Genomic DNA, 115,343 nt, shown 5'->3' with positions numbered 1-115,343 from the left:
ACTTTCAGATATTCCGTTAATTGGCTTTGCTTTTCCTTTAATAGGATTATTTATTGCGCCTATTTATCCGTTATTAAATTCGATTGTTTTGAGCGCTTTGCCTAAAAATCTGCAAAGTTCCATGACAGGATTAATTGTGATTTTTTCTGCACTTGGAGGAACTTTAGGATCCAGAATTACAGGTTGGCTGTTTAAAAATGAAGGGCCTGAAAAAGCATTTTATTTTACATTAATCCCGATGACTTTATTACTGATTTCCTTTTTTATTCTTAAAAAAATAACTGCAAAAGATGAAATTTAAATTACATATAACCCAAACCATCGAAAAATTATTAGCTCAGGAAGATACTGACGGCGATAAAAAAATAACGATTGATGACAACGGTCCAAAAAGTTTTTTGCTGAACGATGAAAACGGAAATTCAGCAGAAATTAAGGGAACTTATCAGCTTTCGAATTTGTTACAGGAATTGGCTTTAGCCAAAAAAGAAAACGTTGAATTCGCCGAAATAGATCTGAATGAAATTACCGAAGACCCTGTAAAAGAATTTCACGAAAAATAAAAGATTTATACTGGAAAGGCCTTACCAGAACCATTGATGCCATTGGTGTAAAGAAAATTCTGGAAGATGATAAAATCGAAAATGAAATCGCGTATTTATATGTGCCGTTTGGGGATGAAATTGTTTTTGATTATTTCAAAAAATTAGAAGCAACAACTCCGAAATTAAAAGTAGTTCAAATGCCTAAAAATATTTCGCCGGAATATGTTTTATCGCTGAACAAAAAACCGGGAATTTTAGCATTGGCACTTCAAATAAAAAACAATGAAATTTCCGGAGTTCCGTTTGTGGTTCCCGGCGGAAGATTTAACGAAATGTACGGTTGGGACAGTTATTTTATTGCCAAAGGACTTTTGATTGATGATAAAATCGATCTTGCTTTGGGTATTGCCGAAAACTTTAAATATCAAATTGATCATTATGGCAAAATCCTGAATGCCAACCGAAGTTATTATTTAACCCGAACGCAGCCGCCGCTTTATACATCTTTAATTATGGATGTTTTAGAAAAGTCAAATCCTGATATTTTTTGGATTGAAAGACATTTAAAAACCGCTATAAAAGAATACAAAACCGTTTGGATGGAAGAAGGAAAACGACTTACTGCAAATGGATTAAATCGTTATAAAGCAGAAGGAATTGGGCTTCCTTTTGAGGTTGAAGAAGGACATTTTGATGATATTCTGGAACAATATGCGCCAAAATATAATCTCTCAACGCGAGAATTCGAAAAAAATATCTCGAAAGAGAAGTTGTTGATGCTGAATTGGATAAATATTTTATTCACGATCGAAGCATGCGCGAAAGCGGCCACGACACCACAAACAGATTGGTCGGAATTTGTGCCAATTTAAATACGGTTGCGATTAATAGTCTGCTTTATAAATACGAAACGGATATTGCTTTTTTGATTGAGAAATATTTTAAAAATGAATTTCAATATTTCGAAGACAAATCTTTTTCGAGTGAATATTGGATTTCGAAGGCAAATTCCAGAAAAGAGAAAATCAACAAAATGTGTTGGAATGGAGAAAACGGAATCTATTTTGATTATGATTTTGTGAATGAAAAGCAACATGTTTTTGAAGCGGCTCCAACATTTTATCCGCTTTGGGCAAAAATAAGTACGCCGGAACAAGCTAAAATTTTGGTAAAAAATACGCTTCCAAAATTTAAAATGAAAGGCGGAATTGCAGGAAGTACCAAAGAATCAATTGCTGCTGTAGACGAAAATTCGCCAATACGACAATGGGATTATCCGTTTGGATGGGCGCCACACCAAATGCTTTTGTGGGAAGGTTTACTGAATTATAATTTTCAGGAAGAAGCGCAGGAAATGGTCTATCGCTGGCTTTGGCTGATTACCAGAAACGCGGTTGATTACAACGGAACAATTCCTGAAAAGTTTGATTTATCAATAAGTTCACACAAAATTTTCGCAGAATACGGAAACGTAGGAACGGAGTTTAATTATATAACAGAAGAAGGTTTTGGCTGGATGAACGCTTCGTATCAATACGGATTAACGATTTTAAAAGAAGATCTAAAACAAAAATTATCGGATTTAGTTGATCCCGATGAACTTTTTGGATAAACTAGCCTTCGACTTTTTCTATAGTTTTCTAAAATGACAAACCCGACAGGTTTTGAAAACCTGTCGGGTTTACTATGCGCAAAAAATAGCCACAGATTAAAAGATTTTCACTGATTAATCTTTTTTAATCCTTTAATCTGTGGCATAAAATTTTAAACTTTTCTTCCCATTAAATTCTCGCCAAAAGTTCTAAGAATACCTTTTTTTTCAGCGTTGATTTCCATTTTTTCTAAAGTCTCAAAAGCTTTAAAAGTATACATTTCAATTGCTTCCTGCGTAGCTTTTGATGCTCCGGATTCGTTGAAAATGGCTTTTGCAGTTGCTATTTTTTCGGCATTATCTTCGAGTTGTAAACTAAATAATTTTTGTAATTCTGAAGCTTTTTCAGAAGAAGAAAATTCTAAAGCTTTTAGATATAAATACGTTTTTTTATTTACGATAATATCGCCGCCAACTTGTTTTCCAAAAGTTTTAGGATCTCCAAAAGCATCCAAATAGTCATCTTGTAATTGAAAAGCTAAACCTAAATTGAGTCCGAAATCATAAATTAAATCAGCTTCTTTTTCAGAAGTTTTCGCTACAATTGCACCCATTTTCATGGCTGCGGCAACTAAAACAGCTGTTTTATATTCGATCATTTTTAGATATTCGGGAATCGTTACATTGTTTCTTTCTTCAAAATCAACATCCCATTGCTGTCCTTCGCAAACTTCAAGAGCTGTTTTGCTAAATAATTTTGCCAAATCCCTAAAAACGGTTGGTTCGTATTGTTCAAAATACTGATATGCCAGGATAAGCATGGCATCTCCGGATAAAATCCCGGTATTAATATTCCATTTTTCGTGTACGGTTACTTTACCTCTTCTTAAAGGCGCATCATCCATAATGTCATCGTGAACCAGCGAGAAATTATGAAAAACCTCAACCGCCATTGCCGCGGGAAGTGCGATTTTGTAATCAGTATTAAATACTTCTGCCGCCATTAAGGTTAGTACAGGACGCATGCGTTTTCCGCCAAGACCTAAAATGTATTCAATAGGTTCGTAAAGGTTTTTGGGTTCTTTGGTAATGCTCTGGCTTTCTAAATAAGTAATAAAAAAATCCTGGTACTGACTAATATCGTGCATAAATGAAATTCTGATTAACGAGCCTCAAAGATACGATTCAAATGTGAATTATAATTTTAAAAATTTAAAAGGAATTTAGTTTCCATAAAAATGGGTATTAAAGCCGCTCATTTTTAATGTGTTAAAATTATTTTTGAAAAAACTCGGAAACTTTCTTGGTGTTTAAAGTTTCCTGTTTATATTTGCACTTTCAAAATGGAAACTTACAACACTTGAAAAGTTTCCATGGCGGGTTTGAGTAAATTATAAACTCATTAAATCAGATAATTATGAAAACAACATGGACCATAAATTCTAGCCAATCAGATGTTTTAATTAAAATGAGACATTCTATACTTGCTTATTTAGGAGGAACTGAAAATAAATTCGATGGTTATGTAAATATTGAAGACAATGAAATTGAAGATGCTTCGGTTGAATTTTCGTTAGATATAAATAACAAGGCAGATAGTTTTCAGCAAATTGATACTCACTTGCAACTGAATGATTTGTTTAATGTAAACGAACATCCAATTATTAGTTTTAAATCGACTTCATTTCAAAAAGTAAATAATAATATCAATTTCTTTAAAGGTGATTTAACTATAAAAGACGTAACCAAAGTTGTAGAACTTGATGCAGAATTTATTGGAATCAATTCTTATAACGGAGAGAGAAAAGTTGCTTTTGAAATTAAAGGCGATATCAAACGTCAGGATTTTGGTCTGGATTATAATTCATACAATCATAATGGTGGATTGGCACTTGGAAAAGATATTAAGCTGATCGCTAATCTGGAATTTAGTATATAATTCTTATTTGATGAATAAGTTAATGTAAAATTATTACAAAATACTGGAAACTATTTTTTTAAAAAAGTTTCCGAATTATATTTGTAAGGCAATTTGAAAATTAAAATGAAAGAAAAAATCATAGCAAAAGCAAGCGATTTATTTTTAAAGTTAGGCTTTAAAAGTGTTACGATGGATGATATTGCAGGTGAAATGTGTATTTCAAAAAAAACGATTTACAAATATTTTTGTAACAAAGAGGTTTTAATTGAAGAAAGTACCTCGATGGTTCACAGACAAGTACACGAAATAATTGATTCTATTGTGGCTAAAAACTACAATGCAATTATGGAAAATTTTGAGATCAGAGAAATGTTCAGAGACATGTTTAAAAATAATATGGATACTTCGCCGATTTATCAGTTAAAAAAACATTATCCCGAAATATATCAAAATGTATTGTCTCACGAAATAGAGCAGTGTACGCAGTATTTTAGAGAAAATATTAAAAAAGGAATTAGCGAAAAGTTTTACCGCCCGGATATAAATATTGATGTGTATGTGAAATTTTATTACACTTTAATTTTTCACATTAATGAAAATACAATTTCTGAAAGAGAGGCTCAGGAAATAGAATTAGAAGCTTTGGAATATCACACCAGAGCAATGGCAACACCAGATGGAATACTAGAATTAGAAAAACAACTTAAAAAAATTATTACTTAATCATCAATCTATGAAACGAATAATTCTTATATTTTTGTGTACAATTGGCTTGGCTGCCAACGCACAAGTCCAAACATTAACCTTAAGAGATGCTCTTACGTATGCGCTTCAAAACAAAGCGGATGCTAAAAAGGCCAAACTACAGGTTGAAAACAGTGAGTATCAAATTCAGGAAGTACGTTCACGAGCATTGCCTCAAATTTCTGCAAACGGAAATTTAACTTACAATCCCGTAATTCAGACGACAGTTATTGACGGAGCAGGATTTGGTGCACCGGGAACTACAATTCAGGCAGCATTTGGTCAAAAATGGACATCGACAGCAGGACTTTCTTTAACTCAGACAATCTTTGATCAATCTGTTTTTACAGGATTAAGAGCAGCAAAATCAACACGTGAGTTTTATCAAATAAACAATCAGTTAACAGAAGAGCAGGTTATTGAAAGAGTTGCAAATAACTATTATTCTGTTTATGTACAAAAAGAAAGATTGATTCTTTTAGACAGTAATTATGTAAACACAACAAAAGTTCGTGATATCGTAAAAGGGCAGTTTGATAATGGTTTAGCTAAAAAAATTGACTTAGACCGTATCGTTGTGAAAATGTCAAATATAGATACAGAGCGTCAGCAAATTAAAAATCAAATTACTTTACAGGAAAATGCTTTAAAGTTTTATATGGGAATGCCTATTGAAACTCAAATTGATATGCCAAAAGAAGAATTTGAAGTAGTTCCTGCAGCATTAACAGAACAGCCAACAGTTGAAAACAGAACAGAATATCTGCTTTTGAAAAAACAAGAAGAGCTTTTAGTATACAATAAAAAAGCTGTTGAAGCTGGATATTATCCTACGCTTTCATTAACGGCAGGTTACAATTACATTGGTCAGGGGCCTGAAATGCCTTGGTTTGCAAAACCAAAAGACGGAGTTTACTGGTCTGATTACTCAGCAATTGGATTAAACTTACATGTGCCAATTTTTACAGGTTTCGGAACTCGTGCTAAAGTAAGACAAGCCGATGTAGAAATCAGATCTTTACAAGAAGATATTAAAGACACAAAACTTTCTCTTGATTTAGACTATAGAAATGCAATGGCTGACATCGAGAATAACATTGTGACTATTCAGAATCAAAAAGAAAATATGCAATTGGCATCAGAGATTCTAAGCAATACAAAAAACAATTATCTTCAGGGACTGGCATCTTTAACAGATTTATTAGATGCTGAAAATGCATCACTTGAAGCTCAAAATAATTATACCAGAGCAGTTTTAAATTATAAAATTGCCGAAATAGCACTAATCAAATCAAAAGGCGAACTAAAAACTCTTATTAAATAACTAATTACAATGAAGAAAACTATTATAACAATCGTAATCATAATCGCAGCACTGGGTGTGATTGGATATGTCTTAAATAATAATAAGAAGGAGAACAAAGCAAAAACAGATATCGTAGCAGAGAAAAATGCTGCAGTTTCGGTTAAAGTTTCTCCTGTAAAAACAGAGGAAGTTTCTTTGGATTTCGTTGCAAATGGAAATTTTCAACCAATTCAGGAATTAACTTTCTCTGCTGAAAAATCTGGAAAAGTAATCAGCGTTTTAGCTAAAGAAGGTGATTATGTAAGAGTAGGTCAAACTTTATTGACAGTTAGAGGTGATGTAATTAATGTTAGTGCACAACAAGCGCAGGCAGTTTACCAAAATGCAAAATCTGATTATGAAAGATATGAAAATGCTTTTAAAACAGGTGGTGTTACAAAACAACAATTAGATCAGGCTAAGTTAGCTTTAACAAATGCACAGTCTAGCTTAACGCAAGCAAACATTAATGTTGGAGACACAAAAGTAAAAGCGCCAATAAGCGGATTTATCAATAAAAAATATATTGAGCCGGGATCTATTTTAGCAGCAACGCCAGCAACAGCTTTATTTGATATCGTAAATGTTTCTAAATTAAAACTAGTTGTTACAGTAAACGAAAATCAGGTTGCCAGTTTAAAATTAGGAAACCAAATTAAAGTAACTGCAAGTGTTTATCCTGATAAAACTTTTTCTGGGAAAATTACTTTTATAGCTTCAAAAGCAGATGAGTCTTTGAACTTTCCTGTTGAAATTGAAATTACAAACAACTCAAATAACGACCTGAAAGCAGGTATGTACGGAACTGCAATTTTTGCATCAAACCAACAAAAACAAAACTTGATGGTTGTACCTAGAAATGCATTTGTAGGAAGTGTGAGCAGCAACGAGATTTTTGTAGTTGAGAATGGTATTGCAAAATTAAGAAAAGTAACTGCTGGAAGAATTTTAGGTGATAAAGTAGAAGTTATCAATGGATTATCTGACGGAGAAACTGTAATTACTACAGGTCAAATTAACTTACAAGACGGTAATACAGTAGAAATTATTAAATAATTTAAAGCGATAAGCTGTAGGCCATAAGCATTAAGCTTATTGCCTACAGCCTAAAGCCTAAAGCAACAAATATGAAATTAGCCGAAATATCCATAAAACGTCCGTCGTTGGTAATTGTATTGTTTACAATTCTAACACTTGGTGGATTGTTCAGTTACAGCCAACTAGGTTATGAGCTGATCCCGAAATTTGAACAAAACGTTATTACAATTTCTACAATTTACCCGGGAGCTTCTCCAAGTGAGGTAGAAAACACAGTAACCAAGAAAATTGAAGATGCGATTGCATCCTTAGAGAATGTCAAAAAAATCGACTCAAAATCATACGAAAGTTTATCTATTGTATCGATTACATTAACATCAAATGCAAAGGTCGATTTTTCTTTGAATGATGCACAGCGTAAAATCAATGCTATTATTAGTGATTTACCGGATGATGCAGAAACACCTTCGCTGACGAAATTCTCGCTGAGTGATTTACCAATTATGACACTTGGTGCTAATGGTAAAATGGACGAAGCAGAATTTTATGACTTAATTGACAAAAAAATTGCTCCTATTTTATCTCGTGTACAAGGTGTTGCCCAGGTAAATATTATTGGTGGTTCAGAGCGTGAAATTCAAGTAAATCTTGATGCTGTTAAAATGCAGGGTTACGGATTATCTGTTCCACAGGTACAGCAAAACATTTTGACCTCGAATTTAGATTTCCCAACAGGAAATATCCAAACACGTAATCAAAAAATATTAATTCGTTTAGCGGGTAAATATAAAAGTGTTCAGGAATTAAGAAACCTGGTAGTTTCTTCTCAAAACGGAATTCAGGTTCGTTTAGGTGATATTGCCGATGTTCAGGATACTCAAAAAGTAGCAGAAAAAATATCACGTGTAGATCAAAAAAGTGCTATTGTTTTGCAAATCGTAAAACAATCTGATGCAAATGCAGTAGCGGTAAGTGAGCAATTATTAAAAACAATTGCTATTCTTGAAAATGATTATAAAGCAAATCAATTAAAATTAGAAGTAGCAAAAGATAGTACAATCTTTACTCTTGAAGCTGCAGATTCTGTAGTTCACGATTTATTAATTGCAGTAGTTTTGGTAGCTTTTGTAATGTTGTTCTTTTTGCACAGTATTAGAAACTCATTGATCGTAATGGTTTCCATTCCGGCATCGTTGATTGCTACATTTATTGGTATTTATTTAATGGGATATACATTAAACTTAATGAGTTTATTAGGATTATCTCTTGTTGTAGGTATTCTGGTCGATGACGCGATTGTGGTCCTCGAGAATATTTATCGACACATGGAAATGGGTAAAGGCAGAATTCGTGCATCTTACGACGGAACTGCAGAAATTGGTGGAACTGTAACTTCGATTACATTAGTAATTGTCGTGGTATTCTTGCCAATCGCAATGAGTTCTGGTTTAGTATCTAATATTATTACACAATTTTGTGTTACCGTAATTATTTCAACTTTACTGTCACTTTTAGCTTCATTTACAATTATCCCTTGGTTATCATCTCGCTATGGTAAATTAGAGCATATTGAAGGAAAGAATTTATTTGGAAGAATTATTCTTGGTTTCGAAAGTTATTTAACTCGTTTTACAAACTGGGTTTCTGATTTATTGACTTGGTGTTTAGATCATTATATTAAAACCATTTTAGTTGTTCTTGTATTGTTCTTCGGATCAACAATTGGATTAATGGGTGGAGGTTTCATTGGAGGAGAATTCTTTGCATCTTCTGATAGTGGGGAGTTTTTAGTTCAAATCGAAATGCCGAAAGATGCTTCGTTAGAACAAACCAACTTCATGACGCAAAAAGCAGAAGCTTATTTGAAATCTCAGGAATATGTTCACAGTCAGATTACAACTGTAGGACAAACCAGTGAAGGTTTTGGTGCATCTCAGGCTACTGCTTACAAAGCAGAGATCGACGTAAAAATGATCGAGCAAAAAGATCGTACCGATGATGCTAACGTTTACGCAGCAAAAATCAAACGTAAGCTTGAAAAAGTATTAGTTGGGGCAAAAGTAAAAACGGTTCCTGTAGGTATCTTAGGAACTGCTGAGGATGCTACTTTAGGATTGATCGTAACAGGTCCATCTACAGAAAGTGCTATGGCATTTGCTAAATTAGCTGAAGCTGAATTACGTACAATTCCTGGAACAACAGAGATTAAATTAACTGTTGAAGACGGAAATCCAGAGGTAAATGTTAAAGTTGATCGTGATAAAATGGCAGCTTTAGGATTAACACTTCAAACTGTTGGTTTAACGATGCAAACTGCTTTTAGTGGAAATACAGACGGTAAATACAGAGCTGGAGAATATGAGTACGATATCAACATTAGATATAATGCATTTGATAGAAAAAGTATTACTGACGTTAGTAATTTGATTTTCATCAATTCTTCAGGACAACAAATTAAGTTATCTCAATTTGCTGATATTACAGAAGGATCAGGACCTAGCCAGTTAGAGCGTAGAGACAAATCTGCTTCGGTAACAGTAAAAGGACAAAACGTTGGGGTTCCTTCAGGAACAATTGTAACGCAATGGCAGGCAAAATTAGATAAGCTTAAAAAACCAACAGGTGTAAACTATATCTGGGGTGGTGACCAGGAGAACCAATCGGAAGGTTTTGGTACTTTAGGAATCGCTTTATTAGCTGCTATTATCTTGGTTTACCTTGTAATGGTGAGTTTGTATGACAGTTTTGCTCACCCGTTTGTAGTATTGTTTGCAATTCCGCTTTCGTTTATTGGTGCGATGCTGGCATTGGCTTTGACCAATAACTCATTAAATATCTTTACGATTTTGGGTATCATCATGTTGATTGGTCTGGTGTGTAAGAACGCGATTATGCTTGTCGATTATACCAACCAAAGAAGAGCAGCAGGTGAATCAATCAGAACGGCATTAATTCAGGCGAATCACGCTCGTTTACGTCCGATCTTGATGACAACAATTGCGATGGTATTTGGTATGTTCCCAATTGCATTGGCATCTGGAGCAGGAGCTGAGTGGAAAAACGGATTGGCTTGGGTAATCATCGGAGGATTAATTTCTTCTTTATTCCTAACCTTGATTGTAGTTCCGGTTATTTATAACATCATGGAAAAAATCATTGCCAAAGTTAGCAAAGGAGAAAAAATCGATTATGAAGCAGAAATGGTTGCCGATTATGTGCACACTGAATTAAGCGAAGACGGTTTTAATCCGAAACATACGCATTAAGATTTAAAAATCTTAATATTGAAATTCCAAATTCCAATACTGGAAATGGTAAAATAAAAAATCCCAAATTCCGAAAGGAGTTTGGGATTTTGTTTATAAATAAATCGCGCAATAATCTGCAATATTGTTTTTTAAATTATTTTTGTTTAAAACCTATATAATGTCAAATTCTATTTTTCAACAACTCGATTTTAGTGACTTTGCAAAAGATTGCGAGATCACAGATTTGTTTGATAAGGAAAAAGTGGGACTTATTAAAGTATATGAAAATGCAGGTCAGCCTGTTCTTTTTTTAAAAGAGATTGACGTTTTTGATAATCTTTCTTTAGTTCAAATTGCAGAAATACATCGAATATGCTGGAATTTTCAAAAAGTATTATTCCTTTACGTTTATACTAAAACAGAAATCAGAATTTACAACTGCTCGGAAAAACCTTTTAGCTATAATAAAAAGGATATTCAATATAAAACTTTTGAATCTAATTTAAAGGAAATAGAAATTTACTCTTGTAAAATTTCAGATAAGGAAAAGATTGAAAAATTAAATATAATTTTCTCGAGGTTAGCTATAGATACAGGTTTTATTTGGTCGTCTATTGAAGCAATTGAGTTAAAGAAGAGAATAAATCTAGAAAAAAGGGTTGATAAATATTTGATTCAAAGTTTAATAAATGTATCTCGAGAACTAGAAAAACAGGGACTTTCAGACAAAGATGTAATACATAAATTAGTAATGCGCTCTTTATTTCTGTTGTATTTAGAAGATAAAGGTGCTACAACTAGTGAATTTTACAAATCTTTTTTAAGTGATTCAGATTCCTATTTTAAAATTTTAGACAACCTTGATGCAACATATTCATTATTTGAAAGATTAGCGAATGATTTTAATGGAAGCTTGTTTAATATTACGGAAAATGAAAAAAATATTGTCAGAACTGACCATTTGCATTTAATTAAGAGATGTTTTATTAATGGTTTTAAGGATAATTTACAAATAGATCTTTTTGAAGACTGGAGATTGTTTGATTTTAGTATTATCCGAATTGAATTATTAAGTGAAATTTACGAGAATTTTTTATCAGAATTGGATAAAAAAAGTAAGAAAGATACGGGGACTTTTTACACTCCACCTTCACTAGTTGAGTTAATTCTTAATGAAAAATTATCAGTTAAAAATGGAGAAACAGATTTTAATATTAAAACTCTTGATCCAAGTTGTGGTTCGGGAATTTTTCTTGTTCAAAGTTTCAAAAGGTTAGTAAAACGATATGAGAATAAATACAAGAAGAAATTAAATGATTTTAACATCTTAGTTGATATTCTTAAATCTAATATTTTTGGAATTGAATTGGATTCAAAATCGATTAAAGTTGCTGCATTTAGTTTATACTTAGCGTTATTAGATAACCTTGATCCAAAAACAGAGTGGTGGAATGGTACAATTAGGTTTCCATATCTAATAAATGACCTCAATGATAAATTAATAAAGACACAGGGAAATAATCTCTTTGCACGAGATACTATCTCTGATCTATCAAATATTGAAATTCTTAAAAATTTTGATTTAATCATTGGAAATCCGCCTTTTGGAGAACTTGTTTCTAAAGAGAAAGATATCGAAGGAAATCAAAAAAGTATTAGGAGATATTGTGATCGAGAGAAATTTCCTAAAGAAATGGTTTTGCCCTTTTTGCATAAAGCAAGTTCTCTTGCTCCAAAAGGGGAAATTGCCTTGATTTTCAATACAAAAGTTTTAACTAACACAGGAGGTACTTATCAGAATTTCAGAAATTGGCTATTCAATGAAAATTATGTCGAAAAAATTTATAATTTTTCAATTCTAAGGAAAATATCAGAGCAATATGGTGGACAATTATTTGGATCAGCTGTTGGGCCAATAAGTATCGTTTTTTATAAAAGAGAGTTTCCTGAAAATCCGACAGAATCAATAAAATATTATGCACCTAAAACATATATAAAAAATGATATTTTAGAAGGTATAATAATCGATTCATCAGATGAAAAATATTTACCAAGAATTGAATGCAAGAAACCTAATAGTAAAATTTGGAAAATTGCTATGTGGGGCAGTTATTTTGATTTTGAGTTGATTGAGAAATTGGATAATAAATTTATAAAGTTAAATGAATTTTTTGAACAAAATGATGTTAATTATAAAACTGGGCTAAATGGGGATATCCAAAAACCGGATTTTATTCCAGATTTTATTGCAAAAACAAATAACATCGGAAAATATTATACTCCAATTAATGCAATTAAACCGAATACAAAATATTATAGAAATATTGATGATAGATTATTTATACCGCCATATATAGCTATTAAGAAAGGACAAAAAGATAAATTAATAACAGCATCTCTGATAACTCATAAGGCTTATTGTATGAGTGGTGCATATATTATAAACAATATTTCTGAAATTGAGAAGAAAGCAATTTTGGCGTTAATAAACTCAAGGTTTTCTACTTATTTTTTATTTTTAGTTTCATCTTCCTGGGGAATTGAGCGAGAACAAATAATGTCTAACGAATTTCTTTTTCTTCCTTATTTATTTGATAAAAAAATATTGGCAAAGAAGCTTTCTTTACAAGTCGATAAGATCATTTCTATAAAAAAACAAGATGAAGAGAGTGGATCTAAAACAGATATTCTTCATTTAGAAAAAGAAATTGATCAAATTATTTATAATGATATATTAGAATTAACGGTAGACGAACAAATCATTATTCAAGATACACTTCATTACAGTTTAGATTTATTTGAAAAACAGCAGAAATCTCAATCCGTCTTGTTTGTTAATCAATCTAGTAATTATATTAATAGATTGACAAACGAACTCAATGATTGGCTTAATGATGTTAATTTGAAGGCATCAGCAACAATTTATGATATTAATAGAAATTGTCCATTGTATATGATTAAAATATCATTTGGAGAAGAGCTAGAACCTATCTATGAATCAAAAGAAGATATATACAAAGAATTAAAAAGATTAGATAAGTTTCTTTGGGAGGAAGAAAATAGTAGTCTTTATTTTAGAAAAAAACTAAATTATTATGATGGTAATGATGTCTATATCATTAAACCAAATCAAAGACGTTTTTGGAGTGAAACCACTGCGATGGAAGATAGTAAATCATTATTAATTGAAATTGCAAATGGCTAAAAATTTAAGTTTAATTAATAGCGTTAATTCAAGTTTTGAAATGAAGTGTTTAAAGGTTTTAATTAAATCGTATGAAACTTCAATTTCTGAAAAAATATATTCTAAAGATTGGGAAGAGAAAACATTTTCATCAAATTTAGTTAGCCTCGTGAAAAAATGTGAACTTGCTTTAAAATATAAGTTTGTAATAACAAAGGAAGAAGAACTTGAAGATGATGAAATTGACAAAGGGTTAAAATCTCCAAAAGAGGCAAATCCAATTGATATTAGATTTCACAATATATGGCAGGATTTAAGATTAGATTATAATGTTGAAGCAAAAAACATTTCTGCATCTGAGTGGATAAAATCACAAGGAAGCAAAGTAAATGCTTCTCAGCAACAAACAGAATATATTACTAAAGGAATTGAAAGGTTTCTGACGGGACATTTTAAAAACAAACAAGGTTGTATGTTAGGATATATTGTCAACGGTCAAATAGAAGATATTCTTAAAAAAGTCAACGCTAAAATTAGTTCAAGTAAAGATAATTCAGAATGTATTTGCCATAATCAAATATTGATTAACGATCATCGAATATTCGAAACGACACATTCTCAAAAAGTTTTAAAACATTTATTTTTTAACTTTGCAAATTAATAGTATGAGTAAAATTGAAAGTAAAATATTAAAAGCAGTTGAAAACAGGAAGCTAAATCTTCAAATTTTAGGAGAAAGAAAATGGTATAATTATTTTATATCAGTTAATAAATTAGTTTGGTCAAGAAATCTTTGGGATGGTTATGAAATTAATGTTTATTCAGATGAATATAAAGCGCTACATCTAGGGACAATCAAAATCTAGTTTCGGATTTTATAATTTCAAATATAAATAATGATTAAAATAATCGATAATCGCCTTGCCTTCAAGTAGAACATCAGCACCAATAATGCCGTGAACAGCCTTTGCTTTATAAGCTTCTAAGGCTTCATTTACATGGGAAAGATCAAAAATCACCAAACCAAAATTGGTGTTTTTCCAACTCCCGATTTGTAAATTATTATGTGCCGAAACTTCAGTCTTCATTCCTGTTCCTCCGGCTCCTGAGGCTTTTGTTTTTGATTTTTTTGAAGAGATTTCAAAACGTTCCATACTTTCAAAACCAATGCAGGTGTTAGACGCTCCGGTATCTAAAATAAAATTTCCTGAAACGCCATTTATTTTGGCTTTTATTAGAAGATGCTGCGTTTTAGTAACTTTGAATTTTATTTTCTTGTATTTCTCTTTTTTGAGAACCGCGTGAAGATTTTCCATTTTTGGTAATGATTGAAAATCAAAAATAAGCCAATTACCGTCAATAAACTAATGATGTAAAAGATATAATTGCCTGATTTTTCTTCTGCAGAAATAGAACCATAATACACAAAAGAACTCCAATAATAAGGCGATTTCTTCGCATTCGGAATCGATTTATCGTTTAAAAAATCACGTTTTACATTGGCATTAGCTTCAAAATAAGAAACATCTTTTTTAATATTTTTATAAAAATCTGCCATAAAAACCGACGTTGTATAATCGTTGACTTTCCATAACGAAAACAATAAATTCTGCGCGCCCGCAAACTGAAAACCTCTTGCAACGCTCATTGCGCCTTCGGCTTTATAGAGTTTTCCTATTCCCGTTTCGCAGGCACTTAAAACCACTAAATCCGGATTTATATTGAGATTATACAACTCAGAATACAATATTTCCTGATCATAAAATTTAATGCTGGCCGGAGTTTCAATATCGCCCGAAGAAGCGTGTGTACTTAAGTGCAAAATCGAATATTGGTTTGCGTTTTTTTTAAAATTAGAAAAATTAGCGGTTGAATTCTCTAAATATTTTCCTTTGAAATTCGATTGTATAGATTCTAATTCTTTCTTAGAATAACTCAATTCATAAGCCGTCTTTTCAAAAATTGGAAAAATCCCTAAAACCGTTTTTTCTGAGTTTGAAATGGGTTTTGAATTCAAATAAAAACTCGCCGAAGTATTATAACCAATCTTAAAATCATTTAGTAAATAATGCATTTTGGCAAAATTTGTTGTTTTTGATTCTGTGGTAATCAAAGCTTCAAAAGGCAGGAAATTCAAAATTCCGTCAGGAACAATGATGAGGTTTTTATAGATGACATTTGAAGGTAATTTCAACAAATCATAAACTCTTTTTCCATAATAATTATATCCTGAAATATCGTTTGTAATTGTATCAGCAGAACTAAAATAATCAATAAATTTCACAATTTCGAGCATAGATCTGTGTGCAGTATAAATATGTCTAAAATTGATTCTATTGTTTTGTAAAGTGAAATAAAACAGATTTTCATTTCCGATAAAATAATAAACCAAAACAGCTTTATCCTTTTCTAACTTTGAAAACAATTGTTTTAAATTACAGTTTTCAGGAATATAATCGGGGTTTTCAGATTGAATATTTTTCAGCAAAAGCATCAATTCATTTTGCTTTTTTATAAGCTGATTTATTTTTGAAATATTTGCTAAATCGCCTTTTTGCTGTTCTTTTATAATAGTGTTATTGACATTCTGAAATTGCTGTATAATTTGTTTTTCTTTTGCGGAAGCGTCTTTAATATTTGAACGATAACCTTTTAAAATTCCGGATTTTGTTTTTTCGGCCAATTGAAAAGCGTCGTTTAAATATTGTATTTTACTGTCTTCCTGATACAATCGATCATAAATCAAAAGACATTTCTCGGTACGATTGCGCGCTCTGATTTGGGTTATAATTTTAGAATTTTCATAAATTAATCCATTCATCAAAAGATCTTCGATATAAAAAGAAAGTTTAAAGGCGTCGAGAGCTTTTTTGGATGATTTTGTTTGAATAGAATTTCTGCTTGTAAATCTAAAACATCAATTAAAACCGTTTCAGCATACAATTGATCTTGATTGGGAAAAATGTTTTTTGAAGAATAGTTGGGAATTAGAATTTTAAAAACTGCAGAAATCTGTTTTTCACTTTCATCATATTTTCGCTCATCAAAAAGCAATAAAGCTTTTTCATAATAGAGTTTTGCTACTTTTCGTGGCTGTTGGTTTTGAGTTTGAAAAAACAGCTTTTCAGCTTTTGCTAAATACGAATCGGCGACTTCAAATTGTTGTCTTTGCTTATTAAGAGTTGCCAGATTTCGATAAGAATTAGATAAAGTTTCTGATTGCTCTTTTTCATTTTTCAGATAATGAACCGCCGACTCAAAAGTATTTTCAGCTTTTCGATAAATTTCCGGATGCATTAAATTTCCGGCCGAACTCAATATATAATTACTCCCCAAATTATTCAATAAAATTCCTTTTTGCACATTCGATAATTTCTCCGTTTTCAAAGTACTTTCTAGCAAATCTATAGCCAAAGAAATCTTCCCCGAACTCTGATAAACATTTGATAAATTTAAGATTGCTGCAAATTTTTGTTTTGCCGCGTCAGGATAATTTTTAGAAGTATTGATGATATAAAAATATTGTTTGATAGTGTTTTCTGCACTATCATAATCGCCCAGAACCGTGTATAAATTCCCCAAAGGTTTCAGGCAAAATTCAATAATATCGTAATTAGAAAGTTTTTGTTTCTGATAAATTTGCCAGGCTTTTTCGTAACTCGAAATCGCTTTTTCGGTTTGACCGAATTGATTTTCATAATACGCCTTGTTGCAGTTTAAAACCACAATTGCTAATAATTCATCTTTGGTTTTTGGTTTAGGATTTCTCCAAAACTCAGTTTCAGTATTAGTTAAATTTTGTAACGTTTTCGCGGAAGGATTTGCAACAAAAACATCAATTGAATTGTATATTTTATCTTCTTGGGAAACAGTTTTCTGCCCGAATAAAATTAGAGTTGAGAAGATGAAAATATAGCAATACAGTTTTGTCATTTGTTTAAAATTTTTCGCCACGAATTCACGAATTATTCTTCTTCTTTTTAATGAATAAAATTCGTGAATTCGTGGCTATTTATTTAATAACCTCCGCGCATCTCTCTGGTATAAATCCTTAAAACTTCCAAATTCCATAAAGCTGAAAATAATTAAAACCTTGCTCAAAGTTGATGACATAACGTGCGCCCAAACTCGGGCCAATTCTGGCAAAACCTGCTGTTAAATCAAATAAAAGGCCAGTTTTAAAATCAGCAAAGGAGTTTTTTACCGTATTCGATGTTGTCGTTGTACTGATTAAAAAGTTTTCTTTATCACCTTCGTAAGTTTCGATTTTTATGTTTTGATTTTGTTCTTCAGAGACATTTATATTCGCCTGAATTCCCGCACCAATTCCGATATAATTATTGATGTTGTACCGAATTAAAACAGGAACTTCCCAATTCACATTCTTGTTTTCTGCTGTGGTGGTTGTGCGCACCAATTGTCTCACTCCGTTTGCGTTTGTGTTTATCTGATCGACGACATTAATAGCATTATCGTATTTGTTTAAAGCATTAAGCCATTCAGCCTGCCAATAAAAGCGATACGATTTGAAAGGAGAAATTGTCGCGCCCACAAAATAACTCGTCGATTTTTCAAGATCAGAATAGAAATTACAACCTGCTTTTGCACCAATCGAAATTCCGGGTAGGAATCGTGTAGTGGCGTAGTTGGTAATTATGGGTTCGTTTTTATCAAAAATAATGGCCGTTCTGCTTCGGGTTTTTACTTTGTGAAAGTCTTCGGCAAACTTCATCGAATATTTTACAAAACCTTTTGTAGAATCTTTTTCATGTACATTTTTCTGTTCGCTTCCGGGTAAATAAATGTTTTTGAAAGTAAAGAAAATCTGTTTTTGTTTGATAATTGTATCAAGGCAACTAACGGTTGGAACCTCATCTTTTGGACAAATCGGACACTTTGGATACATGTCTTCGATCTGAAAAGTCTTTTTATCGAACATATCCGGAATATCAGTTTCTAACCGAATCATTCTCGCCGGGCCTTCGCCATTATTTTGAAAGCGGGTTTTAAAGTTCACTCTTTTAAAACGAACCAATCTGTAATTCATAAAACTTCCGTTTGAGCCCATTTTGTTTGGATCGTGAGAAGTTACGATTTCCATTTCCAGATTCTTTATTTTATGGTTTTTATAACTTCGATTCGGAACAAAAATTCCACGCATTGTAACTGTTGCGCTCGTATCTTTAATCATTTCCGGAGTCGTTTTAAAAGTATAAAAAACATTGTGCGTTTCACCGGGATTTTGATCATCAAATTCTAAAACCGAAACATTGTGATACGTTTTATTCGCGTCTAATAATGAAGCATCAAGATCTTCTTCGGCAGTTGTGTTTCGGTATTTTTTAAGATTCAGAATGTTTTCGGCGGAAGCCAGATAATTTTTAGAATCATCAAGATCATCGACAGAAGCGATGGTATTTTCTTTTACTTCACGCTCATTTGCATAAGTTCTAAAGTCGACCAATTCAAAATTATTGTTCTTGAATTGTTTCTCATTATAAAACAAATATAGCTTTCCGCCCGATACATAATTCTCGAGGTTTTGATAACCAACCACAACTACCATTTCCTGTTCTGGAATTGGGTCGCAGTTTTTGATAATGGCAAATCCGTTTTGGTCTGCGATAGATGCAATGTCTTTATAATTGGTATCTGTAATGTCGTTTACAGCCACTTTTTTAGGTCGTGTTGCCGGAGGTTTTCCGTTGTCGTAATTGTTGGTTACGGCAAGTCTTGTGGTGTAAGTTCCTTTGTTTTTATACACATGTTTGGGTTCGGCTTCTTTACTATAATGACCGTCGCCAAGTTCCCATAAATAAGAATAACTTGGTTTTGGTGCGCCCGCAATAGGAATCAATGGCGGTGTTTCGGGTTTATAAGTAACGGCGTTTCCGTTCTGGATAAAACCAATATTGGCTCTTCGGGTTATGGTGTCTTTTACTTTGGTTTGCGAGAAAGAGATTATAGAAAAAAGAATAAAGAGAATAGATGATAGTGGTTTCATAACTAGGTAATTTTTTAGCCCTGATAGTAGTGGAAATCCTTTTTCTGGCTTCTTTAGTCAGGAAAAGATTGAAACGAATAGCAGGATTAGCTTCTGAAAATCATCAGAGTTAATTTTAAAACTGGATTAAATGTAAAAAAAGTGATGAGCAAATCACCACTTTTTCTTAAAAAGTATTTTATAACTTACTGAATAGCATTGATTGCGGCTACCAGTTGTGCTTCGGTGCCAACGGTTGTTTCGGAAAGTGTGAAAGTATAAATGTCGTTTGCAGCAACGGTTACCGCTTTAATTGCATATCGCCATTGACCATTATCTTCGGTTACAAAGATCACGTGACAAGCTAAACCAATTGGAATTTGTCCGTAATGTTCGCTAAATAATCCTTGTGGGGTATAAGTGTCCAATTTTGCAAGCGCATTTGTTCCTTCACCATCATAAGAAAGATAAACAGCACTATTTTCATTGTCGTAACCTTCAGGAACATCAACAAGAAGTGTTGTTTTAGGTCTCGGATCGCTGTAAAAACGGTCTACATTTGTCCAGCCAAAATTTCCGAATGTTACATAATAATTTGCACCTTCGCCTTGTACGCCTCCTTTTCCTCCGCCATTTCCGTCAGCATTTGGTTTATTTTCTCTCCAGGCCAATTCTCCGTTGTCGTCAATTGTACCATTCCATAATGTCATTGCATTATCAAGTCCGTCAGTTAAAGCTGTCGGAACAATTAAATTCATCGTACAGGAAGTTTGAAGTTCAACGCCGCCCTGAGTAGCTTTGATAAAGAATTCTCCACCGGAAATTAATAAGTTTTTCTTTCCGTCGGCAGTAACTCCCATTGTTGGTTTATTGGTTACCAGCATGTTTCCCTTGTCAAAGAGTTCAATATATTCAATTTCAATAGTTCCGGTTACCGCATTTCCGTTTTTGGTTAAACAGTCTCCGTTAATGTTTAATTTTACTCCTTTTGCAGAAGTTAGTGTAATCAAACCATTTCCGGCAGTTGCTGTAAAATTTTGTGTATTTCTTTTAACCCCTTTTTCGCTAATACTTTTAAAAGCTCCAGAAGTTGGCGGAAGAACAATATTATCTTCGCCGTCGCTGTTATTGTCGCAACTTGCAAATAAAAATAGTGCTAAGCATAAAAGTCCTAATTTTTTAAAATTTGTGTTCATGATTTCTGATTTTTATAAATCTGCCCTGATTATTTCAAGTGGTTTCAGATTCTGGTTAATTATAGTTTTATATTCTTATATCAATTAAGGTTTGATATTGTTACCCTTATTTTTAAAATTTATTTTTCAACTTGTTTCTGTAGATATATCAATTGAGCGTTTAAATTGTTACCCTATATTTTAATTTACTTTAAAACCCAATGCAATATAGGGTTGTGCAAAATCGGGAGCAGGACCTCCGGCACCATAAAAGTTGGAACTTAAAAAAACGGCATTTCCTTGAGTAACAGGATAGGGAACGGTTGTATTATTTGATTTTCTCAATAAGCGCCCCACGGTTTGGTTAAGCGCGGTATATCCCGGAAGAATGGTTCTTTTTACGGTAATAATATCGCCTAAGTTTACTAATACAGGCGTTATTGACTGGTAATCTAAAGTAGTTTGCGAAAAAGTATGTACTCCGCTATAGCTTGTATTGGTAGTTGTATTGATGACCTCCATAGTATAACCGCCGCTGTAAGTGGATGGATTTTGATATCCTACGCTGCAAATTTCTCCATTGGCGTTAATCTGGATCGTATATTCATGCGTTTCCAAATCCATTGTTGTAAGGTCGTTATAGCCATTTGCAGCTGTAAAAGCATTTGTAATTAATGTAGAAACATAAGTTGTATCACATACATTATTTGTTGGGTTGTTGTCGTTATCACAGCTGCTTATTAAAGTTGCCGCAAAACAAAATATCAAAGTTTTAATTGTTTTCATGATTTCTAATTTTATAGTTTAGTAATAGATGTTTTTTGATGAAAAATTGTTACCCTAAATTTTTGATTTATTTCGAAAAGCATTTTTCTTCGAATAAATTTCCGTCTTCATCAAGTGCGACGAGTATGTCTTTCTTCCGCGAAAGCGAAACGATTAAATAGATCCAGATGATAGTCCAAAACCCGAATGTGATAACGGTAAGGAAGAAATGAAACGGATGATTGATTTCTTTTTTTCTTTGGATAAAACGGCATAAGGCAATTTTTCGTTATGCTCGATAATCACAAAACCGTTTCTGATTTTAGAAGAAAGGGTTTTATGAAATTGATCCAGATTTTTTTGATTTATTAATTGGTAACTTTCCATTTCTTTTAATTTTTAATTGTTTTTAAAAGAGTTTTATATTGCTATATCAACTTGATTTTATAATTGTTACCCCATTATTGAGAATTTATTTTGAGATTATTTTTACATTAGCTATTTAAAAGTTGTTTTTATGGGCAAAATCAAAATTCATCCCGATCAAAAATATATCGAAGGACTTGCGGCTAATAATTCGGCAATCATTCAGGAGATTTATAAAAAGTTCGTTCCCAAGGTTGTCTTTTATATAAAGAACAATTCCGGAGATCAGGATCATGCTCAGGATGTGGTTCAGGAAATCATGATTTTGCTTTTTAATCAGGCAAAAAACAAAACGCTGGAACTCACTTGTCCTTTTGATGCTTACTTTTTCTTGTTATGCAAAAGAAAATGGCTCAACGAATTGAAAAAAACATCTAATAAAGGGGTAACAATTCATGAAGATGTGGGATCTATAAATGAATGCGGAGTGGAATTGGTAGAGCAAACCGAACAATTTAATGAAAAACAACAGCTTTTTGACGCTATGTTTCTAAAATTGGGAGACAAATGTCAGGAATTATTAAAGTTGAGTTTTACCATTAAGTCGATGGAAGAAGTTGCCGAAAAACTCAATGTAACATACGGTTATGTTCGCAAGAAAAAATCGTTGTGCATTGGCCAGTTAACACAATGGATTCAGGAAAACAACAACTTTAAATCGCTAAAAAATAATTAGTCATGAACGAAGAACGTTACATAACATTCGATCAATATCTTCAGGATGAAATGACTGTTGAAGAGAAAAATAGTTTTGAAAAACAATTGGCAGAAGATCCCGAATTTGCCGCCGAATTTGAAACTTTTAAAAACGTACATCTTCAGCTGGAAACTAAATTTGGATATGAACAGGAAAGAGAAGCTTTCAAAGAAAATCTAATAAAAGTTTCGGATAAACATTTCAATAAACCAAAAGTAATTGCACTAAAACCTTGGTATTATGGTGCTGCGGCAGCTGCCGTAATTTTGATGGGATTATTTTTTTATAATTATAGTCAAAAGCCTTCTTTTGAAGATTTTAATCATCCGGAATCGGCTTATTTTACAGAAAGAGGCAATGTTGAGGCAACGCTAAAACAAGCAGAAACAGCATTTAATTCAAAGGAATATAAAAAAGCAATTCCGCTTTTTGAATCTATTTTGAAAGAAAATCATACACCGGAAATTCAATATTTTTACGGAGTTTCATTATTACAAGACAATCAAATCATAAAAGCCCAAAATGTTTTTAATCAACTAAAATCAGGAACTTCGGTCTATAAAGATAAAGCAACGTGGAATTTAGCTTTAATTAAATTAAAACAAAAAAATTACAATGCTTGTAAAGAAATCCTGCTTACAATTCCTGAGGATTATGAAGATTATGTAGAAGTTCAGATTTTGTTGAGAGAATTGGAATAAAAGCTAAATCGACCTTTGTCAAAGTTTCAAACTTTGACAAAGGTTTTATACGCATTCAAACCCGACAGGTTTAAAACCTGTCGAGTTTACACTATGGCAACTTTACGTGGACTTCTCCCGAAGCTTAGGGAACCGCTTAGTCTGACAAAATTTGTGTAAAAAAGCGATGTTTAAAATCCGTTTTTACGTAAACCCGTAATCGAATTTAGAAATTTAGTTCTAAATTCGATTTTTAATTTTATAAAACAGCCAAAACCAATTTACAGATTCTAACCTTTATTTAATGAAAAAAATTACTTTATTATTTGTTCTTGTGCTTTCTCAAACCATTTTTGGTTTTGCTAAAATTACCGAAACCGAAAAACTTGCAGCAACTTGCAAAATCTGGGGATTTTTGAAATATTACCATCCAGCCGTTGCAAGCGGAAAAACCAATTGGGATGAAAAACTTTTTGAGGTTTTGCCTAAAATTGAAAGCGCAAAAACCAAAGAAGAATATTCAGCAGTAATAGAAAAATGGATAGATGATCTGGGAGTTGTACCCGCAAATAAACCTCTTGCAGATGATCCGAAAAAAGATTTTTTTAATGAAAATCTAAACTTAGACTGGACACAAAAAGACAAATTGTTTTCTAAAAACCTTTCTAACAAATTGAAATTTATAACAGACAATAGATTTCAAGGAACAAATTATTATGTAAACCGTGACGGAAAAGAAGTCAAATTTCAGTTTGTTAACGAGCCGGAATATGCAGAATTTTTATGGACAAATAAAAATTTACGTCTTCTGTCTCTATTCCGTTTTTGGAATTATGTAGAATATTTTTTTCCATATAAATATAAAATGGATCAAAAATGGGATGATGCTTTGGTTGAAATTCTGCTGCATATAAGTGCTCCGGCATCTGAAAAAGAGTTTTTATTAGCAATGCGCGAAATATCTATTAAACTTAACGATACTCATGCAGCGACTTTTAATATGCAAATGATGCAGTATTTAGGCGGGGAGAAATATACTGCTTTTGGGACTAAATTCATAGATGATAAAGCCGTAATTACTACTATAGCAAATGATTCTTTAGCAAAGATTGACGATTTAAAAATAGGAGACGTTATCACTAAAATTGACGGCATAACGGTTGCACAAAAATTAGACGAACTCCTAAAATATATGCAGGGTTCTAATAGGCCAGCTGCTATATTAAATGGGGCCCTTGTAATGTTTACAGGAAATACAGATGATTTTGAAGTTGAATTTATTAGAGATAATGTCACTTCGGTAAAAAAATACATCGTTATCCGAATGGAAAAATTAAAAGATCACCGCCAAAAAATAGTCCAAATTGGGAAATTCTGGAAAACAACATCGGTTACGTGAAAATGAATAAAGTACCAAAAGAAGAAGTGCCGGAAATGATGGAGAAATTAAAGAATACACAAGCTATAATTTTCGATGTTAGGAACAGACCAACATATACGGATTTTTTAGTTAGTGAATATTTAAACCCGGAACCGAAACCTATTTTGAGATTACTTTATCAGGATTTGAGTTATCCTGGACGTTACTATTTTAGTGATGAGATGGAAGAATGTGGTAAAATCAATACAGATTATTATAAAGGTAAAGTAATTGTTTTAGTAAATTCAGGAACTCATAGTTTTGGAGAACAAACAGCAATGAGTTTGCAAACGGCACCAAATGCAACTGTTATTGGCAGTCAAACTTCTGGTGCTGACGGGCCAAATTATTACTTTAAGATTATCAAAGGTTTTGATTCCTCTTTTACTTCAGCAGGTGTTTTTTATCCAAATAAAAAAGAAACGCAACGTATTGGAATTGTTCCTGATATTGAAGTAAAACCAACTATTGTGGGAGCTCAACAAGGAAAAGATGAAGTACTGGATAGAGCTAAATTGTTTGCTAAAAACGGGAAATAATAGTGAGTATTAATTTCTCGCTTGCTTTGTCAGACTGAGCGACCCCGAAGCTTCGGGAGAAGTCTCACAAAGAGAATCATCAGAGATACCTTTGTCAAAGTTCAAAACTTTGTCCAAATTTTTTTATGTATTCAAACCCGACAGGTTTTTATCCCGAGGCTTCGGGACTGTCGGGTTTATTATTAAGAAGCAAAGAGAAAAAAATCAGCGCCCAATCCGCGTTTTCACGAAGTGAATCCGTGTCATCCGCGTGCCATTTTCGTCATAACATTCAAATTGGGAAAGTTTTTAATATTGTCGTAATTTTGAACCTTTAAAAATTAGAAACTTGAATTCAACGACAATAATTACCGATACACATACCCATTTATATTCTGAAGAATTTGATCAGGATCGCGATGAAATGATTCAAAGAGCCATTGATGCTGGCGTAACCCGCTTTTTTATTCCTGCAATAGATGCTGCTGCAACACAATCAATGTACGATTTAGAGCAAAATTATCCGGATAATGTGTTTTTAATGATGGGTTTGCATCCCACTTACGTGAAAGATAATTATCTGGACGAGTTGAAGCACGTTGAAGCTGAACTGGCCAAAAGAAAATTCTACGCCGTTGGTGAAATCGGGATTGATTTGTATTGGGATAAAACGCATTTAAAAGAGCAGCAAATTGCTTTTAAAAGACAAATTCAATTAGCAAAACAATACAAACTGCCAATCGTAATTCATTGTCGTGAAGCTTTTGATGAAATTTTTGCAATTTTGGAAGAAGAAAAATCAGATGATTTGTTTGGGATTTTTCACTGTTTCTCCGGAACTCACGAACAAGCTTTACAGGCAATATCCTATAATATGAAACTGGGAATTGGTGGAGTTGTAACTTTTAAGAACGGAAAAATTGATCAATTTTTAAATCAAATCGAATTAAAACATATTGTTCTTGAAACTGATTCGCCGTATTTAGCACCAATTCCATATCGCGGAAAACGAAATGAAAGCGGTTATTTGGTAAATGTTATTGCCAAATTAGCCGATATATATGATGTTTCTGAAGAAGAAATAGCGACAATTACAACACAAAATTCAAAAGACGTTTTTGGGATTTAACCCTATAGTTACTTAACTTTAGTTTTTTTTTGTTCTTTTGCCCACTAAAAATAGATATTAATGCAGAAATTTGATGCCATTCGACCGTTTTATGATTCTGAAATAAATGAAGCACTTCATGATGTTGTCAATCATCCGATGATGAAAACCATGATGAACTTTACTTTTCCGGAAGTAGAAGATGAGGTTTGGAAAGAGCAACTTAAGAAAACACATTCGATTCGTGATTTTCAATGCAACTTTATTTATAATACCATCCAAAAGGTTCTTGAAAAAAGTTCTGAAGGACTTACAACTTCAGGATTTGAGAAACTTGAAAAAAATACTTCTTACCTATTTATTTCGAATCACAGAGATATTCTTCTAGATACAACCTTATTAAATGTTTGTTTGTTCGAGCATGGTTTGGTAATGACAGCATCTGCAATTGGAGACAATCTGGTTAAAAAAGCATTTTTAAGCACATTGGCAAAACTGAATAGAAACTTTTTGGTTTTAAGAGGTTTAACACCGAGAGAAATGCTGCAGAGTTCTAAATTGCTGGCAGAATATATGGGACAATTATTGCTTCGCGAAAATCGTTCGGTTTGGATAGCTCAAAGAGAAGGACGTACGAAAGACGGAAACGACGAAACTAATCCAGGCGTTTTAAAAATGATTGGAATGGGTTCTGACGAAGCCAATTTGATGGATTATTTTAAGAAATTAAAAATTGTTCCGGTTTCAATTTCATACGAATATGATCCTACGGATGTTTTGAAAATGCCGCAATTAATGGCTGAAGCAAACAACGAAGTTTACGTTAAAGATAAAAATGAGGATTTCATGACCATTTTGAGTGGTATTATGGGAACCAAAAAAAGAATACATATTTCTGTTGGTGATGTTCTTGATACAGAAATAGATAAGATTGTGGCTGAAAATGACAATGCCAACAAACAAGTTCAGGCGTTGGCACAAGTAATTGATGATTCTATCTTGAAGAATTACCAATTGTGGCCAACAAATTTTATTGCTTACGATATATTAAACGAAACTGATAAGTTCTCTCATTTGTACAAAGAAACTGAGAAATCACTTTTTGAGCGTCGTTTAGAAATGCGTATTGGCAGCGATAATCCGGTTACAAGACTAGGGTTTTTATCAATGTATGCCAATCCAGTTGTCAATAAATTAAAATATCAGGATGTCATCTAAAGCTAAAATACTCTTAATCTATACCGGCGGAACCATCGGTATGAGCAAGGATTTTGCAACTGGTGCACTCAAAGCGTTTAACTTTGATAAACTATTGCAAAACATTCCTGAAATTGAACAATTAGATTGCGAAATTGAAACAGTTTCATTCGAACACCCAATAGATTCATCGAACATGAATCCTGAAATGTGGACGAAAATTGCTGAAATCATCGAAGAGAATTATAATTCTTATGATGGATTCATAGTATTACATGGTTCAGATACAATGTCATATTCGGCATCTGCATTGAGTTTTATGTTGGAGAATTTGGCAAAACCGGTTGTGTTTACGGGTTCTCAATTGCCAATTGGTGATTTGCGTACCGATGCAAAAGAAAATCTGATAACGGCAATTCAAATTGCTTCTCTTCAGGAAAACGGAGAGCCGGTTATCAAAGAAGTTTGCTTGTATTTTGAATATAAATTGTACCGCGGAAACCGAACTTCAAAAGTAAATGCAGAACATTTTAGAGCTTTTACAGCGCCTAATTATCCTGAATTGGTAGAATCCGGTGTTCATCTTAAATTAAACTCACATTTATTTCTTCCTGTAAAAAAAGATGCCAAACTAATTGTCCATAAAAAATTAGACAATCATGTTGCGATAATAAAAATGTTTCCGGGAATGAGCGAAGTTGTTTTGTCTTCAATTCTTGAAATTAAGGATTTAAAAGGAATTGTTTTAGAAACTTATGGCTCAGGAAATGCTCCAACCGAAGATTGGTTTTTAAATTTAATCCAGAAAGCCATTCAATCCGGTCTTCATATTGTAAATGTTACACAATGCTCCGGCGGAAGTGTAAATATGGGACAATACGAAACAAGCACAAAACTAAAATCTCTGGGCGTTATTTCAGGAAAAGATATTACTACAGAAGCCGCAATTACAAAATTGATGTATTTGTTGGGTCATAATATTCCGCCAGCTGAATTTAAAGATATTTTTGAAACGGCGTTGCGTGGGGAAATTTCGTTGTAAAATTATTTCACCATATAATTGATATAAGTTCATTTTAGAAGAAGTTTAAAAAATGAATTTGATTTCGTTTGTCACATCGAGCGGAGTCGAGATGCCGCAAGTAGCTCCGTTCCTAATGTACCAGTCTTTGTCGAGTTTCTGGTGGAGATTTCTCGTTCCTCGAAATGACAAGATTGTAGATAGACGATTGGAATTTGGAATTTAAAAAAATTGGAATTTTTAATCTTTATACCGAACGGCACAAGTTTCCAACTCTTCTTCAGTACTCTGTTTTTTATAATACACATAAACAATTACCGAAATAATACAGATAATTCCCTGAATGGCAACTGTATTTCTGGTTCCGATGATATGAGAAACGTAACCAATTATCAAGCTTCCCACAGGAATCATTCCCTGATAGGCCATTAAATAATAACTAATACTTCTGGATCGCATATTAACAGCACTTTGCGTTTGAATGTAAATGTTTATAGATGAGGTTTGTGCCATCATCCCTACACCGCTCAAAGCCATGCAAATAAGCGCCACAGTTAAACTATTTGAATAGGCTAGTATAATGATGCTAAAACCTAATAATAAGCTCGCAGCAATCATTATTTTGCTCATAATATCAGATCTTTTAAGATTTGCCAGATAAATGGCTGATAAAATAGAACCAATTCCGGCTGCGCTTTCAAACCAGCTGAAGGTTTGGGCGTTTCCGCTAAAAATATCTTTTGCAAAAACAGGCATCAAAGTATTAAAAGAAATAACGAATAAGCTGCTGCACATTAGCATCAAAAGCATTTTTGCCATTTCTGCTTCTTTTTTTACATAATCAAAACCTTCGATAAAATCTTCCAGCATTTTAAATTTATCTGTTGCTTTTATATGTGGAGTTATTTTCATCATTAATAACGAAATCAAAACGGGAATGTAGCTAAGGAAATTTCCAATAAAACAAATGTCTTCGCCATATTGATGTAAAATAATTCCGGCGAGAGCCGGACCTGCAATTCGGGCAAAATTATTCAAAGTAGAATTTAGGGCAACTGCGTTTGATAAATCTTCTTTATTGTCAACAATGTCAATCATCATCGTTTGTCTGCAGGTCATATCAAAAGAGTTTATAATTCCCTGAAAAAGACTTAATGCTAAAATAAAATTGATATTGTATATTTTTAAGTAAATCAATAAAGCCAAAGCCCCAGCCTGAAACATTGCGAGAGACTGCAATAAAATCATGGCTTTGTGTTTGTCATAACGCCCAATAATGCTTCCTGCTAATGGTGCCAAAAATAAAGATGGAATCATACTTAAAAAGGTGGTTAAGCCTAATAAGAAAACTGAACCTGTAACACTGTAGACCATCCAGCTTACAGCTGTTTTCTGTAACCACGTTCCAACAACAGAAACAGATTGCCCGTAAAAGAATAACTTGAAGTTTTTTGATCTTAACGCTTTAAACATAACCTTAAATATTTTTTACAAAGTTCGGGATTATGATTTCATTAGAAAAATTAATAATTTTACTGATAATAAGTATTTAAACTTATCGATATGGAGATTTATCAATTAGAATATTTTATTAAAACAGCCGAAGTTCTTCATTTTACAAAAGCTGCCGAATTATGCTTTGTAACACAATCCGGTTTGTCTCAACAAATAAAAAAACTCGAAGAAGAGCTGGGAATGCCTTTGTTTGTGAGAATTGGAAAGAAAGTTCAGCTTACCGAAGCAGGTTCTGTTTTCCTGGTTCATGCCAAACAAATTATAGAAAATGTACAAAGCGGCAAACAGGCAATTGACGATTTGAACCAAATGATTGGCGGCGAATTGCGAATTGGCGTAACCTATATTTTTGGACTTTTAGTTTTACCGGTTGTAAATTTGTTTGCTAAAACATATCCACATTTAAAAATTGTTGTTGAATATGGCACAACGGAACCTTTGGAACAAAAACTATTAAACAACGAATTAGATTTGGTTTTGGTAATTTCTTCTAATGAAATTGAACTTCCTTTTCAAAAAGAGCCGTTGTTTAGGTCAAAATTGGTTTTGGCTGTTTCAAAAGCACATCCATTAGCCGTTTTAGATAAAATAACCTTTAAAAAAATAGAAGATCTCCCACTTATTTTACCCGTAAAAGGATTTAATTCAAGAGAGTTTTTGGATGAATTGTTTTTAAAAAACAATATGAAACCAAAAGTCTCGATAGAATTAAACGCAGTTCATGCTTTATTACGTTTGGTAGGTGATAGTGATTATTGGGCTACCATTGTGACAGAGAAAGCTTTACAAGGCTGGAATAATATAAAGGCAATTAACATTACAGGAGTTACAACGCAAAGAGATTCGTTTATGTTAACGATTGAAGGTGCGTATCAAAAGAAAGCCGTAAAACTGTTTATGGAAGAATTTAGAAAAAGCATGTAAGTAATCTTTGATTTTGTTTTTCTAACTCAGTTTTTTTTGTGTTCTTTGCAAACCAAAATAGAGAGGTGTCCGAGTGGTTTAAGGAGCTAGCCTGGAAAGCTAGTATATGGGTAACTGTATCGAGGGTTCGAATCCCTTCCTCTCTGCGAAAATGATTTTATAAAAAACCCTTGTGAATAACTTCGCAAGGGTTTTGTTTTTTAGATAAGATATCTAAAGCTTAATCTCAAACAAACTAAAAGAACCTTCTTTATAATGTTCAGGTAATTCGCTTGTCCATTCGATGGTACTTATGCCTTTGTAGTCAAAACCACAACTCATATAGTATTTGTTTATTCTTTCGTTTCCGCTGTGTGTGTCGAGTCTGATGTATGATTTGTTATTTTCTTTTGCATACGTTTTTGCCCATTCAACGATTTTTTTAACGTACGATTGTCCTCTGAATTTTGGATTTGTTGCAATACGATGAAGATAGATTGCAGGATCTAAACTAGCTTCTTTCCAGATTATTAAATCATTAAAAGTAATAACAAATGTGCAGGCAATTTCATTTCCTTCTTTGATGATGAAATGTCGATTTTCGGCTATTTCTTTTTCTATTAGTGTTCTTTCAAATCCTCTCCAGCTTTTATTGTTAACTGTTTTTTGATAAGACGTTGCTGCATTATAGATATCAAAAACAGCATCGATATCTTCATTTTTAGTTTTAAAAAATTCCATTATTTGGGTGTATTCTGTAGATTTATGAATTCTGTAAAGATAAATCTTCGGGTATTTAAAGTTCTATAAATTATTAGTTTTAACTTTTTTTGTCAGCTTTTTAACCAAACCACATTTTGCTGAGATTCGTGATTTTGCCCAATAATATCCCGATATAATTCTGGTCTTCTAGCTTTTATATAACGATTTCCTCCAGCCTGGCTTAGTTTTTCGGGAGTAATTATTGCTGTAGCAAAAGAGTTGTCAAAAGTTCTGCATTCGGCTAAAATATCTCCAAATGGATCAATAATCATCGAACAGCCATTTTTTAATTGATCGTCATCCATACCAATTGGATTTGAGAATACGGCATAAATAGCATTATCGTAAGCTCTTGCAGGTAACCATTTCATTAACCAATCCCGACCTTTCATTCCATCAAATTCTAATCGTAAAGAAGTTGGATCAGCTTCACGGTTTTCCCAAAGTTGAGGTGCAACAAAACCAGCTCCCGGCCGGGTGGAAGGTGTACACATAGTTACGTGTGGCATAAAAATAATATCGGCACCTAAAAGTTTTGTTGCCCGAACATTTTCTATAATATTATTGTCGTAACAAATTAAAATGCCGCATTTCCAGCCCTTAATTTCAAAAATACAGTAATTATCTCCCGGGGTGAGATATGGATTTATAAACGGATGTAATTTTCTATATTTTGCGACTAATCCATTTTTGTCAACACAAACATAAGCTTTGAATAAATTATCATTTTCATCTTTTTCAAAAAGACCTGCTAATATTAGGATGTCATTATTTTTTGCAATTTCAATGAGTTTTAAAATACTTTCACCATTCGGAATAATTTCCGCCAAATTCAGCATTTGTTCTTTCGATAAGTGTCTTGCAAAGCTATATCCGGTGATTGAACATTCATGAAACGAAATTACATCACAACCTTCATTGGCCGCTTTTCTTGAAAGTTCTTCGATTACAGATAAATTATAGTTTTTATCGCCACTTTTATTCTCAAATTGAGCGGTGGCTATTTTTAGATTTTTCATACATTCTGCTATTTATTTTGGATCAAAAATAGCATTAGTAATATTCTATAAATTGTATAAAACCGACATTTTAAAATGTTGAAGGAGGAAAAGTTTTGATAAGATTATTGGCTAGTTTTCCGCTATTAAATAAATACTCTCGGGGTGATATTCCAGTATGTTTTCTAAAATCTTTTATTAAATGCGATTGATCTGAAAATCCGGCATCGTAACAAATCGCTGTCAGGTTTGTAGCGTCAGATCTATTTTTTAATAATTTTAGAAAATAATGTAGTCTTATAACGTTTCCAAATTTCTTCGGATTTAATCCAATGCATTCTTTGAATTTTCTTTCAAGATGTCTTTCGGTATAGCCGGTGTGTTGAACTAGTTGTTTTACAGAGAAATCGCCCTTGTTTGTAAGGATAAAATCTAAGGAATTATTTATTATGGACTGATTTGAAACGAGCTTGTTATTAATTAGGTTTCTAAAAAAATGATTTAAAAGTTCAACACGTGTTTGATTATTTTGCTGGGATAATTTTTCCTGAAGTGCAGTAACTTTTTGGTCAAAAACTTCTTCAACAGGAATAATAGAATCCTGAAATTCAGTGGCAGGAATTCCTAGTAATTGGTAAATTCCATTAGGCTGGAAAACGACAATGATTAAAGATGTTTCATTTTCAGAATAAATATCTTTAAAACCATGAAGCTGTCCGTATAAAAAAGAAGTTGGCAAATATTTTTTTACTTCATCATTACTGATTTCCGATATAAGTTTACTTTTTAAAGAAAATACCACACCGGTATTGCCATCAGAAAATAGTCTAAGTTTTTGAATAGCAATTTCTTTGTTATCTAAAAACAGATAATGCTTAATATATTGTGACAACTCTTTTAATGGTGAAATTTGCATGTTATAAAAATAGTTATTTTGCTCTTAAAAAAAACTAATCCTGCAAAGCCACTTTAACTTTAGGAAAAATACGCTCAACAAATAAAGTATAAGCTTCTTTTGACGGATGCAAGCCGTCTCCTGCGACTAAAGAAGGAATTTGAATTCCTTTTTGTGTAATGTCTGTGATAGAAACAAAAGTGACTTCGTTTGCTTTGCAATAATTTTCGGCGAAGGAATTGTATTTTTCTATTTCGGTTGAAATTTTTGTAGTTCCGCCAAACATGGTTCCAAAAGGAGTAAAGGCATAATCAGGAATTGAGAGTACTACAACATTTTTTTTATCGCCCTTTGCCAGAATAATAGCTTTGTTCAATAATTCGGGAAATTCTTTTTCGTAAACAGAAAAATTTATGCCCTGATATTGATTGTTTACTCCAATTAAAAGCGTCACCAAATCGTAATTAGATTGTGGATTTTCTTCATTAATTGCCGAAATCAAATTTGAAGTTGTCCAGCCTGTTTTGGCAATTATTTTTAACGAAAATTTCGTTTCCGGATATATCGCTTCTAAACTTGTATTTAGTTGTTGCGGATAATTACAAGTTTCACAAACACTTTGTCCGATAGTATAACTGTCGCCCAAAGCCAAATATTTTATAGAACTTGCAAGCGGAATTTTAGGAATTGAAATTATTGGAGAATCTGAAGTTTCTGAACTTATTTCGTCAGAACTACAGCTTAAAAGGAAAACAGAAAAAATAACAGTAACTATTTGCTTGAATTGTGGCTTCATAATTTGTAGAAATTAGATGGTTCATTCTAAACAAATAGTTACGTTAAATATATTGTTTTGGTTTTATACCATTTCTGTTTTTAGCAGAATTTGTTCTTCAATGGCATTCCAAAGTCCGATTCGTTTTTCCAGGGCTAAAATCGAAATTTCTTCAACATCTTTCCATTTTTGGGCATCATCTTCACATAAATCAGAAATCATTTGCATCGCCATTGGCCCGTGCTCATCGGCATCAAGTTCGATATGTCTTTCAAAATAATAAAGCAATTTGCTTAAATCTGTTTCAGGAAGATTTTTTGAAAGTTTTTCAGGATTTCAGTAAACATACTCGGAATCAGATCTTCTCTTCCAAAAGTAAAAGCAGCTGCAATTTCGTGTGGTTTACCTTGCTCGATAACTCTAAATGTAAAATCTAAAAATGCTTTTACATCAGGATGTAATGAACTTTGTTTTATAGCGACAAAAATATTGTGCAATGAGTTTACTTCAGATAGAAATGTGTTGATTCCGTTTGTATCGGCGCCGCAATCTTCCATGGCTTCAAGATACATTTCATAATGACTTTGTCTTCTTCCGTCAATAGTCAAATCTGTTTCTTCTGCCAGGACAATTTCGTTGATTAAGTATCTGGTTTCAGGATTTTTTGTTGCAAACCACGGTGTAGTAGTACACGTAAGTTTGGCTTGTAAAGCTTTCAATAATGACATAAAATCCCAAACTGCAAAAACGTGACTTTCTAAGAAGCTGTGCAAGTCATCAATGCTTTGAATTTTATTATATAAGGAATGTCTTAATAATTGCTCTTTTTGTGGTTGAATGCTATTGTTTATAGTTTCAATATTCATTTGTGGAATTTTTTGCAAAGATAAAAAGCTTCTCGGTAAGAAGAAGCTTTTCGTATTGTTTTTGCAAATATTTTAATAGTTGTTTATTATTTAAATGCTGGAATTCCAGTTACATCCATTCCAGTTATCAATAAATGTATATCGTGGGTTCCTTCGTAAGTAATAACACTTTCAAGGTTCATCATATGACGCATAATCGAATATTCGCCTGTTATTCCCATTCCGCCCAGCATTTGTCTGGCTTCTCTGGCAATATGAATCGCCATGTCTACATTATTACGTTTCGCCATCGAAATTTGAGATGTTGTTGCTTTTCCTTCGTTTCTTAAAACGCCTAAACGCCAGGTTAGTAATTGTGCTTTTGTGATTTCGGTAATCATTTCGGCTAATTTTTTTGCTGCAATTGTGTTCCTCCAATTGGTTTCCCAAACTGAATTCTCTCTTTTGCATAGCGTAAAGCTGTATCGTAACAATCCATTGCAGCACCAATTGCCCCCCATGCGATTCCATATCTGGCAGAATCTAAACAGCCAAGCGGAGCTCCCAATCCGGATTTATTTGGTAAAAGATTTTCTTTAGGAACTTTTACATTATCAAAAATCAATTCACCGGTTGATGATGCACGAAGCGACCATTTGTTATGTGTTTCAGGAGTTGTAAAACCTTCCATTCCACGTTCTACAATTAAACCGTGAATTCTTCCTTCTTCATTTTTTGCCCAAACAACGGCAATATCTGCAAATGGAGCATTCGAAATCCACATTTTGGCGCCATTTAAAAGATAATGATCTCCCATATCTTTAAAGTTGGTAATCATACTTCCGGGATCAGAACCATGATCAGGTTCTGTCAAACCAAAACAGCCCATGAACTCTCCAGTAGCTAGTTTTGGTAAATATTTCATTCGTTGTTCTTCGTTTCCATATTTCCAAATAGGATACATAACTAAGGAAGATTGCACCGATGATGTAGATCTTACACCAGAATCGCCACGCTCGATTTCCTGCATGATTAAACCATACGAAATTTGATCTAAGCCTGCACCACCATATTCTACTGGAATATAAGGGCCGAAACCACCTATTTCTCCAAGTCCTTTAATGATTTGTTTTGGAAATTCTGCTTTTTGAGCATATTCTTCTATAATAGGAGAAACTTCTCTTTTAACCCAGGCACGGGCAGATTCGCGAACTAGTTTATGTTCGTCTGTCAATAAATCGTCAAGGTTGTAGTAATCTGGGGCTTGAAATAAGTCTGGTTTCATTTTTTGGTAGTTTTACTAAAACAAATTTACGCAATAAAAATATAACAAAACAAAAACATTTTGTTATATTTTTTTATTGTTAAAATAAAATTAATAGGAAATTGGCAAATTAAATGTAGCTTATTGAAAATATATGCACTATTTTTGAATTCCAAAAACATGATAAATGAGGCTGATCATCTCTTTTTTACTTTTTCTTGTTCTCAATACTTCTTTTGCCCAACAAAAGAAGGAATTAACAGAACAGGAATATTTGCTCTTGCAGGATAAAATTCGGCGAAATGCGAATGTAAATTTAGATAGTGCCTTCATATATGCCAATAAAATGGCTCAATCTAGTAATAATAAACATTTGGCTTTTGCAAATGGATCCTTGTCTTATTTATTACAATTAAAAAATAATACCTTAAAATCAAAAGAAAAGTATCTTTTGGCATTTAAGTATTTAGATAAGCTGCCTGACTCTAGCGATAAAATGCGTCTTAAATCATACTTGTATAATTACGGTGGATTAATAGAATATAAGAGAGGCAATTTTAGTGAAGCACTAGAAAATTATCAGCAAGGAATGAAGCTTTCTGTACAATTAGATGATATTATTCAGATTGTAAAATTTAGAGGTAATATTGCTTATGTTAATGAAGCAGTTGGTAATTATCAACTGGCAATTAAAAATTTACGACAACTTGATAAGGTAGTAGATCAAAATGAAAATCTTTATACCAAAGAACAATATAATTCCATAAAAAGTAACAATAATGTCACTTTAGGCGGTTCATATGAAAGCAGTTACATGAAAAATCAAAACAAAAAATATTTGTTAGATTCTGCTGAATATTTTTACAAAAAAACGCTTTCATACTCCCAGAATATTACAATTAATAGAATGGGTGCTAAAATAAGTTTGGGCAATATTTATTCCTTTAAAAAGGACTTCAAAAATGCTGAAAAAACCTATTACGATATTTTATTTATTGCTAGGCAAAATAATATTATTAGAGGAATTACTATTGCAAACTATAATCTGGGTAATTTATATTATGAGACAAAGAAGTATGATAAAGCACTTGTTTTTTTAAATCGTGTAGATTCCATTTCTCAAGCCAATAATATTAAGGATGAAAATTTTTTAAAGGCAAATTATTATTTAGCCAAGATTTATAATATTAAAAAAGAACCTGAGTTAGCTTATAAATATTCTAAGATTTATTTGGATAACTATGAGCAATCAGAAGCAAAATTAAATAATGAAGCTTTAGAAGTAAACTATAAACTTGGAACTGTCGATTTGAGCGATGAAATGGTTGGTATTCAGGAAAAGTTTGAAAACGAGGTGCTGTTAAACAAGGCATTAAGAGTGTTTTACGTTTTACTTGTAATTGGAATTGTGTTTTTATTGATAAAAAACATTCGAGATAAAAATAAAGCACATAAAAAAATGAATGCTTTAATTGAAGAATTTAAAGCCAATTTAGAGAAGAAAGAAAATCCTGTCGTTACAGAAATTGAAATACCGGAATTTGAGGATGTTCTGCTTAAAAAAGAAAATGTCAATTTGAGTATTGATGAAGCCAAAGAAAATAAAATAGTCGAGAAATTATTGGCACTTGAGAATAAATTAGAGTATTTAAATCCCGATTTTACTTTATCTTACGTTGCTAAAAAAATTAAAACCAACACTACTTATTTATCCTATGTCGTAAATAAACGATTTGGTAAATCTTTTGGAGAATATTCAAATGAACTTAAAATTAATTATGTAATCAATGAAATGATTACAAATCACATGTATCGAAAATACTCTACTCAGGCTATTGCCGAAAGTGTTGGTTTTAAAAATGCAGTTTCTTTTGCCAAATCATTTCGCAAAAGAACTGGAGTATCTCCAGCTCAGTTTGCGAGTAATATTTAATTCATTTCTGAAATTTAAGGATTCCCTATACCTTTCAATTTATTTGGATCGATATTGTCATCTCCATCTCCACCTTTAATTGTTTTTTGTTGATTTTTAGATATCTTTTCTATATCAAAATCTTCGAATTTTAATTTTTTAGTTGCCATGATTCTGTATGTTATATTAGTGTAATTATTAAATTTAATTTTATGGATTACCGCCTGTTCCGCCTCCTTTTGTAGGCTCTATTCCACCACCTGGATCATCACCTCCGTGAATCGTTTTTTGTTGTTTTTTTGTCAATTTCTCTACTGCAAAATCCTCTAATTTTAATGTCGTACGTGTCATGTTTTTACGTGTTATGGTTATTGATATTTCAAAACTAGGCAAAAAGCAAAACCCTTAATCGAAAATGGACTTTTGGAGAAATTTACAAAGATAAATTTAGTATAAATATCTGATTTACAATGATTTATTTGATTTATTCAGACTGATATAATTTATAAATTGTATGTAGTATAATTAATAAAATGTATGCCTTTGATGATTTTTTTCCAATAAAAACAACAATATTTGCATTGTCATTACGATTTAAAAGGCACAAAACGATGTTAAAATTAGTACAGAAATTTCTTCAAATTAATAAGTATTCGGAGGTGAAAAATGAGTTCAAAGATTTGTTTCTTTCTCATCCAAACTATCCAAGCTTATTTGCGATAACAGACTCATTAGATTTGTTGTCTGTGGAGAATGCTGCTGTAAGAGTTTCGAAAGAACAAATCGAAAATTTACCATCCAATTTTTTAGCTTATTTTAAAGATGAACTGACTTTGGTTGAAAGAACAAAAGAATTTGTTCGAATTGATACAAATAAAAAAACAGGTCAAAAAATATCATACGATAATTTCCTTTTGGACTGGAATGGTGTAATCGTTGCAATTGAACCTAATAATGTTGTAGCAAGAGAAAACTTTAGAAGTGAATATAAAGATGTAAAATACTTTATGCCTTTATTGATTTTATTTGGATTTTCATTTTTCTACAATACTTATAGTGTATTTAGTCTTGTATTTTTGATCACTTCACTTTTAGGATTGATCGTTAGTGTTTTTATTGTTCAGGAAAAATTAGGTTTTAAAACCAATATTATTTCAAAGTTTTGCAATTTAACCACTAATACATCTTGCAGTTCAGTTATTAATTTTGATAGTAACACTAATAAATGGATTAATTTTTCAGATTTACCTTTGATTTTCTTTGGTTCATCTTTCCTTGCTATTTTGTTGAGACCTTTAGATTCGACAATTTTTATAGGTTTTTTAAGTTTATTGGCGATACCTATTATTGTAACCTCAATTTGGATACAAAAATTTGAAATTCAAAAATGGTGTGTAATGTGTTTGGTTGTTTCATTTCTGATTTTTTCGCAAAGTATTATTTGGTTTTCCTCAGATTGGTTTACACTAAGTTTTAGTTTGACTAGTATATTTCCATTTTTATTCGCATTGGTTCTTTTAACATCAGCCTGGTTATTAATAAAACCTGTTGTAAGGAATGTATTGAATAGCGATAACAATGTAAAAGAGCTTAAAAAATTTAAAAGAAATTATTCATTATTGAATTTCTTATCTAAAAAAATACCTAATGCAAATGGATTAGAAGACTTAAGAGGTTTGAATTTTGGAAACAGAAATGCCGGAGTTAAACTTTCGATAGTTTTAAGCCCTAGTTGTGGGCATTGTCATAAAACATTTCAGGAGGCATTTGATTTGGTTTTGAAATTTCCGGACAGAATATTTTTAAATATATTATTTAATGTTAATCCCGAAAATGCCGAGAATCCATATAAAATTGTTGTCGAAAGACTTTTAACAATAAATAGAGCAACTCCCGGCAAAATTGTGGAAGCAATTTCAGATTGGCATATAAAAAAAATGGAGCTTAAAAAATGGTTGAAAAAATGGCATACCGAACCAGTTAGTATGATGATCAATCAGGAAATACAAAAACAATATGAATGGTGTTCAAAAAACAATTTTAATTATACGCCAGTTAAAATTGTAAATGAAAAAATATATCCAGAACAATACGAATTGAGTGAACTAAAATATTTCTTAAACGATTTTGTTGAAGAAGTAGAAGTTTTAGAAAAAATAGCTTAGCCCCTAACAATATCCATTGGCATGGATAGACAGAGCTTCAAATGTCTTAAAACTGATTGAAGATATTTATCCAAACAAAAAACTATTGTTATGCTAAAAAAGATTTTAAAACTAGAAGGAGCTTATGAGCTTACAAAAATGGAGCAAAAAAGTATTAATGGTGGAATAACAAAAGAATGTGCAGATGCAATTTTTGCGGGAATTTGTGTTCGAAAAGGCAATACTGCCTGCCCCGCAGATTTTCCTAATGCAACTAGCGGAGGATGTTGCTGTGGAGGAATAGATTAAGAAATCATTTAAGATTAAACAAAAAATAAGTAACAAACAAAACCTAAATATCATGCTAAAAAACATTTTAAACCTTAAAGGAGCTAAAGAATTAAGTGCTAATGAGCAAAAATCAATTACTGGTGGTAATGCACCTGTTTGCGAAGAAGGTTTTGTAGCAAAAAGATGTACAGAGTTTGGAACGGTGCCTTCTTTTTGGCTTTGTGTGCCAATTGGTACTACTGCTTGTTAAAAATAACAATTAAGTATAAAAGCAAAAAACTAGAATTATGCTAAAGAATATTATAAATCTGGACGGAGTTCAAAGGTTAAGTACAATAGAGCAAAAGAACATTTTTGGAGGATTACCTGTTCAGCCAGCTACTTGTGCCTGCTTTTGTTATATTGGAAATAAAAATGTTAATGCATATTGTTATTCATTATGTCCAAACGGATCAATCCCTGGGATAACAGAAGGCAGCACCGGAAATTGTGGTTATCCTTTTCCTTTGCCACCAGCGCCTCCGGGAATAGAATAATTTAAAATAAAATCATGTTAAAGAAAATTTTAAACTTGGAAAGTGCTCAAAAAATAACCAAAATGGAGCAAAAATCAATGAAGGGAGGAATTCCGGAATGCTGGGTTTATGCAATTGAAGCAGGATGTTTGTTAATGTCGGTTGGCGAAAATTGTCCTTTGGATATGGAGTCAGGTATTTGCGAATCAAACAGACTTTGTTGCTAGTTTTCTTAAACAATAACAATAAACAAGTAATAAAGATAAAGCCTTATTAGAATTTAGTCATGTTTTTTTTAATTTGTAGGCGCTCGATCGTGGAACATTGAGCAAATATCCCCACATTGATGATTGGTGTCGGGATTCTCAGGAAAGGTGGCCACTGAGTTGGTTTTAATTGGTTAGGGCTAACCAGTGCCATATCCTAGAGAAAATTATATTACTTAAATTTTACACTTTTTAGATAAAGAACAGAGAGGATTATTTCTCTCTGTTTTTTTTGAGATAAATTAATCTGTTAAATAAAAAAACAGACAGAAACTTCAACTGTCTTAAAAGGATTGAAGAGCTAATCAAAATCAAAAAAACCTAATTATGAAAAACCTAAAAGATTTAAAAGGTGTTGAAGTTTTAAGTAAAAATGAACAAAAAAGTATAACAGGAGGTGGTGGTCCCATAGCTTGTTATTGTCCTGATGGTACTTTTGCAGGGATAGCTACAGAAGGTGAAGGCTGTGGAGGTGTTATTGACCACAATTGCCCATTAGAATCATAAATATTTAAAAGAATAAATATTTTAACTGTAAGAATAAAAACTTTGTTATTTAGTTAACAAGGTTTTTTTGTTTTTTATTCATATAATATTCTGATATATAAACAATTATAATGATTTTGAAATTAGTAAATTTGATTAAAATTGAAATTGTGATTTAATACATTTCAGATCATTATTTTTCTTTTTTTAAGAATTTTTGTATAATATTGCTTTAAATAAACCAAATTTATAATTGAAAAAATTCACCAATTACAAACAAGCAGATTATAAAGATTGTGGCCCTACATGTCTAAAAATAATAGCAAAGCATTACGGCAAAACAATCCATATTCAGGAGTTACGCGATAGTAGCGAAACAACTCGTGAAGGAAGTAATTTGCTTTTTCTGAGCGATGCTGCCGAGAAAATTGGTTTTAGAACTTTGGGAGTAAAACTAAATGTAAAAAGGCTGGAAGAAGCTCCATTGCCTTGTATTTTGCATTGGAATAAAAACCATTATGTGGTTCTTTATAAAATTAAAAAAGGGAAATATTATGTTTCTGATCCGGGTTTTGGATTGATAGAATATAATGAAAAAGACTTCCTTAAATTTTGGATAGGAAATAATGCAGATGAATCAACTCAGGAAGGAATCGCATTATTGGTAGAAGCAACTCCAAAGTTTTTTCAATCAGAATTTGATAAAGAAGAAAATAAAGGGCTAGGGTTTGGATTATTGGCACAATATGTTTTGCGCTATAAATCATTTTTGGTCCAATTAAGTATCGGTTTATTGGCCAGCAGTTTATTACAGTTGATTTTTCCGTTTTTAACCCAAAGTATTGTTGATATTGGGATACAAAACCAGAATATTCATTTTATTTATTTGATCCTTTTTGCGCAGTTATTTCTTTTTGCCGGAAGAACAGGCCTGGAACTCATTAGAAGCTGGATTTTACTCCACCTTTCTACCCGAATAAACATTTCATTAATATCGGATTTTTTCATTAAACTGATGAATCTTCCAATCTCGTTTTTTGATGTGCGCATGACGGGCGATATTATGCAGCGTATCAATGATCATCGACGAATTGAACGAATTCTAACCACATCATCCTTAAATGTATTGTTCTCTGTAATTAATATGTTTGTAATGGGAGGTGTTTTGGCTTACTTTAATCTCCAGATTTTCTTTGTGTTTTTTGCCGGAAGTATTCTTTATTTTGGATGGATTACTTTATTCTTAAAAAGGAGAGAAGTGCTGGATTATAAACGTTTTGCCGAAGTTTCTCAAGAGCAAAGCAAAGTAATGGAACTTATTAACGGAATGCAGGAAATTAAACTGCACAATGCCGAAAAACAAAAACGTTGGGGGTGGGAGTATGTACAGGCAAGACTTTTCAGGGTTTCGATTAAGGGATTGGTTTTAGAACAAACACAAACCATTGGGTCTTCTATGATCAATGAATTGAAAAATATTTTCATCATCTTTTTATCTGCAAAATTAGTTATCGATGGTTCAATTACTCTTGGGATGATGCTGGCCATCAGCTCGATTGTTGGAAGTTTAAACGGACCAATTACGCAACTTATAGAATTTGTCAGAGAACTTCAGGATGCCAAAATATCACTAGCGAGATTATCTGAAATCCATGAAAAAGAAGATGAAATACAGCAAGAAACAAATCAAACAAGTGATGTTCCTTATGATGCCGATATTGATATAAAAAACCTTTCGTTCCGATATTTAGGATCTGATATTCCGGTACTGGAAAATTTAAGTTTAGTAATTCCGGCCAATAAAGTCACCGCAATAGTAGGCGTTAGCGGAAGCGGAAAAACAACACTCATGAAATTATTACTCAAATTTTATGAGCCAAATACCGGAGAAGTCAATATTGGAAACACACAATTAAAAAATATTTCTCAAAAGGCATGGCGATCTAATATTGGAGCCGTAATGCAGGAAGGCTTTATTTTTAGTGATACCATTGCCAATAATATTGCCATTGGAGTAGATAAAGTGGATAAAGAACGATTGGTTTATGCTGCAGACGTAGCCAATATAAAAGAATATGTAAGCGGTTTACCACTGGGTTATAATACAAAAATTGGTTCTGAAGGTTTAGGTATGAGCACCGGGCAAAAACAGCGATTACTGATAGCCAGAGCCGTTTATAAAAACCCTGAAATCTTGTTTTTTGATGAAGCAACTTCGGCTTTGGATGCCAATAATGAAAGAGAAATTATGCGAAAACTTGATATTTTCTTTAAAGATAAAACCGTAGTTGTTATTGCGCACCGATTAAGTACAGTTATGAACGCCGATCAAATTGTGGTTTTAGACAAAGGAAAAATTATTGAAATTGGCTCACATTCGGCTTTAGTAGAACAAAAAGGAAATTATTTTGAGTTGGTTAGAAATCAATTGCAATTAGGAAATTAATCATGGCAGAAGATACATTTGAATTAAGAAGTGAAGAGGTTCAGGACATTCTCACCAAAGTACCACATTGGATGATACGTTGGGGAACAGTTTTGATATTCGTGATACTTTTCATGTTGTTTTTTGTGTCCTGGTTTATTAAATATCCGGATGTTGTAAATACCGAAATTGTAATTACAACCAATATTCCGCCAGAAAAAATAGTTTCAAAAACTTCGGGGCGAATTGAAGCGATTTTGGTTAAAGATAAATCGATAGTAGAAAAAAACACAACACTTGCCATTATCGAAAATACAGCCAATTATAAAAATGTGTTTTTATTGAAAAAAATAGTTGATGAATATAATATCAACGATCCAAAAAAAGAATTTCCATTTGCTTTACTAAAAAACACACAGTTAGGAGAAATTGAAAGCGCTTATGCTGTTTTTCAGAAAGATTATCAGGCGCAGCAATTAAATGAAAGTTTGCATCCATATGAAGTAGAGAACAGAGCGCAGATTTCTGAAAAAATTCAGATAAAAGAAAGATTGGATATTCTGCAGCAGCAAAAAATATTAAATGAAAGCGAGTTGCAGCTTCAAAAAAATGAAATTGCCCGTTTTGAAACTTTATTCAATAAAGGAATTATTTCGGCACAGGAAATGGAGGCCAAAAAATTAGGTTATCTCCAGGCTCAAAAGAGTTATAAAAGCCTTTTAACGTCTATTTCTCAATTAAGATCTGCTTTGATTGATAATACAAAATCGAGCCAGAGTTCTCATATAAATAGTACTAAAGAAGAAGTTAATCTGGAACGCGGTATGGCGCAGTCTTTCTATCAGCTCAAAAAAGTAATAAAAGACTGGGAACTTAATTATACCTTGAAATCATCGGTTAGCGGTGTTGTTACTTTTTTGCAGGTTTGGACAGAAAATCAAACTATAAATACAGGCGATAATGTGTTTTCGATAATTCCCGACGCTAAAAATGGTTTTGTCGGAAAAGTAAAAGCTCCAGCTTTGAATTCAGGAAAAATCAAAGTAGGACAGAAAGTAAATATTCGTCTGGCAAATTTTCCAGATAGGGAATTTGGTGTATTGTATGGCAAAATTCAGAATATTTCCCTGGTTCCGGATAAAGACGGAAATTTATTATTAGATGTTGCTCTTCCAAATGGATTAAAAACCTCTTATAAGAAACAAATTGTGTTTCAACAAGAAATGAAAGGAAGTGCAGAAATTGTAACCGAAGATTTACGATTACTCGAAAGAATACTCTATCAGTTTAAAAGTATTTTCGAGCAGGTTTAAAAATTATTTCCCAAACTATTGACTAACCAAACCAATTTTTCAAATGAAAAAGATTCTATTGATTGTTTTTTTTCTATTATGCCAATATTCCTTTTCAAAGCCTGTCAGCGAAACTCAAAAATTAGCTACAACTGCAAAAATTTGGGGATTTCTAAAATATTATCATCCAAATGTTGCTGATGGAAGCAAAAATTGGGATGATCAATTGTTTCAAATTTTGCCCAAAGTAGAAGAAGCAAACTCTGCAGAAGCATTTTCTTTAGTGATGGAAAACTGGATTACTTCATTAGGCGAAGTAAAAATGTATAAAGCGGTAAATTCAAAAAAGAGTATTTTGACAAAAACTTTGATTTGTCGTGGATCAATAAAAATGAATTATTTTCTAAATCACTTTCTAAAAAACTGAAATTTATTGAGGAAAATCGAATTCAGGGCAAACAATATTATGTTGATTATTCATTTGGCGGAGGCAGTGCGCCTTTGCAATTTAAGAATGAAGTAAAATATGCAGATTTTAAATGGACAGACAAAAATATGCGTCTTTTGGCTTTGTTCAGATATTGGAATTACATTGAATATTTTTTTCCGTATAAATATCAAATGGATCAAAATTGGGATAAGACACTAATTGAATTCCTTCCAAGAATTATTGCGCCAGAATCTGAAAAAGATTTTGCTTTAGCATTGCGGGAAATTTCTATAAAAATAAACGACACACACGGTTCAACTCAAATGCCTCAGCTGTTTGAATATTTTGGTGATAAATTTATTCCTGTTGAGGTTAAAATCATCGATCAGAAAGCAGTTGTTGTTGGTTTTAAAAACGATTCTCTGGCAAAAATTAGCGATTTGAAAATTGGAGATGTAATTACAAAAGTAGAAGGAAAAACAATCGCCCAAATTCTAAAAGAAAATTCGAAATATGTTGAAGGATCGAATGAACCTTCAGTTTTAAAAAATGCTTATTGGGCCATTTTTAATGGAAAAACACCCTCTTTTGAAATTGAATTTATCAGAGATGGAAAAACAGCTGTAAAATTAATAAACAGATATAAATATCAGGATTTAAAAGTTCAATTTTTAAAGGAGGAAAAATGGAAAATTTTAGAAGGAAATATTGGTTATGTAAATTTTGATGCGCTTGATGTTGAAGATGTTCCAAATTTAATTAAAGAATTTAGAAACACAAATGCTATTATTTTTGATAACAGAAAAAGACCTCACGATGTAATGTACGCCCTTGCAGAATGGCTTAATCCAGAATCAGTAGAATATGTTAAATATATTGATCCGGATGTTAGTTTTCCAGGTCGTTATGTTTGGAGATCAGAAGTTGACAAATGTGGTAAAACAAATCCAGATTATTACAAAGGAAAAGTAATTGTCCTAGTTGATGAAAATGCGGTTAGTCATGCAGAACATAACGTTATGGCGCTTCAAACCGCTCCCAAAACTACTGTTATTGGCAGTCAGACAGGAGGCGCAGATGGTGCAAACTATAGATTTGGTATTATAAAAGGATTTTCTTCGTCATTTACGTGTTATGGTGTTTTTTATCCAAACAAAAAAGAAGTTCAGCGTATTGGAATTGTTCCTGATATTGAGATAAAACGAACTATTGTGGGGATTCAGCAAGGAAAAGATGAGATTTTGGAGAGAGCAATACTTTTTGCTAAAAATGGTAAATAACAAATACATTAATCTTTTTAAAAGCTCAAAACTTTGAAAAAACTCCTTTACATCTTCAAATAAAAATCCTTAGTCAATTCAATATACTCCGGAGTATAAACATGCCTGCTGATTTCGATAATTAATTCGTCGATTTCAATTTCTGAAGTTTCATTTCGGCTAAAAGCCAATAAACTACGTTTGATTTCAGAAGTTGGAGTTCCTTTTATGCGGGTAATTTTAACAGGATATAATTCGGATTCTTTGGCTAAGGCAATAAAGTTTTTTTCTTCTTTGAATGGAATGATTAAAGCAAAAATTCCGTTTTCAGAAAGTAATAAATCAGCAGCTTCAATTAGTTCTTCAAAAGGCATTGCGTCTTGAAAACGTGCCAAATCGCGTTGCTCGTTTTCGGTTTTGTAATCTTCGGCATAAAAAGGAGGATTTGAAACAATCAAATCATATTCATCTTCCGGTTCTTCGATAAATTCGTCCAGACCGGCATGAAAACAAAATAAACGATCTCCCCAAGGCGAGTTTTCAAAATTATCAACGGCTTGTTCGTAAGCTTCTTCATCAATTTCAAGAGCATCAATTTGTTCAGCAGAAGTACGCTGAGCAAGCATTAAAGCAATTATTCCGGTTCCGGCACCAATATCTAAAATACTAAACGGATTATGATGAATTGGAGCCCAAGAACCTAGTAAAACACCATCTGTTCCGACTTTCATAGCGGTTTTGTCTTGTTCGATAGAAAATTGCTTGAATGAAAACATAATATTAAATTCCAATTTTTTAAATTCCAAATTCCAACTCTGAAAAGGCAAAATTCCAAAAAAAGAAATTCCAAATTCCAATTGCAAAAGGAGTAAAACTATGTGTTTTTGAATTGCAAAAGTAAGATTAAAATCTCAATAATTATTTTGAAGTTTTAGTGATTATTACAGATAAAATTTTTCGTAATTCTTCTACTTCAAATAATAAGGAATCTGAAAGTGTTTTTTGGTCTGGATTTAATTCATGAAGTAATCGTAGCCAAAATTTGGATTCTTTGGCTTCTTTTCGGGATATTTTAAGTCTAAATATTAAATCTTTGTCTCCGAGCTTTTCGTTCGCTTCAATATAGTTCGCCCCAATAGAGCCGGAAGATCTTATTAATTGTTTTCCATCTTCAATATTTGATGTTGTTTTAGATAAAGTTCTAATGTATGCTCGACACTCTTTTGCAAATAAAAAAGTTCTTTCCTCTAAATCTTAGGGTTTAGTCATAGTGTAAATTCCAATATTTTTAAAATTTTAAATTCCAATAAATAGGATTTAAAAATAGCAAAAATATTTATTTTGAAAGTTTTTTCTGTCAAATATAATTTAAGAAATAACTCTTCGTATTGGAATTTGGAATTTAAAAATTGGAATTTCTTATTAAAGGTACATTTCAACAAGCCCTTCAGGCAAGTTCATGATTACTTTTTTGTTCTCACGATCAATTTTTACAAGAAAATGATCAATCATCGGAATTAGCATTTCGACCTCGCCATTTAAAACTTCAAAAAGAGGTTGGGCTGTAGTATCGTTTACGGCAGCAATTTTTCCAAAAACGCCTAAACGCTGGTCTTCAATTTCGAAACCAATAACTTCGTGGAAATAAAATTTGTTGCCGGAAAGTTTTGGCAACATACTTAAAGGAAGATAAATAGCATTTCCCATAATGGCATCTGCATCTTCTTCTGTATTCATGTCTTCAAAACGAATTCTTAGAAAGTCGTTCTTATGCAATGAACTTTTTTCAATAAAAAAAGGAACCAGGTGTTTATTGCATTCAATAAACACTGATTCCAGATTTTCGTATAACTCAGGTTCGTCCGTGTCTAAATAAGCCAGAACTTCACCTTTGAAACTAAATTTTTTAGCGATTTTACCTAAATAAAAACATTCTTCTTTACGCATTCTCGCTAGCTAAAATTATGCTTCAGTTGTTTCGTTATTTTCTTCAGCAGCAGGAGCTTCTTCAGTTGTAGCTTCTGCTTCAACTTCAGCAACTTCTTCTTCAACTGCAGGAGTTTCAGCAGCGATAGCATCAGCTTCAGCCTGAGCTGCAGCAGCTAAACGTTTAGCATTAACTTCTTGCTCTGCTTTAAAAGCTTTAGCTTTAGCATCAGCTTGCGCTTTTGTTAAACCGTCTTTTTTAGCATCAACTTTTCCAGCTTTAGCATCTAACCAAGCAGATAATTTAGCATCAGCTTGCTCTTGAGTTAAAGCACCTTTACGAATACCTCCATCAAGGTGGTGTTTCAATAAAGCACCTTTGTAAGAAAGAATTGCTCTTGCAGTATCAGTTGGTTGTGCACCATTGTGTAACCATTTAACTGCACTATCAAGGTTTAAGTCGATAGTTGCCGGGTTAGTGTTTGGATTGTAAGTACCGATTTTCTCTAAGTATTTACCATCTCTTTTTGAGCGTGCATCTGCAGCTACAACCCAGTAAAAAGGTTTTCCTTTTTTACCGTGTCTTTGTAATCTAATTTTTACTGACATAATCGTATGATTAAATTTTGAGGTACTCGACCTCTGTTAATTAAGGGCGCAAAGATATAATTTTTTTCTGAATTGTGCGTTCGAAAGAGTATTAAATATGTTAAAGTAAATTTCCTTAATTTTTTGTTGTATTTAATGAGGTTTTTAAAATATTTATATCCAATGCAATATTTTTGTCTTATAAATTCATTTCTATGAAAAAGTACCTTTATTTGTTTTCATTAATTTTTATGATCACCTCTTGTACCGAAGATGTGAAATTCAATAATCCGGCATTTCAAACCTTAAAAGACAATGTTTTTTGGAGAGCCCAAGACTATAAAGCATATACAACAACGACAGGTCATTTAATTATAGAAGGATATTTAGGATTTGAAAAAATAACATTGCAAACTAATTCTCTATCACCGCAAACCTATACTCTTGGCAAAAATGATATTTCCAAAGCATCTTATTCTAATACTCTTTCAACACAAACAGAAGAGTTTACCACAGGTACTAATATAGGAAATGGCCAGATTGTGATTACTGAGTATAATACTGAAAACAACACTATTTCAGGAACATTTAAATTTACCGCAGTAAATACTAATGCCGAAAACACTGAAAAAACACAGATCAATTTTTCTGAAGGGGTTTTTTATAAAGTGCCTGTTTCTGTTAGTTCTAATTTTAATGCTAATTAACATTTTAATAATCAGTAGCCATTTTTATTGAATTCTGCTTTTTAAAATCAAAATAAAAACATAAATAAACTAATATATAGTAGATTAGAGAAAAATAAGACTACATTTGCTACATTATTATAAATAAGTACATATGAACATTTTTGTTGGAAGTCTTCCATTCAGTATTGAGGAAGCAGATTTAAGAGAGTCTTTCGAGGCTTACGGAGCAGTAGATTCAGTTAAGATCATTACTGATAAATTTACAGGAAGAAGCAAAGGTTTTGGTTTTGTTGAGATGCCAAACGATGCTGAAGCTCAAAAAGCAATTGATGAATTGAACGGAGCTACTGTTCAAGGTCGTGCAATTGTGGTTAATAAATCTGAACCGAAACCTGAAGGTGAAAGAAGAAGCTTCAACAATAACAGTCGTGGTGGAGATTCACGCGGAGGTTATGGTGGAGGAAACAGCCGTGGTGGAAATGACCGTGGTGGTAACAGAGGAGGATATTAATATTTTTTTCTAAATATATAAAAGGGATCAACGAAAGTTGATCCCTTTTTTTATGCGGTGAAATTTGTTTCAAGTTTCAAGTTTATTTTGTTTCACGTTTCAATAACCTGAAACCTGAAACAAAATAAAACCTGAAACAAATTAATTATAAGTTCGCTACAAGCCAATCTCCAACTTCGCTGGTTTTGTAAGCTTTTGACCCTTTTGGTGCTAAATCTTCTGTAACAATTCCTTGTTCTAGTGATTTATTTACAACTGCTCTTATCGCTTCGGCTTCGTCTTTTAAACCAAAAGCATCTTCGAACATCATTGCTGCAGATAAAATAGTCGCTAAAGGGTTAGCAATATTTAATCCTGTAGCTTGAGGATAAGATCCGTGGATTGGTTCGTATAATGAAGTGTGTTCTCCAACAGACGCAGAAGGCATTAATCCCATTGAACCCGAAATCACAGAAGCTTCATCAGTTAAAATATCTCCAAATAAATTTTCAGTAATCAATACATCATAAGAGTTTGGCCATTGAACCAAACGCATCGCTACGGCATCAACAAATTCATATGAAACCGTAACTTCAGGGTAATCTTTTTCCATTGCCTGAACTGTTTCTCTCCATAAACGTGAAGTTTCTAAAACGTTTGCTTTATCAACGCAACACAATTTTTTACTTCTTGTCATGGCTAATTCAAAACCTTTTTTAGCCAAACGCTGTACTTCGGCTCTTGTGTAAACACAATTGTCAAAAGCAGTTTCTCCGCCGTCTCTTCTTCCTTTTTCTCCAAAGTAAATTCCGCCTGTTAATTCTCTTAAGAAAACCAAATCAGTTCCTTCAATTCTTTCTCTTTTAAAGGAGAGTTATCAATTAAAGATGGAAAAGTAAAAGTTGGACGAACATTAGCAAATAAACCTAATTTTTTACGCATCAACAATAATCCCTGTTCCGGACGAACTGGCGCACTTGGGTCGTTATCGTATTTTGGATGTCCAATTGCTCCAAACAAAACTGCATCGGCTTTCATACAAACTTCATGAGTTTCATCAGGATAAGGAACTCCAACTGCGTCGATTGCACAAGCTCCTGTTAAAGCTGGTGTCCATGTTATTTCGTGATTGAATTTTTTGGCAATAGCGTCAGATACTTTTACAGCTTCATTAATTACCTCAGGACCAATTCCGTCTCCTGCTAAAAGGGCTATATTAAATTTCATATTTAATGGTTTTATATAATTGTTAATAGATAATCGGGTTTATTCGCGTTCATAATTTAATTTCTCAAGTCGCACTTCCATAAATTTTCCGGTTTTCTCCGGTTTTTTAAAGTACTCTGCAATTCCAACATAGCCGCTTTTGGCTGGAAAAACGCTAATTGCACTATCGTCATTAGTAATTGGCATTTTTTGAATTGCTTGTTTTTGTGATTTAAAATAATAATTTAAAATATTCAATTCTAAATCTTTATCATCATTCTTATCAAAAAAGAAATACGCTCTTCCGGCGCTATTTGCTAAACGTTGCGAAAAATCATATTTAGATCCTCTGGTACGTTTTACTTCATATTCTACAGTTTTTACCGGATTAAAATCTTTATCCATTAAAAATGTATATAGCTGTGTATAAGCTCTGTATTGTTGTTTTTGCCAATATGCTTCTCCAAGTACAAATGTAGTTCCGTCTGGGTTAATGCTTGTTCTTTTAAAGCTTAAAAATCCTTCACCGCGTATTTTTCCGTGTTTATTGATTTTTAAATCCGGAAATTGATCGTACTTAACATATTTGTCTCTAATAACTTTACTTGATTTAATGTCAATAATAGTTTGATAAATACCTAAAGATTCATCAGTTACGTATTCTTCTTTTGAGTCTTTTTCAAAAAATCTTCCACCGGTATAAATTTTATCTCCATTAAGGTAAGTATATTCTCTTGTTACGGTATATTCACTAGATGTTGGCAGATAAAGCAATTCTTTTCCTGTTTTAGCATCTAACACCAGAATATGTCGTTGTTCTCTTTTTGTTTTTTTATAAAAATAACCTTCCAATACAATGTATTTTTCATCATAATTAATAGGCGTATAATTCATAAGGTATTTTTTCAATTCACGATTGGTCTTGTATTCCCAAATTTTTTCGTTTTTAAAATTCAACGCATAAAAGATAGAAGCTTCATTCCCAATTTCTGTATCCGGGTTTGTTTCCATGATTAAAAAACCTGTTTTATTTAAAGAGTAGCAGAGATAACCTTTTCGGTCTATTTTATCATACTTCTTGTCAATGTCTTTTACTTCAGGATTATAAATTCCTTTAGTAATAACAGTGTTCTTTTTTAAATCAATAACCTGATACGTTTTAAAGTAAGGAAAAGCATCTTGTCCAAAAGCTTGTGAAAATTCAAAAAAGTCAAGGCGAATGAAACCATCAGAATAGGTAATGTCTTCAAATTTTTTCTTGCGTTTTGAATTAGAGGTTTTTTCCATTAAAGTACCGGAACACATTGTGTTGAAATTTTTATCTAAAACAATATATTTTATTGTTACGGTGTTATTTTCATCAATATTCATGGTACGTAATTCTACATAACCAAAAAGTTCAGAATCATCATAAATAGGTTGAAAAGCCATATATTCTCCGGCTGCTGCATTTAAAACAGTATATGACTGACTAAAACAAAAAGTCGTGAGGAGCAGGAAAAATAATAAGTAAGTTTTTTTCATAAGGGATAAGTAGGCTTTTATGTTTATTTAATTGGGTTTGTTGGTTCATTTTTATAATCCAAAGCTAATTGTTCTAACTCAGATAAAGTTAAATTCGCCATGAAATTGAAATAATACTGCTGACTCTTTGTTTGTTCATTCGGATTTATTGATGGTATATAAGAGTTGATTCTCATTTCTTTTTTGGCTTTGGCCAGGGCTTCCAGATTTGATGTAATCATTTCTTTTAAATAAATACTTTTCGGATTTTTTTCTTTCAATTTAAGAGCATCGTATAGACTTGAACCATAGTTTTTCAAGTAATAATTACTATATATTTGCTCGTATTCGATTCTCTTTTTTAAATCATCAAAAAAAGCTTTATCTGTGTAATAATTCGTCTTAGTATTTTTTACTTGTTTGCTTATTTTTTCAATGCGCTGCTCGCAATTAGGATGTGTTTTTAACGAATCAACGTCCCATTTAAATATATTTTCTTTAGAGTAGGAGTATTTAGAGTAATCCTCCATAGTAACCCAGTCTTTAATAAATTTCTGATTTTTAGTTGTGAAGTTTTTAGGATAACTAACTCTCGGCAAACTATCTGTTTCTATATCCGTTTTCGAAAGATGTTTTAATAAATTAATGCTTGATGCACTATTGTATTTGGTATTTTTAAAATAATCAAGACCTAATGAATCTGCCTGGAATTCCTGAAGGCGAGATCTGTTTTTTCTTGAATATACACTGTTTTTTGCAAAACTTTCTGACTTAATTTGTTTGTTGAATTTGGATTTTTTCAGGTCTTTTTCCAGTGCTTTTGCTTCTTTTAAATTTTGAGATGAAATTTCTTTTTCAATACTTTTTTCTCTGTGATTTAAAGCGTAATGCGCTATTTCATGGCAAATAATATATCCTATTTCTGCTTCATCGGCTAAATATCTTAATAGTTCAAGATTGAATACAATTGTACCGTCACCAATACTGTATGCATTAGCTTCCGGGTCTCGGGAAAAGTAAACAGCGATTTTTTTGTTGCTTAAAGAAGGATTATTGCGTGTAATTTCGGCTAGTATTTTTTGACTATAATTTTGAAGATTTTCATCAAAATAAAGTTCTTTATTGTCGATTGTTCTTGAAAAATCTTCAAATTGACTTTTGTATACAGCTTCCATTTCCTTACTCACTTTTCCTGAATAAGTTTTTTTATTTCTTTTATTTTTTGATCATTACTGCTTTTGAATTCTTTTAAAAACAGTTTTCTTTTTTCGTATGAAATTGTATCAAAGGGCTTATAAGTCTGACTGTAACCGCGACAAAAAAACAGAATAAAAATAATAATTGTAAAAGTAGGTTTCATTATTTAATATAGGTTTGGCTCGCAAAAATAGTCAGAATCTTACTGATGTTAAGATTTGTTTTTAAGTAATTATTGTTTTATAGGTTCAAAGTGACAAAGGAGCAAAGGTTCAAAGTTTTTAAAAGCAGGTATAAAAACCTCGGTGCCTTTGTAGCTCTGAACCTTTGCAACTATCTTAAGCAATTACATTCAGCATTTTTTGAGTTGCAATAATTGCAGCAACTGTTTGATCAGAATCTAATCCTCTTGTTTTAAATTCTTTTCCGTTGTTTGTCCAGGTTATAATTGTTTCGCATAAGGCGTCAGAGCTACTTCCGGGTGGAATTCTTACTGCATAATCAATTAATTTTGGAAGCGTTAGTTTTTTACTTTTGTAAATTTTCGACAAAGCATTCATAAAAGCATCAAACTGACCGTCGCCCTGAGCACTTTCTTCGATAATTTCGTCGTCAATTTTTAACAGCAAAGTTGTAGACGGACGCATTCCCTTTGAATGCATTAATACATAAGATTCAATTGTAATTTTATCCTGATAAGTATGACTGTCCAAAACATCTGAAATAATGTATGGCAAATCTTCTTTAGTAACGGTTTCTTTTTTATCGCCTAATTCTATAATTCTTTGCGTAACCAATTTTAAATCTTCCTGATTTAATTTTAAACCTAATTCCTGAAGATTTTTTTCAATATTGGCTTTTCCTGAAGTTTTTCCTAAAGCGTATTTTCTTTTTCTTCCAAAGCGTTCCGGAAGCAAATCATTAAAATATAAATTATTTTTATTGTCACCATCGGCATGAATTCCGGCAGTTTGCGTAAAAACATTATCGCCAACAATTGGCTTGTTTGCGGGAATTCTGTAGCCTGTAAAAGTTTCTACCAATTTACTTACCGTATAAAGAGAAGTTTCTTTGATGTTGATGCTTACTTCTGGCAGATAATCATTTATAACGGCAACTGTGCTTTCGAGCGGCGCATTTCCGGCGCGTTCTCCCATTCCGTTTACAGTAACGTGAAGTCCGTTGATGCCAGCTTTTATGGCTTCCATGACATTAGCAATACTTAAATCGTAATCGTTATGTGCATGAAAATCGAAATGAATCTGAGGATATTTTGCTCTTATTTTAGATATAAATTCAAAGGTTTGAGACGGAATTAAAACCCCTAAAGTATCAGGAAGTAAAATTCTTTTAACGGGTTGTGTTGCTAAAAAATCCAGAAATTGAAAAACATATTCCGGAGAATTTCGCATTCCGTTGCTCCAGTCTTCCAGATAAACATTGGTTTCAATATCATTTTCTTTTGCTAAAGCAATGATTTGTGCAATTTCGGAAAAGTGCTGTTCCGGAGTTTTTTTCAATTGATGCGTTAAGTGGTTCATTGAACCTTTGGTCAGCAAATTCTGCACTTTTGCTCCGGCTTTTTTCATCCAGTCGATCGAAACACCTCCGTCTACAAACGAAAGGACCTCAATGCGATCAATATAGCCTTTCTCTGTCGCCCAGGTTGTAATGCCTTTTACAGCCTGAAATTCGCCTTCGCTCACACGGGCAGATGCAATTTCGATTCTATCAATATTTAATTCTTCCAACAACAATTGTGCAATGGTCAGTTTTTCTGCAGCAGAAAAAGATACTCCCGAGGTTTGTTCACCATCACGAAGCGTCGTATCCATTATTTCAATTTTTCTTTTTTCCATATTGATATTCTAAATTTCTAATGGGTTGGATATTGTTGATCCATATTTTAATTGTGACGCTGATTTTACTGATTCGCTTTGCGAAGACGCAGATTATCACTGATTTTTACTTTAGTTAAAAATAAAATCTGTTTTTTTCAGCGTTTTTGCGATAGCAAATCCGTTTGATCTGCGTTCTATGTTTTCTAATTTAATTTAGAAAAACCCGACAAGTTTCAAAAACCTGCCGGGTCTCATAGGACTGAACCTGATTTTTTAGTAAGGAAGTTTATCGGCAAAAGTCACAATATCTTCTTTAATATTTTGTAGATAATCAATGTCATCAAAGCCATTAATCATATTATTCTTTTTGTATCCGTTAATTGCAAAAGATTCTGATTGACCAGTTGCCAATAAAGTAATCGTTTGGTTTGGCAAGTTGATTTCTAATTCTGTTTTAGGATCAGCTTCTATTGCTTTAAAAATAGTATCAGCAAATTCCGGACTAACCTGAACTGGCAAAACACCGATATTTAGACAGTTTCCTTTAAAGATATCAGCAAAGAAACTTGAAACTACGGCTCTAAAACCGTAATCGTAAACTGCCCATGCGGCGTGCTCTCTTGAAGATCCAGAACCGAAGTTTTTTCCTCCAACAAGGATTTTTCCGCTATAAGTTGAATCGTTTAAAACGAAATCAGCTTTTGGAGAATCATCTCCGTTATATCTCCAGTCTCTAAAAAGATTGTCTCCAAAACCTTCACGTTTTGTAGCTTTTAAGAAACGCGCCGGGATGATTTGATCTGTATCTACGTTCTCAATTGGCAACGGCACTGCGCTGCTGGTAAGTATATTAAATTTATCGTATGCCATGATGGTCTTTTTTATTTTATTCTATTTTTTATCTCTTCTAATATGTAGATATCTAACTCTAATCCACTTTTATCTTCTGGTAAACTAAAATCAGTTTTAATGATTTGTTTAATAATCTCACGGCCATTTAAAGCATCTACATTACTAAAAAAGACATTGTCCCATTTTTGTAATTCATCAGGATCTTTCAATTGGATTCCGTTATCGTAAAAATTGATAGGCAGAAAACTTATTTCTTTTAATGAAACGCTGCTTTTCTTTTGCTCTAAATTGTATTTCAAATAAGTAACCGAATATTCAAGACATTGCTTTACTCGTTTTGATATCTGATTTAAATCTTCAGGCTCATCAGGGCTTTTTCTCCATAAATTAAATTGCTTTTGAGTATAATCGAATTTCGAATTATTTAATTCCTGATTCTCTTTTACAAAAACAAACTCCATGAGATTATCCAGAGTTGGATGTTTACTGACGACACTAAATCGCAGTTCTTTATCGCTTACAGATTTTATTTTTAGAAATGGTTTTGTGATTCTGTTTTCAGTAAATGACACAATCGAATCATTTTCATTAAAAGACCAATTACCATCAGTATAAATGCCATTGTACACGCCTAAAACACCTTTATAGCTTTTTTCTTTTTGAAAAAACAAATAATTCGTTTCATAAAAACTACTTCCCAGTAAGTTGCTAAGACTTGAATTTTTGTATCGCAATTCTGAAAGGTCCAGTATTTGAGAATCTACATTTTCAAAATTCCATTTCCCAACAATTTTATCTTCTAAAGATTGATTGCAAGAATAAAAAGCTAAAATTGTAAATACTAATACTATTTTTTTCATGAAACTCTGCCTGATAATAAAATTAAAACAATTCTCTAGGATCTGTCAATTTTCCGGTAACAGCCGCAGCCGCAGCCATAATTGGACTTGCTAAAAGCGTTCTTGAACCTGGACCCTGACGACCTTCAAAGTTTCTGTTTGATGTACTTACTGCATATTTTCCGGCAGGAACTTTATCATCATTCATAGCCAAACAAGCAGAACATCCCGGCTGACGTAGTACGAAACCAGCTTCTGTCAAAATATCTAAAATACCTTCTTCTTTAATCTGAGCTTCAACAACATGAGAACCCGGAACTAACCAAGCGGTAACATTATCCGCTTTTTTCTTCCTTTTACAATTTCGGCGAAAGCTCTAAAATCTTCAATACGACCATTTGTACAACTTCCTAAGAAAACATAATCAATTGGTTTTCCAATCATCACATCATCTTCATGGAAGCCCATATAGGCAAGCGATTTTTTGTAAGTTTCCTCACCGCCTTCAACCTGATTGGCGTTTGGAATATGTTTTGAGATACCAATTCCCATTCCTGGGTTAGTACCATAAGTAATCATTGGTTCAATGTCTGAAGCGTTGATGTTTAATTCAGCATCAAAAACAGCATCAGCATCCGTTTTTAAAGTTTTCCAATATTCAACTGCTTTAGTCCAGGCTTCGCCTTTTGGAGCGTAAAGTCTTCCTTCAAGGAAATCAAAAGTTTTTTGATCAGGTGCAATCATTCCACCACGGGCACCCATTTCGATACTTAAGTTACAAACGGTCATACGGCCTTCCATAGACATGTTTTCGAAAACATCTCCGGCGTATTCAACAAAATATCCTGTACCTCCAGAAGTAGTTAATTGTGCAATAATATAAAGTGCAACGTCTTTTGGACCAACACCTTTACTTAATTGACCGTTTACGTTAATACGCATTTTCTTTGGTTTTGGCTGCATAATACATTGCGTAGAAAGCACCATTTCCACCTCAGAAGTTCCGATACCAAAAGCAATCGCTCCAAAAGCACCGTGAGTAGACGTGTGAGAATCTCCACATACAATAGTAGCACCTGGCAAAGTAATTCCGTTTTCAGGACCAACTACGTGTACAATTCCATTTTTAATGTGACCTAATCCCCAGTGAGAAATACCGTATTCGGCAGCATTATCCTCAAGCGCTTTAAGCTGATTTGCAGATAGCGCATCTTCAACTGGTAAATGTTGGTTTATGGTTGGTGTATTGTGATCTGCAGTTGCAAAAGTACGCTCAGGGTAAAGAACCTTAACGCCTCTTGCTTTTAATCCTAAAAAAGCAACAGGACTCGTAACTTCGTGAATGAAATGGCGGTCAATAAAAAACACATCTGGTCCATCTTCAATTTTACGCACTACATGTGAATCCCATACTTTGTCAAATAATGTCTTACTCATTTTTATTTTTTTAATTGTAATTTCTATAATCACAGCAATTCCTGTTTATTAAATAGCAAAACAAAAGTAAAAAAAGATACAAATGCGTCAATTTCAATATTTCATTATATACGATACCCAAAACAAAATACAAATTACGAATAGGCTTTTGTGTATTAAATTTTGGCAGAAAAATGATTTAGAAATTGATTTTGATTTTCTTTTTCAGCTTTAATTTTGTTTAATTGCTCTTTGTTTTAATAGTTTGCAAATTTATCTTATAATCACTATAAAATATAATAATTAATTTAAAAATATGTAACAAAATGATTAAAAATAGTAATAATTGCTATTTTTGATTTCTTTTCGAAATGGATGCTTTTATGAATTATGAATGCTTTTAAGCTGTTTTTTAAGCCACTATTTAGACTCAATAAAATGTCTAAATACTACGACATCCAAGAAGTGTATTTTTATGAAATTTTATGTTTTTTAAAATAAAAACTAAGTTTTTGAAGAGAATGTTTTTAGAATAATTTTGAAGATTAGTTCAGTGAATTTTTAAATTCTAAAGGTGTCAGGCTGGTTTTCTTTTTAAATAATTTACTGAACGATTGAGGATATTCGAAACCCAATTGATAGGCTATTTCTGCTACTGAAAGATTGGTAGAAATCAGAAAGTCCTTAGATTTTTCAATTAGTTTTGAATGAATGTGCTGCTGTGCATTTTGCCCGGTTAAATTGCGAAGCATGTCGCTAAGGTAATGCGTAGAAACATTAATTTGTGAAGCCAAAAAATCGACTGTTGGTAATCCGTTTTTTAAGGTTTCGGCATTATTGAAATAATTATCGAGAGTGTCTTCTACTTTAAGTAATAAATCACTACTGATTGTTTTTCGGGTGATGAATTGACGTTTGTAAAAGCGATTACTGTAATTAAGCAAAACATCAATATACGAAACAATAACATCCTGACTCATTTCGTCTATTGCGGTATGAAGTTCGTTATCAATGCTTGTTAATAATCCTATAATAGTTGTTTTTTCTGTGTCAGAAAGATGCAATGCTTCATTGGTATCATAGGAGAAAAACCCATATTTTTTGATGTTTTTCCCTAAAGGATAATTTCTAATAAAGTCGGGATGAAAAAACAGCGTAAATCCGAAATATTCGGCTCCTTCTTCATTATCGGTAAAAATCAATTGATTGGGCGATGTAAACATTAATCCGCCTTCATTAAAGTCATAATAGCTCTGACCGTATCCCATTTTTCCGTTGGTCGAATATTTATAAGATATCTTATAGAAATCAAGCAAAAAGGCATTATTTGTCAATTCAGCATTGATGACCAGTTTGGTATTATCCACCAGACTAATCATTGGATGTAGTGGTTTTGGCAGATTAAATAAACTATGAAATTGCGATATAGAAGAAAGTTTTGACGGATTATTATTTTTCTTTTCCATGATATAAAGGTATAAAAAATCAAAAACGAATACCGCACAGATTATCAAAACCTGAGCGGTATCAGAATAAATTATGCTCCCAAAAATTGTTTCCCGAATTCAGCACGAAAAACTTCATCGCCTACCTCAAGTCTTTGTTTGTAAAGCGCTTTGGCATCTTCTCCGGCGACATATCTTAGTTTGTTTTTTCCATCTGTAGCAGCTTCAAATACAACTTCGGCAATTTGTTCAGCAGTCGATGCCATTTCAAACATGGTATCAACATTTGCAAACAAGGCGTTTGTCATTGCTTCATATTCTGGTTTAGATCCAGAATCAAGTGAGCCGTGCAGAAATTCTGTTTTAATACCGCCCGGAGAAACGGTTTTTATGTTTACCCCAAACGGATTTAATTCGTAAGCCATACTTTCGCTCCAGCCTTCAAGACCCCATTTTGTTGCGTGATATACCGATCCTAAAGGAAAAGAAATTAATCCGCCAATAGAAGTAGTTGAGATAAACAAGCCGCTTTTTCTTTCTCTGAAATACGGGATAAAAGCGTTTGTAACACGAATCACTCCTAATAAATTAGTGTTAAGTTGTTTGGTAATCTGATCGTCGTTAAAACTTTCCAAAGGACCAATCAATCCATAACCTGCATTGTTAAAAACAACATCAATATCACCCAATTCAATAGCTTTTTGAACCGTGCTTTGTATTTGATCATAATTGGTAACATCTAATGGTAATAAGGTTACGTTTTTTAAACCCGAAAGTTCTGTTTCCTTTTCAGGATTTCTCATTGTTGCGATTACATTCCATCCTTGATTGTGGAATAATTTTGCTGTTGCTTTTCCTAATCCGGATGAAGCGCCTGTGATAAAAATTGTTTTCATAATAATTTGTTTTAATTTGATGAAGCAAAGTTCAGGCGAGAGCTACGTTTAAAAGTGTTCATTTTGGACCAATGAGTATCCAAAATGAATAATCGAAGTTTTTAACATCAAATAACCGAAATTTTATCATTTTTATTGGTTTTTAACAGTTTCTAATAATGATTTTGATTAATGCTTTTTGTTGATAATTCGTTTTTCATTAGCCTAAAAAAAACGTAAATTTGAACTTCCTCCATTTTCTATAAGGCAAATTTATATCCTCCATATAATCAATTATTTATATGGAAAAAAATTGGAATTTGGAGCTTAATTTTTGTATTTTAACTCTATGTATTTAATATTCGATACCGAAACAACCGGATTACCAAAACGCTGGGATGCTCCCATTACCGATTCTGACAACTGGCCTCGCTGTATTCAGATCGCGTGGCAGCTTCATGATGAAATGGGAAAGCTTATCGAACATCAGGATTATTTGGTTAAACCGGATGGATTTAATATTCCCTATGATGCCGAACGTATTCACGGAATTTCAACGGAATTGGCTGAAGCCGAAGGAATCACGCTGGCCGAAGTTCTGGAGAAGTTCAATATCGCTTTAAGCAAAACCAAATTTATCGTTGGTCAGAATTTAGGTTTCGACGTTAATATTATGGGAGCCGAATTCCATAGAATGGGTGTTGATTCTCCAATGAGTACAATGCCGGTATTAGATACTTGTACCGAAGTTACCGCTTCGTTATTGCAACTTCCCGGAGGTCGTGGAGGAAAATTTAAACTGCCAACCTTAACAGAATTACACAGTTATCTTTTTGATAAACCTTTTGCAGAAGCGCACAATGCAACTGCCGACGTTGAGGCAACGACGCGTTGTTTCTTAGAGTTAATTAGAAGAGAAGTTTTTACGAAAGAAGAACTGGATGTTCCTAAAGAATATTTTAAGGAATTTCAAGAGAGAAATCCACAGGAATTTCCGTTAATAGGATTAAAACACATCAATTTAAAAGCAGCTTCTGATAAAATCAGAGAGCAAATAAAAGCTTTACAAGTTGATGAGGTACAAACTACGGTTTCAGACTCAGAAAGAGCCGATTTTAAAGCTGCAAAATACGCGCATTTACACAACCATACGCAGTTTTCGGTTCTTCAGTCGACTATAGGTATTGGAAATATTGTTGCGGCTACAGCCAAAAACAAAATGCCGGCAGTAGCCATGACAGATACCGGAAATATGATGGGAGCTTTCCATTTTGTGAGCGCCGTAATGAATCATAACAAAGCGGCTTCCGGAAAAAATAAAGCTTTAGCTGAAGCTGGAGAAGAACCAACGGAAACCGAAATAAAACCAATTGTAGGTTGTGAATTTAATGTTTGTGATAATCACTTAGATAAAAGCAAAAAAGACAACGGAAATCAGGTTGTATTATTAGCCAAAAACAAAAATGGTTATCATAATCTGGCAAAAATGTCGTCGATTGCATTTACAGAGGGGTTTTATTATGTTCCAAGAATTGATCGAAAAATCATCGAAAAATACAAGGAAGACATCATGGTTTTGTCCGGGAATTTATACGGCGAGATTCCGAGTAAAATTCTGAATGTCGGTGAAAACCAGGCCGAAGAAGCTTTGATTTGGTGGAAAGAACAATTTGGAGATGATTTTTATCTCGAAGTTATGCGCCACAATCAGGAAGATGAAAATCGTGTAAATAAAACCCTGATTGATTTTGCTCAGAAACACAATGTCAAATTAATCGCAACAAATAATACTTATTATTTAAATAAAGAAGATGCCAATGCACACGATATTTTATTGTGTGTAAAAGACGGTGAAAAACAAGCAACGCCAATTGGTCGTGGTCGTGGTTACCGTTACGGATTGCCAAATCAGGAATATTATTATAAGTCGGAAGAAGAGATGAAAAAACTCTTTGCCGATTTGCCGGAAGCCATTATCAATATTCAGGAGATTGTAGATAAGGTTGAAGGTTATTCACTTTATCGTGATGTATTGCTTCCAAAATTTGATATTCCCGAAGAATTTGTTGTTGTCGAAGATGAAGCTGATGGAGGCGTTCGAGGTGAAAATAAATACCTGCGACACCTAACGATGGTGGGTGCCAAAAAACGATATGGCGAAATTACAGAATCTATTCAGGAACGTTTAGATTTTGAATTATTGACGATTTCAAATTCAGGATATCCGGGATACTTTCTGATCGTTCAGGATTTCATTGCCGAGGCCAGAAATATGGACGTTTCGGTAGGGCCGGGACGTGGATCTGCAGCTGGTTCTGCCGTTGCCTATTGTTTAGGAATTACAAACATTGACCCAATTAAGTACGATTTGCTTTTTGAGCGTTTCCTGAATCCGGATCGTGTATCCATGCCCGATATTGATATCGATTTTGATGATGAAGGTCGTGGTCGAGTTATGGATTATGTTATCAATAAATACGGTAAAAATCAGGTTGCGCAAATTATTACGTATGGTAAAATGGCAACCAAATCTGCGATTCGTGATACAGCGCGTGTATTGGATTTACCTTTATTTGAAGCCGATAGAATTGCAAAACTGATTCCGGCAATGATGCCTTCAAAATGGAATTTGGCGCGTTTTATTTCTGAAAACGAAGAGGATGTTAAAAAAGCCCTTCGATCTGATGAATTTGATAACGTAAAAGAATTAATCGCCATTGCCAATGAAGATGATTTGGCCGGAGAAACAATTCAGCAGGCAAAAATTCTTGAGGGATCCATGCGAAACACGGGAATTCACGCCTGTGGTGTAATTATTACACCATCGGATATTACGAATTTTGTTCCCGTAACCACAGCAAAAGATTCTGATTTATATGTAACACAGTTTGATAACTCGGTTGCAGAAAGTGCAGGATTGCTTAAAATGGACTTCCTGGGTTTGAAGACCCTTACCTTAATAAAAGATACCGTAAAACTGGTAAAATACAGAACAAATATTGATCTGGATCCGGATACTTTCCCGATTGATGATGTTGAAACTTATGCGCTTTTCCAGAGGGGAGAAACGGTTGGAATCTTCCAATACGAGTCGCCCGGAATGCAGAAATACATGAAAGATCTGAAGCCAACGGTTTTTGGAGATTTAATTGCCATGAATGCCTTGTATCGTCCGGGACCTTTGGAGTATATTCCATCTTTCGTTCGAAGAAAAAATGGAGAAGAAGAAATCAAATACGATTTAGATGCCTGTGAGGAATATTTAGGAGAAACGTACGGAATTACGGTTTACCAGGAGCAGGTAATGCTTTTGTCGCAATCGCTGGCAGACTTTACAAAAGGTGAGGCCGACGTATTGCGTAAGGCGATGGGTAAGAAACAAAAAGATGTACTTGATAAAATGAAACCTAAGTTTGTTGAGCAAGCGGCAAAAAAAGGTCATGATGCAAAAATTCTGGAGAAAATCTGGAAAGACTGGGAAGCTTTTGCGAGTTACGCCTTCAACAAATCACACTCAACTTGTTATGCCTGGATTGCTTATCAAACGGCATATTTAAAAGCGCATTATCCTGCAGAATATATGGCAGCGGTTCTTTCGAATAATATGAATGATATTAAACAAGTATCCTTTTTTATGGAAGAATGCAAACGTATGGGCTTGCAGGTATTGGGTCCAGACGTAAATGAGTCGTATTACAAATTTACTGTAAACGATGATTATGCGGTTCGTTTTGGAATGGGGGCAATTAAAGGTGTAGGTTCGGGAGCCGTTGCGACAATTGTAGAATGCAGAAAAGACGGAAGATATAAATCGATTTTTGATTTGGCGAAGCGAATAGATTTGCGTGCAGCCAACAAAAAAGCGATTGAAAATCTGGCGCTTGCCGGCGGTTTCGACTCGTTTGAAGGAACTACAAGAGCACAATATTTTCATGATGATGGCGACGGAATTACGTTTTATGAAAAAGCGATGCGTTACGGATCGAAGTTTCAGGAAAACGAAAATTCATCGCAGGTAAGTTTGTTTGGCGAAACCAGTGAAGTACAAATTGCAGAGCCTGTTGTTCCCCCTTGTGAAGACTGGAGTACGATGGAAAAACTGGCAAAAGAAAAAGAGGTAGTTGGGATTTATCTTTCCGGGCATCCGCTTGATGATTTTAGATTTGAGATGAAATACTTCTGCAATGCACGATTGGAAGCGTTGAAGAGTATGAACGAATATGTGGGTAAAAACCTGACTTTCGCAGGCATCATTCATAACGTACAACATCGTGTAGCAAAGAACGGAAAAGGCTGGGCAGTATTTAATTTAGAAGGTTATGATGAAAGTTTTGAGTTTAAGATTTTTGGTGAAGAATATTTAAAATTCCGTCACTTCCTGATTCAGAACAATTTTGCATTCCTGAAAATATTGATTAAAGACGGATGGGTAAATCACGATACAGGTAAAAAATCAGAGCCAAGAATGCAGTTTGTTGAAATTAGACAGCTGCAGGACATACTTGAAGCTTTTGCTAAGAAATTAGTTGTATTGTTGAATATAAAAGACCTTCAAACAGAATTTATCCATAAACTAAGCCATTTATTTAATGATAATAAAGGAGATAATTCAGTGACTTTTGAAATCATGGAATTAGAAAAAATTAAGCGTTTGGTTGAGGTAGAAACAACCAATGAGTTTGAAGAAACCGAAGATGCTGTTTTTGTTGATGAAAGTGAAAATGACGATAACGAAGTAGCATTAAGCGAAACTAAAATGCAGGAAGTAAAAGAAGTAGAGGAAATAAAGGTTGTAACCAAATTAACAATGCCGAGCCGACGATTAAAGATCAGGATTTCGACAGAGTTATTGCAGGAATTAGAAAAAATGCAGGTAAATTTTAAGCTGAATTAAATTTTAACAGTTAAAATTTAGAAGAATGCATTTTTTTAAGTTAAAATTATGCGTGCATAATAGTTTTTTAGTAATATTGCTCAAAATTACAACGTTTTCGTACAAAGGGAAGTATCACAGAGTACAGGAATATGTTAAATTATTATAAGTTTGTATAAATTAATTAAAATCAGAATTATGAAAAAGAGCCTATTTTTATTAGGATTATTAGTTTGCTCTATGGCCACAATGGCGCAAACAGAAACAGCAGATAAACCAGAAAGCTGGTATTTTAAATTAGGAGGATCATATTTTATTCAAACAGCAGCTACGGAATTTCCAATTGTAAATGGTCAGGCTCCTAATACGGATGTTTACGCAGCAGATGGTACTACTTTAATTTCGAGAGAAACAAATCATGGGTCATTTGGAGAAGGTTTTCGTTCCGGATTAACTGCAGGTTATCGTTTTTCGACGCGTTTAGGAGTTGAAATGGGTATTAACTATTATTCCAGTGCTGATAAGTTGATGGTTGAAACTACAAATCGTTTAGTTCCTGGAACTACAAATGTTTTTGTTACAGGAGATGCTGTAGGAAAAATTAGAGCTTGGGATTTATCACCTTCATTAGTGTTATTTTTGGGAGAAAGTAAAGGTTTTGAACCCTATACAAAAGTAGGCGTTATTGTTCCTATTCACGGTGATTTAACTATTGATACTAATCGTGAGTACTATACTGTAGCACCAACCAGAACGACAGTAGCAAAAACCTATGCTGAAGACGTTGTAAAACCTAACCCAACTCTTGGTTTTATGGCTGCAATTGGAACTTCTTATAAATTAGGTAAAAAACTAGCGTTATTTGCTGAAATTGAATATAGAAACTTTACTGTTCACGGAGATACAAAAGAAACTACTGTGTTTACTGAAAACGGAGTAGATAAATTGCATGCACCATCTACTTTCAGACCAGATGCTTCGTATTCTGCGATTCATACTAATTATGTAGATAAATTAACTACAAGTTCTAATAGTAAAGTAACTAATGCAGCCGGTTTTGATAACACAAAAGCTACTGATGATATTAGTTCATATGTTGGAATTTCTGGTGTTGGTTTGACTTTCGGATTACGATACAGCCTATAATTTTCTAAAAGAAAATTTTATAGTTTATAAAAAAGAGGATATTCGTTAGGGTATCCTCTTTTTTGTTTTTCACGTCTTGTTTGTCATCCCGAGGAACGAGGGATCACACTAGTACTTCCGTAAAGCACATCGACAATCTTTGTCGAGCTTCTAGTGTGATCCCTCGTTCCTCGGGATGACAAAATTGTGTGATAATTCATTTCGTTATTTCAAACTTCTAAACTCCTTCAAAACTTCATCAATAACCCAGCTTGTTCTTGCCCCAGAAGTTCCTTTAGAAGGAGAAACTTCTTCACTACCTAAAAGCTCGGCAACAACAGTTTCAATAAATGGCTGCTGAATATGTAATGGATTTTCAATCGTGATACTTTCTTTCTCGCCATTTGTATATTGAACATGAATCGGGTCATTTCCAAAAGTTGAGAAAGAGATTTTTCCTTTATCACCCACAATTTCCGTATTATCATAACGTTCAAAACTGGCAAAATTCCATAAACCCGTTCCGTGAATTCCATTTTCGAATAAAAACGACATCGAAACCGAATCTTCTGCAGGATATGCCTGAAGCTGTGAACTTGCATGTCCGCGAACCGATTTAATCGGACCCAAGACAAAATCAAGAAAATCTAAAGTATGACAAGCCAAATCGACAAAAATTCCACCGCCCGAAATATGAGGTAAAACTGTCCATGGCAAGTTGATCTCGTCGTCGTAACGTTCTTCAAACGGATGATACAAAACGCAATTTACGTGTCGTATAGTTCCTATTTTATTTTGATCGATTAGTTCTTTTATTTTTAAAAATCTTGGTAAACTTCTTCTGTAATATGCCACAAAAAGCGGAACATTATGTTCTTTGCAAACGCTGATCATCTCGTTGCATTCTTCAAATGTCAAAGCCATTGGTTTTTCAACATATACCGGTTTTCCGGCTTTGGCACACAAAATGGTATATTCTTTATGAGAAGATGGAGGAGTAGCAATATAAACAGCATCGACTTCAGGATCATTTATTAAATCTACGGCATTCGAATACCATTTGGGAACATTATGACGTTTGGCGTAATCTTCGGCAAGAGCGGCGTCTCTTCGCATTACAGCAACTAACGCTGAGTTTGGACTTTTTTGAAATCCTGGCCCGCTTTTAACTTCAGTTACATTTCCACAACCTATTATTCCCCATTTTACAATTTTCATTTGTTGGTTTTTTAGTTTTCTCAAATTTAAGAGAAAAGAATTGGTTAAAAAAGGTTCGCCACGAATTCACGAATTATTTTTTCACGCAGATTTTAAAAAGATTTAAACAGATTCGTGCAGATCTTATTTTTCAAATTAAATAAATCTGCTCAAATCTGCAGAATCTGCGTGAAACAAATCTTAAAAAAGTTCGCCACGAATTTCACTAATTTTCACTAATTCTTTGCGGTTAAAAGTTTGCCACAGATTAAAAGATTCTCACAGATTAATGCAAAAATTTACCATGAATGACACGAATTTAATTAGTGAAAATTCGTGAAATTCGTGGCAAAAAAACTTTACAGATTTTAAAATCATTCTAATCCCCTAATCTGTGGCAAAAAAATAGCCACAAACTCACAAAAATAATTCGTGAATTCGTGGCTATAAAAATTATAGACTAAAGTTTACTTTTTCGGTAAAGCCTTAAATCCCATATTGTAAAGCGTGAACGCCTGAATATCTACATTTTCCTGAATTGTAGCTGCAACAGATTTTCCTGCTCCATGACCCGCTTTTACATCAATACGAATCAAAACAGGATTGTCTCCGGTTTGTTTGTCCTGTAATTCTGCAGCAAATTTAAAACTGTGTGCCGGAACAACGCGATCATCATGATCTCCTGTTGTTACCATTGTTGCCGGATATTGAACACCTTTTTTTACATTTTGTACTGGCGAATATCCTTTCAAATATTCAAACATTTCTTTATTGTCCTGTGCTGTTCCGTAATCGTAAGCCCAGCCTGCACCGGCAGTAAAAGTATGGTAACGCAGCATATCCATAACGCCCACGGCTGGTAATGCTACTTTCATTAAATCAGGACGTTGTGTCATTGTTGCGCCTACTAATAAGCCTCCGTTTGAACCTCCGCGAATCGCTAAGAAATCAGATGAGGTATATTTTTGTGCAATTAGATATTCCGCAGCAGCGATAAAATCATCAAATACATTTTGTTTGTGCAATTTTGTTCCCGCGTCATGCCATTTTTTGCCGTATTCGCCACCACCTCTTAAATTCGCCACCGCATAAACGCCTCCGTTTTCCATCCAGACAGCATTTGCAATACTAAATGCCGGAGTTAAACTAATATTGAATCCACCGTAACCATAAAGGATCGTTGGGTTTTTACCGTCTAGTTTTGTCCCTTTTTTATAGGTAATAATCATCGGGATTTTTGTTCCGTCTTTTGAAGTGTAGAAAACCTGTTTAGATTCATAATCTTCACTTTTAAAATCTACTTTAGGTTTTTGATATACTTCTGATTTGCCTGATTTTGGATCAAAAGAAAAAATACTTCCCGGAGTTGTATAATTGGTAAAGCTATAATACAATACTTTTTCATGTTTTTTACCTCCAAATCCACCTGCGGTCCCTACGGCTGGAAGTTTGATATCGCGAACTAATTTTCCGTTATAATCATATTGCAAAACCAATGAAACAGCATCTTTTGTATAATTAGCAAATAAATATCCGCCGCCTGTTGAAGGTGCTAAAACATTTTCTGTTTCCTTGATGAAATCTTTCCAGTTTTCTGGTTTCGGATTGCTGAAATCTACAGATACAACGCGTTTGTTTGGCGCATTAAAATCGGTTTCGATGAATAATTTACTTCCATCATTATCAATAATAACATTGTCGCTGTTAAAATTATCAACAATGGTTATAATTGGACTGTTTGGAGTGGTTAAATCTTTTATGTAAAGCTCATTTCCATAAGTAGAATTAGCTGCTGTAATTACCAAATAATGATTGTCTTCGGTAACATAGCCGCCCACATATCTACGTTTTTGATCGGCACCAAAAATAACTTTATCTTCTTTTTGTGAAGTTCCTAACTTGTGGAAATACAATTTATGCTGATCTGTTTTGGCAGATAATTCACTTCCTTTTGGTTTGTCGTAACTAGAATAATAAAATCCTTCGTTTCCTAACCATGAAACACCGCTAAATTTTACATCAACTAAAGTATCTTCAAGGACTTTTTTAGACAAAGCATCAATAATGATTACTTTTCTCCAGTCGCTTCCGCCTTCAGAAATAGAATATGCAGCTTTATTTCCATCTTTAGAAAAATCTATACCGCCAAGTGAAGTCGTTCCATCTTTAGAGAAAGTATTCGGATCCAGAAAAATTTCTTCTTTTCCTTTTTCATCTTTTCTATAAATAACCGATTGATTTTGAAGTCCGTTGTTTTTAGAAAAATAAGTAAACTTTCCTTCTGTATACGGAGCGCCTATTTTTTCATAATTCCAAAGTTTTTCCATTCGTTTCTTTAACTCTTCACGAAACGGAATTTTATCCAAATAGCCATACGTAACTTCATTTTCGGCTTTTACCCAGGCACCGGTTTCAGCAGATTTATCGTCTTCAAGCCAACGATACGGATCGCTAACTTTAGTATCGAAATACACATCAACAGTTTCGCCTTTTTTAGTTTCGGGATATTTAATATTATTTTGCCCAAATGAAATCCCTGCAGTAGTAATAGCCATTATAAGAATTGTTTTTTTCATAGTTTAGGTTTGTCAGTTGTAGCAAAAATAGCACTTTTTGTGTTAAAAAATAAACCATATAAGTTATATAAGTAAATGTAAGCAAGCTTAAATGAACTTATATAACTTATATGGTTTTAAAAAAATTAGATATTGAAGTTTACTCCTAACACAATATTTCTTCCAATATTTGGTACACCGTCAGTTTTTAATCTCGAAAGATGTGCGATATATTTTTTATCGAATAAATTGTTTCCGTTCAGGTTTACATCAAAAGCAGTTTTACCCAATTTTACTGTTCCTCCAAAACCTAAATTTACTAAAGTATATCCTTTTGAAGCCGTTTCAAAACCACTTACATTACTTTGATCAAATGTCGAAGAAACGTTTAAAGAAGCATATCCTTCTTCAAACCAATTTTTGATTTTAAATTCGGTTCTTAGCGTATTGTTCCAGTTGTTTGCCGGAATCAAAGGCAAATAATCATTGTTGTCTTTTTTACCCGTAACCGTTTCAAAACTAGTTTCAAAATGCAACCAGTCTAAAGGATGTGGATGAAAATGTAAACCAACTTCACCTCCGTATAATTTTGCATTATCCTGAATATAGGCAAAAACATCATTATCGTCTAAAACATCTCCGGTTGGCGAAGTATAAATGTAATTGTTGATGTGATTGTAAAATCCGTTGATAAAGAATTCAAAATGCGAATTTTTATATTCTAAATTCAAATCAGTCTGAACATTTTGTTCAGTTTTCAAATTAGCATTTCCAATTTCATAACGGTTTGTTCCTTCGTGAACGCCGTTTGAAGTTAACTCAGCAAGATTTGGCGCTCTAAAACCAGTCGCAACATTTAATCGAAGTGTTAAAGGTTCAGCCAATTTTGTTTTATATCCAAGAGAAGCATTAAAACTGTCAAATGATTTGTCTAAAGGAAGAAAATAACCTTCTTCGCCTTCAGTTCCGTGCGCTTCAGAAGTTACGTTTCTGTTGTCAAAACGCAATCCGGCTTGTAAAACGCTGTTATTCCATTCGTAATTGGCAGTTCCAAAAACACCAAAATCATTTGTTGTAGCATCCGGAATCAAATATTCTTCACCAGAGTTTTTGTTCGTTTGGTGCATTCCCTGAACACCTAAAATCGTTTCAATTTTACCAAATTTCGGAAAATGATATTTTGCATTATAATTTAAAGTATTCAGTCTCATGTGTAAAGAAGCCTCGTTGCTGTCTTCAAATTCACTTCTGTCATTTGAAATGTATCCCAAATCAACATCTAGTTTCGAATTTTTGAAAAAGATTACATTGTTTAAACTCAACAAATGATTGAAAATTCCCTGTCTTGGAAATTGTGTGTCTTTGCTTGAAGATTGTTCACCAATTCCGTCTTCCGGAATTCCGATATCCAGTTTATTGTAGTTGTATCTTAAAACACTAGAAAAGCTGGAATTACTGTATCCAATTCCGGTTTTAAAATCGGTTTCATTATAACGTGAATTTGTTACGCGATCGCCATCGGCAATTTTATAATCAGAATGTGTGTTGTAACTTCCTCTAGCTAAAAATTTCCAGTTGTCTGTAGAAGTTTTTAATCCAATAGATGAATTGCTTCCTTGTGTATTCGTGAAATATTTTTGACTGAAATTCGCTTTAAAAGTCCCGGCATCAGCAAACTTTTCAGGATTAAAATATAAAACTCCTCCCAAAGCATCAGAGCCATATAATAAAGAAGCCGGTCCTTTGATAACTTCAACACTTTCAATTCCCGCATCGTTTAAACCTAAACCATGTTCGTCTCCAAATTGTTGATTTTCAATTCTTACACCTTGAGAATATACCAAAACACGATTTCCGCTTAAACCTCTAATAACCGGTTTTCCGATAGAAGTTCCGGTAGAAATTTGAGAAACTCCGGGAATCGTTGCCAAACCTTCGATTAACGTCGAAGTTCCTTTTTGCTGTAATGTTTTGATGCTTTCATGCTCGACTTTCATAACGTTTTGCGATTGCAATTTGTTGAAAGGAGTTGAAACGACTACTTCATCCATTTCAAAAATAGATTCGGTAAGGATTATATCTAAAGTGTTGTCTTTTAATATTTTGGAAATGGTTTTGTTTTGAGTTGTATATCCAACAAAAGCAAAAGCAAGTCGTAAACTTCCGTTTGGAAGATTTTTAAATTCGTATTTTCCGTTTTCGTCAGTGGTTGTTCCTCTGTGCAATTCAGGCGCATATACAGAAACGCCGGGCATGGCTTGGTTTTCAAGATTTGTTACGGTTCCTGAAACAGAATTTTGAGCCGAAAGCAGGCTCGAAAACCCTAAAATAAGAGCTAATATTATTTTTTTCATTTGAAAATGATGCTATAGTTAATTGATTTTTTCTTTAAACTAAAACATGAAATCAAAGTAAACTTGCCAATCCTGATACATTTTCAAGATGGAAAACTTGCCTGTTTCGCATTAGAATAAAGACTTTTTTGATTTTTTCGAATAATCGAAATTAAGAAACTAAAGCTGCGGGCGGACCACGTAATAAATAAGCACTTTCTGAAAATGAAAATATTTTTTCTGAACGTGTAAAGAAATAAGGAATTTCTTTGTGTAAAGTATAAAGTTGAAATGAAAATTCTTCTGGAATAATATAACTTCCAAAAGCAAAATGACAAACATAACACAAATCATAATCATGATGCTGATGCGTTATTTCTCCGTTTGGATCACTATAATCATGATGACATTGTTTCTCTGAAAGCTGCTTTACAATATGCTCATAACTGTGTATCGACTGAAACAATATTGAGAACAATACTGTCAGCGCCAAAGAAACACTTAATATGAGCTGCTTTTTTTTCATGCATGACAAAGGTATAAAAGAGCAATGAATAATCGATTTGTTTTTTTGATTCTATTACTGATTTATTGAAAATAGTGCAATGAAAGAATTTATTCGTAGCGAAAAAAAGAATAATTTCGTGTTAATTCACTTCTTGAGCCAGCATTATATTATATTTGTAAGTGAAATAAATCAACTCTAAAAAACGTTTACTTGAGAACATCCTTAAAACCAAAATACGATATGCGATTCCTTTTTAGTTGTTTATTTATAATGTCGTTTTTTAGTGTTTTTTCTCAGGAAGAAACAAAACCTAAAATAGAACCGATTGTAAAAATCGATTCATTATATCGTGAAGATCAGTTTTATTTTTCGATCACTTATAATTTGTTAACCCAGATCCCGGAAGGCCTTAAACAAAATAAATTTTCTGCAGGACTTTCTGCAGGATTTTTGCGCGACATGCCAATTAATAAAAAAAGAACCGTTGCAATTGCTACAGGTTTAGGATTAAGCTATCAGAATTATTTTCAAAATCTTACTATTTCTAAACTGCCCGACGGAGGTTTGGCTTATGCCGTAAGTGACTATAATGATATTACTTCAAATAGATACAGACAATATTTGGTCGATCTTCCAATAGAATTTCGATGGAGAAATTCCACTTATGAAAGTTATAGATTTTGGAGAATTTATGGAGGATTTAAAATTAGTTATGTCTTTTCTAATAAATCTGTTTTAGACAATGGCGAAGAGAAGTATGTAGTTAAAAATAATCCGAATATAAATAAAGTTCAATATGGCGTTTATCTCGCTGCAGGTTACAATACCTGGAATGTTTACCTTAATTACGGATTAAATCCTTTGTTTAAAGACGTAATTACTACTTCTGGACAAAAAATAGATGTTAGAACCTTAAATGCGGGATTGATATTTTATATTTTATAGCCACAGATATAAAAAGAGCATTTGCGGAAATATACCAAGTGCCAAACCAATAAGCAGCTCTTTATTTGTGTGCGCTTCCATAACTAATCTTGATGATGCTACAATTCCCGTCAGGAAAACCATCAACGCAGTCCAATAAGGATTTTGCATTTGCAAGTGAATGCTTAACCCGATAACAAAAACAGTAAATCCGCTAATTGCCATCATGTGCAAACTTGCCTTTATTTTGAAAAGGGATCCTATTAAAGCCAAAATTGTACTGAACAAAGCACCAAGAAAAAAGAAATGTAATTCAGGATAACGCATAATAACAATGCTTCTTTTTACCAATAAAATATAAAGAAAACATTGTAAAATAAGCGGAATTTTGCGTTGCGAAGTTTCATGAACCATTACAGATTTTACATGTCCCGTTGAGCGAAGGAGCATAAAAAATAATATGGGAACCAAAATTGTAATAATCAGAATTTGAAATAAAACATAATATTTCTCCTGATTTGTAAAAATATCACCTTTACAAAACAAATAAAATAAAGTAGCATACATCGAAATAAAAATCGGATGCAATATATAGGAGAATATCGGGAGTATTTTTTTCAAAATCTTTAATTTGAGGTCTTCACAAATATAGGGAAATATTTTTTTTTGCCACTAATTACTCGAATTTTCACTAATTCTTTGCGATTAAAAAATGTTAGCCACAGATTAAAAGATTCTCACAGATTGTGAAATCATTTTTAATCCTTTAATCTGTGGCAAATAAAAATTCGTGCTAATTCGTGAAATTCGTGGCGCATCTATTTCAATATTTGTTTCACGCAGATTCTGCAGATTTGATAAATAAAAATCTGTGTGCATCTGCTAAAATCTTTTTTAAATCTGCGTGAAAAATAATTCGGGAAAATTTGTGAAATTAGTGGCAAACCTTTTTTTAAATTTGACAAAAGAAATTTCCAAAATGAGCATAAATTTAAAAAACCTTGTATCAGTTCTTGAAGCCAAATGGATTGGTACTGAAACTGCTATTTTTATCGATCATATTTCGATTGACAGCCGTTCGTTGCAAAACGGATCGCAAACTTTATTTTTTGCCCTATCTGGGATAAATAATGATGCTCATTTATATATTTCAGAACTTATAGACAAAGGTGTTCAGAATTTTGTTGTGCAGTATATTCCTGAAAATTGCGAGAGAAAAGCCAATTTTCTGGTTGTAAAAAACACTTTAAATGCATTGCAGCATTTTGCGGCTTATTACAGACACCTTTTCGATTTTCCAATCATCGGCCTGACCGGAAGCAACGGAAAAACGATTGTAAAAGAATGGCTTAATTTTTTACTAAGTCCGGATTATAATATTATCAGAAGTCCAAAAAGTTACAACTCACAAGTTGGCGTTCCGCTTTCTGTAATTGCGATAAACGAAAAACACAATTTGGGTATTTTCGAAGCTGGAATTTCGACGGTTAACGAAATGGACAAACTCGAAAAAATTATTAAACCAACAATTGGCGTGCTGACCAATATTGGTACGGCGCACGATGAAGGTTTTTTAAATTTAGTGCAAAAGATTGACGAAAAACTGCTTTTGTTTAAAGATTGTCCGGTAATTATTTATCAAAAAAATGAAACTGTTGATTCCTGTATGTCACAATTTGCGGCAGAATATATGCTTCATCCGCGAAAACTTTTTTCATGGAGTTTTAGGGACCAAACCGCAGATGTTTTTATTCTGAAAAAAGAAAATAGAAACGATAAAACACGTATTGAATATCAATATAAAAATGAAATTTTCGATCTTGAAATTCCGTTTCAGGATTCTGCTTCAATAGAAAATGCTATTTCTTGTTTGCTGGTTTTGCTTCATTTTGAGTATGATTCTGCAACAATTCAAAATCGCATGCAAATGCTATATCCGGTAGAAATGCGCCTGGAAGTTAAAAACGGAATCAACAACTGCAGTATTATTGATGATAGTTACAGCTCCGATTTTCAATCGCTGAAAATCGCGTTGGATTTTCTGGAAAGTCAAAAAAAGAATGCTTCAAAAACGGTTATTTTATCAGATATTTTTCAAAGCGGATTTTCAAATGAAGAATTATATTCTAAAGTTGCCCAGCTTATTTCAGACAATAAAGTAAATCGCGTTATTGGCATCGGAACAACGATTTCATCTTTTAAAAACAAGTTTTCCAATTGTATTACGTTTCAAAATACAGCAGAGTTTATTGCGCATTTTGAAAGCCTGAATTTTGCCAATGAAACTATTTTAATAAAAGGGGCAAGATCATTTCAGTTTGAAGAAATCGTGACTTTACTAGAAGAGAAAACACATGAAACGATTCTCGAAATTAATCTTGATTCGATTAGTCATAACTTAAATTTTTTTAAATCTAAATTGGCCAGTGATGTAAAAATCATGGTAATGGTAAAAGCGTTTGGTTATGGAAACGGTGGTTTGGAAATTGCCAAATTGCTGGAACATCATAAAGTCGATTATTTGGGTGTGGCTTTCGCCGATGAAGGAATCTCGCTTAAAAATGGTGGAATTAAATTGCCAATTATGGTTTTAAATCCGGAATCGACGAGTTTTCCATCGATTATTCAATATCAGTTAGAACCTGAAATTTATAGTGTAAAAGGATTAAATGCCTTTTTAAAAATCGCACGAGAAAAGAATCTAAAAGATTTTCCGATTCACATAAAACTCGATACCGGAATGCATCGTTTGGGTTTTGAAGAAAATACATTAACCGAATTAATTGAAACCTTAAAAGGAAACACAACCGTTAAAGTGCAAAGTGTTTTATCACATTTGGCAACAAGTGATGATATGAATCATTATGATTTTGTAATTTCTCAAATTAAGTTATTCGAAAAATTATCATCAAAATTAATTTCAGAATTAAATATTAATCCAATTCGTCATATTCTGAACACTTCTGGAATTAGCAATTTTCCTGATGCGCAATTTAATATGGTTCGTTTAGGAATTGGTTTATATGGGGTTTCAAACGATCCTGCAGAACAAAAATACCTGGAAAACGTAGGAACTTTAAAATCGATTATTTCTCAGGTTCGCACGATTCCGGCAGGCGATAGCGTAGGTTACGGACGCCGTTTTATGGCAGAGAAACCTACTAAAATTGCGACAATTCCAATTGGCTATGCAGACGGAATTTCACGTTTGTGGGGAAATGAGGTAGGTTATGTTGTCATTAAAAATCAAAAAGCCTCAATTGTAGGTAGTGTTTGTATGGATATGTTAATGGTTAATGTAACCGAAATTGATTGTAAAGAAGGAGATTCGGTTATTATTTTTGGCGAAAGCCCAACAGTAACAGAGATTGCAGATGCTTTAAAAACAATTCCTTATGAAATTCTGACTAGTATTTCTCAACGTGTAAAAAGGGTATTTTTCAGATAGTTTGCTGTAACTTTAAAGAAAATTCCGTATTTTCGATATCTATTAATTACAAATAAAATGAACAGTTATGGGAATATTTTCTGAATTTAAGGAATTTGCAATGAAAGGCAACGTAGTCGATTTGGCTGTCGGTGTTATTATTGGAGCTGCTTTTGGCAAAATTGTAAGCTCATTAATCGAAAATGTAATTACGCCTTTAATATTGAAACCTGCTCTTGATGCGGCACATTTATCTACTATCGAAGAGCTTACGGCTTTTGGAGGCGTAAAGTATGGTTTGTTTCTTTCGGCAGTAATTAACTTTATAATTGTGGCTTTTGTTTTGTTCTTAATCATTAAAGGAATAAATAATATTAAAAAGAAAGAAGTTCCGCCACCAGCTGCTCCGGCAGGACCAACGCAGGAAGAGCTTCTTATTCAAATTAGGGATTTATTAAAAAATAAACAATAATATAATATACCGCTACACTAAGTCTAACTTAACCGCTTCTTTATTGAGGCGGTTTTTTTATTTTGTTTAATTTGTAACATTTTGTTATTTTTTGTGAAGCACCTTGTTTTGACTTTTATTATGTATACTTTTGCATTATAAATTAGATTTAATTCATACTAAAAATATAAAAATGAGAATAGCGGTTGTAGGTGCCACTGGTATGGTTGGCGAAGTAATGCTTAAAGTGTTGGCAGAAAGAAATTTTCCTGTTACAGAATTAATTCCTGTTGCATCTGAAAAATCAATAGGAAAAGAAATTGAATATAAAGGAACAAAATATAAGGTTGTAGGGATGCAAACAGCAGTTGATATGAAAGCTGATATTGCTGTTTTTTCTGCAGGAGGAGATACATCATTAGAATGGGCTCCAAAATTTGCTGCTGCCGGAACAACCGTTATTGATAATTCGTCGGCATGGAGAATGGATCCGACTAAAAAATTAATAGTGCCGGAAATCAATGCAGATACTTTGACAAGTGCAGATAAAATTATTGCAAATCCAAACTGCTCTACTATTCAAATGGTTTTGGCATTGGCACCTTTGCACAAAAAATACAACATTAAAAGAATCATTGTTTCTACTTACCAATCTATTACCGGAACGGGTGTAAAAGCAGTTAGACAATTAGAAAATGAATACGCAGGAGTTCAGGGAGAAATGGCATACAAATACCCGATCCATAGAAATGCGATTCCACATTGTGATAGTTTCGAAGAGAACGGATACACTAAAGAAGAAATGAAATTAGTTCGCGAAACTCAAAAAATTCTTGGTGATAATACCATTAGAGTTACGGCTACTGCAGTTCGTGTACCAGTTGTTGGTGGACACAGTGAAGCGGTAAATGTTGAGTTTACAAATGATTTTGATGTAAACGAAGTACGTGAAATTTTGCACAATACTGATGGAGTAGTGGTTCAGGATAATTTGGACACATTTACTTACCCAATGCCATTGTATGCAGAAGGTAAAAATGATGTATTTGTGGGTAGAATTCGTCGTGACGAAAGCCAGGAAAACACATTAAACATGTGGATTGTTGCTGATAACTTAAGAAAAGGAGCTGCGACAAACACGATTCAAATTGCTGAATATTTAATTCAGGCAGGTTTGGTATAAACTAGAGATTAAAGAAAATTGTTATAAAGGAAAGACCGTAATTGCAGCAATGTGATTACGGTTTTTTTGTTGATAAATAAAGTTCAGTTTCTTTGGCAAACCGGACAGGTTTTTATCCCGAGGCTTCGGGACTGTCCGGTTTAACTTATTGACAGACATAAAAAAAGCGAGAAGTATAAAAAATCCCCGCTTTTTTAAATATTCTAGAATTAGCTTCAAATAAAAAATTCCAATAGAACGACCAGCACTATTGGAATTTGGAATTTTAAAATATTGTAATTTATTCTTAATATTCAGGTGCCAGTTCTAATTCCAGACCTTCTAATTGCTCCGTAATTGGAATCTGACAACCTAAACGGCTATTAGATTTAACATAAAACGCTTCCGAAAGCATGGCTTCTTCCTCATCTCCCATTTCAGGTAATGCAACATCATTTAGAACGTAACACTGGCAAGAAGCACACATGGCCATTCCTCCGCAGGTTCCCTCAACAGGAAGTTCGTATGCCTTGCATAACTCCATTATATTCATTGCCATATCAGTTGGAGCTTGTAACTCGTGTATAACTCCTTCTCGATCTTTAATCTTTATTAATACATCCATTTTTAATGTTGGAATTTTTCTGATTTAGGATTTAATAACGTGAAAAAATCCTTTTTGTTTATTTTAACTGCCTGGTTTTGTACTAAACGCGTATTCTTTTTTGTTTCCTTCTTTTTGGCGCATTTTTACACCCAGAATATAACCGTTTTTTTCTAATAAAGTTACAACAGCTATCACTGAGTAATAATCTCTATCAGCCTGGAAAATTAGCGTTCCTTCATAAGTTGAGTTTACAACACCTTGTTTATCGGTGCTAACAGAAACTTTTCTTGGGTGTGAAAATTCTGCAGAGCTGTAAGTTGCTTTATTGGCAAATTTAGCTTTTCCGTCGCAGAAATCATATAAAAAATCGTAATTACCAATTCTTAAAGTTCCTTCTTCTTCATTTGAATTTGTCGAGAACACAATTTTTCCTGAATAGGTAAAATCAGACCATTCTTCTGCTTCGTTCAGATAAGCTTTGTCAACAACGAGTGTTGTTACATTTTGTTGAGCATAACTCGCTGAAACAAAAAACATTAATAAAAATAGAGCGTAAAAATTCTTCATATATTTCGGTTTAAGGGGTTACGTCACAAATTTAAGTTAAAAATGTAACAATACCTTACTGAAATATCTTAAAACTTTAGATACTTTTTTAATAAAATCGCAAAAACAAGCTTTTTTTTGAATGTTTTTTGAGTTTTTCGAAATCAAAATCATTAAAGGTCAAATATTCTTGTTAAATCAGAATTTTCTTAGTGACCCTTAAAATTATGTTTATTACATGATATTTACCACTGTTTCTATTTGTGGAGCATATTTTTTTATAGTAGTTTCAACGCCCGCTTTTAGCGTCATTTGATTTACGCTACAGCTAATGCACGCTCCTTCCAGACGAACTTTAACATGTTTGTCATCGTCTATAGAAATAAGTGTAATGTCTCCTCCGTCAGAATTTAAAAAAGGTCTGATTTCGTCAAGAGCCAATAATACGTTGCTTGTTAATTCTTCTGTTGTCATAATATTTATGTGTCAATTAGAGCGAATTAGATAATTAGATAATGCAATTAGAAAATTTTAAATCCTCCAAATATCACTATCTAATTATCTAATTTTCTCATTATCTAATTATTTCTTTACTGCTGAACAACCTGCCATAGTTGTAATTTTAATAGCTTCGGTAGCAGGTAAGCTTTCATTTCTGTTTACCGTTTCCTGTACAACATTACGGGTAATTTCTTCAAAAATAGTTTCAATTACTGATGCTGTTTGTAAAGCCGCCGGACGACCATAGTCTCCCGCTTCACGAATTGATTGTACAATTGGCACTTCTCCTAAGAAAGGAACATCTAAATCTTCTGCAAGGTTTTTAGCTCCTTCCTGACCAAAAATATAATATTTATTGTCAGGTAATTCTTCCGGTGTAAAGTAAGCCATATTTTCTATAATTCCCAAAACAGGAACATTAATATTGTCCTGCATAAACATGGCAACTCCTTTTTTAGCATCGGCAAGAGCCACCGCTTGTGGTGTACTTACAACAACTGCTCCTGTAATTGGCAATGACTGCATGATCGAAAGATGAATATCTCCTGTTCCCGGAGGTAAATCGATTAACATGAAATCTAATTCTCCCCAATCTGCATCAAAAATCATTTGGTTTAATGCTTTTGCTGCCATTGGTCCTCTCCAGATTACAGCCTGGCTTGGAGCTGTAAAAAATCCGATAGAAAGTATTTTGATCTCATAACTTTCGATAGGTTTCATTTTAGATTTTCCATCAACTATAATCGAAGTCGGTTTTTCGTTTTCGACATCAAACATAATAGGCATAGATGGCCCGTAAATATCCGCATCAAGAACTCCAACTGAAAATCCCATTTTTGCTAATGTTACCGCTAAATTTGCCGTAACAGTAGATTTTCCAACTCCACCTTTACCAGAGGCAACGGCAATTATATTTTTGATTCCCGGAATGGCACGACCTTTAATTTCGTTTTTCTCCGGAGTTTCTACTTTAATGTTGACTTTAATTTTTGCTTCTGGAGATACCAATTCAAGAATTGTTTTTTTGATATCATCTTCAGCTCTTTTTTTAATGTGCATTGCCGGAGTATGTAATACTAAATCGACTACAACTTCGTCACCAAAAGTTAATACATTGGCAACAGCTCCACTTTCAACCATATTTTTTCCTTCTCCAGCTACGGTAATTGTTTCCAAAGCTTTAAGAATTTCTTTTCTGTCTAATTTCATTTTATTGTCGTGTTTGTATGGACTGAAATTAATTTAAATACTGTTTTTATTTAAACTCATTTCAGACTGCAAAGATAAATGATTCTGTTCGGATTTTGGCTTTTTTGTATTGGATTTGTTGATATAGAGATTATTCAAACCAATACAATCGAATTTTTTATTTTTGGTTTTGAATTGTAAGAAAAAAGAAGATCATAATTTAAATTATTTTCTAATGGATTATAAATGTTAATAAATGTGAATTTTCGTATGATTTTGTAGTTTGCGGTAAAATGCTCTTCAATTTATTTTGTATCTTTGAGTACCCTAAATTTTTTGATTTTCTACTATTATAAAAGATAGACGGAAGCTTATTTTATGGTATTTTATAGTTTTCGCTGTTTTTTAAATAAGATTTTTTTCTAAAATTTAAAAAGATAAAACAATGCGAAATTCTACCTTCTTATTTTTATTTATCGTAGTGGGGTTTTTATTTTCTTCTTCCGGTTTTGCTAATAATGAAAAACCGAATCTGCCTCATAAATTGCCTTTAATCGGGAATACTTTGCTTCCTAAAAAATCACTTACAAGATTCAATGTTGATAGTGTTTCTATTATGCAATTTTTCAAAACCTATTCTAAGTTAAAAAAATACCAGAAAGATGTTTTAGAACTCTATAAAAAAAGAGAATACAATACAATTTGGTACGACGATAAAAGAGTTAGCGAATTCGGACATTTGCTGTATGAAAAAGTCGATTTATTGAAAGAGCAGGGAATCGAGAAAAAGATGCCTTATAAAGATGAAATCGATGAGATTTTTAATGAAAATGTTACCGATAAACCTTCTCAAATTAATACCGAATTACTATTAACAAGCATGTATGTGTTTTACGCGAGTAATGTTTATTCTGGCGAAGATGCGGCAACCCTGAAAAAAATAGGATGGTACTTGCCAACCAAAAACATTTCGTATTCCAGAATATTAGACTCTCTTATTGTTGATCCCGCGCGACTTAATCAGGACGAACATCTTTTATTTGGTCAATATTATAAACTTCAGGATGTATTGAAAAAATACAGAACTATCGAAAAGAATAACTTATGGAATAAAATTGATATTGATAGTGCAACATACAAAGAGCTAAAACCAATGGATAGCTCAGCAATGGTAGGACAAATCAGGACACGTTTGTTTGTTGTGGGAGATTTAAAACAAGACTCTAAAAGAAATGTTTATGATGAAGAAATGATGGCAGGCATATTAAATTATAAAAAAAGATATGGACTTAAATTAAATTACACATTAACGAGAGAGCATATCGATCAAATGAATGAACCTGTTTCGAATAGAATTCGAACTATTATGCTCAATATGGAACGCTGCCGCTGGATACCAACAAAATTGGCCAAAGCAAATGAATATATAATGGTTAATATTCCGTCATTTAGGCTGTTTTATGTCAAAAATGGCAAATACGAAATAGTGTCTGATGTTTTTGTGGGTACCAGAATGACAGAAACGGTTATTTTTAGCGGAATGATGGACAGAATAGTTTTTAGCCCATATTGGAACGTTCCGCAGAGTATAATAGATAACGAATTAAAACTCAAAATTGCGGGCGATAAAAACTATCTGGAAGAAAATAATATGGAGTGGAATGGAGGTCGCGTGCGACAAAAACCAGGACCTAAAAATTCTCTGGGATTAGTAAAATTTATGTTCCCGAATCCCAATGATATTTATTTGCACGATACGCCTGCGAAGAGTTTGTTTGAATTTGAGAAACGAACCTTTAGTCACGGATGTATAAACGTAAAAGAAGCAAAACCATTAGCATTGGCAATTTTAAAAGACAATCCTGACTGGCCGGTTGAAAAAATAGACAAAGCAATGAGCGGAGAAAAAGAAACGCCTTGTGTTCTTAAAAACAAAATTCCAATTTATATCGGATATTTTACCGCATGGGTAAATGATGAAACCGGCGAAATTAGTTTTTTTGCAGATGTTTACGATAGAGACAAACAACTTGACAAACTATTATATTCTGATGTTGTAATGAAATAGATCAATATTCATTTTTAAGAAGAATAAAAAATACCCGTTAGATTTATAAAATCTAACGGGTATTTAAAAAAATGGTCTACAAGTTCTTATTCATATTTCAAATACTTTAAAATATCTATTTTAGTTACCTGATACGCTTTTGCCGAAACAATTAATAAGGTCAGAACCAATAATGATATAAACGCAATAGTAAACGGGACAACCGAAACTCCAATTCTGAAAGCAAAATTCTCCAGCCATTTTTGCAATAAAATATAAGCTGGAACTACACCAATTGCAAAACCAATTAGGCAGAAAGCAATATATTGTTTTGATAATTCTTTCAGTAAAGCATCGGTCTCAGCACCCAAAGTTTTTCTGATAGCGATTTCTTTCAATCGTCTTTCCATTGAAAAAGAGGCCAAAGCAAACAAACCAAAAATAGCGATGACAATAACAACAAGATTTAAAATGAAGAATAAATCTTTTTGTTTTACTTGTTCCTGATACGTTTTTGCAAATCCTTTATTTACAAATTCATAATCAAAAGGATAATCTGCATTGATGTTTTTCTCCCAGTAGGTTTTTAATTTGGCAAGCGTTTCTGTTAAATTAGTAGGGGAGACTTTTACATAAACATTGTCGAAATTATTCCATTTTAAAGTTTTCATATTTATAAAAACCATAGGCGGAACCTTATTTTGAAGTCCTGTAATATGAAAGTCTTTCACAACTCCTACCACTTTGAATTTCAGGTTTCCTTTTTCATCTCCCCAACCTGAAGTGATGATGGTGTTGATTGGGTTTTTAAGCCCTAATTTTTTAGCGAGGGTCTCATTAATTAACCAGTTGTTAATCGTGTCAGAGGCGTATTTAGGAGATAAATCTCGGCCTTTAACGAGCTTGATTTTCATCATTTCCAGAAAACCGAAATCCATTTCAACATTTCGGGGTTGTACAAATATACCGTTGTGTGTAAATCCTGAACTTGAATTGGTACTGTTCCCAAAAGAACCTGCAAAAGTAGATACATCTTGAACCCCTGATAATTTAAGGAGTTCTTGTTTGGTGGCGAGGTATTTTTCTATTCTTTTGTTTCTGTCTGCCGATTTGAAAGGAATTCGAATGACCTGATCACCACTAAAACCGAGATCTTTATTCATCATGTAGGAGACCTGTGAGTTGACTATTAAAGCACCAATGATAAAAAAGGCCGCAATACCAAATTGGAAAATCAACATAGAGTTTCGAATCCAAATGCCGCTTTTACTTCTGGAAAAATTCCCTTTTAAAACTTTTAAGGTTTCAAAATTGGAGATATAAATGGCTGGGAATATACCTGCAAGAACGATTACTAATCCAAATATAAAAATAAGTTGTAGGTAAAATTCACCACCATTCATGGTCAACGCTTTTTTGAGGAAGTTGTTGTAATAGGGTAAAGAAAGTTCCACTATCGCCAGTGCAAAAAGAATGGCTAAGGTTACAATAATGGCTGTTTCAAATATAAATTGTGTAATGATTTGTGTTTTGCTTGCTCCTACGATTTTACGAACCCCCACTTCTTTGGCACGTTTAATTGCAGAGGCGGTGGCTAAATTGATATAGTTGACAAGTGATAAAATTAAAATCAAAATAGACAAACCAACCATGATATAAAGCAATTGCAGATTACCTTTTCCTTCAGGGAAATTATTATTACTAGAGGTTTTTGATCCATGTAAGCGTGCTTGATCCAGTTGATCCAGAATCACTGTAATCTCGCCATTTTCCTTTACGTATTGTTCAGGTGTTTGACCACTTGCTTTGGCATCTTTTAAAGTTCGATTGACATAGTTTACATTTTGCATCTTCTTTAAAACAGCCTCCTTATTAGCTCCTTTTTTGGTTTTGATCATTAAAGTGTAATTGAAGTTCCCCCAACTATTTAGATCACCCTCGCGCAATAGACCGCCAAAGACATAGTTAGGTTCGATAGAAGAAGGTTTGATGATTTTGTAAACTGATTTTATAACATAAGGCTTGTTGTCGTTGATTAGAATTTTGCCAATAGGATCTTCATTCTTGAAAATTAGTTTTGCTTCATCTTCCGAAATGGCGACACTATTCCTTTCTTTAAGTATATCTTTTTTTGCCCCCTTTACAATGGGAAAAGGAAAGGTGCCAAAGAAATCGTAATCGGCGACGATTATTTTTTTACCCATCCATTTTTGATTTTGATACTTGATAATATCTTCATAATACCAACCATCATAAAAGGAAATGGATTCGATCTCAGGAATAGTGGCTTTACAGGTGAGGCCAAAAGGGATAGAGCTTGATGCCCAAATATCACCAGTCGCACCAATTTTATTAAGAACCTGATATACATTCTCTTTTTCAGGATTCCATTGATCGTATGCATTTTCATTATTCCAATATAAAATGGCAAAAATTACTCCGGCAACCCCAATGCTTAATCCCAAAACATTTAAAAACGAAAACAATTTGTTTTGCCTTAAATGATATATAAATATTTTAAACCAGTTAAAAATCATAGTTTATTATTTTAGAAACGGTTAGTTAGATAATTGACAATACTTTGCAAACAAATCCCACCAGAATTACGATTGCAGTTACAATAAATTTTATCATTTTATATTTATTTAGCGTCCATAAAAACATCAACATTTCTCTGGTTTAGTTTTTCAGAGAATATTACACCATCTTTCATATGAATTGTTTTTTGCGAAAACGAAGCATCATAATCAGAGTGTGTTACCATCAAAATTGTGGCACCTTTAGCATGCAAATCTGTTAAAAGTTCCATTACCTCATTACCATTTTTGCTATCCAGATTTCCTGTAGGTTCATCGGCCAGAATAATTTTTGGGTCATTTACCAAAGCTCTTGCAACGGCAACACGTTGTTGCTGTCCTCCCGAAAGCTGTTGCGGATAATGTTTTAGTCGGTGTGAAATATTCAGTTTCTCAGCAATCGCTTCAATTTTTTGTTTCCTGTCAGATGCTTTTACGTTATTGTAAAGCAAAGGCAATTCAATATTATCATAAACAGAAAGTTCATCGATTAGATTAAAATTCTGAAAAATGAATCCGATATTTTCTTTTCGAACATTAGCTCTTCCTTTTTCTTTTAAACCCACCATTTCCTGGTCTAATAATTTATAACTTCCGTCAGTAGCACTGTCAAGAAGCCCAATGATATTTAATAAAGTAGATTTTCCACAACCTGAAGGCCCCATGATCGTTAAAAAATCTCCTTTTTTAATTTCTAAAGAAATCCCGCTTAAAGCAGAAGTTTCTACTTCTTCAGTTCTAAAAACTTTGGTTAAATTTTGAATGGTTATCATATTTTTTAGGTTTTTAATGTTATTGTTTTTTGATTGATGATTGAAACGTATTATTAATTGTTAGTTGTGAATTATTAATTATTAATTATGAATTATGAATTGTGCCTGTGACTGAAAACTATTGCTGCGAATTACTAATCGACAATTCTTCAATATCTTTATAATCAGAATACGATGAAGTAATGACAGATTCGCCTTCTTTTAATCCTTCGAGAATTTCATAATACGAAGGGTTTTCTCTTCCTAATTTTATATTTCTTCTTTCTGCTTTATTGCCTTTTACTACAAAAATCCATTTTCCGGCGGTTTCCTGATTAAAACTTCCTTTAGGAACAACCAACGTTTTATTTTTCTCCGATAAAATCAACTTCACGCCAAAACTAAGTCCGTCTTGTAAAGTGATGTTTTCTTTAGATGTAAAAGCCAGTTCTACTGTAAAATGACCGCTTTTTACTTCCGGAATTACTTTAGTAACCAAAACTTCAAGTATTCTTCCTTTAAATTCTACCTGTCCTTTTAAGCCTTCTCTTAATTTTTCCAAATAAAATTCATCTACTTCGGCTATCAGTTTATAACCTTGTTTAGAGTCGATTTTTCCGATGCTTTCTCCCGCCTGAAATGTTTTTCCCAAAACAGGTTCAAATGATGTTAATCGACCAGATTCCGGAGCAGTAATCAAAAAATTCTTTTTGTTATTTCTCAAAATATCCAAACTCATTTCCATTGTTTGAATAGAACGGTTGATTTGAGAAATTTGCAATTGATTAGATTGTTTTTCTTTTTGAATACTTTGCTGAATCGTTTTTTTGCGTTCTTCCTGAAACCGTAAACTTTCTTTAAAAGTATTCCAGTCATTTTTCGAAATCACATCTTTAGCAAACAATTTCGAGTTCATGTCGTACAATCTTTTAGCGTCATTATAATCGTGTTCTATCAAAACCCAGTCTTTGGTTAAGTTCAGTTCCTGATTTCTAATATTCAGTTTTCCGGTATTCAAGTTGTTGATTTGCTCGATAATAGCCGTTTCCTGAGTCAGGTAATTCAGTTCCGTATTCGGATTATACAAACGAGCCAGCGATTGCCCTTTAGTTACCATGGCACCATTTTCTACAAAAATCTCTTTTACAGAACCACCTTCTGTAACGTTTACAAGCATTACATTCAAAGGTTCTACTTTGGCCTGAAAAACCACAAAATCTTCAAAAAATTCTTTTTCAATTTTTTGAACCGTAAGTTCTTCTGCTTTTACATTTAAACTTCTTTTAGTGCTAAAAGAAAAAAAGACGATCACAGCCAAAACTAAAAAAACAGCAATTGCTATTGTCAGATACCTAAATTTTCTATTTTTACGAGGAATTACCTTGTCCATTTTTTAAATAATTTACTGATAATCAATAGGTAAATATTGTGCCACAAAAAGTATTATTTGTAAAGCATTGATTTTAAAGGAGCTTTAAAAAACAATCAAAAAAAGAGTGTTCGATAATGAACAGTTGACCGTTCAAAATCGGACAAAAAAGACAACATGCGAAAAAAACAAGCCCAAATATTAGTTGTTGACGATCAGGAAGAAATTCTTTTTTCGGCAAAAATGATTCTCAAAAAACATTTTGAAACCATTTTTACAGCGAATAGTCCCAAAAAGATTATTTCTATTTTAAATGAAAATGAAATAAACGTGGTTTTGTTAGACATGAATTACCGAATTGGTTTTGAAGACGGGCGCGAAGGAATTCATTGGCTAAAAGAAATAAAAACACTTTCGCCGCAAACCATTGTGATTTTAATGACTGCTTTTGGTAAAATTGATACCGCTGTTGAAGGTATAAAAATTGGCGCTTTTGATTATGTTTTAAAACCTTGGCACAACGAAAGATTACTGGAAACCATTGATAAGGCTGTCGCCGAAAGCAGAAAGAATACCAAGAAGACAATAATTGAAAAAACAGAAAAACGTTATTTTACCGGAACTTCCATCAAAATAAAACAAGCTTATTCTATGGCAGAAAAAGTAGCCAGAACAGAGGCTAATGTTTTGATTTTGGGAGAAAACGGAACAGGAAAATATGTTTTTGCCGAGTTTATTCATCAAAATTCAGAACGAAAAAATCAGCCTTTTGTACATGTTGATTTAGGTTCTTTGAGTGATAATTTATTCGAAAGCGAACTTTTTGGTTATGCCAAAGGTGCTTTTACCGATGCCAAAACCGATACGCCAGGAAGATTTGAAACCGCACAAAACGGCACTATTTTTTTGGATGAAATAGGAAATATTCCGTTGCATTTGCAATCTAAATTATTGCATGTTTTGCAAACCAAAACCGTAACACGTTTGGGCGAAAGCAAAGCCAGACCGTTGAATGTTCGCATTATTGCAGCAACAAACAGCGATATTAAAACTGAGGTAAAAAATAAAACCTTTCGAGAAGATTTGTTGTACCGAATCAATACAATGGAAATTCATTTGCCGTCATTGCGTGAACGAAAAGATGATATTGTACCAATGGCAGATTTTATCTTAGAGCAAATTGCTGAAAAATACAATCAAACCGATTGGCATTTTGAGGATAATGTTGCGCCATATTTAGAAAAATATCCGTGGAAAGGGAATATCCGCGAAATGGAAAATAAGATCGAACGAGCTTTGATTTTGGCCGATAATAATACGATTTCTGTGCAGGATCTGGATATTCTTGATTTTGAAGGAATTCAGGAAAACGACGAAAATCCGTTATCAGAAATGGAAAAAACCGCCATCGAAAAAGCATTATTCAAACACCACGGAAATATCAGCAAAACCGCCGAAGAACTAGGTTTGTCAAGAGCCGCTTTGTATCGAAGAATTGAGAAATACGACTTAAAAAATATTTAAAAACAGTATTAATTTTACCGCAAAGCACGCAAGGTATTTTTTAGGTGTGTTTGCATTGCCTTTATTAAGTTCGTAAAGCTACGTTTAGCGAACTTTGCGTAAACCCTTTGCGAACTTTGCGGTTAAATTTCATCAGCATTATTAAGAAAAAAACAATGAAAAACTGGAAGTTTTATAACGCCTTATTTGTGAGAATCTTATTTGTTATGATTCTCTTTTTCATTTGTGTGTTTTTAATTTATAAAATGTTTTATTACAATGCTATTTTGATTGGGCTTTTTGCTCTAGTAATGCTTTTTGAAATGTATTTTTATGTCAAAAATCAATTGCTTTTTTACGACAGAACATTGCTCTCGATGCTTCAAAACGATTTTTCGACCAATTTTCCGGAAGAAAATAAAAACGAAAATTTTAAAAGTATGTATCTTTTATATGAAAGTTTAAAAGTGCAGCAACAGGAACAAACATCAAAAGAAATTGTTTACCAATCGATTTTAAATAATATCGAAACAGGCGTTTTAATTCTCGAAAAAGACAATGAAGAATGGAATATTTTTTTGATGAACGATTGTTTTTCAGATTTATTCAAAGTTCCAAAAGTGAGTCATTGGAAATACCTTAAAAATTATCTTCCATCGCTTTGCAGCGAAATTGAAAAAACAGAATTTTCAGAACTAAAATCAGCAATTTCGATTAAAATTGAAGAACAGGATGTGCAGACTTTTATTTTGCAAACCTCTCTTACAAAAACCTATAACAAAGAATATTTCATCATTTTATTGGATAGTATTCAGCGTGTAATTGAAAAAAAGGAAAAAGAAGCCTGGATCAATTTGATGAAGATTATTTCGCACGAATTAATGAATTCCTTAACGCCAATACGTGCGCTTTCGCAGAATTTGCTCCAAATTGTAGATCAGGAGAAATTGGAAGAAGATGATTTTGACGACATTAAAAGCAGTATTTCGACCATAATAAACCGAAGCGATCATTTACAGGTTTTTGTAGAAAACTACCGTAAATTGGCCATGCTGCCAACGCCAACAAAAGCAATGACGCCAATAAATGCTCTTTTTGGAGATTGTTTACGAATCATGAATCCGATTTTAAAAGCGGAAAACATTGAATTGGTAAATGACATTAACAGTTCGCGTTCGATTTTAATTGATAAAAACCAAATGGAACAGGTTATTATTAATTTGATTACGAATAGTATTTATGCCTTAAAAGAAAAACAGGAAAAGAAAATGTTTTTGTCAAGTTATACAGAAAACAACCGTTTTTTTATCACAATCTCAGACAACGGAAAAGGAATCGATTCTGAAATTCGGGACAAAGTTTTTCTTCCATTTTTTACCACCAGAAAAGACGGCGCCGGAATTGGTTTAACGCTTTCTAAAAACATTATAGAAGCTCATGGCGGCTATTTAAGCTACCAAACAGACGAAGATAAAACTAGTTTTGTTATTTGCCTGATTTGATGATTTCTGCCATCCGTTTTCCTGCAAGGTTTTCAAAACCTTGTAGGTATATTGTCGTAAAGTGTTTTTTTGTTTAGATTAAAGTTGATTTAAAAGTCAAACCTACAAGGTTTTGGAAACCTTGCAGGAAATCCTAAAATGAGATCATATCACTTATATGGTGAAAATTAATATTCCACTTCAGGAGTCCAAAAATGCTTCTCAAAATCTATAATTTGATTATCGACGACTTTAATGCCTTCGTTTTCCAAAAGCTGCTGCATTAAATTGGTTCCGTCAAAATGATGTTTTCCCGTAAGAAGCCCTTTTCTATTGACAACGCGATGTGCAGGAACATCGTCCATATTATGGCAGGCGTTCATGGCCCAGCCGACCATTCGGGCAGAGCGTGCGGTTCCTAAGGCTTTCGCAATAGCGCCATATGAAGTAACCTTTCCGTACGGAATTTGTCTTGCAATGGCATAAACTTTTTCAAAAAAATTATCCTCAGCCATAAGTTTAAATTATTTACCATTAAGACATTAAGTTTCATTAAGTCGAAACTTAAATTTTATATAAAAGGTAATTAAGAAAGTGAAGTTACAAAGGGAAACTTAATTTTTCTTAATTTCTTAATGGTTCAATTTTTATAAAACCTAAATTTTTAATTTTAATTTGTAGTTATCCGAAATAGTAATTCAAAATATTAAAAAGTGTTACGACGGCAATTAAACCTGTAATGCTTCCAATAATTGTATTCATGTTGCGCATTAGATAATCGGTTTTCTTCTCGATTCTTCCAAAGAAAGCAACATAGCTGTAAAGAGCTGCGAAAGATCCTAAAACAGATCCTAAAACAAAAGTAAAAATAATGTTGTTTTCAAACACAAAAAGATGGTAGGAAGCCAAAGTAACGCTCACGACAACGTAATACGGAATCGGGAAAAAATTCAACCCCGAAAGTAACATTCCTAAAAAGAAACGGCTTTTTTTACTGCTTTTTTTAATCTTCGATTTCTTTTTGGTTTTTGGTTCTTTGGCAAGAAATAAAAAGTAAATCGTTAAAAAAGCAAAAATTACAAAACCAACCTCGCGTAATAAAGTTACAACATCTGGTCGGTTATCAATTACCTGTGCAAATAAAACCGCTACAAAAACCTGAAAAAATATAACTAAAACGGCACCAATAACAAACCACAAGGCATTCTTTTTTCCTTCTTTCAAATTTATTTTGGCTGCCGTCATGTTAATCAAACCAGGCGGGATAATTCCAATGAAAGCGGCAATAAAACCTGAAAGTAATGGAGTAAGTAAGGCCATTCAGTTGTTTAATATGTTCGTAAATTTGTTTTCAAAAATTAAATTAATCTTTAATTTTGAAGCGAATATACGTAATTGCCTTATTAATTTCTAAATATTGTTTTTCATAAAATGTTTGAAAAGCAGTAACTTCTTCCGGACTTCCTTCATTTTTATACACATTATGATTGGCATATAAAACTTCATGTCCTTCTCCGTGAAGCAATCCCAGTGTATAGCCGTGCATAAATTCGCTGTCGGTTTTAAGGTTTACAACACCGTCTTTTTTAAGGATTTTTTTATACAATTTCAAAAATTCAGAATTCGTCATTCTGTGTTTTGTTCTCTTGTATTTAATTTGCGGATCCGGAAAAGTAATCCAGATTTCATCCACTTCATTATCAGCAAAAATATGATTGATCAATTCGATTTGAGTTCGAACAAAAGCAACATTATGTAGGCCGTTTTCAACAGCGGTTTTTGCACCTCTCCAGAAACGCGCGCCTTTAATGTCAATTCCGATAAAATTTTTGTTTGGATATCTTTCTGCCAATCCAACAGAATATTCTCCTTTTCCACATCCTAATTCTAAAACTAATGGATTATCATTTTTGAAGAAATCAGAGTTCCATTTTCCTTTTAAAGGCATTAAATCGCCTACAACTTCTTCTCTGGTTGGTTGAAAAACGTTTTCAAATGTTTCGTTTTCCCTGAATCTTTTTAGTTTATTTTTACTTCCCACTTGTACAAAAATTTTCGGCAAAATTAAGGAATATAAACGAATGAAAATAGCTGAATTAGCTTTTAAAATTTTTAGCCGCTATATTTTTGTTTTAGCCACGAATTCACGAATTTTTAATTTGCCCATACTGTAAATAAAATTCGTGAATTCGTGGCGAATAAAATATGATTACCCGTAATGCGCTTCCGTAATTGGTTTCAATTTTGGATCAAGCGTTTCATCGTGTTGAGATAAATCCAATCCAATATGTTCGTTTTCTTCTGAAACTCGAAGAGGAATAATGAAATTCGTTACTTTAAACAAGAAATAAGCACCAAAGAAAGTAAATATCGAAACCAAAACTAAAGCCATCATATGATGTGCAAATACGTTCCAGCCACCGTGAAGTAAACTTGCATCTTCGCCGTGAGCGAAAATCGCAGTTAAGATCATTCCCATAATTCCGCCAACACCGTGACAGGCAAAAACGTCAAGCGTATCATCAAATCGTTTTGAAAGGCGACAATTTACAACCGAATTTGAAACCAAAGCCGTAATGAATCCGAAAAACATACTTTCCGGAACCGATACAAAACCTGCAGCAGGCGTTATGGCAACTAAACCAACAACAGCACCAATACAAGCGCCAAGAGCCGAAACTTTTCTGCCATTCATTCGATCAAAGAAAACCCACGTTAACATGGCTGCAGCCGATGAAGTTGTTGTTGTGGCAAAAGCCATTGCGGCTGTCCCATTCGCGGCAAGTGCAGATCCGGCGTTGAAACCAAACCAGCCAAACCATAACATTCCGGTTCCTAATAATACAAACGGAATATTGGTTGGTATATGCTGACTGTTTTTTCTTTTTCCTAAAACCAAAACTCCTGCCAAAGCAGCAAATCCTGAACTCATGTGTACAACGGTTCCTCCAGCGAAATCTTTTACGCCAAAATAACTTCCTAAAACACCTGTTGGATACCAAACTGAGTGGCATAAAGGCGCGTATATAAAAATCGTAAATAAACTAATGAATAGTAAATAAGAGATAAATCGAACACGTTCTGCAAACGAACCCGTAATAATGGCTGGAGCAATAATCGCAAATTTCATTTGAAACAATGCAAATAACATAAACGGAATCGTGTTTGCCAATTGTTTATGAGGCAAAACGCCCACATAATCCATAAAAGCAAAAGTGGTTGGGTTTCCGAAGAAACTATAAAAGTGATCTCCTGAGCCAAAACCAACCGGTTCTCCAAAAGCCAGACTAAAAGCAACTACAACCCATAAAAGCGTAACAACGCCCAAACAAATGAAACTTTGCAGCATGGTCGAAATCACATTTTTTCGGCCTACCATTCCGCCATAAAAAAAGGATAATCCCGGCGTCATGATTAAAACCAGACAACACGAAGTCAACATCCAGGCAACATCGGCAGGAACTATATGATCTGTTGTTCCAAATTCTGATGCTACATAGCTATTTTCGGTAACTGTTGGCCAAAATGCACCTGTAATACAAACAATACTTATAATAATAAAGGAGATGACCCAGCGTTTTTCTATTTTCATTTTTCAAATACTTTATTGAACCCTATTTTTTTTGGGGTCAAAGTTAAAAAAAAATCAATATTTAGATTTTCAGGGCTCAAAAAATAGAGGCTTGATGTTTATTTTAGTTGATTTTGTAAAATTCGATCTCTTTTTTTGAGACAATCTTATTTTGAACTTCTAATTTACAACTAAAATTGTCAATTATATTATAATTAATTTGATATTGGGTTTTGTAAAACGCTAGAAAAGTTAGGATTATAATAAGAAACGCTAAAATTGTTTATTTTTTCTTAAGCTTGCCAATTAAAACATCTTCTACCGGAGATTTTAATTTCGTTACAGCGTCAACTTCATCATTCGGAATCGTCATGGATAAAACGTAATGTTGAATTTTCCATTCTTTGCCCACTTTTACTAAAACACCAGATCCGCGGCAGATTTTCATTTGCGTATTTAGTAATTCATCAAACCACGCAATTTTTCCGGATTTATCAAAAAAGATATGACGTTCAAGAGCCGTAAAATTCCAGGTTGTTCCTTTATCGAAAAATGGTTTTGCCCAAACTTGAAATTCTTTTTTAGTCCAGTTTTCTGTAGCATCTGTCCCTATGTAAATCGCATCATCGCTTAATGCAGAAAAATAAGCGTCGAATTTTACATCGGCAGCAGCTTTGTGCCAAGCGTCTAGTGTTTGATTGATTTTGTCTTTTTCAACGTTTTGCGCATTTGTAAAAGCGGTAACGAATAATAGAAGCAGGATTGATTTTTTCATATAAAGTTTGTTTTGGTTAAAGTTAGCAAATATTATAATAATCTCGCAAAGACGCATAGGCACAAAGTTTTTTGCTGTAAATTATTTCACGCAGATTTTAAAAAGATTTAAGCAGATATGCACAGATTATTTTTTGCAAGTGATTTAATTTAAAAAAATCTGCTCAAATCTGCATAATCTGCGTGAAACAAAAACTTTGCGCTTCTGCGACTTTGCGAGATTAAAACACAAAACACAAACTTAAATTATCTTATATAACTTATATGGTGAAACGTCAAAAACCACTATATTTGAGGGCTTTTAAAATCTACAATCATGAATTCAAAAATACTTATCAGTTCGTTAGTTCTTACTTCAATACTTTTTATTGCCTGCAAAAAAGAATTAGAACCTCAGGAAAATACACCAACATCAGAATTAGTAAAATTAGGATTGATGAAGGATACCACAAAAGTAAATTCGGTTGTTCAAACTCCGGTTCAAACGAATCCGAATACCGTTTTGAGTTCTAATGCCGGACTAAATCCTGCACACGGACAACCCGGACATAGATGTGATATTGCTGTTGGTGCGCCATTAAATTCGGCTCCAACACAAGGGCAAACGGCAACGGCTCAGCCAACGCAAACCGTTCAGGTAAACCCGAGTCAGCAACAAAAGATGGTTACGACTACAACAACAACTGCAGCACCTGTAAAAGTGGGTAAAGGAATGAATCCGTCGCACGGGCAACCCGGACACAGATGTGATATTCCGGTTGGATCACCTTTAAATTCTCCGGTTGCAGCAAAACAAACAACGACAAATACAGCGCAAAGCGGAAGCACTTCGCAAAGTTTTACCGTTACACCGCCAGCAAACAATAATGTTCCGGCTTTATTAAGTACCGAAACCCCAACTGTAGCCGAAGGAATGAATCCTGCTCACGGACAACCCGGACACCGTTGCGATATTGCGGTAGGAGCGCCGTTACCGAAATCTTAATTTTTTTTACCATATAAGTTATATAAGTTCATATAAACTTTGTGGTAAGCTTTGCGGAATAAAAAATTACAGTTCAGGTTAGTTTTGTGTTAAGCCTGCTATATAAAAAAAACAAACCATATAAGTAAGTCATATAAGTTCAAATTAGTTTTGCGTTATGCGCTACTAAATTAAATGAACTCATATGACTTACTTATATGGTTTAAAAATTTACCGGCTTGTTATATAACCACAAACTTTAATATGAACTTATATAACTTATATGGTTAAAAAAACGTTCAGGATATATTTAATGTTCTTTCATTTTTTCGAAAGTAGTAGTCAATGATTTTTTTGCTTTTGCCAAAGCGCCACTAAACGCTTTTTCTATAGTATCAGCGTGTTCTGTAACCGTTAGAGGTTGTAATTTTGCAGTACGCACTTCGATTACACATTTTTTATCGTTAAGGCTGAATTTCTCTCCGTTTTCATCTCCGAAATGTACTTCAACGCGGGTTATTTTTTCTTCAAAACGAGTTAAGCCTTTTTCTAATTCTTCAGAAAAATAAGCGGCTAATCTTTCGTGTCCTTCAATGTTTTTGTCAGTATTGATTTGAATCTTCATATTGGTTTATATTTAATGATTATTCTCAAAGCTATTTTATTTAGGTTGAAAAGCCAAGTGAGTTAATAAAACATTATGAATTTTTTTGCGAAAAATTGATCCCATTTTTAGTTAGACTTGGCAGATGTCGAAATGTTATTATGGAACGCGGATTTAACGGATTCATTTCGTGAAAACGCGGATAAAAACAGATTTTTTTATTTGTGTTTTTTCTGCCTGCTTGAATTGGAAGTTTCACAATATTGTCAGGCTGAGCGGAGTCGAAGCCCACGCAACAATAAGCAAACAAACTAAGAATTAACTTTTCAATCAATACCAAAACCCCACGTTTTTTGGTATCTTTGCAGTCCTAAACTTTAAGATTATGAACTTGACAAAACTTTTGCCCGTGCGGTATGCTGGCGGTATTGGAAACAACTGCAACGCTCTTAAAGGCGTAGGACAGCTAACCCGTTCGGGTTTTATATTTCCCTAAACTTTAAGATTATGAGTGTAAACTCCCTTTCAAAAGAAACAGAATTACGGTTAAACGAATTTTTCAACCAAGCGACTGACCCCAAAAGTTTTGCAAAAGCAATTCGAAGAGTAAATTATCTTCTCGCCATGTCTCTAATGCGCGAATGCGAAACCCTGCAAATCGATATGAAATCAGTTGAAGAAGGTTATTTTTGGCTCAATGAATTAGCCGAGATTTTAAATCCTTATTTAGATGCTGAATGATTAAAAATTTTGATATTAATGGAAAAGTCACTGTGAAAGTGGCTTTTTTTATTTTGTGATTTGTCTTTCGTTTATTGCATTTTGAATTTCAAGAATACAGGAATCTAAATTCTTTTTAATATCATTACTCCAAAAACGAAGAATCTTCCAGTTTTGAGATTCTAAATACGCATTGACTTCTATATCTCTTTGCATATTTCCATATTTCGTTCGATTTTTTTGATCCAGAATTCAGGATTGGTTTGTGGTTTTTTTCGGGTTTCCCAATCTTTTCCGTGGAAGAATTCTGAATCTACAAATACTGCAATTTTTAATTGTTTGAAAGTGAAATCCGGTTTACCGAAAACTGTTTTGTTGTTTTTTCTATATCTGTAACCTAGATTCCATAATGCTTTTGCCAAAGTTATTTCGGCTTTTGTTGCAGTGCTTTTAATGGCACGCATGTTTTTTGAGCGTTGTTCTGGATTATGGACATCCATATATTTTAAAATACATTAAAATGAAATTTTAAATAATTTGAGTAATACCCAATCTACTAGAATAACTACTATACTCAACTTGCATTTCAGATAACAATTCTTTATTAAAAATTTTTATCTTATCAAATTGCTCTTTGAAGATCTTTTCTGGAACAGAAAAATTGTATCTAAAATCAAATAATAATGTGACATCATTTTCTTCAGCACTAAAATATAAGTGGTCGTATAATTTTACTGAATCAATGTCTGATGATCCTTTCTGAAATTCCATTTTAACATTGGTTTTTCTGACAGGATTTGTTATTTTTAAGCCACTTATTAGTTTTAGATTTCTACCATATTTATTCTGAGCTATATCACAAGGTCTTGTTAGAAGAAGAGCGATACTTGATATTTGCACTTCATCACCAATTTGTTTGCTAATATATTCCATTACATTTTTATCGTTATGAATAGAATACATTTCTTTCCATTCATTCTCTTTAAATTCAGAGATTAACCCAGGGACAATTAACTCGTTATTAATTTTTTTCTAATTTGAAATGAAACCAACTATTGAGTTCTTTATCTATAAAAGGTTGTTGAATTGCTTGTAGATTATATATTCTTTCGATAGTTTCTGGATTAATATCAGAGCTAATGTTTTTTCGGGTATTGGAAATCAAAATGGTATCTAAAGCTTCAAATAAAATAGCTCTTTTTCTTAGGGCATTGTCGCTTTCAATGATAGATCTGCCTCCATGACTAATTATAATTTTTTTTAATTTGTCATTAATTTGAGAAGGATCTTTTGTAATGTTACTTATTACATTATTAGATGAGATCTTTAAATTATTTTTCCAAGTGAAAATTTCTTCAAGAGCGTTATTATTTTCAATAACTTCATTTACTTCTTGAATTAATTGTTGAAAATCATATTTGCTTTCTCCTGTTTTGGAAGGATATTCTGTTTTATTTTTTTCGATTGATAAGAAAGGTTTTCTATTATGTGTAGTTAATAACTCCAATACTTCTGCAGCTTTGCTAATATCTTTGGTCCATAAAACAAGAATGTAAAAAGTCTTTTCATCAACAATTGAACGTATCCAATTAGAACATTGTTCAGCATCAAATTTCCCAGAATAATATAGATCTAGGTATATTATATTTACATCTGAAAAATGTTTTTCAGGCATGTCATCACCGTCTGTATAGTCTGGATTTAATAGTTTACAGCCAATCCCATTGTTTTTATAATAATCTAAAATGTCTTGTATTTCTTGTTGATGATCATCTACAATTACTATATTTGGTTCGAAATACTTCATTCTTTATTGATTTTTATTAAAAATTAATTTTACAGCGGCGCCATCAAAATCTTCAGGTATTTTTTGTTGATTTAGTTCTTCCCGATTTAATAGAATATCAAATTTTCCATATTTTAGCATTATTGTATCTATTAAGTATAATCCAATTCCAATTCCATCAGATTTTCTTGAAAAAAATGGACGGATAAGTTCTGAAATATCGTCTTTAAAACCTGGACCATTATCAATGATTATTACGCATGTAGTAGTGTCTTCCTTATATGATTTTACATATATGGCTTTATTCGGTTTGTAAACTGTATCAAGCCAATAGATGCTATTGTCAATTATATTCATTACCATAGTAATGAAAAATCTTTTATCACAATTAATTGTTGTAACGTTGTCGTCAATATCAATGAAAAAATCAATGTTTCGATCAAGAAGTTTTGTTTTGTAATTTTTAAATGCTTTGTTAATTGATTCGTTAACATCAATTGGTTTATCTCCACCTTTTCGTAATACAGAAATAATGCCGTCAGTATATTGTCTTAATTCTTCTACTTGGTCATTGATTATTTTTATATCAATTGGATTTGTTTTAACCGTTTCCTCCATTCTTGGTACTAATTTTTCTATTTCATGTAATGCGATAGAAGCAGTCATTCCAACACCCGCGGGAATTAGAAGTATTTTTTTATCTTCCTCATATTTCTTTTCTAGAATTTCAGCTTCTTCCAGTAATTTTTGTTTTTTTTCTTCGTTATTTAAATCAGTGTTTTCAAGCAAAGTTTTAAAACTATTTATTTTTTGATCAAAAAGATTTCCTGATTCTTTTCTGTTAAAATTGAGCCACCTTTCTCTATCCTTATTTCTTTCAATTTTAAATTGAGTTAATATAAAATCAAGAATATATTTAAATACTATAAAAGCATTGTTTTCAACAAACCCTTCTCTATTTGTTTTTTCAGTTAGTTTACCTGAATTTTCAGGATCTAGGCTAACAAAACCGAGCACCAAGTTATTTGAAAACCAACTTGTATCTTGAACTCTTTTTAAATCTATCCCAAGCCAATCATTACCTTTTTCACCATAATCAAATACTCGTAAATCACCTTTATAAACTCTTATTCCAGAGTTTTCACGTAATATTTTTCTTGTTGTTGGTGGATCAAAAGAATAATCTTTTAAAGATTCAGAATCTAGATCAAATGTGTTTAATTCAAACAAAAGTCCTCCAAAAGGTAGTTGTTCCTCTTCGTCATATTTTGACAAAATGATTTCTATAGAATCTTTAGAGTACTCCTTTTTCTCCAATTCCTTTCTTATGTATGGTTTAATATCTCCTTTTATATTTCTATCATAAGAGCTATCGTCAATTACTCTGACTCCAAGTTCAGGATTGTTTTTTAAAGAAAAAGTATATTCGAATGTTAAATTGTAATTTTTATCAACTAAAGCAACAAGTTTAAAAGGAGCTTCATCAATAATTGTATCTATTTTGGGAAAATCGACTAGCCATTGATTATTAAAATTTAAATTTATTTTAAAGCTATTTTCGTCAACTTTTGGCGAAAGCATTGCTAAAGTTTGACCTTTTAAGTCCCTTGCCATCCCTTTAGTCCAATTTTCTTTTAAGCCACTTAAATGTATATATGTTCCACTTTCTTCTTTGAATCTAAAGCTATTTTTATCCTTTCTTAATTTCCATTTAATAGGTATATCTGATAAGTGTTTTGATTGATTAAAATCTTTCCAATTTATATATAATTCAATCTCATATTCAGCTAGATACTCATTAATTATTTCTGTTTTTTCTTCGTTGTAAATTAAAATTAAAGGTCTGGAAATTAGTAAAATTTTTGTTCCTAATTTATGTACAGCAAAGCGTCCAACACCTTTCTCTCCCATTGGGATTCTACCATAAATAGGAGATTTAATTATTTCTCTAATACCATCTTTATTAATTGGTTTTCTGAAATCAGAACCAGGTTCAAGCCAAACATCTTCGACTATTTCAGATGTCATTCCAATTCCATTATCCTCTATTATAATTGCAGCATTTTCTGCATTGTCAATATCTCTAAAATATACATCAACTTTTTTAGCATCAGCATCATAGCTATTTTTAACTAACTCATAGATAGCCATTACAGGGCTTTTTATTAACTCTTCACCTAATAAAGTTAGTATATGTGCCTTAGGTTTAAAATGTTTTTCTTTTAGCTCTTCTGACATAATAATTCTTTGATTTTTTTAGCAATTGCATTTGCCATTAATGGAGGAACTGCGTTACCAATTTGTTTAAATGCTGCCGAGCGTGAACCTTCAAAATAAAAATCATCAGGAAATGATTGTAATCTTGCAGCTTCTCTTACTGAAATTGAGCGACATTGTTTTTCATCAGGATGAATATAATAATGACCGTCTTTAGCAATGTGCGCTACTACTGTATGAGAAATACCTAGTCCGTCAATTACTTTGTATCGGTCTGTAAATGAAGTTTCGTTTTTATGTGTTTTTAATTCTTCTGGTAAATCAGGATAGCGCAATCTTTCCTGTCCTTTATTCCATTTTTGAATAGCGGTTTTATAAATAGCTAAGTCTCTTGAATTATGAGGTCTGGAAATATGTTGTGTAACAAAGTCAACACCATTTCGCAATTCGAATTTTTCAAGATATTCGTTCTTACTTTCTGTGTATTTTGTTGTTTTAAAACCTTCTCCCGGTTTTAGTTTTGGTAAATCCTGAAATGCATCATTAACTTTAAATTGCTGAATTATTTTTTCAAATTCTGGAAAACCAAAATCATTATCTTTTTTCCATCCAACAATAATTATTCTTTTACGCGCTTGTAAAACTCCAAAGTCTGATGCAATCAAAGTTTCATGATAAACTTCGTAGCCAATTCTTCTGAAATAGGCTTTTAGATTTTTAAAATGGTCTCCTTTGTTTGCGGTTAATAATCCCGGAACATTTTCAAATACAAACGCTTTTGGTTTAAACTCTTTAAGAAATCTTCCGTATTGAATGTATAATTTATTTCTTGGATCTTCTTCAATTTTATCCTGATGTCTTCTTAACAAAGAATAAGCCTGACAAGGAGGTCCGCCAATTATTAGATCAATCGTCTTTCCAGATTGTTTTATTTTATCAAAAAGTCCGGAAATTGTATCGTCATTAATTTCTATGTTTGAAACAGAATCAAGGATTTCACTTGGAATTTCTTTATAAAAAGCTTCTTGTGTAATTTCGCTTTTTATGTATTTATAATATAAATCTAGATTGTTTTTTGATTTTAAATAATGATATGCTGCTCTGGTTTTAATTGTTAAACACGCTTCAGGATTCATTTCGATATGAGACACAGGATTAAATCCTGCTTTGATAAAGCCTTCAGACATGCCAGATGCCCCGGCAAATAAATCAATAAAATTGAGATTATTCATAATTTAATAGTTCCTGAATGTTTACTTCAAGTGCTTTTGCAATTATTAGAACGAAATACTTCTCTTTCTGTTTAGAAATATTCATTTAATTTACAATATTAGTAAAATTTTTCTTTCAAATTGTTTTGATATACAATTTAAAAACAAATATACTTTATTAACTAATTACATTTTATGGAAAACCATAATACATTAAAATTTAATATAGGCAAGTATATCAATAAATAAAAAAACAGAATAGAGTATATATACGTGTTTTTATTATAAAATAACTTTATTTCTCCTTCCCCTTCTTCCCCCACTTAATTTTCATTTTACCTTCATCATCGACCGCAATTAAATGCAGTACAATTCCGCGATCGCGAACGGCGTCGCGTTCTTCCTGACTGGCAAGTTTGGCGTCGTTTTTAGAGTTTCGGAGTGGGATGGTGAGGGCGAGATTGGTGCCTCGGCCAAAGGAATAAATTCCGTTAATGTCTAAGTTTAGCACATTAGAACTGATAAGGAGGTTGTTAATATCGATTTTCTCTCCGCGCATGTTGAGGTTTCCTGATAAATCGCTGAAGGTTATGTTCTGGACATCGCGAAACGGAAAAGCAAATTTCCCCACTTTTACAATGGGTTCAAAATTGAGTAAAGCGCCCTGAGTCACTTTAAAATCGAGTTTTCCGTGCATAGAATTGGTTAGTAATTCGCCCCGACTGTTGATAAAACCGCTTACATTGGCGTGACTGCTCAATCTGCCTTTTATGTTTTTGGGACTAAAAGAGGTGATTCCGAAATTGTTGAACGACCTTAAAAAACTGGCAATATCTACACGATTTACCTGCGCGTTGGAGACAAAATTATAGTTCTTGCCATTTGGCGAAATTGTAGTATTAAAAGTAATGCTTCCGCCGGAAGTTTGAAGTGAACCATTTTTAATTACAAGGCGTGAATCGATCATCTGGATTTCGGCTTTTGTGTTTGTGGCGGTCAGTTTATTGTAGTTTATTTTATCAGCTTTGATGTTGATGTCTACGATGCATTTTTCGATGGCGTTTCGCAATTGGTCAGACATAGTGGCTTTTTTTGCTGAAACTTTCTTTTTTTGTGAACTTGCCAGAACGCCCAAAAATTGTTTTAAGTCGATATTTGGGCAATAAATATCCCAGTTTACAATCATTTTTTCAGGAGCGTCGTAATATAAGTTCAGGAAATTATCGATTTTGCCTTCCAGATAAATGATGTTTTTATTGTGTTTGTAAGCGATTTTTTTAATCAGCAAAGCTTTTTCGGTAAAGTCGAGTTGAACGTTTACTTTTTCGGCGTGAAGATTCTTCGGAATAAAATGAAAAGAAACATCTTTTACGTTTACATTGCCAATAAAACGCGGTTTTGTAATGTATAAATCGACAATATCAAACTGAAATTTTAAGTTGGCCGAAGCGTGACCTTCTGTAAAATGAATCCATTTTTCGGTATTTTCTTCGTTGAGGTTCTCAATATCGAAATCAGAATTTACGATTCCGGTTGCCAGTGGTTTTTCTAAATTATTAATCACAGCCTGTGGAATTGTAAGCGGAATATTTTTGTATTTACCCGAAAATCGGGTTAAAATAACGGCCGAATTGGCGTCGTTAAAGCCGTCTTTTGGTTTGAAATTATTGGTAAAAATGCCTTTAAAGCCACAATCGGTAATTAATCCGTCGGGAATACTGAGTTCGTTGTTTTTTACTTCTGCCTGAACCACAATTTTGGGGTCGCCTTCCTGATTAAAATCGCCTTTGATGTCGCAATTCACATCGATTTCTTCTTTTAAACCAAATCGGTTAAGCTTCGAACTAATGTTTGCCGATAATAGATTGGATGCATTTTGCCATAAAATTGTTGTTGAAATATTGATTCCGAAAAGGGCTTTTCCTTCAGTAAGATTAAAAAAAGCAATAATATCAAAAGAGTCAGTTCCGATTTTTAGGTTTTTGGTCACAACATCAATTTTTTCTTTTTCATCAGAATATGAAACATTAAAAGTGCCTTCGAGAATTTTTTGTTTGGCAAAACTGCCGTGAAAGGTATTAAAAGCCAGACTTTCAATGTTGGTTCTCAGGTAAACATTGGTTTCCCAGTCGTCTCCGTCAAAATCAACTTTCGATTTTAAACTTTCAATTTCAAAATCAAACAATTTATGCCCAACGTGATTGTCTAAAGTAAAATGAACGTCGTTGAGGTCGATTTGGTCAATGCTGGTTTCGGTGTCAGATTTATCTTCTGCCGATTTTTTCTTCTTGGGTTTAAAAATATTAGCGTTCGAATATCCGTTTTCGGCTTTATAAACATAAATATTGGCATCGTTAATGAGCATTTTATGAATATTGATTTCGTTTTGCAATAAATTCCAAACATTCAAACGCACTTCGATTTCTTTGGCTTTTAGTAAAGTATGTTTGTGGATATTCCATTGATTGTCTTTGATTTCTACATCTTTCAGCGCAAGCGTAAAATTCGGGAAACCGGTTAAAAATTTATATTGAAAATCGCCAACATGAAATTTCCCATTTATGTTTTCATTGATTTTTGTATTGATTTTAGCAATGATTTCGGTTTTATTCTGATTAAAATAAAACGATAATGCGCCCGAAGCAATAAGTACAAACGCAATGCATCCTAAAATAAAAAAGCCAAATCGTTTGGCATATATCTTAAAATGAGAAGATTGTAAAAAGCTTTTTATGTGGTGTAAAAGTGCTTTCATATAAATGAAGTTTCCGGAACATTAAAGATAGCATAAAAAACTGACGTTATTTTTAAAATACGTCATTCTGTAGTTTAAGTTAAATCTCACAATTTTAAAACATGGGATTAATATAATAAATGACAATGCATTTATAATGAAAACTAATTTGCTAATGGTGTTTGATTGGTTTTTAATTTTTAAATTTGTACTCTAGTTTGATACTTAAGTTAATCAGACGATAAATTTAAAAACGATAGATATTATGGCATTAGCAATAACAGATGCTACTTTTGACGAAGTAGTTTTAAAATCAGATAAACCAGTAATGGTTGACTTTTGGGCAGCATGGTGCGGTCCTTGTAGAATGGTTGGTCCAATTATTGACCAAATCAGCGAAGAATATGCAGGTAAAGTAGTGGTTGGTAAAGTAGATGTAGATGCTAATCAGGAATTTGCTGCAAAATATGGTGTGCGTAACATACCTACCGTTTTGGTTTTTCATAACGGTGAAGTAGTAGGTAAACAAGTAGGAGTTGCTCCGAAACAAACTTACTCTGATAGTTTAGACGCTTTGTTGTAATCGTAAGATTATGATTTATATAAAAGAGGTTTGACGAAAGTCAAGCCTTTTTTATTTGTAATTTTTTGCCACAGATTGCACAGATTAAAAAGATTTTCTTTTTGCCACGAATTGCACTAATTTTCACGAATTATTTATTTTGATATTGTTTAAAAAAGTTAGCCACAGATTAAATGATTCTCACAGATTAGAAATTATTTTAATCTTTTAATCTGAAAAAAACTAAACTATTTTAATTCGTGAAAATTACTGCGATTCGTGGCAAACTTTTTTTATTTTTACGAATTAAATATTCCTCGAAAAATGAAAATCTTTTATAGTTTTCTTTGCTTTTTTACAATCGTAACAATTGGTTTTTCTCAATCAAAACAAAAAGAAAGTGTTGTTTTAGAAAATGGAGTTTCAGAACAATTGGCTATTTTTAGAAAACATCAAATCTCTGATGTTTCTTATGATTTATTATTCGAAATTCCATATCAAAAAAATGATGATATTAAATCGGAAATGAAGTTGTATTTGACTTTATCAGATATAAGCCAGCCATTATATTTAGATTTTAAAGAAAAAACGCAGAACATAAAATCAATTGAAGCAAACGGAAAAAGTATTACCGTTTTACACGAAAAAGGGCATATTATTATTCCTGCTGAAAGTTTGATTTCAGGAAAAAATAAAATTGCAATTTCATTTATCGCCGGTAATTTATCATTAAACCGAAACGATGATTATTTATATACTTTACTAGTTCCGGATCGCGCAAGTACGTTGTTTCCATGTTTTGATCAGCCAGATATTAAGGCGACTTATAATATGGCTTTACAAGTTCCAAAAGACTGGACAGTTTTGGCTGGAGCCGATGTAAACAACAAATCTGAAAAAGGTGATTTTGTCAATTACACTTTTAATGAATCAGATAAAATGAGTACTTATTTGTTCTCCTTTGTTGCCGGGAAATTCAAAAGCGTCACTCAAAAACGGGGCAATCGAGAAATGACAATGCTGTATCGCGAAAACAATCCCGAAAAGCTTCAAACAAGTACCGATACCATTTTTAAACTGCACCAGCAATCTTTAGAATTCTTAGAAAAATATACTAATTATCCGTTTCCGTTTCAAAAGCTGGATTTTGCGTCGATTCCTGAATTTCAATATGGCGGAATGGAGCATGTTGGAGCTATTCAGTACAAAGAATCGGCTTTGTTTTTGGATAATACCGCGACTGACGAATTAAAATTAAGCCGTGCCAAATTAATCGCTCACGAAACTTCGCATATGTGGTTTGGCGATTTAGTGACCATGAAATGGTTTGATGATGTGTGGATGAAAGAAGTGTTTGCGAATTTTATGGCAGACAAAATCATGAATCCGATTTTCCCGAAAATCAATCATAATCTGCAATTTTTTACAACGCATTATTCCGGGGCTTTCGCCGAAGATCGTTCTTTGGGAACACATCCGATAAGACAACATTTAGCCAATTTAAAAGATGCCGGTTCTCTTTACGGAAGCATTATTTATAACAAAGCGCCCATTATGATGCGTCAGTTGGAAGCTACAATGAGCAAGGAAGCTTTTCAGAAAGGAATTGAAAAATACATTCAAAAATACGCCAACGATAATGCAGATTGGAATAATCTCGTAGAAATTCTGGATGCCGAAACGCCGCTCGATATGAAAAAATGGAGTGAAGTTTGGGTGAATAAATCAGGAAGAGCGATTTTTTCGGATAAAGTAGAATATGATGCTAAAAACCGAATCAAAAAGTTCGAAATCAATCAACAAGCCGAAGATAAATCTAACAATATCTGGCCTCAGGTTTTTCAAATAGGGTTGGTTTATGCTGATAATGTAAAAGTAATTGATGTTGCTGTAAAGGATAAAAAGACGATTTTAAAAGAGGCAATCGGACTTGAAAAACCATTGAGTATTATTTACAATTATAATGGTTTTGGTTACGGTGTTTTTCCGCTTGACGGGAATAATTTAAACTTTATTTCAAACTTAAAAGATGAGGTTGCAAGAGCATCGAGTTATAGTAATCTTTATGAAAATACCTTAACGGGAAATATTGCACCAACTAAAGCTTTTGATTGTTTTTTAAAAGGAATTCAACTCGAAGAGAACGAATTAGTTTTAAAAATACTGACAAATAATGCAAGCGGTATTTTTTGGAGATTTCTAACTGAAAAACAACAAAACGCCACTCAAAAACAATTTGAAGATTTAGTTTACAATCGTTTACAGACCAATTTAACGGGGAATATTAAAAAGACTTTGTTTAATTTATTTAGCTCAATTGCGTATTCAGATCCGGCGAAAGCCAAATTATATCAGATTTGGAATAAGGAAATTGTGATCGCAAATTTGAAATTAAACGAAGACGATTATACCAATATCGCTATGAATTTGGCTATCTTTAAGCATGAAAAAGCAGATGAAATCCTGAATAAAACGAAAGCAGCAATTACAAATCCGGACAGGCAAAAGCGATTTGAGTTTTTATTACCTTCATTATCAAAAGAAGAATCTGTTCGTGATGCATTTATTCAATCATTAAAAGAAGAGAAAAACAGAGAAAAAGAATCCTGGGTTTCGTCGGCTTTAGGAAATGTTTTTCATCCGCTGCGTCAGGAAAGCGCTCAAAAACATTTGAGATTTTGTTTGGATTTGACCGATGAAATTCAGCGAACCGGAGATATATTTTTCCCGAAAGACTGGCTAAGCGGAACCATTGGTCGTTATTCTTCTAAATATGCTTTTGATGAAGTGCAGCAATTCTTAAAAGAAAACCCTAATTTTAGTCCGATATTAAAACGAAAATTATTTCAGGCGACAGATGCTTTGTATCGCGCCCAAAATATTAAAAAAGAAACCGAATGAAAATTGAAACGGAAATAGAGAAAGTCTCGAGTTTTCAGCATCTCGAAATGCTGGCAAATCAGGTTGTGGAAGGTTTTATATCCGGAATGCATAAAAGCCCGTTTCATGGATTTTCTGCCGAATTTGCTGAGCATAAAGTGTATAATGCCGGAGAAAGCACCAAACACATCGACTGGAAATTGTTTGCCAAAACCGATCGTTTGTATACGAAACGTTTTGAGGAAGAAACCAATATGCGCTGTCATATTATTGTCGATAATTCGTCGTCGATGCATTATCCGGAACTAAAATCGAATCAGCCTTTTTATGAAAAGAAGATTGGTTTTGCCGTTTTGGCATCGGCAGTTTTGATGAATATTTTAAAGAAACAGCGTGATGCGGTTGGTTTAAGTGTTTTCTCAGATAATTACGAATATTACGCTCCCGAAAAAGGAAGCGATCGCCATCATAGAATGCTGCTCAATAAATTAGAACAATTGTTAGAACAGCCAAAAGTCAAAAAAACCACCGATACGATTACGTATTTGCATCAAATTGCAGAGAAAATGCACCGTCGTTCGATGATTATTTTGTTTACAGATATGTTTCAGTCTGAAGATGATGAGAAGTTATTTAACGCTTTACAACATTTAAAACACAACAAACACAGAGTGATTTTGTTTCATGTTGTTGATAATGCAACAGAGCTAAAATTTGATTTTGATAACACGCCAAGAAAGTTCATTGACTTAGAATCTGGCGAAGAAGTATCTATTTTTGCCGATAATGTAAAAGCAGAATATGAAAAAAGGGCAGAAAGTTATTTTAAAGAACTCGCTTTAACCTGCGCGAAGAACCAAATTAAGTACGTTCCGGTAAATGTGGGTGACAATTTTGAAAAAATATTGACTACATATTTAGTTGAAAAACAAAACTTTGGCTAAGGAATTAAAAATATATTTAATTTTTTTTATCAAAACACTTGCAGAAATGAAATTCTGTACTATCTTTGCAACCGCAATAACGCAGAGGTTTGGTAGTTCAGTTGGTTAGAATACATGCCTGTCACGCATGGGGTCGCGGGTTCGAGTCCCGTCCAGACCGCAATATTGGGAAAAGCCTTTCTTAACGGAAAGGCTTTTTTGCCCAAATACGGTATCTAAGATTAGTTGTGTTGTTTTGCTACGAATTTGTAACTCGTAGCTGGTTTAGTAGTTAGACCAATGAAAAGCTTTCCACTTTTGTGGATGGCTTTTTTGATTTATAACACTTTTGGTTTTGCCGCAAAGAGCGCAATCCCGAAGGCTCGGGATACGCAAAGGTTCGCAAAGTTTATTCATAGCTTTGCGAACCTTTGCGTTTATAATGATTTATTGAATTGGATTTTAGACATAACCCGTGGTTTCAACCACGGTGATATGGATTGTGATCATGATTGTGACCCCGTGGTTGAAACCACGGGCTATGTTTAGCAAGGTGATGAATATTTCTGTATGAAAAATCTCTATAAAAATTCGAAACTTTGACAAAGATCTGCATATTTAATTGGAATTTGGTCCCGGGGCTTCGGGATAAAATATTGGAATTTAACCTTTTAAAATTTTATCAATTTTTATTCGTAAAAACCCTTGCAGAATCAAAGTTCTATTGTATTTTTGCAGTCACAATAACGCAGTTGGTTTGGTAGTTCAGTTGGTTAGAATACATGCCTGTCACGCATGGGGTCGCGGGTTCGAGTCCCGTCCAGACCGCAAATATTGGGAGAAGCCTTTCTTAACGGAAAGGCTTTTTTATTTTAGAAAGTTTTCTAAAAATAAATTCCAAATAGAAAATTCCAAATTCCAATTAAATACCGATATCATTGGAATTTGGAGTTTTTTTTGCTTTTATATTTTTGTATTTCAAATATAGCTCAAGGTTTCAACCTTGGGAGACGTGTTGAGATTATTTATATTGAAGCAAATGCATTGCGCTCCAATGGTTGAAACCATTGGCTATGATTTTGATAAAGCTTTGCGTCCCGAGGTGTCGGGATTGCGCTTTTGCCTTGCGTGCTGTGGTAAATCTTTACAATCCAAGATTGGAATTTGGAATTTAAATTTCCCTATATTTATGTATCCCAAGCGAACTTTGCGTTTTTACTTTGCGAACTTACAATCCAGCTTTGGAATTTGGAATTTTAAAATATTGGAATTTAAATTTCGCTAGAAAGATATTCAATGGAACAATCAACTTTTAAAGTAGACAAGTATTACATCAAAAAAGTAGATGCCGATAAAAAAAGCATTTATTGTCATCACGATTTGATGGGAGAATTGTTGGTTCCGACACACAAACATGATAAAGCACAAATGCTGTATGCTGAAGGCGATGTCGTTTTTGTAACTACAGAAACCAAAACGTATTTCTTGCCAGCACGGCATTTTATATGGATTCCGGCAAATGTAGCACATAGTATTCATCCAAAATCTGAAAATGTGATGATGCGAAATTTGTATTTTCCGGTTGAAAAAAATGAAGATGAATTTTATCAAAATGAAGGTATTTATCCGGTAAATAATTTACTGCTTCAAATGATGCTTTTTACCAATCAATGGAACGGCGATTTGAAAAAAGGAAGTCCAAATTTTGTGATTGCAAAAGCTATCAAAGCAATTTTACCTCAAATATGTTTAACTAATTTACCTTTGGAACTGCCTTTGCCAAAAGACCCGCGTTTGGGTAAAATCCTGAGACATATTGAAAATAATCTTGGCGAAACAATTCTGTTTGCCGATGTGGCGCATGAATTTGGGTATAGCGAACGCTCTTTGTATCGCTTGTTTCAAAAAGATCTTAAAATGTCTTTCATTCAATATTATACGATTCGAAGAATTTTGAAAGCGATTGAATTTTTGCTTGACAGAAAACTTTCGGTTAAAGAAGTGGCGCAGGAAGTTGGTTATAGCAGCGTTCCTACATTTAGTAATACTTTTTTAAAATCCTGGGTCAAAGACCTTCTGATTATTTAAATGGGGAGGATGTTTTGAGGAAAAAATAGAAAGTGAATAATGGCACACGGATTTGACGGGTTTGAACGGATCTACACAGGTTTTGTTTAAAAATCTTGCGATTATGTGAAGCCCAAATCTACTAGATAACTTTATTTACTAAAAATAATCCGTGTACATCTGCCTAAATCCGTAAAATCTGTGGGCAATCAAAACAAATATTCTTGTCCGAAATGAATATGTTATTGACTTTTTAGAATTATCAGTCATGAGAAAAATGCAGGAACTTTGCAGTATCAAAATATTTATATATTCATGTTCCTTAAAATAACAAATTCTACAGAAGATTGTTTTCTCAAAATCGTGTTGCTATTTCTAATTGTATTGACATTTAATAGTTTACAGGCTCAGGAAATTCATGCCGTTTCGTTAAACGAAGCGTTGAAACTGGCGAAAGAAAACAATAAAAAAATCCTTAGATCGCAATTAGAGACTACGCTTTCAGAGCAAAATATCAAAGAAAGAAAAGAACTCCGTTTGCCGGATATCGAATTAAACGGCGAATATTCCAGAATTACCAATATTACCGAATTCAAAGGCAATGGTTTTTTGAATGGCAAAGAAGTAACGAAGGCAATTCCTGAAATTTATCAGGTTAATTCAAGCTTTAAAATGCCAATTTATGCTGGAAATAAAATCAATAACGCTATCAAAATTGCCAATCAGGAAAGTGAAATCGCCAAAATAAAAACAGA

At 33.0% G+C, this 115,343-nt stretch carries 96 protein-coding genes, 3 tRNA genes and 8 pseudogenes (2 of these 107 running past the window's edge); 51 read left to right on the top strand and 56 right to left on the bottom strand.

Features of this window, described 5'->3' with window-relative positions:
- The 3 genes and pseudogenes from ACZZZT_RS01290 to ACZZZT_RS01280 form a co-directional block, all read left to right on the top strand.
- Nucleotides 1-301: pseudogene (locus ACZZZT_RS01290) on the top strand (MFS transporter); it begins 919 nt to the left of the window's first position.
- Nucleotides 291-563 carry a trehalase calcium-binding domain-containing protein gene (locus ACZZZT_RS01285; RefSeq protein WP_463459175.1) on the top strand — a complete coding sequence of 91 codons (273 nt, stop codon included), beginning with the start codon at nt 291-293 and terminating at the stop codon, nt 561-563. The pseudogene ACZZZT_RS01290 and the gene ACZZZT_RS01285 overlap by 11 nt, the downstream one beginning before the upstream one ends.
- A pseudogene (locus tag ACZZZT_RS01280) lies at nt 548-2,157 on the top strand (trehalase family glycosidase). Before ACZZZT_RS01285 ends, ACZZZT_RS01280 begins: the two are co-directional and overlap by 16 nt.
- Nucleotides 2,158-2,309: 152 nt before the next feature.
- Here ACZZZT_RS01280 and ACZZZT_RS01275 read toward each other — a convergent pair.
- The gene (locus tag ACZZZT_RS01275; protein WP_463459174.1) at nt 2,310-3,284 is read right to left on the bottom strand and encodes a polyprenyl synthetase family protein; all 975 of its coding nucleotides are present in this window, start codon (nt 3,282-3,284) and stop codon (nt 2,310-2,312) included.
- A 269-nt stretch (nt 3,285-3,553) separates the two neighbouring features.
- Between ACZZZT_RS01275 and ACZZZT_RS01270 the strand changes: the two genes are divergently transcribed.
- The 8 genes from ACZZZT_RS01270 (at nt 3,554) to ACZZZT_RS01235 (ending at nt 14,482) form a co-directional block, all read left to right on the top strand.
- Nucleotides 3,554-4,075 (top strand): YceI family protein, encoded by a 522-nt coding sequence (locus tag ACZZZT_RS01270; protein WP_042563274.1) that lies wholly within the window; start codon nt 3,554-3,556, stop codon nt 4,073-4,075.
- Nucleotides 4,076-4,180: 105 nt separating this feature from the next.
- Nucleotides 4,181-4,780, top strand: a complete 600-nt coding sequence (locus ACZZZT_RS01265) for a TetR/AcrR family transcriptional regulator (RefSeq protein ID WP_463459173.1) — start codon at nt 4,181-4,183, stop codon at nt 4,778-4,780.
- 10 nt (nt 4,781-4,790) lie between these two features.
- Complete coding sequence (locus ACZZZT_RS01260; protein WP_042563276.1) at nt 4,791-6,125, top strand: TolC family protein; 1,335 nt, start codon at nt 4,791-4,793, stop codon at nt 6,123-6,125.
- 9 nt (nt 6,126-6,134) lie between these two features.
- Complete coding sequence (locus ACZZZT_RS01255) at nt 6,135-7,202, top strand: efflux RND transporter periplasmic adaptor subunit (RefSeq protein ID WP_042563277.1); 1,068 nt, start codon at nt 6,135-6,137, stop codon at nt 7,200-7,202.
- Between the two features lie 71 nt (nt 7,203-7,273).
- Entirely contained in the window at nt 7,274-10,450 is a 3,177-nt protein-coding gene (locus tag ACZZZT_RS01250) for an efflux RND transporter permease subunit (RefSeq protein WP_463459172.1), read from the top strand.
- A gap of 160 nt (nt 10,451-10,610) precedes the next feature.
- Nucleotides 10,611-13,637: an HsdM family class I SAM-dependent methyltransferase gene (locus tag ACZZZT_RS01245; RefSeq protein ID WP_463459171.1), complete on the top strand. Its 3,027-nt coding sequence runs from the start codon at nt 10,611-10,613 to the stop codon at nt 13,635-13,637.
- Between the two features lie 40 nt (nt 13,638-13,677).
- Nucleotides 13,678-14,277: a hypothetical protein gene (locus ACZZZT_RS01240; protein WP_463459170.1), complete on the top strand. Its 600-nt coding sequence runs from the start codon at nt 13,678-13,680 to the stop codon at nt 14,275-14,277.
- Nucleotides 14,278-14,281: 4 nt separating this feature from the next.
- Entirely contained in the window at nt 14,282-14,482 is a 201-nt protein-coding gene (locus tag ACZZZT_RS01235; RefSeq protein WP_463459169.1) for a hypothetical protein, read from the top strand.
- Nucleotides 14,483-14,491: 9 nt separating this feature from the next.
- On the opposite strand, the gene ACZZZT_RS01230 is transcribed toward ACZZZT_RS01235, so the two are convergent.
- The 7 genes from ACZZZT_RS01230 to ACZZZT_RS01200 all read right to left on the bottom strand — a co-directional run bounded on the left by ACZZZT_RS01230 (nt 14,492) and on the right by ACZZZT_RS01200 (nt 21,926).
- Nucleotides 14,492-14,932, bottom strand: a complete 441-nt coding sequence (locus ACZZZT_RS01230; RefSeq protein WP_463459168.1) for a retropepsin-like aspartic protease — start codon at nt 14,930-14,932, stop codon at nt 14,492-14,494.
- On the bottom strand, nt 14,884-16,437 hold the full coding sequence (locus tag ACZZZT_RS01225) for a CHAT domain-containing protein (RefSeq protein ID WP_463459167.1): 1,554 nt from the start codon (nt 16,435-16,437) through the stop codon (nt 14,884-14,886). Before ACZZZT_RS01225 ends, ACZZZT_RS01230 begins: the two co-directional genes overlap by 49 nt.
- Nucleotides 16,437-17,549 (bottom strand): tetratricopeptide repeat protein, encoded by a 1,113-nt coding sequence (locus ACZZZT_RS01220; RefSeq protein ID WP_463459166.1) that lies wholly within the window; start codon nt 17,547-17,549, stop codon nt 16,437-16,439. The genes ACZZZT_RS01225 and ACZZZT_RS01220 overlap by 1 nt, the downstream gene beginning before the upstream one ends.
- Before the next feature lie 118 nt (nt 17,550-17,667).
- Complete coding sequence (locus tag ACZZZT_RS01215; RefSeq protein ID WP_463459165.1) at nt 17,668-19,620, bottom strand: PKD domain-containing protein; 1,953 nt, start codon at nt 19,618-19,620, stop codon at nt 17,668-17,670.
- A gap of 185 nt (nt 19,621-19,805) precedes the next feature.
- Complete coding sequence (locus ACZZZT_RS01210; protein ID WP_463459164.1) at nt 19,806-20,795, bottom strand: hypothetical protein; 990 nt, start codon at nt 20,793-20,795, stop codon at nt 19,806-19,808.
- Nucleotides 20,796-20,975: 180 nt separating this feature from the next.
- Nucleotides 20,976-21,560, bottom strand: coding sequence for a hypothetical protein (locus tag ACZZZT_RS01205; RefSeq protein ID WP_463459163.1), 585 nt, complete (start codon nt 21,558-21,560; stop codon nt 20,976-20,978).
- A 153-nt stretch (nt 21,561-21,713) separates the two neighbouring features.
- Nucleotides 21,714-21,926 (bottom strand): hypothetical protein, encoded by a 213-nt coding sequence (locus ACZZZT_RS01200; protein WP_463459162.1) that lies wholly within the window; start codon nt 21,924-21,926, stop codon nt 21,714-21,716.
- Nucleotides 21,927-22,056: 130 nt separating this feature from the next.
- On the opposite strand from ACZZZT_RS01200, the gene ACZZZT_RS01195 reads away from it, so the two are divergent.
- The 7 genes from ACZZZT_RS01195 (at nt 22,057) to ACZZZT_RS01165 (ending at nt 28,627) form a co-directional block, all read left to right on the top strand.
- The gene (locus ACZZZT_RS01195) at nt 22,057-22,641 is read left to right on the top strand and encodes an RNA polymerase sigma factor (RefSeq protein ID WP_042563286.1); all 585 of its coding nucleotides are present in this window, start codon (nt 22,057-22,059) and stop codon (nt 22,639-22,641) included.
- 2 nt (nt 22,642-22,643) lie between these two features.
- Nucleotides 22,644-23,363, top strand: coding sequence for a tetratricopeptide repeat protein (locus ACZZZT_RS01190; protein WP_463459161.1), 720 nt, complete (start codon nt 22,644-22,646; stop codon nt 23,361-23,363).
- Nucleotides 23,364-23,646: 283 nt separating this feature from the next.
- Nucleotides 23,647-24,741 carry a PDZ domain-containing protein gene (locus ACZZZT_RS01185; RefSeq protein WP_463459160.1) on the top strand — a complete coding sequence of 365 codons (1,095 nt, stop codon included), beginning with the start codon at nt 23,647-23,649 and terminating at the stop codon, nt 24,739-24,741.
- 2 nt (nt 24,742-24,743) lie between these two features.
- On the top strand, nt 24,744-25,301 hold the full coding sequence (locus ACZZZT_RS01180; protein WP_463459159.1) for a S41 family peptidase: 558 nt from the start codon (nt 24,744-24,746) through the stop codon (nt 25,299-25,301).
- A gap of 328 nt (nt 25,302-25,629) precedes the next feature.
- Nucleotides 25,630-26,409 (top strand): TatD family hydrolase, encoded by a 780-nt coding sequence (locus ACZZZT_RS01175; RefSeq protein ID WP_073394618.1) that lies wholly within the window; start codon nt 25,630-25,632, stop codon nt 26,407-26,409.
- 60 nt (nt 26,410-26,469) lie between these two features.
- The gene (locus ACZZZT_RS01170; RefSeq protein ID WP_463459158.1) at nt 26,470-27,606 is read left to right on the top strand and encodes a 1-acyl-sn-glycerol-3-phosphate acyltransferase; all 1,137 of its coding nucleotides are present in this window, start codon (nt 26,470-26,472) and stop codon (nt 27,604-27,606) included.
- Nucleotides 27,596-28,627, top strand: coding sequence for an asparaginase (locus ACZZZT_RS01165; protein ID WP_463459157.1), 1,032 nt, complete (start codon nt 27,596-27,598; stop codon nt 28,625-28,627). Before ACZZZT_RS01170 ends, ACZZZT_RS01165 begins: the two co-directional genes overlap by 11 nt.
- A gap of 219 nt (nt 28,628-28,846) precedes the next feature.
- Here ACZZZT_RS01165 and ACZZZT_RS01160 read toward each other — a convergent pair whose 3' ends face one another.
- Entirely contained in the window at nt 28,847-30,079 is a 1,233-nt protein-coding gene (locus ACZZZT_RS01160; protein WP_463459156.1) for an MFS transporter, read from the bottom strand.
- 90 nt (nt 30,080-30,169) lie between these two features.
- Between ACZZZT_RS01160 and ACZZZT_RS01155 the strand changes: the two genes are divergently transcribed.
- Nucleotides 30,170-31,045, top strand: coding sequence for a LysR substrate-binding domain-containing protein (locus tag ACZZZT_RS01155; RefSeq protein ID WP_042563293.1), 876 nt, complete (start codon nt 30,170-30,172; stop codon nt 31,043-31,045).
- Between the two features lie 59 nt (nt 31,046-31,104).
- Nucleotides 31,105-31,191: transfer RNA gene (locus ACZZZT_RS01150), tRNA-Ser, on the top strand.
- 67 nt (nt 31,192-31,258) lie between these two features.
- Here the strand turns inward: ACZZZT_RS01150 and ACZZZT_RS01145 are convergent.
- The 7 genes and pseudogenes from ACZZZT_RS01145 to ACZZZT_RS01115 all read right to left on the bottom strand — a co-directional run.
- On the bottom strand, nt 31,259-31,765 hold the full coding sequence (locus ACZZZT_RS01145) for a GNAT family N-acetyltransferase (protein ID WP_463459155.1): 507 nt from the start codon (nt 31,763-31,765) through the stop codon (nt 31,259-31,261).
- A 92-nt stretch (nt 31,766-31,857) separates the two neighbouring features.
- Nucleotides 31,858-32,805 carry a nitrilase family protein gene (locus tag ACZZZT_RS01140; RefSeq protein WP_463459154.1) on the bottom strand — a complete coding sequence of 316 codons (948 nt, stop codon included), beginning with the start codon at nt 32,803-32,805 and terminating at the stop codon, nt 31,858-31,860.
- A 70-nt stretch (nt 32,806-32,875) separates the two neighbouring features.
- On the bottom strand, nt 32,876-33,700 hold the full coding sequence (locus ACZZZT_RS01135; protein WP_463459153.1) for an AraC family transcriptional regulator: 825 nt from the start codon (nt 33,698-33,700) through the stop codon (nt 32,876-32,878).
- 34 nt (nt 33,701-33,734) lie between these two features.
- Entirely contained in the window at nt 33,735-34,475 is a 741-nt protein-coding gene (locus ACZZZT_RS01130) for an SGNH/GDSL hydrolase family protein (RefSeq protein ID WP_463459152.1), read from the bottom strand.
- 63 nt (nt 34,476-34,538) lie between these two features.
- A pseudogene (locus tag ACZZZT_RS01125) lies at nt 34,539-35,320 on the bottom strand (DUF3050 domain-containing protein).
- Nucleotides 35,321-35,406: 86 nt separating this feature from the next.
- Nucleotides 35,407-36,584, bottom strand: a pseudogene (locus tag ACZZZT_RS01120) (acyl-CoA dehydrogenase family protein).
- A 1,443-nt stretch (nt 36,585-38,027) separates the two neighbouring features.
- Nucleotides 38,028-38,090, bottom strand: a pseudogene (locus ACZZZT_RS01115) (hypothetical protein); the annotation flags it as partial.
- 49 nt (nt 38,091-38,139) lie between these two features.
- On the opposite strand from ACZZZT_RS01115, the gene ACZZZT_RS01110 reads away from it, so the two are divergent.
- A complete protein-coding gene (locus ACZZZT_RS01110; protein WP_463459151.1) occupies nt 38,140-38,496 on the top strand; it encodes a helix-turn-helix domain-containing protein in 357 nt (118 codons plus the stop codon).
- A 14-nt stretch (nt 38,497-38,510) separates the two neighbouring features.
- On the opposite strand, the gene ACZZZT_RS01105 is transcribed toward ACZZZT_RS01110, so the two are convergent.
- Nucleotides 38,511-38,645: an rSAM-modified peptide gene (locus tag ACZZZT_RS01105; protein ID WP_302094309.1), complete on the bottom strand. Its 135-nt coding sequence runs from the start codon at nt 38,643-38,645 to the stop codon at nt 38,511-38,513.
- A gap of 40 nt (nt 38,646-38,685) precedes the next feature.
- On the bottom strand, nt 38,686-38,826 hold the full coding sequence (locus tag ACZZZT_RS01100) for an rSAM-modified peptide (protein WP_302094310.1): 141 nt from the start codon (nt 38,824-38,826) through the stop codon (nt 38,686-38,688).
- 260 nt (nt 38,827-39,086) lie between these two features.
- Between ACZZZT_RS01100 and ACZZZT_RS01095 the strand changes: the two genes are divergently transcribed.
- From ACZZZT_RS01095 to ACZZZT_RS01050, 10 genes are all read left to right on the top strand, one after another.
- Nucleotides 39,087-40,640: a vitamin K epoxide reductase family protein gene (locus tag ACZZZT_RS01095; protein WP_463459150.1), complete on the top strand. Its 1,554-nt coding sequence runs from the start codon at nt 39,087-39,089 to the stop codon at nt 40,638-40,640.
- Nucleotides 40,641-40,730: 90 nt separating this feature from the next.
- Nucleotides 40,731-40,928, top strand: coding sequence for a hypothetical protein (locus tag ACZZZT_RS01090; protein WP_042563301.1), 198 nt, complete (start codon nt 40,731-40,733; stop codon nt 40,926-40,928).
- A gap of 52 nt (nt 40,929-40,980) precedes the next feature.
- Nucleotides 40,981-41,160, top strand: coding sequence for a hypothetical protein (locus ACZZZT_RS01085; RefSeq protein WP_042563302.1), 180 nt, complete (start codon nt 40,981-40,983; stop codon nt 41,158-41,160).
- 37 nt (nt 41,161-41,197) lie between these two features.
- A complete protein-coding gene (locus ACZZZT_RS01080) occupies nt 41,198-41,446 on the top strand; it encodes a hypothetical protein (protein ID WP_073394634.1) in 249 nt (82 codons plus the stop codon).
- Nucleotides 41,447-41,460: 14 nt separating this feature from the next.
- Nucleotides 41,461-41,652, top strand: coding sequence for a hypothetical protein (locus ACZZZT_RS01075; protein WP_042563305.1), 192 nt, complete (start codon nt 41,461-41,463; stop codon nt 41,650-41,652).
- A 366-nt stretch (nt 41,653-42,018) separates the two neighbouring features.
- Nucleotides 42,019-42,198 (top strand): hypothetical protein, encoded by a 180-nt coding sequence (locus ACZZZT_RS01070; RefSeq protein ID WP_042563306.1) that lies wholly within the window; start codon nt 42,019-42,021, stop codon nt 42,196-42,198.
- 232 nt (nt 42,199-42,430) lie between these two features.
- Entirely contained in the window at nt 42,431-44,623 is a 2,193-nt protein-coding gene (locus ACZZZT_RS01065; protein ID WP_463459149.1) for a peptidase domain-containing ABC transporter, read from the top strand.
- Between the two features lie 2 nt (nt 44,624-44,625).
- Nucleotides 44,626-45,915: an HlyD family secretion protein gene (locus tag ACZZZT_RS01060; RefSeq protein WP_463459148.1), complete on the top strand. Its 1,290-nt coding sequence runs from the start codon at nt 44,626-44,628 to the stop codon at nt 45,913-45,915.
- Between the two features lie 43 nt (nt 45,916-45,958).
- The gene (locus tag ACZZZT_RS01055; RefSeq protein WP_463459147.1) at nt 45,959-46,321 is read left to right on the top strand and encodes a hypothetical protein; all 363 of its coding nucleotides are present in this window, start codon (nt 45,959-45,961) and stop codon (nt 46,319-46,321) included.
- Nucleotides 46,267-47,604: a S41 family peptidase gene (locus tag ACZZZT_RS01050; RefSeq protein WP_463459146.1), complete on the top strand. Its 1,338-nt coding sequence runs from the start codon at nt 46,267-46,269 to the stop codon at nt 47,602-47,604. Before ACZZZT_RS01055 ends, ACZZZT_RS01050 begins: the two co-directional genes overlap by 55 nt.
- 47 nt (nt 47,605-47,651) lie before the next feature.
- Here ACZZZT_RS01050 and ACZZZT_RS01045 read toward each other — a convergent pair whose 3' ends face one another.
- The 4 genes and pseudogenes from ACZZZT_RS01045 to ACZZZT_RS01030 all read right to left on the bottom strand — a co-directional run bounded on the left by ACZZZT_RS01045 (nt 47,652) and on the right by ACZZZT_RS01030 (nt 50,118).
- The gene (locus ACZZZT_RS01045; RefSeq protein WP_463462361.1) at nt 47,652-48,359 is read right to left on the bottom strand and encodes a tRNA1(Val) (adenine(37)-N6)-methyltransferase; all 708 of its coding nucleotides are present in this window, start codon (nt 48,357-48,359) and stop codon (nt 47,652-47,654) included.
- A gap of 142 nt (nt 48,360-48,501) precedes the next feature.
- Nucleotides 48,502-48,816, bottom strand: a pseudogene (locus ACZZZT_RS01040) (four helix bundle protein); the annotation flags it as partial.
- Between the two features lie 189 nt (nt 48,817-49,005).
- Entirely contained in the window at nt 49,006-49,530 is a 525-nt protein-coding gene (rimM, locus tag ACZZZT_RS01035; protein WP_042563311.1) for a ribosome maturation factor RimM, read from the bottom strand.
- Nucleotides 49,531-49,545: 15 nt separating this feature from the next.
- Entirely contained in the window at nt 49,546-50,118 is a 573-nt protein-coding gene (locus ACZZZT_RS01030; RefSeq protein ID WP_042563312.1) for a 30S ribosomal protein S16, read from the bottom strand.
- A gap of 194 nt (nt 50,119-50,312) precedes the next feature.
- Between ACZZZT_RS01030 and ACZZZT_RS01025 the strand changes: the two genes are divergently transcribed.
- Nucleotides 50,313-50,804: a DUF6252 domain-containing protein gene (locus ACZZZT_RS01025; protein ID WP_463459145.1), complete on the top strand. Its 492-nt coding sequence runs from the start codon at nt 50,313-50,315 to the stop codon at nt 50,802-50,804.
- Between the two features lie 133 nt (nt 50,805-50,937).
- The gene (locus ACZZZT_RS01020; protein ID WP_026982652.1) at nt 50,938-51,297 is read left to right on the top strand and encodes an RNA recognition motif domain-containing protein; all 360 of its coding nucleotides are present in this window, start codon (nt 50,938-50,940) and stop codon (nt 51,295-51,297) included.
- Between the two features lie 145 nt (nt 51,298-51,442).
- Here ACZZZT_RS01020 and leuB read toward each other — a convergent pair.
- From leuB to ACZZZT_RS00975, 9 genes and pseudogenes are all read right to left on the bottom strand, one after another.
- Nucleotides 51,443-52,503: pseudogene (gene leuB / locus ACZZZT_RS01015) on the bottom strand (3-isopropylmalate dehydrogenase).
- 39 nt (nt 52,504-52,542) lie between these two features.
- Nucleotides 52,543-54,006 carry a DUF6770 family protein gene (locus tag ACZZZT_RS01010; RefSeq protein WP_463459144.1) on the bottom strand — a complete coding sequence of 488 codons (1,464 nt, stop codon included), beginning with the start codon at nt 54,004-54,006 and terminating at the stop codon, nt 52,543-52,545.
- 23 nt (nt 54,007-54,029) lie between these two features.
- A complete protein-coding gene (locus ACZZZT_RS01005) occupies nt 54,030-55,160 on the bottom strand; it encodes a M48 family metalloprotease (RefSeq protein WP_463459143.1) in 1,131 nt (376 codons plus the stop codon).
- A gap of 360 nt (nt 55,161-55,520) precedes the next feature.
- Nucleotides 55,521-57,041, bottom strand: coding sequence for an alpha-isopropylmalate synthase regulatory domain-containing protein (locus ACZZZT_RS01000; protein WP_463459142.1), 1,521 nt, complete (start codon nt 57,039-57,041; stop codon nt 55,521-55,523).
- A 255-nt stretch (nt 57,042-57,296) separates the two neighbouring features.
- Nucleotides 57,297-57,893, bottom strand: a complete 597-nt coding sequence (gene leuD, locus ACZZZT_RS00995; RefSeq protein WP_073394664.1) for a 3-isopropylmalate dehydratase small subunit — start codon at nt 57,891-57,893, stop codon at nt 57,297-57,299.
- Between the two features lie 11 nt (nt 57,894-57,904).
- Nucleotides 57,905-58,735 (bottom strand): hypothetical protein, encoded by an 831-nt coding sequence (locus tag ACZZZT_RS00990; RefSeq protein WP_073394666.1) that lies wholly within the window; start codon nt 58,733-58,735, stop codon nt 57,905-57,907.
- A gap of 22 nt (nt 58,736-58,757) precedes the next feature.
- A pseudogene (gene leuC / locus ACZZZT_RS00985) lies at nt 58,758-60,151 on the bottom strand (3-isopropylmalate dehydratase large subunit).
- 524 nt (nt 60,152-60,675) lie between these two features.
- Entirely contained in the window at nt 60,676-61,596 is a 921-nt protein-coding gene (locus tag ACZZZT_RS00980) for a helix-turn-helix domain-containing protein (RefSeq protein ID WP_073394671.1), read from the bottom strand.
- A 71-nt stretch (nt 61,597-61,667) separates the two neighbouring features.
- Complete coding sequence (locus ACZZZT_RS00975; protein WP_463459141.1) at nt 61,668-62,471, bottom strand: SDR family oxidoreductase; 804 nt, start codon at nt 62,469-62,471, stop codon at nt 61,668-61,670.
- A gap of 328 nt (nt 62,472-62,799) precedes the next feature.
- On the opposite strand from ACZZZT_RS00975, the gene dnaE reads away from it, so the two are divergent.
- The gene (gene dnaE, locus ACZZZT_RS00970) at nt 62,800-67,344 is read left to right on the top strand and encodes a DNA polymerase III subunit alpha (RefSeq protein ID WP_463459140.1); all 4,545 of its coding nucleotides are present in this window, start codon (nt 62,800-62,802) and stop codon (nt 67,342-67,344) included.
- A gap of 177 nt (nt 67,345-67,521) precedes the next feature.
- Nucleotides 67,522-68,469, top strand: a complete 948-nt coding sequence (locus ACZZZT_RS00965) for an outer membrane beta-barrel protein (protein ID WP_463459139.1) — start codon at nt 67,522-67,524, stop codon at nt 68,467-68,469.
- A 204-nt stretch (nt 68,470-68,673) separates the two neighbouring features.
- Here the strand turns inward: ACZZZT_RS00965 and ACZZZT_RS00960 are convergent, their stop codons facing one another.
- From ACZZZT_RS00960 to ACZZZT_RS00945, 4 genes are all read right to left on the bottom strand, one after another.
- Complete coding sequence (locus ACZZZT_RS00960) at nt 68,674-69,666, bottom strand: Gfo/Idh/MocA family protein (protein ID WP_463459138.1); 993 nt, start codon at nt 69,664-69,666, stop codon at nt 68,674-68,676.
- A 446-nt stretch (nt 69,667-70,112) separates the two neighbouring features.
- Complete coding sequence (locus ACZZZT_RS00955) at nt 70,113-72,221, bottom strand: prolyl oligopeptidase family serine peptidase (RefSeq protein WP_463459137.1); 2,109 nt, start codon at nt 72,219-72,221, stop codon at nt 70,113-70,115.
- Nucleotides 72,222-72,346: 125 nt separating this feature from the next.
- The gene (locus ACZZZT_RS00950) at nt 72,347-74,554 is read right to left on the bottom strand and encodes a TonB-dependent receptor (protein WP_463459136.1); all 2,208 of its coding nucleotides are present in this window, start codon (nt 74,552-74,554) and stop codon (nt 72,347-72,349) included.
- A gap of 151 nt (nt 74,555-74,705) precedes the next feature.
- Nucleotides 74,706-75,059 carry a hypothetical protein gene (locus ACZZZT_RS00945; protein WP_042563325.1) on the bottom strand — a complete coding sequence of 118 codons (354 nt, stop codon included), beginning with the start codon at nt 75,057-75,059 and terminating at the stop codon, nt 74,706-74,708.
- A gap of 192 nt (nt 75,060-75,251) precedes the next feature.
- Between ACZZZT_RS00945 and ACZZZT_RS00940 the strand changes: the two genes are divergently transcribed.
- Entirely contained in the window at nt 75,252-75,986 is a 735-nt protein-coding gene (locus tag ACZZZT_RS00940; protein WP_463459135.1) for a porin family protein, read from the top strand.
- Here the strand turns inward: ACZZZT_RS00940 and ACZZZT_RS00935 are convergent.
- The gene (locus ACZZZT_RS00935) at nt 75,981-76,586 is read right to left on the bottom strand and encodes a hypothetical protein (protein ID WP_463459134.1); all 606 of its coding nucleotides are present in this window, start codon (nt 76,584-76,586) and stop codon (nt 75,981-75,983) included. The genes ACZZZT_RS00940 and ACZZZT_RS00935 overlap by 6 nt on opposite strands.
- A gap of 358 nt (nt 76,587-76,944) precedes the next feature.
- On the opposite strand from ACZZZT_RS00935, the gene ACZZZT_RS00930 reads away from it, so the two are divergent.
- From ACZZZT_RS00930 to ACZZZT_RS00920, 3 genes are all read left to right on the top strand, one after another.
- On the top strand, nt 76,945-79,413 hold the full coding sequence (locus ACZZZT_RS00930; protein WP_463459133.1) for a bifunctional UDP-N-acetylmuramoyl-tripeptide:D-alanyl-D-alanine ligase/alanine racemase: 2,469 nt from the start codon (nt 76,945-76,947) through the stop codon (nt 79,411-79,413).
- 67 nt (nt 79,414-79,480) lie between these two features.
- Complete coding sequence (mscL, locus tag ACZZZT_RS00925; RefSeq protein WP_073394697.1) at nt 79,481-79,864, top strand: large conductance mechanosensitive channel protein MscL; 384 nt, start codon at nt 79,481-79,483, stop codon at nt 79,862-79,864.
- A 172-nt stretch (nt 79,865-80,036) separates the two neighbouring features.
- Entirely contained in the window at nt 80,037-81,026 is a 990-nt protein-coding gene (locus ACZZZT_RS00920; protein ID WP_073395027.1) for an aspartate-semialdehyde dehydrogenase, read from the top strand.
- Between the two features lie 286 nt (nt 81,027-81,312).
- Here ACZZZT_RS00920 and ACZZZT_RS00915 read toward each other — a convergent pair whose 3' ends face one another.
- The 4 genes from ACZZZT_RS00915 to ACZZZT_RS00900 all read right to left on the bottom strand — a co-directional run bounded on the left by ACZZZT_RS00915 (nt 81,313) and on the right by ACZZZT_RS00900 (nt 83,868).
- Nucleotides 81,313-81,630 (bottom strand): 2Fe-2S iron-sulfur cluster-binding family protein, encoded by a 318-nt coding sequence (locus ACZZZT_RS00915; RefSeq protein WP_042563328.1) that lies wholly within the window; start codon nt 81,628-81,630, stop codon nt 81,313-81,315.
- A gap of 63 nt (nt 81,631-81,693) precedes the next feature.
- Nucleotides 81,694-82,179 carry a hypothetical protein gene (locus ACZZZT_RS00910; RefSeq protein WP_463459132.1) on the bottom strand — a complete coding sequence of 162 codons (486 nt, stop codon included), beginning with the start codon at nt 82,177-82,179 and terminating at the stop codon, nt 81,694-81,696.
- A gap of 213 nt (nt 82,180-82,392) precedes the next feature.
- Nucleotides 82,393-82,632 (bottom strand): NifU family protein, encoded by a 240-nt coding sequence (locus ACZZZT_RS00905; RefSeq protein ID WP_026982674.1) that lies wholly within the window; start codon nt 82,630-82,632, stop codon nt 82,393-82,395.
- A 108-nt stretch (nt 82,633-82,740) separates the two neighbouring features.
- On the bottom strand, nt 82,741-83,868 hold the full coding sequence (locus ACZZZT_RS00900) for an Mrp/NBP35 family ATP-binding protein (RefSeq protein WP_463459131.1): 1,128 nt from the start codon (nt 83,866-83,868) through the stop codon (nt 82,741-82,743).
- 424 nt (nt 83,869-84,292) lie between these two features.
- On the opposite strand from ACZZZT_RS00900, the gene ACZZZT_RS00895 reads away from it, so the two are divergent.
- Nucleotides 84,293-85,915 (top strand): L,D-transpeptidase family protein, encoded by a 1,623-nt coding sequence (locus ACZZZT_RS00895; RefSeq protein WP_073394701.1) that lies wholly within the window; start codon nt 84,293-84,295, stop codon nt 85,913-85,915.
- A gap of 86 nt (nt 85,916-86,001) precedes the next feature.
- On the opposite strand, the gene ACZZZT_RS00890 is transcribed toward ACZZZT_RS00895, so the two are convergent.
- The 3 genes from ACZZZT_RS00890 to ACZZZT_RS00880 form a co-directional block, all read right to left on the bottom strand.
- Nucleotides 86,002-88,431, bottom strand: coding sequence for an ABC transporter permease (locus tag ACZZZT_RS00890; protein WP_463459130.1), 2,430 nt, complete (start codon nt 88,429-88,431; stop codon nt 86,002-86,004).
- A 104-nt stretch (nt 88,432-88,535) separates the two neighbouring features.
- The gene (locus ACZZZT_RS00885) at nt 88,536-89,243 is read right to left on the bottom strand and encodes an ABC transporter ATP-binding protein (protein ID WP_073394706.1); all 708 of its coding nucleotides are present in this window, start codon (nt 89,241-89,243) and stop codon (nt 88,536-88,538) included.
- 118 nt (nt 89,244-89,361) lie between these two features.
- Nucleotides 89,362-90,612, bottom strand: coding sequence for an efflux RND transporter periplasmic adaptor subunit (locus ACZZZT_RS00880; protein ID WP_463459129.1), 1,251 nt, complete (start codon nt 90,610-90,612; stop codon nt 89,362-89,364).
- A gap of 156 nt (nt 90,613-90,768) precedes the next feature.
- Between ACZZZT_RS00880 and ACZZZT_RS00875 the strand changes: the two genes are divergently transcribed.
- Both ACZZZT_RS00875 and ACZZZT_RS00870 read left to right on the top strand, forming a co-directional pair.
- Nucleotides 90,769-92,115 (top strand): sigma-54-dependent transcriptional regulator, encoded by a 1,347-nt coding sequence (locus tag ACZZZT_RS00875; RefSeq protein WP_463459128.1) that lies wholly within the window; start codon nt 90,769-90,771, stop codon nt 92,113-92,115.
- Nucleotides 92,116-92,270: 155 nt separating this feature from the next.
- Nucleotides 92,271-93,596 carry a sensor histidine kinase gene (locus tag ACZZZT_RS00870; protein ID WP_463459127.1) on the top strand — a complete coding sequence of 442 codons (1,326 nt, stop codon included), beginning with the start codon at nt 92,271-92,273 and terminating at the stop codon, nt 93,594-93,596.
- Between the two features lie 167 nt (nt 93,597-93,763).
- On the opposite strand, the gene ACZZZT_RS00865 is transcribed toward ACZZZT_RS00870, so the two are convergent.
- The 5 genes from ACZZZT_RS00865 to ACZZZT_RS00845 all read right to left on the bottom strand — a co-directional run bounded on the left by ACZZZT_RS00865 (nt 93,764) and on the right by ACZZZT_RS00845 (nt 97,921).
- A complete protein-coding gene (locus tag ACZZZT_RS00865) occupies nt 93,764-94,090 on the bottom strand; it encodes an MGMT family protein (protein ID WP_073394714.1) in 327 nt (108 codons plus the stop codon).
- Nucleotides 94,091-94,256: 166 nt separating this feature from the next.
- Complete coding sequence (locus ACZZZT_RS00860; RefSeq protein ID WP_073394716.1) at nt 94,257-94,895, bottom strand: LysE family transporter; 639 nt, start codon at nt 94,893-94,895, stop codon at nt 94,257-94,259.
- Between the two features lie 43 nt (nt 94,896-94,938).
- On the bottom strand, nt 94,939-95,616 hold the full coding sequence (gene trmB / locus ACZZZT_RS00855; RefSeq protein WP_029271659.1) for a tRNA (guanosine(46)-N7)-methyltransferase TrmB: 678 nt from the start codon (nt 95,614-95,616) through the stop codon (nt 94,939-94,941).
- Nucleotides 95,617-95,784: 168 nt separating this feature from the next.
- On the bottom strand, nt 95,785-97,167 hold the full coding sequence (locus ACZZZT_RS00850) for an ammonium transporter (RefSeq protein ID WP_463459126.1): 1,383 nt from the start codon (nt 97,165-97,167) through the stop codon (nt 95,785-95,787).
- 262 nt (nt 97,168-97,429) lie between these two features.
- Nucleotides 97,430-97,921, bottom strand: coding sequence for a nuclear transport factor 2 family protein (locus tag ACZZZT_RS00845; protein WP_463459125.1), 492 nt, complete (start codon nt 97,919-97,921; stop codon nt 97,430-97,432).
- A gap of 315 nt (nt 97,922-98,236) precedes the next feature.
- Here ACZZZT_RS00845 and ACZZZT_RS00840 point away from each other — a divergent pair, with 315 nt between their 5' ends.
- Complete coding sequence (locus ACZZZT_RS00840; RefSeq protein ID WP_463459124.1) at nt 98,237-98,905, top strand: hypothetical protein; 669 nt, start codon at nt 98,237-98,239, stop codon at nt 98,903-98,905.
- A 289-nt stretch (nt 98,906-99,194) separates the two neighbouring features.
- Here ACZZZT_RS00840 and ACZZZT_RS00835 read toward each other — a convergent pair whose 3' ends face one another.
- Nucleotides 99,195-99,509, bottom strand: a complete 315-nt coding sequence (locus ACZZZT_RS00835) for an HPF/RaiA family ribosome-associated protein (RefSeq protein ID WP_042563342.1) — start codon at nt 99,507-99,509, stop codon at nt 99,195-99,197.
- Between the two features lie 486 nt (nt 99,510-99,995).
- Between ACZZZT_RS00835 and ACZZZT_RS00830 the strand changes: the two genes are divergently transcribed.
- Nucleotides 99,996-100,229, top strand: coding sequence for a hypothetical protein (locus ACZZZT_RS00830; protein ID WP_463459123.1), 234 nt, complete (start codon nt 99,996-99,998; stop codon nt 100,227-100,229).
- A 48-nt stretch (nt 100,230-100,277) separates the two neighbouring features.
- Here ACZZZT_RS00830 and ACZZZT_RS00825 read toward each other — a convergent pair whose 3' ends face one another.
- The 7 genes from ACZZZT_RS00825 to ACZZZT_RS00795 all read right to left on the bottom strand — a co-directional run bounded on the left by ACZZZT_RS00825 (nt 100,278) and on the right by ACZZZT_RS00795 (nt 108,177).
- Entirely contained in the window at nt 100,278-100,424 is a 147-nt protein-coding gene (locus tag ACZZZT_RS00825) for a DUF559 domain-containing protein (protein WP_463459122.1), read from the bottom strand.
- A complete protein-coding gene (locus ACZZZT_RS00820) occupies nt 100,409-100,708 on the bottom strand; it encodes a very short patch repair endonuclease (RefSeq protein WP_463459121.1) in 300 nt (99 codons plus the stop codon). Before ACZZZT_RS00820 ends, ACZZZT_RS00825 begins: the two co-directional genes overlap by 16 nt.
- Nucleotides 100,709-100,736: 28 nt before the next feature.
- Complete coding sequence (locus ACZZZT_RS00815) at nt 100,737-101,171, bottom strand: hypothetical protein (RefSeq protein WP_463459120.1); 435 nt, start codon at nt 101,169-101,171, stop codon at nt 100,737-100,739.
- A 58-nt stretch (nt 101,172-101,229) separates the two neighbouring features.
- Nucleotides 101,230-102,015, bottom strand: coding sequence for a hypothetical protein (locus ACZZZT_RS00810; RefSeq protein WP_463459119.1), 786 nt, complete (start codon nt 102,013-102,015; stop codon nt 101,230-101,232).
- A gap of 3 nt (nt 102,016-102,018) precedes the next feature.
- Nucleotides 102,019-104,232, bottom strand: coding sequence for an ATP-binding protein (locus ACZZZT_RS00805; protein ID WP_395331587.1), 2,214 nt, complete (start codon nt 104,230-104,232; stop codon nt 102,019-102,021).
- Nucleotides 104,217-105,443 (bottom strand): DNA cytosine methyltransferase, encoded by a 1,227-nt coding sequence (locus tag ACZZZT_RS00800; protein WP_463459118.1) that lies wholly within the window; start codon nt 105,441-105,443, stop codon nt 104,217-104,219. Before ACZZZT_RS00800 ends, ACZZZT_RS00805 begins: the two co-directional genes overlap by 16 nt.
- A gap of 274 nt (nt 105,444-105,717) precedes the next feature.
- The gene (locus tag ACZZZT_RS00795; RefSeq protein ID WP_463459117.1) at nt 105,718-108,177 is read right to left on the bottom strand and encodes an AsmA family protein; all 2,460 of its coding nucleotides are present in this window, start codon (nt 108,175-108,177) and stop codon (nt 105,718-105,720) included.
- Between the two features lie 244 nt (nt 108,178-108,421).
- On the opposite strand from ACZZZT_RS00795, the gene trxA reads away from it, so the two are divergent.
- The 7 genes from trxA to ACZZZT_RS00760 all read left to right on the top strand — a co-directional run.
- The gene (gene trxA / locus ACZZZT_RS00790) at nt 108,422-108,739 is read left to right on the top strand and encodes a thioredoxin (RefSeq protein WP_042563349.1); all 318 of its coding nucleotides are present in this window, start codon (nt 108,422-108,424) and stop codon (nt 108,737-108,739) included.
- Nucleotides 108,740-109,042: 303 nt separating this feature from the next.
- Nucleotides 109,043-111,619, top strand: a complete 2,577-nt coding sequence (locus ACZZZT_RS00785; protein ID WP_463459116.1) for a M1 family metallopeptidase — start codon at nt 109,043-109,045, stop codon at nt 111,617-111,619.
- Nucleotides 111,616-112,542, top strand: a complete 927-nt coding sequence (locus ACZZZT_RS00780) for a DUF58 domain-containing protein (RefSeq protein ID WP_042563353.1) — start codon at nt 111,616-111,618, stop codon at nt 112,540-112,542. The genes ACZZZT_RS00785 and ACZZZT_RS00780 overlap by 4 nt, the downstream gene beginning before the upstream one ends.
- Before the next feature lie 86 nt (nt 112,543-112,628).
- Nucleotides 112,629-112,702, top strand: a tRNA-Asp gene (locus ACZZZT_RS00775).
- 573 nt (nt 112,703-113,275) lie between these two features.
- Nucleotides 113,276-113,349 (top strand) — tRNA-Asp (locus ACZZZT_RS00770).
- Between the two features lie 468 nt (nt 113,350-113,817).
- Nucleotides 113,818-114,609 carry an AraC family transcriptional regulator gene (locus ACZZZT_RS00765; protein WP_463459115.1) on the top strand — a complete coding sequence of 264 codons (792 nt, stop codon included), beginning with the start codon at nt 113,818-113,820 and terminating at the stop codon, nt 114,607-114,609.
- A 342-nt stretch (nt 114,610-114,951) separates the two neighbouring features.
- A protein-coding gene (locus ACZZZT_RS00760; RefSeq protein ID WP_302094371.1) for a TolC family protein crosses the window boundary here: on the top strand, nt 114,952-115,343 show its 5' portion. The gene runs 925 nt beyond the window's last position; the window shows 392 of its 1,317 coding nt (coding positions 1-392); its start codon is at nt 114,952-114,954; its stop codon lies off the right edge, out of view.

This window comes from Flavobacterium sp. AC274, from assembly GCF_979258275.1.
Note: the sequence above shows the minus strand (reverse complement) of the source record. Positions and strands in the feature narration are given on the sequence as shown.

Excerpts from the sequence above, each read along its gene's own strand:
- ACZZZT_RS01285 (WP_463459175.1), top strand. The coding sequence starts at position 291 with ATGAAATTTAAATTACATATAACCCAAACCATCGAAAAATTATTAGCT.
- ACZZZT_RS01275 (WP_463459174.1), bottom strand. The coding sequence starts at position 3,284 with ATGCACGATATTAGTCAGTACCAGGATTTTTTTATTACTTATTTAGAA.
- ACZZZT_RS01270 (WP_042563274.1), top strand. The coding sequence starts at position 3,554 with ATGAAAACAACATGGACCATAAATTCTAGCCAATCAGATGTTTTAATT.
- ACZZZT_RS01265 (WP_463459173.1), top strand. The coding sequence starts at position 4,181 with ATGAAAGAAAAAATCATAGCAAAAGCAAGCGATTTATTTTTAAAGTTA.
- ACZZZT_RS01260 (WP_042563276.1), top strand. The coding sequence starts at position 4,791 with ATGAAACGAATAATTCTTATATTTTTGTGTACAATTGGCTTGGCTGCC.
- ACZZZT_RS01255 (WP_042563277.1), top strand. The coding sequence starts at position 6,135 with ATGAAGAAAACTATTATAACAATCGTAATCATAATCGCAGCACTGGGT.
- ACZZZT_RS01250 (WP_463459172.1), top strand. The coding sequence starts at position 7,274 with ATGAAATTAGCCGAAATATCCATAAAACGTCCGTCGTTGGTAATTGTA.
- ACZZZT_RS01245 (WP_463459171.1), top strand. The coding sequence starts at position 10,611 with ATGTCAAATTCTATTTTTCAACAACTCGATTTTAGTGACTTTGCAAAA.
- ACZZZT_RS01240 (WP_463459170.1), top strand. The coding sequence starts at position 13,678 with ATGAAGTGTTTAAAGGTTTTAATTAAATCGTATGAAACTTCAATTTCT.
- ACZZZT_RS01235 (WP_463459169.1), top strand. The coding sequence starts at position 14,282 with ATGAGTAAAATTGAAAGTAAAATATTAAAAGCAGTTGAAAACAGGAAG.
- ACZZZT_RS01230 (WP_463459168.1), bottom strand. The coding sequence starts at position 14,932 with ATGGAAAATCTTCACGCGGTTCTCAAAAAAGAGAAATACAAGAAAATA.
- ACZZZT_RS01225 (WP_463459167.1), bottom strand. The coding sequence starts at position 16,437 with ATGAATGGATTAATTTATGAAAATTCTAAAATTATAACCCAAATCAGA.
- ACZZZT_RS01220 (WP_463459166.1), bottom strand. The coding sequence starts at position 17,549 with ATGACAAAACTGTATTGCTATATTTTCATCTTCTCAACTCTAATTTTA.
- ACZZZT_RS01215 (WP_463459165.1), bottom strand. The coding sequence starts at position 19,620 with ATGAAACCACTATCATCTATTCTCTTTATTCTTTTTTCTATAATCTCT.
- ACZZZT_RS01210 (WP_463459164.1), bottom strand. The coding sequence starts at position 20,795 with ATGAACACAAATTTTAAAAAATTAGGACTTTTATGCTTAGCACTATTT.
- ACZZZT_RS01205 (WP_463459163.1), bottom strand. The coding sequence starts at position 21,560 with ATGAAAACAATTAAAACTTTGATATTTTGTTTTGCGGCAACTTTAATA.
- ACZZZT_RS01200 (WP_463459162.1), bottom strand. The coding sequence starts at position 21,926 with ATGGAAAGTTACCAATTAATAAATCAAAAAAATCTGGATCAATTTCAT.
- ACZZZT_RS01195 (WP_042563286.1), top strand. The coding sequence starts at position 22,057 with ATGGGCAAAATCAAAATTCATCCCGATCAAAAATATATCGAAGGACTT.
- ACZZZT_RS01190 (WP_463459161.1), top strand. The coding sequence starts at position 22,644 with ATGAACGAAGAACGTTACATAACATTCGATCAATATCTTCAGGATGAA.
- ACZZZT_RS01185 (WP_463459160.1), top strand. The coding sequence starts at position 23,647 with ATGAAAAAAATTACTTTATTATTTGTTCTTGTGCTTTCTCAAACCATT.
- ACZZZT_RS01180 (WP_463459159.1), top strand. The coding sequence starts at position 24,744 with ATGAATAAAGTACCAAAAGAAGAAGTGCCGGAAATGATGGAGAAATTA.
- ACZZZT_RS01170 (WP_463459158.1), top strand. The coding sequence starts at position 26,470 with ATGCAGAAATTTGATGCCATTCGACCGTTTTATGATTCTGAAATAAAT.
- ACZZZT_RS01165 (WP_463459157.1), top strand. The coding sequence starts at position 27,596 with ATGTCATCTAAAGCTAAAATACTCTTAATCTATACCGGCGGAACCATC.
- ACZZZT_RS01160 (WP_463459156.1), bottom strand. The coding sequence starts at position 30,079 with ATGTTTAAAGCGTTAAGATCAAAAAACTTCAAGTTATTCTTTTACGGG.
- ACZZZT_RS01155 (WP_042563293.1), top strand. The coding sequence starts at position 30,170 with ATGGAGATTTATCAATTAGAATATTTTATTAAAACAGCCGAAGTTCTT.
- ACZZZT_RS01145 (WP_463459155.1), bottom strand. The coding sequence starts at position 31,765 with ATGGAATTTTTTAAAACTAAAAATGAAGATATCGATGCTGTTTTTGAT.
- ACZZZT_RS01140 (WP_463459154.1), bottom strand. The coding sequence starts at position 32,805 with ATGAAAAATCTAAAAATAGCCACCGCTCAATTTGAGAATAAAAGTGGC.
- ACZZZT_RS01135 (WP_463459153.1), bottom strand. The coding sequence starts at position 33,700 with ATGCAAATTTCACCATTAAAAGAGTTGTCACAATATATTAAGCATTAT.
- ACZZZT_RS01130 (WP_463459152.1), bottom strand. The coding sequence starts at position 34,475 with ATGAAGCCACAATTCAAGCAAATAGTTACTGTTATTTTTTCTGTTTTC.
- ACZZZT_RS01105 (WP_302094309.1), bottom strand. The coding sequence starts at position 38,645 with ATGGCAACTAAAAAATTAAAATTCGAAGATTTTGATATAGAAAAGATA.
- ACZZZT_RS01100 (WP_302094310.1), bottom strand. The coding sequence starts at position 38,826 with ATGACACGTACGACATTAAAATTAGAGGATTTTGCAGTAGAGAAATTG.
- ACZZZT_RS01095 (WP_463459150.1), top strand. The coding sequence starts at position 39,087 with ATGTTAAAATTAGTACAGAAATTTCTTCAAATTAATAAGTATTCGGAG.
- ACZZZT_RS01090 (WP_042563301.1), top strand. The coding sequence starts at position 40,731 with ATGCTAAAAAAGATTTTAAAACTAGAAGGAGCTTATGAGCTTACAAAA.
- ACZZZT_RS01085 (WP_042563302.1), top strand. The coding sequence starts at position 40,981 with ATGCTAAAAAACATTTTAAACCTTAAAGGAGCTAAAGAATTAAGTGCT.
- ACZZZT_RS01080 (WP_073394634.1), top strand. The coding sequence starts at position 41,198 with ATGCTAAAGAATATTATAAATCTGGACGGAGTTCAAAGGTTAAGTACA.
- ACZZZT_RS01075 (WP_042563305.1), top strand. The coding sequence starts at position 41,461 with ATGTTAAAGAAAATTTTAAACTTGGAAAGTGCTCAAAAAATAACCAAA.
- ACZZZT_RS01070 (WP_042563306.1), top strand. The coding sequence starts at position 42,019 with ATGAAAAACCTAAAAGATTTAAAAGGTGTTGAAGTTTTAAGTAAAAAT.
- ACZZZT_RS01060 (WP_463459148.1), top strand. The coding sequence starts at position 44,626 with ATGGCAGAAGATACATTTGAATTAAGAAGTGAAGAGGTTCAGGACATT.
- ACZZZT_RS01055 (WP_463459147.1), top strand. The coding sequence starts at position 45,959 with ATGAAAAAGATTCTATTGATTGTTTTTTTTCTATTATGCCAATATTCC.
- ACZZZT_RS01045 (WP_463462361.1), bottom strand. The coding sequence starts at position 48,359 with ATGTTTTCATTCAAGCAATTTTCTATCGAACAAGACAAAACCGCTATG.
- rimM (WP_042563311.1), bottom strand. The coding sequence starts at position 49,530 with ATGCGTAAAGAAGAATGTTTTTATTTAGGTAAAATCGCTAAAAAATTT.
- ACZZZT_RS01030 (WP_042563312.1), bottom strand. The coding sequence starts at position 50,118 with ATGTCAGTAAAAATTAGATTACAAAGACACGGTAAAAAAGGAAAACCT.
- ACZZZT_RS01025 (WP_463459145.1), top strand. The coding sequence starts at position 50,313 with ATGAAAAAGTACCTTTATTTGTTTTCATTAATTTTTATGATCACCTCT.
- ACZZZT_RS01020 (WP_026982652.1), top strand. The coding sequence starts at position 50,938 with ATGAACATTTTTGTTGGAAGTCTTCCATTCAGTATTGAGGAAGCAGAT.
- ACZZZT_RS01010 (WP_463459144.1), bottom strand. The coding sequence starts at position 54,006 with ATGAAAAAAACTTACTTATTATTTTTCCTGCTCCTCACGACTTTTTGT.
- ACZZZT_RS01005 (WP_463459143.1), bottom strand. The coding sequence starts at position 55,160 with ATGGAAGCTGTATACAAAAGTCAATTTGAAGATTTTTCAAGAACAATC.
- ACZZZT_RS01000 (WP_463459142.1), bottom strand. The coding sequence starts at position 57,041 with ATGGAAAAAAGAAAAATTGAAATAATGGATACGACGCTTCGTGATGGT.
- leuD (WP_073394664.1), bottom strand. The coding sequence starts at position 57,893 with ATGGCATACGATAAATTTAATATACTTACCAGCAGCGCAGTGCCGTTG.
- ACZZZT_RS00990 (WP_073394666.1), bottom strand. The coding sequence starts at position 58,735 with ATGAAAAAAATAGTATTAGTATTTACAATTTTAGCTTTTTATTCTTGC.
- ACZZZT_RS00980 (WP_073394671.1), bottom strand. The coding sequence starts at position 61,596 with ATGGAAAAGAAAAATAATAATCCGTCAAAACTTTCTTCTATATCGCAA.
- ACZZZT_RS00975 (WP_463459141.1), bottom strand. The coding sequence starts at position 62,471 with ATGAAAACAATTTTTATCACAGGCGCTTCATCCGGATTAGGAAAAGCA.
- dnaE (WP_463459140.1), top strand. The coding sequence starts at position 62,800 with ATGTATTTAATATTCGATACCGAAACAACCGGATTACCAAAACGCTGG.
- ACZZZT_RS00965 (WP_463459139.1), top strand. The coding sequence starts at position 67,522 with ATGAAAAAGAGCCTATTTTTATTAGGATTATTAGTTTGCTCTATGGCC.
- ACZZZT_RS00960 (WP_463459138.1), bottom strand. The coding sequence starts at position 69,666 with ATGAAAATTGTAAAATGGGGAATAATAGGTTGTGGAAATGTAACTGAA.
- ACZZZT_RS00955 (WP_463459137.1), bottom strand. The coding sequence starts at position 72,221 with ATGAAAAAAACAATTCTTATAATGGCTATTACTACTGCAGGGATTTCA.
- ACZZZT_RS00950 (WP_463459136.1), bottom strand. The coding sequence starts at position 74,554 with ATGAAAAAAATAATATTAGCTCTTATTTTAGGGTTTTCGAGCCTGCTT.
- ACZZZT_RS00945 (WP_042563325.1), bottom strand. The coding sequence starts at position 75,059 with ATGAAAAAAAAGCAGCTCATATTAAGTGTTTCTTTGGCGCTGACAGTA.
- ACZZZT_RS00930 (WP_463459133.1), top strand. The coding sequence starts at position 76,945 with ATGAGCATAAATTTAAAAAACCTTGTATCAGTTCTTGAAGCCAAATGG.
- mscL (WP_073394697.1), top strand. The coding sequence starts at position 79,481 with ATGGGAATATTTTCTGAATTTAAGGAATTTGCAATGAAAGGCAACGTA.
- ACZZZT_RS00920 (WP_073395027.1), top strand. The coding sequence starts at position 80,037 with ATGAGAATAGCGGTTGTAGGTGCCACTGGTATGGTTGGCGAAGTAATG.
- ACZZZT_RS00915 (WP_042563328.1), bottom strand. The coding sequence starts at position 81,630 with ATGGATGTATTAATAAAGATTAAAGATCGAGAAGGAGTTATACACGAG.
- ACZZZT_RS00910 (WP_463459132.1), bottom strand. The coding sequence starts at position 82,179 with ATGAAGAATTTTTACGCTCTATTTTTATTAATGTTTTTTGTTTCAGCG.
- ACZZZT_RS00905 (WP_026982674.1), bottom strand. The coding sequence starts at position 82,632 with ATGACAACAGAAGAATTAACAAGCAACGTATTATTGGCTCTTGACGAA.
- ACZZZT_RS00900 (WP_463459131.1), bottom strand. The coding sequence starts at position 83,868 with ATGAAATTAGACAGAAAAGAAATTCTTAAAGCTTTGGAAACAATTACC.
- ACZZZT_RS00895 (WP_073394701.1), top strand. The coding sequence starts at position 84,293 with ATGCGAAATTCTACCTTCTTATTTTTATTTATCGTAGTGGGGTTTTTA.
- ACZZZT_RS00890 (WP_463459130.1), bottom strand. The coding sequence starts at position 88,431 with ATGATTTTTAACTGGTTTAAAATATTTATATATCATTTAAGGCAAAAC.
- ACZZZT_RS00885 (WP_073394706.1), bottom strand. The coding sequence starts at position 89,243 with ATGATAACCATTCAAAATTTAACCAAAGTTTTTAGAACTGAAGAAGTA.
- ACZZZT_RS00880 (WP_463459129.1), bottom strand. The coding sequence starts at position 90,612 with ATGGACAAGGTAATTCCTCGTAAAAATAGAAAATTTAGGTATCTGACA.
- ACZZZT_RS00875 (WP_463459128.1), top strand. The coding sequence starts at position 90,769 with ATGCGAAAAAAACAAGCCCAAATATTAGTTGTTGACGATCAGGAAGAA.
- ACZZZT_RS00870 (WP_463459127.1), top strand. The coding sequence starts at position 92,271 with ATGAAAAACTGGAAGTTTTATAACGCCTTATTTGTGAGAATCTTATTT.
- ACZZZT_RS00865 (WP_073394714.1), bottom strand. The coding sequence starts at position 94,090 with ATGGCTGAGGATAATTTTTTTGAAAAAGTTTATGCCATTGCAAGACAA.
- ACZZZT_RS00860 (WP_073394716.1), bottom strand. The coding sequence starts at position 94,895 with ATGGCCTTACTTACTCCATTACTTTCAGGTTTTATTGCCGCTTTCATT.
- ACZZZT_RS00850 (WP_463459126.1), bottom strand. The coding sequence starts at position 97,167 with ATGAAAATAGAAAAACGCTGGGTCATCTCCTTTATTATTATAAGTATT.
- ACZZZT_RS00845 (WP_463459125.1), bottom strand. The coding sequence starts at position 97,921 with ATGAAAAAATCAATCCTGCTTCTATTATTCGTTACCGCTTTTACAAAT.
- ACZZZT_RS00840 (WP_463459124.1), top strand. The coding sequence starts at position 98,237 with ATGAATTCAAAAATACTTATCAGTTCGTTAGTTCTTACTTCAATACTT.
- ACZZZT_RS00835 (WP_042563342.1), bottom strand. The coding sequence starts at position 99,509 with ATGAAGATTCAAATCAATACTGACAAAAACATTGAAGGACACGAAAGA.
- ACZZZT_RS00830 (WP_463459123.1), top strand. The coding sequence starts at position 99,996 with ATGAGTGTAAACTCCCTTTCAAAAGAAACAGAATTACGGTTAAACGAA.
- ACZZZT_RS00825 (WP_463459122.1), bottom strand. The coding sequence starts at position 100,424 with ATGCAAAGAGATATAGAAGTCAATGCGTATTTAGAATCTCAAAACTGG.
- ACZZZT_RS00820 (WP_463459121.1), bottom strand. The coding sequence starts at position 100,708 with ATGGATGTCCATAATCCAGAACAACGCTCAAAAAACATGCGTGCCATT.
- ACZZZT_RS00815 (WP_463459120.1), bottom strand. The coding sequence starts at position 101,171 with ATGTATTCTATTCATAACGATAAAAATGTAATGGAATATATTAGCAAA.
- ACZZZT_RS00810 (WP_463459119.1), bottom strand. The coding sequence starts at position 102,015 with ATGAAGTATTTCGAACCAAATATAGTAATTGTAGATGATCATCAACAA.
- ACZZZT_RS00805 (WP_395331587.1), bottom strand. The coding sequence starts at position 104,232 with ATGTCAGAAGAGCTAAAAGAAAAACATTTTAAACCTAAGGCACATATA.
- ACZZZT_RS00800 (WP_463459118.1), bottom strand. The coding sequence starts at position 105,443 with ATGAATAATCTCAATTTTATTGATTTATTTGCCGGGGCATCTGGCATG.
- ACZZZT_RS00795 (WP_463459117.1), bottom strand. The coding sequence starts at position 108,177 with ATGAAAGCACTTTTACACCACATAAAAAGCTTTTTACAATCTTCTCAT.
- trxA (WP_042563349.1), top strand. The coding sequence starts at position 108,422 with ATGGCATTAGCAATAACAGATGCTACTTTTGACGAAGTAGTTTTAAAA.
- ACZZZT_RS00785 (WP_463459116.1), top strand. The coding sequence starts at position 109,043 with ATGAAAATCTTTTATAGTTTTCTTTGCTTTTTTACAATCGTAACAATT.
- ACZZZT_RS00780 (WP_042563353.1), top strand. The coding sequence starts at position 111,616 with ATGAAAATTGAAACGGAAATAGAGAAAGTCTCGAGTTTTCAGCATCTC.
- ACZZZT_RS00765 (WP_463459115.1), top strand. The coding sequence starts at position 113,818 with ATGGAACAATCAACTTTTAAAGTAGACAAGTATTACATCAAAAAAGTA.